We start from the raw sequence: 112,604 nt of genomic DNA, 5'->3' as shown, positions 1-112,604 counted from the left end.
CCTTGAATCATAGCTTGGGACTCGGGCAGATTAAAGACGGCCGAAGCCTCGGGGTTTAAGCTACTGACGGTAATGGAGAGCACATCGCCGACCTGCACACGGGGTGTGTACTGCTGAGCAATGTTGAGGGAATCAATGGTTGTATTGGGGCCTTCCTGGAAGAGCGCTAGGTTCTTCGAGGATACGCAACCCGTAAAAATACTGCTAGCTATAACTACGGCGGCTAACTTTCCAACCGCGACTAAACGTTTAGCATTCACAGCGTTAGTAGGACAATACGCTTTAAAAAAGGAGAAAAGGCTGGTTTGCATATACTGCTGGTTCAAATAAAATACAATTTTTTGTTAACTACCTAGATGAGGCACAATTGTTTCGAAAACACGAAACTTTAGTGGTAAAAAACAAGATAATTACCATAAATAACCATGACTTTTGACCTCATTTATTTACAAACCAAAGAAAATGGTGTTTTCCTAATCCTATCTCAACATAGATAGTGCAAGGAAAATATTAAAATAATACTATAATTAACTTACAGAAGCGAGCTGTTACGTAAGGGCTGCGTCTTGAGTTGCTTATAGTCCGATATGTTAAATAAGCGTTCAAAGCGGGGCAAGTCGGCCGGACGGTGCAGATCGCTACCAATAAAATCTACCCAGCCGTTTTGCAACAGGATTTTTCCCTGTTTACGGGCTTGATCGCCGTATTTACCCGTCAATGACATCGCATTGAGTTGCAAAAGGCAACCCGCCTGCCGGTGGCGCTCGAGCTCAGCCTCAAAGTTATGATAGTATTTATAGCGCTCGGGATGAGCCAAGATGGGTGTATACCCCGCGGCTTGAATGCGAAAGATGAGATCGGTCAGATGTAAAGGAGCCGAGGACCAAGCCGTTTCCACGAGCAAGTATTTTTCCGCGCCGAAACTCAGGACTTCTTTTTTATTGAGAAGATCCAGGAAGAAGTCGTCGAGCAGGTATTCCGCTGCTACCTCAACCGTCAACGGGAGGTTATGTTCCTTCACCAGCGCCTGTAGTTGTTCTTTCGCCTGAAGCAACTGCTCGGGTTTATTAGGGAAGTAATCCCTACTCACGTGCGGCGTGGTCACTACTTTTTCAATGCCCCATTCTACATACTGCTGCAAACAGGCTAGGGAATCTTCCCAGGTAGAAACGCCATCATCTACACCAGGTATTAAATGGGAATGAATGTCAACTTTCCAAAAGCAGTCTTTGACCGGTTCTTCCTCGATTGGATGGGCGGGAAAAAATCGATTTTTCAAACGCTGCCATATACTTTCAGAGCTCATGGATTTAACTATAGTACGAACATCCGAGGGGCGGGCTGCTTCCTTCTCCCGTAGAGACGAAATCCCATCACCCGTCGGAATGGGAACTGTTCCTTGTTCAACATGCGAAACTAGTTCATCAATTTCCGTATTCATAATATAGTAAGGGGTTAGATGTGTGCTTACTCCCTAGCGGCGTAAAGCTCCGTGCTTTTGAAAGCAAGCAAATCGTCCATGAGATGCGTATAAAGGCCCTTTTATCATCCGTGCTACATCCGTACGGACCTACGTAAAAATTTAAAATAATTCAATGGGTTCGAAACTCGTAAAAACCGCAATTCGTAAAAATCATCCGTTTCCCAAAGTGAGTCTAATACCTTTCATCGGTTTGCCACGAGCAAATGAACGGTTTAAACGCGCCACTAATAAGCAATGGCTTATCACCTAAAACTACGTAGATCCAGAAGTTTTGGATGTGTAGAAAAGATTTTTTTCGAAAAACCGATCGCCTATATTTTAATTAAACTTTACAGGCTTTCCATAGATTCAAGCTGGGGCAGAAGAATATTAAAAAAATTATACCAATTCAACGAAGACGTTTACAGGGGCTGTTGCAACAATCGTTAATTCCTTTTGTATCAGCCCCCTAGAACGTTTTCAGCCACATAACATTTGATATGTCACTTTTGTTATAAAAAAAATACAATTATTAGTTTCGTAGCTCCCTTCCTTTTAAGGGAGACTTTACGGGATTTATCTTGCCAAGTTAAGGACCTATCATGCGCATTCGTGCCGCTGTTTATCGCTTCTTTAAGCGGGCCATAAAAAAAGCGCTTCGTTGACAGGAAGCGCTTTTTTTACCAGATGATAAGCTTAACTTTTACATCTTTTTTGCCGGATTGCCAAAGACCGTAGCACCCGCTGCGATATTTTCAATCACGACTGAACCGGCCCCAATGCGCGCATTTTTTCCAATTTCTACGCCCGCTACAATCGTTACCCCGGCCCCAATAAAGGTATTCTCACCAATCTTTGCGCCCGTGCCAATCACACTTCCCGCACCGACTTGCACAAAATCTTCAAGTTCCGCTTCCGTATCCACGATGGCTCCCGCGTGCAGCAGACAATGGTTATTTACCTTGGAAAAGGGCTGAAGAATTACGCCAGCAGCTACGAGATTCCCATGACCCACGTGGGCATCTTCGGAAATAATGGCGGAAGGATGGACGGCATTGACGGGTTGCACCTGCCGGGTTTCGTGCAGGAATTCAACCAGACTTTTACGCTCCGTGCGGTCCTCTACCGCTACGAACGCTTCACACTTCTGGCCAATGAGCTTGGTAAAGCCTTCATTATCGGTGGCCCCAAAGACGGAAATATCCCCGATTTCGGTCCCGTGCGTGGTTTCATCATCGTCTAAAAAGCCATACACGAGCACTTGATTACGATTAAAAATATCCAGGGCGGTTTTACCCAGGGTTTTAGCTCCAAAAATGAGAACGGGATTTTCCATACGCTAGCAATTAGTCATCGATAAGGGATAAGCCCCTACCAGGCAAAAATAGTTCATACCGAAAGGATTCCCATACCTACTCTTAAACTCCATCCAGCGCAGGCCGACAAAAAATCTTGCCTTCTTTTTAACATTGTTTATTCCTTGCGTAAGTTTGCAGCTGAAAAGTCAGCCGTTTGCGCGCGTTGGCTTATCGAGAAGCGGGGAGAGACGGGCTCTGTGAACCGCTGGCAACCTATTCCATGGGGAACAAGGTGCTAATTCCTGCCCTGAAGAAGGTCTTCAGGGAGAGATAAGTGAAGCACCCTTTATGCAACGGACTACCCCATCGCCCGGGGCGGCATCTTCGCCCCACCTTCTTGTTCCTTCGTTGGTTTACATTCTGCCTTTTCGGGCTTGCTACTCTTTTTGTTGGTTGCATACGGAATATCGCTTCAGGGGTATTCAACGCTTACTCTAAATCCTATTTATTTTCTTTTCACGCATTAATTCTGCAACAACATGTCTGAATTACGTTTTGAAACGCTCCAGCTACACGCGGGGCAACAGATTGATCCCGCTACCAACGCCCGAGCCGTCCCCATTTATCAAACCACGGCTTATCAGTTCAATGATTCCGAGCACGGCGCCCGGCTCTTTGGTCTACAAGAGTTCGGTAATATCTATACGCGAATTATGAACCCGACGCACGATGTGTTTGAAAAACGCATCGCTGCGCTGGAAGGAGGCGTTGCCGCGCTATCGGTAGCCTCGGGACACGCCGCTCAGTTTATCGCCATCAATAATATTACGACCGTAGGGGACAACTTTGTGACGACTTCCTACCTCTACGGGGGTAGCTACAATCAGTTTAAGAACTCCTTTAAAAATATTGGCGTGGAAGCCCGCTTTGCCGACGGTGATAAAGTAGAATCCTTCGAGCGCCTGATTGATGAGAAGACGAAATTCTTGTACCTGGAAACCATTGGCAATCCCGGCTTTAACATTCCAGATTTTGACGCCTTTGCTGCCCTGGCGCAAAAGTACGATTTGCCCCTGATCGTGGATAATACCTTCGGTGCGGGCGGTGCCATTGCCCAGCCGCTTAAACACGGGGCCCATATTGTCGTGAGCTCCGCCACCAAATGGATTGGGGGCCACGGGACGACCATGGGCGGTGTGATTGTAGATGGGGGTACGTATAACTGGGGTAATGGCAAGTATCCACAGTTTACCCAGCCTTCGCCCAGCTACCACGGCTTAGTGTTAAATGATGTCTTCGGCGTAGGGGGTCCCTTTGGTAATATTCAGTTTATCATCCGGGCCCGGGTCGAAGGCCTGCGCGACTGGGGACCATCTCAGGCCCCGTTTAATAGCTTTTTACTCTTGCAGGGACTCGAAACGCTTTCCCTGCGCGTGGAGCGCACCAACGACAATGCGCTGGCGCTGGCCGAGTGGCTGCAGGGCCATTCCGCCGTGGAATACGTCAATTACCCCGGCCTAGCCAGCAGTCCTTACCACGAACTAGCGCAGAAGTACCTGACGCGGGGCTTTGGGGGCGTGTTGACCTTTAAGCTACGGGCGGGAAAAGACGTAGCGGACCGCCTGGTCAACCACTTACAACTCATTAGTCACGTGGCAAACGTAGGCGACGCCAAAACGCTCATTATTCATCCCGCCAGCACGACGCACTCCCAGCTTTCCGAATCCGAACAAGCCAGTGCCGGCGTGGCACCGGGATTGCTACGGGTATCGCTGGGACTTGAGCACATTGAGGATATCAAGGCCGATATCGAGCAGGCGCTGGCCGCCGCGTTGGCAGTCTAAGTCTTATACGAAAGAGCGGGTTTTGACCCGTTCTTTCGTAACGCATACACGTTTTACCATTAATGCTTTTCAAGTTGTCTGCTTTACAAATTTTTCATTACCCGCAGGAGTTTTCACTGGAATGTGGTCAGGTACTGCCCGAAATTCAACTGGCTTATCATACGTTCGGAACGCTGAATGCGGCGGCCGATAATGTGGTATGGATTTGCCATGCGTTGACGGGAAACTCGGACGTAACCGACTGGTGGAACGGCCTGGTGGGGGAAGGCAAACTGCTCGATACGCGTCAATATTTTATCGTCTGTGCAAATGTACTCGGATCCGCTTACGGCTCAACCTCAGCGCTTTCCATGAATCCCCTGACCGGAGAACCCTATTATCAGGATTTTCCGTTGATTACCATTCGGGATGTGGTTGGTAGCCTGGATTTACTGCGGCAACACTTGGGTCTTACCCGCATTCGCATGCTGGTGGGCGGCTCGCTGGGGGGCCAGCAAGCCCTGGAATGGGCCATTCAGCAACCCGACCTTTTTAAACAACTCATTCTCATTGCCACCAACGCCCGCATGTCGCCCTGGGGCATTGCCTTTAATGAATCCCAACGCATGGCCATTGAAGCCGATCAAACCTGGCAGGAGCGGCGCGCCGACGCGGGTCTGCAGGGCATGAAGGCAGCTCGGGCTACGGCCCTGCTGAGTTACCGCAGTGCGGTGATGTATGAATTTACCCAGGCGCGCGAAGAATCAGCTCTGGAACACTTCCGGGCGAGCTCGTACCAGCGCTATCAGGGGGAAAAAATTGCCAAGCGCTTTAATGCGTTTTCTTACTATACCCTCTCCCAGATGATGGATTCCCACGATGTGGGTAGAAACCGCGGGGGAGCCATGAGCGCCTTAAACCAAATCAAAGCCCAGACGCTCATCATTGGCATTCAATCCGATGTTTTATTTCCCGTAGAAGAGCAGCGGTTTCTGGCCCGCTACATTCCCAATGCTGAGCTTACCGAAATTGACTCGCTCTACGGTCACGATGGTTTTTTGGTAGAAAACGAGTTAATGACCAAAACTATCCGCACCTGGGAGTTGTCCAATCAACTGGGGGCTTTGGAGGAAGAGGAAGAGCTCATCATCCGCGACCGCGTACAAGTCGACGTTCGCAAAGGGGTGCGCGAATACATTGCCGTGGATAATATTTCGTTTCTGGCCCTGCCCTACACGATTCATTTAATCAATGGGCACCGCATTGAATCGGATGCCCTCCTTGAAAAAGTGAGCCAGGCCCTGCAGGAAAATTACGATTTTGCCCAGCTCACCCAAGAGCTCCCGCACATCTTAGCCAATTTGCGCCACATTCGCAGTTTTGATGCTACTACCCAGCGGATTTATTTGAGTGACGGTAGAAGTCAAACCCTACCCCCCAAGTTTCCATTAAAATCCCTGGATTCATAAGCATGGCCAGCAGCCTGTGTTAGCAGCACTCCTGCAAGCCTAACTCGCTAGGGCTAACCACCCGGCAGCCTTACTTCTGGCTTCGTACGTAGCAAAGTAGGCTTACGTTCCAATCAGTAGCATCGAAAGCGGGACGCGAAACCGTTTGTACCGGTTCATATGGATTCGTAGGCGTCAGGCTACGGGAAAGACCGAAGGTATCCAAGGCAACGGAGCTGGAAAGACAAGAATTACCCCCTTACAAACACAAAACCCGGATACCCTTAGAAAGGATAACCGGGAGTGCGCAAACCCATCCAATGGCGGCAGGAGAGGCTTATCAAACACTCATGGGCCGCGTCAAGCATTTCCTATCTGGAAATCTAAAACACATATGGCGGTATGAGTTATGGGGTAAACGAGAACGTTTTTCTTGGACAACGTCCTAAAGTAAATACATCCAGGAAGTAAAAGCAAGTGATCCTTTTCTCGTTTGTCAGCCAGTGCTCGTTTAATAAGGGCTAAAAAAATCGTGCTCGCGCCATAAAATGCGTACCTAGGCATGTCTATTGGCTTAGTAATCTGCGAATTACCCGGGACGTGAAAAAATCGACTTATTTTTGCAAATTTTATTGCCTACGAAGCTTCAAAAGAGGCCTACCTGGTAGTTTCCCCTACAATTTTGCCCAACCGGGGTAGTGGCTGGAGCTATTTTCTTTCCTCCTGCTCCCGCAGGCTTCTTTACTGTCTCATACCATTTCTGCAGGCATAAAACCTAAGTATTTCTTTTACTATAAATACTTTTTTAATCTGTTTTTAACCTTTAGCACTCGTATAATCCTTTGAAAAAGATAAGATTTTTTAGGCAAATCAGGTATCTTAAGCGTTTATACTTAGCATACTAGCCATTCAAAGAAAAGATAACTATTACGCAGGATTCTAGCCTTACGACTTTGCTGCCACCGGAGCTTTTCACAGAAAAAAGTGTCCAGATCACGCGCCAACCAAGGCTGGCATGGACTTTTGTTAAGAATAATATAAGACTATACGTAGCATCAGAAATGGGCTTATCAAGCGGGACTCTTACCGCTAAACCCTACACCCACTGCTTCGTATAGGGCTTATCGGTACACGATTTTACCCACGAACCTTTGCTTTAAACTGAATTATCAACGTCCATTTACCCGTATTTAACTCGTACCATCCATCCTTTACATGAGTAGACGCCGGTCGCAGGAAGCCTATCGCCTTAGGCTTTTCCCGGTCTAATGATGGTTTTATTTCCCATTGGTAATCAGGTTTACTGCCTGACCTAGTAGCTCTATGTCCGCCAACAACCACTACTAGCAAGTAACCGCCATGAAAGCTATTGTACTTACCAGCCTAGCCCTGCTAGGCTCAGATGCCCTATGGGCGCAGGATTCCACGTATTACCGCCAGAATACGCACCACTATGTCGGTGTAACCGTAGAACACAGCCTGAAGAGTGGGTATAAAATGAATCAGGACTACGATTATTACGCCACCCTCATTGAGTTGGAATACCAAAAACCCCTGATTCAAACGATTAAAAAGAACGTAGCCGTCAATTTGTTGTTACAACCCCAGTTCAACCTGGCCACCTACCGCGACTGGAAGGTAGAAACCCTGCAGGATACCTGGGAAGCGGGAGTTAACGTCGGCGTTATTTTCCACGCCTATTTAGATGATCGGTCCACCCGCCGGTACTTTACGATTTCAAGTAGCACGGGCCCCCATTACATCCATTCAACGCCCGTACGCCAGGCCCCGGGCTTTATTTTCTCGAATAATATCCGGATCGGTTTTCACTATCCCATCTACCAGCGCATCAACGCGGAAGTCAAAATTGGGGTACGCCATGTATCCAATGCGGGTTTGATTCGGCCTAACCACGGCCTTGATAATGTATTTGCGGGGCTTAAGTTGACGGTTTCGTTAGGAAAACTCGACGATGAGGACTAAGCAACGAAAAAGCCTATCCACAACATGGATAGGCTTTTACTAAGTTATTTTTTAACCCGCCAAGATTAAAAAATGAGCGAATAATTTTAATTACCCTAAATTATATACGTAGCTATAAAAGAAAAATCATTTTGTTAACAAAACTCAAATTGTGTCGACGAGTACCCATAAAACGTATATCAATCATTAATAAAATTTGTTTTATTAATTAGCCTAAAAATACAAGTATCGACATAGATTGGTTAACTAATACTTTATTCTCAAGGGTTTATACCTGGCCTCTAGCTATCTTTTGATAAGCAATTTCTCCTGCTGCACTTACTGAATAACTAGTAGCCCGCTACTTCTTCCTGCGAGCCGACTTCGGCTTATCCCTGCCAAGGGCAAAAAAAAGTCCTTACTTGCTGGGTAAGGACGATTCACTACTTACGAAAGGAAGTGTTTTAACTGCTCGAGTTGCGCCTGTCCCTGCTTTAGGGCTTCCTGCTTGGAAGACCAGCCCTGATACGTTTCGGGCCAAATCATGGTGCGATGGCGGTAGTAAAAGATTTCCCAGTGATCCCGGGCGTTTTTAGCCCGAAAGAGTTGATCGAGTACTTCTTCGACTAAAGCAAAGGACATTTTATTCAAATCTTTAGCCCAGGCTTCGTACTCCTCCTGAATCCGATCCAGACAGTCTTCGACTGAATTGGTGATGTATAGCAGGATGTCCTGCGCGGAAGCATCCCGGGAAAGGTGAATGAAAATGAAATCCGGCTTGAGGATGTCCAGGTGTTCCCGAATTTTAAAGTGCAAGGATCCCAGATACGACACGTGGAATTCCTTAAACCAGCGTAAAGGCATTTCCAGGTCCGGCAGTATGGCCATCTCCCGGAGTAACGATTCTTCAAAAGGCAAATCCTTTTCGGACACCCCTTTCAAACGACCTTCCTGCTGCATCCGATCAAAGATTCCCTGCTTGGCCTGCGCAAGTCCCTGATTGAGGGTGTCGCCCAAGGTTAAAAATTCGCGGGTAATGAACGTCCGGTATTCATTGAGGTAGACCTCATAGGTTTTATTATACGAGCCTAATGAATGGTGGGTAAGTTCAATCGTCTGCGTCGACAGGGAAGCTAACTGACGCCGGCAGGCTTCCTGGATGGAATCGAACTTTTCCTGCATGGACAGATTAGGCAAATTACGCGCCTGATCGAGTCCCTTTAAATGCTGCTGGCAGGCATTGGTTAGCTCCTGCCACACATCGTTAAACAGGCTTTTAAAAAGAGGAAAATCCGTCATATAATTCGTTCTAACTATAAAAATTAACTGGACAAGCCTATGCTACCCTTGCTCCAAGCAGTCATTTCCTGACCGTGCCAAAGCTTTTAGACAGGCGCTTTCAAATTAATCCGAAACAGAATGATCGCTGGTGATGAGTCCTTTTCTCAACGCTTTTGGATCTGCATAAAGCCTTCGTTAATGACTTTAAACTCGGGCAGGGTTGCAAACGGCTGGCCTAACTGCCGGGAGTAATTTTTCAGGTAGTGTACGCCTCGAAATAAGTTTCGAAAAAAACCCATCACTCCATAGCTTCGCCGCAGGTAATAGAGTTCAAAGATAAAGCTTAGTAAATAAACCAAGGGATACTCGGTGTTGCGGGGATTGAACCGATGACGCTCCGTAACGCTGAAGACGGGTTGGAGGAGTTGATTGCTTCCACCGCGGGTGAAATACATCAATTGACTACTACCCAGGGTCTCGATGGGAATAATCGCTACGCGTACCAGGCTTTGCTGCGTCAAAAAATGCATCAGGGGCGCGTACACCTCCGCTATTTTGTCCATCACCTGCTGGGTCCCTTCCCGGGTCCCTACGTACGTTTCTGCTTTGGTCGGAATGAAAATCACCAAACGCGGCTCGGTGAGCGCATCAAAGGCTTGGATTAAAATGTCCAGTATGGCCTGCTGATCGTGGTTACCCCGGATGTCGTTCATCAAGCTAGCCGTATCGACGGGAATGAATATAGCCGTGGAACGATCCACATAGGCGGATACACGGTCCGGATCCTCCTGCAACCATTCGCCGGGTAGATCCACAAAGCGAAGGGTTAAAAAGGGATCATCCGAAGGATGCGCAATGTCTAGGGTGTACTCGCCTACGTCGGCCGTTGACTGAATGCCATCCCGATAGCCAATGGTACCTTTACTAAGCGTAGTGACTAATTTTTGCTTTTCCTGGGTTAAGGCCTGTTCAGCCTCAGCATCTAAGTTAAATTCCAGCGGTATATGGGTAAGAAAATCTTTTTGAACGGCGTCTACTAACGAGGATAGATAGGTGGTCTTTCCTTCCCCGGAAGGGGCCAGCATGGTAATCGTAAACGTAGAATGCATACGGCGGTCATAAAGTTAATGATGCGTGAGTCTTCATGAGAGATTAACCGGCGGTACCCTCGCACCTACTATAGAGTCTAATGCAGCACTGCTGCCCATCCAGGAAAGCGTAATCTAGTTCTTAGCTGAGTAGGACATCCAGAGAGCAGTAACGAATTCTAGTTACATTTGTCCTAATTACATTTGCTTATAACAAATATAAAGGGTTTGTTTGGGATAGAATCGACCCTTCGATATTTTTCTAATGATGCCCTTTTGCTGAAGCCTATTCGGAGCTTTTGCTGCGGTTTGATATTGCTCTTTGGAAAGGCCAAGCTGGTCGTAGCCAAAGCTCACATCTTCAGCCAATTGGTCAATCCGTTGAGCTATCGTTTGGGCAAGACTTATCATCACACCAAGATACTTTATATGGGTGTGATGAAAATTAAGTACCCTTGAGCACTGGAGTTGCGTAACCTATAACTTAGTCTACTCAAGCCGCTTTAATAAGATGTACTAAATAAGCTATAGATACTCACTCAAGACTGGGATCGCCATGTGTAGATACGCATTATGTATTTACTTGATAACTTAATTGGGGATAGAATTAAAACGATGAGTGGCTTGATGGAAAAGTGGTTCTTAGGGAAAACCACTAATCAACGATTTTAATCCGAATGCTTGGAATGCGCCTCATGTCCGCTTATGGATCATGAGATTTTTGAATCGATAAAAGAATAGAAGCAGAAATGTTAACAGCTAAATGGTTTTGAAAGATCCGGGAAATGTATGACATTTTACAGACGACTAATACTAAAAGATAATTGAATTACATCACCTATTCTACGTTATAAATCATAGGAATTCGTTACCTGTCAATCAATAACAAGATTATAAATTGACATATTCGACTTGTTATTAAACTAATCTAATATCAATGACTTTTTAAATATTTAAAAGATTCTTTCATTAAAACTAGTACTATAATGAAATGTACTAATAAATCAGAAGCTTACTGTCATATATTGGCGCAATGGATTATGCAACTAAAATTAAAGAAGAACTTCACGTCTTACAAACTATTGAGAAGCAATAAACTAACGCGTAATTTAGAGATCATGTTCGGTTTTACCCTTGTTGAAAGACGGGTAATGCACTGCCTAAGCTGCGGATGTTCAATAGGTTAATTTAAGTCTATGACAAGCGCAACGGGTCTGAAAAACCTATTACCAACAAAGGTTCGGAGCCTTACTTCAACCGCGCAAAGCCACTTATTTTAGTAAACTGTCCACCAACCAGATCAGCCATTTATGTCGATTTCTGTTTGATGATCAGGCCGCGCGGCGAACCGCCCAGACACTAGCGGATATTCAAGCCTATCTGGCCGGAAGTTTAGGGGTTGAGTGCGGGGCGTATTCGATCTATGAAACGGCTACAAATCAAGTCCAAAACAGCTCGACCTGTTCATGCTCAACAAACGGCCAGTGCCATCATAGATTTTAAAAAAGTTTAATCAGATAGGGGCTGACTTCGGCCCTCAGGCAATTCTCTGCCCTGCGGACGCCGCGCGGATGAGTTGCGGGCGGGCACCCCGACGGAGCTAGGCCGGTAGTGGTCGCCCAGGGGGCCTCCTCCCGTGTCACCGGTGCGTATCGGGTGGAAGATCGTTTAGTTGTATCGTCCCTTTTACGGGTCAAGGATACGCAGCTTTCCTTGCGCAAGTCAAGCATTGGGTGTTTAGGAGTCTGGCCGAAGCCCAGGCTCGGATTCAGGCTATTATTGAGGAACTGTTTGCTAACCCAGGAAGGGTCTTCGAGCTAATCTGCTTTTCTTAGATTAGAAACACGTCATCAAAATTTGAATTACTATAATAGCGATGCATACATCTCAATTCCAGCTATTAGCTTAAATCATCGATTCATGATGTTTAAACTATCTTTTATCAAATTGAAACCTTTTGTAGCTGAGTTTATGATCCAATTTTTAAATATCTGGAGAGGATACACATTTAAATTATGTACATTAGAGGTGTAACTATAGATTTAAATGAAAAGCGAATACGAGATCCTTTTAACGTTTATTCAGGGAAGTGAAGAGGAACGGAACGCAACCTTTGAATTGATATATAAAGAGAAGAGTCCTTATCCTTATCGTTCCGCTTTAGTTAAACACCTGAATAAGAAAATAGGATTTACTAAACATAAGACCGAGTGTCAGGAGTTGCTTAATGATACTTTTTTGGGGGTCTTTGAAAAGCCTGACAACGCATTGAAAGCATTGAGTCAAGGGGTGGAACTAGGGAAGTACTTCATGGGGATCTTGAGAAATAAAATATATAGTCGATATAGAAATCTTTACAGGGAAGAAGAAATAAACGAAGGAATGGAGGATATCATCGCTCCTCAGGAGGAAGTTGATGAATGTCTGGTGTGGGCTATGGAATCGTTAAAGGAAACTGATCCTCTGTGCGAAAAATTGTTACGACTAAGATTTTACTTTGGCTACAGAAGTGAGGAAATGGCCGAAATAGTTAACCGTACGCGTGGGTATGTGGATAATATTATGAAAGACAGATGCTATTCGAGCTTCATGAAATTTTACCTTTCCTGCACTCAGACCTAGAAATGTAATGAATAAAGAATCCATGAATGAAGAAGAAATACGAGAGCAGTTAAGGCTGTTTATTCATCATCGCTTGACTGAAGTTGAAAGAGCAGAAGCAGAAATACAAATTCAAAGTAATGCCGACTGGAAAAGGTGGTACGCAGAAGAATTGACCTGGATTAATAAATACAAAACGTTTGAAAGGAAAAGAAATAGAGCACTTATTCGTAGTCTTCAAACAAAATACCCCATTCAATTAAGAGAGCTGTCCTTTTATTATCGTTGGAAGAATTGGCTACTTGGGGTAGGTCTTTTGTCGCTTGGCCTGGGGGGAGGTTATTTCTTTTGGAGTACATCTCAGCGATATGAAGTCGCTAAAGAAAATATTAGATTTATTTATGTACCGATCTATGATGTAACTGCGAGCTCTGGCTTTGTTGAAACGAAACGAATGGTAGCTACCGATTCTGTAAAGACGGAATGGATCGCTAATTCGGACTCATCATATTGGTTTTCGGGAGCTAAACTTCAAGTAAAGCTAGGAAGCCAACCTGACTGGCACGATTGGAATATCTACAAGGATGAAGAGGGATATTATTTGCAAACACCAAAAGATATCTATTTACTCCAATCAGACCCGAATCGTTTTTTTAGTTTTCAGGCCGTTAATCGTAAATAAACCAACCCGTGATCCGATGATTCTGAATTTTGAAAATGGTATGTGCCTGATCATATACCCAGAACTCAGTATCTAAAAAAGAATGTTGGCGGCTGGGTAAGCCATAGGCTTTAGTCAATTGTGAACGTAGCTGACCTAGGTAGGCAGGTTTTTTCTGTCGGGTTTTGTAAACTTTGCCTTCGATAGTTTGGGCTAATTTATACCACTGCGTACCTACTTGAACCTGATAGAGTTGAGCATCTGGCTGCCGGCTTGCCTGGACCCTTGCTTTGTCCGGCGAGGGAAGCCTAATATAGGAATAAGGAAGATGTAAACCTGCCTTGCCAATGGTAGTTTCAGGAAATAGTGGTGATTGCTGAGATACAGTAGAAACAGGGTTAGTCCAAATTCCTACCAATCGATCCCAGAAGCGAGAAAGCGTTCCCTTCGCTAATCGCTCGTACATGGCGTAATTGTTCTGAGATTCGTAGGTGGGCTCTTCTTTAATCTGCTCGAAATCAAGACCAGCTTCTTTAATGTGACCCAGCTTCATTTGACTAATGGCTCTAATTAGTGCGGCTTGTGAAGGAATCGTTCCCTGCATGTTTTGTAAATCATTGATTTGACGAATGGCCAATTCGGGATAACCGCGTAAGAACTGTACGCAAGCTAGGTTAATGTGAGCCGGAATGTATTGAGGGTTCAACCGAAGAGCCGATTCAAACTGTAACTGAGCTTGGGTCAGTAATAGACTTGCTTCCTCCGTTTCACTTTCTTCTCTTACCGAAGCATTTAACAAACGGTTTCGGGCATCCCATTCGAAGGGTAAAGCAAATTCTGTGATTTTAGGATTAAATGGCACTTGCTTAAGTAAGCATAGACCCAGGTTATTCCGTACTTCAGCAGAGGCGAAGTTTTGTTGTAAGGCTATTAAATAGGTCTGAGCCACTTCATAATGTTGTAGCAGGTAAAAGATAGTTGCCAATTCAAACCATTCCGCCTCCTTTCTGATGAGTTGTGCCTGAGCCGTAATTGAAGCTAATCGCTCTTGGTAAGAAGGATAAAGGCTAGAAGTAATAGAGAGTTTATAAGTTTGGTAAATCTTTTTAAATAACGCCGGAGCTACTTGAAAAGATGGATAACCTGTCTGATAGGCAATGCGGAAACCTAATTGGTCTGCTTTGATTTCTTCTTCTTTGATAGCCTTAAGCCGACCTGCAAATCCAGAAGGGGTATCCGATTTATAATGGGCTAACTCGTGGGCCAACACGCCTGCCAAAGCAGCTGAAGACTCCTTGCCAAAGGACTGACAGAGGTCGTAAAGACTCTCCGCAATAACGATCTTGCGGGGAACACTTTTTCGCATTTCAGCTGGGGGCAACAGATACTCTTGTCGGGTATGTCGAGGACGTACCTCAAGGATGACCGTGCCTGGAAGTAGGTCAAATGCGGCCTCCAAACGATGAAAAATAGTTTGAAGCTCTCGTTCTTTCTCAGGGAGCGTTTTACGTTGAGCGAATAACGAAATAGCATTTAGGCTCAAAATCAGAACAAGCAAAGGCCAGTATTTCATATGTCTATTGACCAATTAATACAAACGCTCCCCAAAAATTAGGTTCTGGATATTTCGATCGTAAGTGGGCTTGTGCCTGGCGAAGAGCTTCAGGTTTAGACGATCCATTCAACCAATGGGTGTAAAAGCTCTTCATAAACTCAACGGTAATGGCATCATTAATTTTCCATAGACTCATAAGCACCGAATGAGCTCCCGCCAGAAGGAATGCCTTTTGAAGACTTTGTAATCCTTCGTGCTCGGAATACCGCCCTGAGCCTGTATGACAAGCACTTAAGACGACTAATTCCGTTTGACTTAAGGAAGTTAAACTAGCTTCGTAGCCCGTCAAAATACCATCGATCGGAGAATTTACTAAAGTGGTATCCGCAGCTCCAGCTAACACTAAACCGCAGTTAATCAACTCCAAAGGTTCCGGATGAGGAGAATCTTTTACGAAGCCGTGCGTTGCGATGTGTAAAACTTTGGGTGAATCAAGCGTATAAAATAAGGCCTCCGTGGCGGCCGTGTCCAAATAAAGTTGAGTAGAATGATGATGTTTTTGAGCAATCTGAGCCAGCTCTTCAATTTCTATTTTAGTATAGGGTAAATCTTCAAAGGATACCCCCCCTCGATGGTGCACGTGCTTCGAGGGCAGTTCACGCGTGCTAGATACCTTAAAGTTAGGGTGTCCTATTAAAACCATAGTATTATTAGCAACGGTTGGCTTTGGGTTGAGCACATCCTGGGTAGAATTCAGAACCAAAAGCTCTAGTTCATTGGATAGGTACCTCTTCGTATCCGCATTGTAGAGGGTTTGAAGGTTAAGAGAATGGTATAGTCCATCGGGAGCGATATAGACTTTATGAACGTTCCCCAACGCCTTTTGAATGGGTTTCCAATATATTTCATACCAGCTCCCCTCTGTATAGTTACTTTTTCGATATGTTTCATAACGCTGGTTAAAGCCCGTTTCATCCAAATTTCGTAGGCTAACCATTTGAGGAGATTTCCAGTCTGGGCGAATCAGTAAAGCAGCATAATGAATATCAAGGGGATTTTGGTCAAAGTAATATCTTACTATTTCGACGGCGGCCTCCCCCGTTTTTAATGAATTCTTAACGTCTTGCCAAGTGTAAATCCTAGAGGATTGAATTAGTGGGATAGCTGCTTCTCCCATTTGTTTTTGAAGAGAATCGGCTTTTCGAAGTAGCTGAGCTTGAAAGGTCTTAGAGGAACGGTGAGCCAACTGACTTCGAACCCATATTAACTGGTTGATCAGTGAAGAATCGAGAGTGGTTCGGGCTTGCTGAAAAACTTGATTGATGGCCCGATTGGTTTTAAGTAGGGTTCCTTGTCTGATTAGTTTATAATTATAAGCGAGACCTAGGGTTTGCGGAGATGGATACTGGAAGAAAGAGGAATAGATGCTTTTAATGTCAATATTTTTCAAATAATTGAGACGTTCCCAGTCTGACATGGTCCATAAATTTCGACTAAGGTTATCGCCAAGTTGCTGAATTAGGCTCTGATAGGAACTCAAGGCCAGAGCGCGCTGATGGGCCTGAAACTGGCTTTGAGCTAGCTTTAATAGAGAAGTATGGTTAAGATAACTGATGTGTTGCCCTGACGTATCTAATGCCATTACTTTCTTAAAATGAACTATCGCTTTCTTGGGCTCATTCTGATATTGATAGTAAGTCCCCAGCCAGTCATGCAAGGGTATTTGTTCGTTAAAACCGAGTTTCCCTTCATCAAGCAAACGATCCGCCTGCTCTTTCAATAGAGTAATAGCTCCTTTTTCATGATTTTGCAGATAAGTCAGTCCGGCTTCTTTAATATACTGGCCAATCCCGGGCATTTGTACGAGTTGAGGCCATAGGTAGTGAACAGATAATGAATCCAGTAAACGTTTACTCTCGGCATCTTTTCCCGTTTTCCGAAATAAATCTAACTGAGCATTAATGAGTAATAGGGTAAATTCATTTTTGTCAGGATTGGGCTGGGTATTTATGAATTGCTGCGTATTTTGAATAATAGACAGAGCCTTAGCAGGATCAATGAATTGAGTAATCGTATAATAATGAAGGGCAAGAGTACCTAAAAAAGAATCAGTCGAATCATAGCGAACCAATGCATGATACGCTTCTTCAATGCCTTGCGTGGCCTGAGATAAATTACCCTGCAAAAAGGCTAAACGGGCTCTATTATATAACGATAAGGGATAAAACCTTTTAGTGGTGTAATATTTCTGATCCTGAGGATTCTGATCGATAACTTGCTGGGCTTCCAACGCATACTGGGTAGCCTCCTTCAATTTTCGATGATTGTAATAGAAGTCGGACAAAGAGTATAACGTAATAAAATGCCATTCCGGGTGCGATGGACACGCAGAATCCTTCAGTGTTAGTTGGGCCCACTTCAAGGCGGCCTCTTCGTTTTTTCGTTTTATTTCCAGCTCAAATAATAGTCCGTAAGCCTTCAAATACCAATCAGGTTGATTGAGATTTTTTCCTTTCTTCGCTGCCTGCGTCAAATAGTTATAAGCCTGGGGGTAAGAATCCTGAAATAAATGATAACTACCCGCAAAAAGTAAACATTCAGCCTCATCCTTGGGGCGGGACTTGGCTGCCATTAAAATCTGATCCCAGACAGAATCGGCATGAGCCTTTTGCTTAGGTTCAAAACTGTTTTGGTTGGCTAGCATAGAGCCATAATACCTGAGATAGTCGTAATATTGTTTACTGTCCTTTCCCGATATGCGGGCACTGATTGGTAAAATCTTGCGTACAATGGTGATATTTTCTTCTATCCCTGATTGAGTTTGTGCATTTCTATTAACAATAAGTCTATGTCCCTGAGCCTGTAAATAGGCACTGTTATTGATAATGTTAATTTCTTCAAGAATGTCTGCTGCTTTTTTAGCATGAACCAGGCATTGATCGGGGTGATTCAGGCTAAGCTCAATCATTGCCTTTACCGAATGGACTCTCCCCATCAAATACGTGGTTTTTGGAAAAAAGTTAAATAGAGGGATGGCTTGACTCATGTAGTAATCGGCCTGTTGCATATCCCCCTGAGGAGCATAATACTTTATAATGCCGGCAAAGAAATAACTGGCCGCAAGCATGCTATCCTGAGGGTTCTTTTTATGAAGGATTTTTCCTTCCTCAATCATTTTCAAGGCGTACTCATGTGCTTTTTCAAAATTCCTTTTGGTGGCGAAATAAAAATTGGTACTATCTGCTAGGGCTTTCCACTGCTGCTGGGCCTGAACTGAAAAAACGATGGATAGCTGAATTATAAATAGTATGAAATAACGCATGATCGTATGGGCCAGGGTGGGGAAAAGACATTTATTAAAAATAATTTAATTCTTTTACTTATAGAATAACATCAGCACTATTAAAAATGAATTTATGACAAGGTTTTGGCTTTGTTGCATGCTTCCTGTAAGGTAAGCCCTGAGTGAAGACAGCACTGGAATAGCGAACTTCGAGATCTCCAAAGCTCTAAAGTTGCCGTCTGACGGTTTCCAGTACTATGCCAAAACTACACTTTTTACCTAAGCCAACAACCAGACTCCCAAAACTAAAACTACCCAAACACAAATATCAATTCACTAACTGGCCTGATTATAACAGAGCGTTGATTAACAGAGGGCTTGTCAAACTTTAGCTTGATGAAGACACCTGGGAAAACTGGTATTTCCAAGCCCCCATAGGCCCGATGGATTGATGCACTAGCGCTCCGATTTCTATGGATTAAGCAAGTGCTAGCGTATAATTTTTGTCCGCATCGGCAGTCCGAATATTTTTTACCCCGTTTCACAACCGCATAAATTCGGTGAATCAGCGGGTTGCCGCCCGGCTTATTGCGGATAGCGTTTAGAACCAGCATTTGTTCTGCCTTAGTTGACTTTGCGCTAATCCCGTAATTCGCCCCCGTTCAAATCGCTGACATCGCCCCAGGTGGAACAAAGCTTTCAACGGGACAGCCCGCGCTGCGTTTTGAGCTTGATTGCTTACACGAGTCCCCCCTAATGTTAGTTCCCGAGCTATACACAAAGGGGCAACATCTACGTGACAGCGACCGTCGCCTAAGCCATCTTTTAGCATCGTGAATACGCTGCATTTCGTTGGTGGCAAACAAAAGTTCAGTGGCCGTGGTGGGGCTAACACCAGGAACAAAGACGATCAACTCAAAGAGTTCTTTGAGTTGATCGTCTTTAATGAGAGCCATAATTTGACCCTCTATCGTTTCCTGCTCCTCTTTAAGGGCCAAGAGTGATTTTTTAGAAGTGGCTTGGAGCTTCTTTTGAAGTGAGGCACTCACAAACGCTTCCTATTCAGCAAGTGGGACCGCTAAAAGACTATAAGCTTGAATAAGCCATTGGCCGACAGCACCGGGCGGCAGACCGCTTAAGTAAGAAAGTTGTTGGATGATTTGGCGGGGCGGTTCCCACAGGCGCATCTGGTCACGGAAACAATACGCCTATTCGACAATGCGCCGGGCATCTACTGTATCGCTCCTCCCCCATTACATCCCGCCCGTCTGCTTGATTTGGGTACTATTTCCTCACCAAATTGCAAGACTTGCCTTGTGAAGAAATTCGAGTAGGTGGGCAAGAGGCCTGCGGCAGCCGCTGCGGTGTGCTACCTACAAAACACAGCATGCTTAGGGTTTCTGCCAACGAGTATTTTCAACTTTCGAAGGGTCGTTTTGATACCCGCAATGGTGTTGATTGTGGCCGTTTGGAAAACAACTTTCTTGCCATCAGAGACGGCGGCATCGGCCGTCCGACCAATCGAGTGTTGCTTAGCTGAAATCAATGCCGACGTAGTGGTGAATGTCTATAACAGCATTTATGTTTTGGTTATCACTTAAGCGACTTGCCTTTACTCAAACCCTTGTAATGAGCCGCGAGCCCAATTTTCTACGGCTCCGGTCACCGTGGAACGGCCCACCCCGCTGAGCCATTGCAAGTCTAATAGAGTGGAGTTCTGACCACGACGGCGTACTGTTCGGAGCCTAGGTCCTTCTCCTTGGCGACCCGTAAGATTACCCCACTCTAATTGACTGCAGGTAAGCTACCAAAACTTATTTTCTTACTAGCCCCCAAATCTAAAGGCCGATCCGGTCAGGCCCATGCATTCAGGCAGCACTGGCGCTTAGAGCTGTCTTTCGGCTCGCGTTTCGGCAAATACAAGGCTTGATTCCGTGTGAGTTAGCTTATGAAAATGAATGTACCCAACTATAGCCAACTCTGTCGCCGAAAGGCCAATTTGGTAGCATTTGCTGCCCCATTCCTGCTGAGGATAGCCCTGCTGTTCATATCGTCATCTATAGTACAGGGCTAAAAGTGTACGGTCAAGACGAGTGGAAGGTCAAAAAGCATGGGGCTGATAAACGCCCTATCTGGCGCAAGCTGCATTTGGCAACTGACGAGGCCACCAACGACATCCACACCGTTGAATTAACTACTAAAGTGGTCAGTGATAGGGAAATGGTCAAGACTTTACTGGCTGCTATTGAACAGTCAATTGCCAAATTGGGTGGCGACGGGGCTTACGATCAGGTCAAGGTGTATGACCAATGGCCGCGTGATCATATGCAGCTCTTAATTCCACCTCGTGTGAACGCTGTGATTTGGACGCATGAAACAATTATAATGATTCAAGCAGTCGGTTTAGCCGAGTGGAAACGACAGAGTGGTTATCATCGTCGTAGTAAAGCAGAAATGGTGATGTTTCGCTGGAAGATGAGCTTTGGCGAACGATTATCGACACGCTTGTTGAAGAACCAGCAAACCGAGATCCAAGTCAAAGCTAATTGGCTAAATCGATTCACTAAATTAGGAATGCCCAAGGCGGTTAAACAGCAACTAACGTAGCCATACAACAAAGCCTAAGGTTTTTGATAGGTTTAAATGGGGTTAACGTGAGTTGAAAAGCTTGACTCGAAAAAAATAATGATGGTTTTTAAAAAAAACTCATTTTGTACATGAGTTTTGATGAGGGATTTGTAATAATACAAATAGAAGCGATGACCAATCACAACTATGGAATTAAACCTATCCGAAGAAGTAATATCTGGATTCCTAAAAGACTTTGTTTTTATTTTTAATCAAAAAGAATATCGTCGTTTACGAAAGGATTCGATCGTTCAATTGCAGGCCCAGCAGGCTTATGTTCTACTGACGATGTTATCAGGAGAACAAGTATTAGTAACTACCTATTTATCGTCATTTTTAAATCAACTTTCGGATCCTCTGATTCTTCGGATTTCGAGACATTTGGCAATTAATCTTAGGCATCTATAAAGCGTAGGCGTAAAAAAGATCCAGTTGGCTGGCCGGGAAATCCCTATTAATTCCTCCATTCGGCAAAACTTACTACTTATCATACCTTTGATTCGGACGAAAGAAAAAAACAATAGTACAGAAGAGCTTTAGTAAATCGACTGCCTTCGCTCATTTATAGGTTGGCAAATAGTATATCTCAGGAATCACTTGTAAAGATTCCTGCTAGTTAGGTATTGCTTACTTTATTAAATAATCAGTATTCAATCTATTTTAATAAATATTTAGATAGAACAACAGTGGTAATTAGTAAACACTCAGTGAATGTTTTATAATGAAATTTAGATCATAGCTATACAAACGTCAGAAGACTGAGATGGAGTAATGCGTAAAATTTTAAATTAAAAATGCTATATGATGAAACAACTATCTGTTATGCTCTTACTTGGAGTATTGTTTGGTCTTATGTTCTTTAGTTGTAAGCCGAAGGAAGATTCTAGCTTTTCAGATCAGATCAATACCGTTGTTCCCAAATGGGCAATCGATTCCGTTCGCAGAAATGGGATGATCCTTTATGAAGGGAAAACCCCACCTTCCTTTGAAGGCTTCTTTTTTCAAGCTCCTCATCATTTAACGGGTAGTAATCTTAGCGGGGATAAAATAGGAGAAGAATTTCAAGAGTATACTTACGGTTTTTTAAATCAAAATAATCAGGCTCTGACTGTGGACATGAAAGGCAAGAGTGAAAACGGCCTGGACAATTTCATAGGTAGTGGAGCTTTTGTGAGTGGCAATGGTAATCATTTCACTGTATTTCTGGAATCCAACGGAAAAACAGAAAGCTTTGGTTCAGTAGCTTCCTACCAGGCTTTTCAAATTTTTTCCGGAGAAATTACTTCGACGGGTGTCCGAAACCTTCAAAATGCATTTATTCTAACGAACAAGGATGATCCAGACCGTATCCTAATCGTTTCCGGGGGCTGTCGGGTCTTCAAAGATTCAGATGGCTTTTCTGAACGCACGGCAGGGTTTCGTCAGTCTCGAGTGTCGAAGAGTACTCTTTTAAGCCAGACCATGGTAATGTCTCACTAGTCTGTGATTTCTTCTATCTTCTTTTTTTATGACAACGTATAGACTAATAGGTTTGCTGCTTTTGCTGAGTCTCCGAGTCTCGGCTCAGGAGGTATTATCCAACCAGAATATTATTGCCATGAATCAGGCAAAAGCTTCCAAAAACCTAATCATTGAGAAAATAAACACGGCATCTGTCCACTTTGATATGACGGTTTCTGGGATGTTAGCTCTTAAAAGTGTTGGCATCTCTGAAGGTATAATGGAGGCCATGCTGGCGGTGACCCACCCCAGCGATGTGTTACAAAATGAACAGATTATTCAATTGTATCAAGCGGGTTTTTCAAGAAGATTAATAACTCAGCGTATCCAGGCCGGTGGAACCCAGTTCAATACTTCAACTGACGGAGTAATCCAGTTAAAAACTGCCAAAGTTCCTGAGCCTATCATTAAAGTCATGATGACCACCACTCCTGTTTCATTACCCGGAAATCCCGTCAGTAAACCTTCGAAGGCCACACCGGCGCCATCAAAAACGAAAACCAATGTAACGCAGGTGAATAGTCCTGACTGCAAAGCATGGCGGGATAAGTTTACTCAAAAAGAGGTAAAAGCTTCCATGGTTACCTTAAGGGGAATGAAGCTAGGAGCCTCTTTACTTAATGCCACTGTAGGAAGAGGTAGTGCGAATATGATGGGAATTGAGGACACTGAAATTTCCTTGATATTCAGACGAGATGGCCCTGAACTCACCCTAGTGCTATATGCTAACAAACCAGGTATTCATACCCTGTTTGTCAGTAGTGACAAACCACTAATGTTTCTAATGGAAGATAAATCGGTGTTGGAGTTTTTGCCGGCTGAACATTCAGAATCTGACTTTGCGGGTAGTGGGTATTCAATGGAGACCGAGATGTTGATGTATTATAATCTCAGTGCAGCTCAGGCTCAAGTCTTGACTTCCAAACTCATCAAAGAGTACCGACTTAATCTTTACAATCGCAATTATGTAGAAGATACGGTTAATGCCAACAGGGCTCAACAAGTTCGTTTGGCCGCCGCCTGTATCGTCAATCGTCAGTAGAAACTATTAGCATCATTTCTTAACCGCATTGTCCATCACAACATCTATGAAAAAGTATCTATATCTGGTCCTCTTCTTGCTTATAGGAGGTATGCTTCACGCCCAAAGCTGGCGATTTGCGCCTACGTTTGGTGTACAGGTAGCAACTGTTAATTATTCTAGCGCGTATAAAAAAGAGATTACTTCTTTCAATTCGGCCTATAGCAATGCATCAGTCCAAACCGCTCCAACGCTGAAAGTACAAATAGGAGCGTTGTTTGATTATCCTTTTTCCGATCGCTTGAGTTTTCGTACCGGCTTAGTTTACAATGGAAAAGGGGGGGCAATGACTTACAAGGTTTCAGATTATGGGGTGACGGCTAAATTTAAGGGCACTAACTCTATCAATTATTTAGAGCTGCCTCTCATTGTAAGTACCGCCGTTGGAACCAACGACTTTCGGTTGGAGATAGGAGTAGTGGGCGGTCTTGCGGTCAGTGCGAAAACCAAATATACGGGTAGTGAATCAGGAAACTACTACGCCGAATCTACCTTGAAGTTGCCGATTGGAAATGATAAAGTGGATGAAGTCAAACCAACCGAATTGGGCTTTAGCGTGAGTGTAGTCAAACAATTGGAGGTAAATCGAAGCCCGTTGGAAATAGGAGTACACATTCAACCTTCCCTTTCCAAATGGAATAGCTCCTCAAAATATCAGCCGGACTACTTTGCTCGCAATTTACTGATCGGTGTGAAAGCAGTGTACTTACTGGATTTATAGGTTTCGACTTTAGACCCCCGATGTACCCCTTCAGCTAATTGCTAGCACAAGATGAAAGGGATGGAGTTCAAGTAAAAATAGGTATTGCGGAAGAAAATATCGGAAAGAAAGCAGAGATTGGAAGTAGTAAGAATTTCACGGATCAAAGGATGAGCTATCGCATGCAAACTATGGATATCCCCAGAATCAGTGGATGGCTGCCGGATACTTCGGTATTGCCGCAGTTGAACATCCGATAGAATTCTCAATTACGGTACAACTACCTTTCGCAAGCTATGGCTTGAGGGAAAAGTATTCCTAATTATAAAAATCGTTACCTTATAGCGTTGTCCCTGGTTGATTAATCCGCATGCTCGGTAGTGGGTAAAAATAAACTTGAATTTAGCCTTTTTCCAATCGCTCCTACCTACAGTTACCCAACTAAAGAGGAAGCAAGGCGCCTTCTGCCAAGCCGTTCAAAACTCCTTAGGCTGTCGTGAAAGTATAACGCTGGCAATCACTTTTGCTAAATCTCGTTCTGAATTACTTTCAGAGTCTTTTTCGGAACTGGATTCTCTAGCCACCTGGTAAAGCTAATCCTAGTCGAAGGATCCGATTGGAAGGGCATACGGATCAAATCGGTGACGAGGCTAGTAACTTGAAATTATCGCGAGATCGGGTGATCATAGTTAAAAACTATTTGTCATTGAAAGGGGTGGCTTCAGACCGTATCGAGATCGCTTACTTGGGTAGCCAGCGACCCGTTTGACACAACTGTTCACCACCTTGTGAAGATAACCAAAAAGTGGAGATGATAATTATTAAGCAAAGCGAGTTATTTAAGAATCAAGGCCCGCTCTCCTCACCTAAATACCATTCTCACAAATTAATGTATTCCACTTCATTCAAGCGCTAAGGCTGAATGAAAAAAAAACCTTTATTATGCGAATTATAGGAACATTTTTTATTTTGAATTTTATTCTGAGTGGTTGTAAAACCAATGGAGTAGACCCAGCAGAGTCGAAGCCCGAATACTATATGGAGGCAACCATTGAAGGAAAAGTTCATCTATGGAAAGTAGACTTGGGAAGTGCAAGTAATCAAGTAGATCGACCAAACTTTAAAGGATACTTGTCGATGGGAGCTTATGATAAGGATCAAATCACAAATATTGGATTTGTCACGTCAGGAGGCTTGGATGGAACACCCAAAACCTTACCTATTACTTATGGATATTATCGCAAAAGTAGATTTGAAGATTATAAAGCTTCTATCAATTCTACGCAATCCGTAAGTGTCGGTTCTTGTACGGTTACGAAAGTAGACAGCTATGGCCTGGAAGGGACGTTCTATTTCGATGCTTACAATGAGTCAAATCAAAAGATAAGCCTCACCAATGGGAAGTTTAAACTAAGGTTTTTTTAACTTTATCTTTGTAAATACTTGTCAAAATTGATGCTCTATTTTTACTTATGAAATCGATATTCAGACTGCAATTATTGGCATTTTTTACAACACTGAATTTTCATTCAGTAGCACAAAAAACTAAAGAATCTGCCGAAAGTTACATCAATAAAATAGGTCCTTATTCAGAAACTAAGTTTTTTGAATACTCTTGCGATTCTACCATTAAAGATAAATGCCAGTTTTTAGGCACTCCCTTCTATGTCTCTTATCATTTTAAACCTAAAAAAGGTAAAGTCCAGGCATACAAGCATAATGGAGAAAAGGTTAGCGTTCCCAGCAAGGCAGACCTATCTTTAATGGGCCTTTATAGAGGGAAATACGATGGTAAAAATGGCCTCTGGGGGAATTTCTATGGCTATTCAGGATATATATTTATTGAAGACCTTATCGACATAGAAAAGGAGTTTTTAATTAGAAAAAAAGCACGGTGGGATCAAATAGAAAAAGATAAACAGCTGGCGCTTGAACAACAAAAAGAGGACGCGTATACAATACTACCTTTTGTGATATTAATTTTATTCTCTCTCTATGCCATTCATCGACTAGTGATGATGTGTAGGAAATGTGGTAATTTTTGGAGTACGAAATACGTAAATAAAGAAATTACAGGTCATTCAAGTCATCAAACGACACGACGAGAAAGCCGGCCAATAACGAGTTGGAGTGGACAGCATGTAGGCAATGTAGATATTGATGTACCTCATACGATCTATTACACTTCTTATCGCAAAGATTACACGTGCCCTTCATGTAAAAATAAGTGGAGCAAGTTTTATACCAGAAGAGACGGAAGTATTTCCCTGAGAGGGTTTCTAACGTTTATATTTATTGGTTTAAGTATATTTTTAATTTATCTATTGTCTTTTTTATTTAAGTAAGTTCTTAGTCTGAAAATTTTCAGACTAAGAATTGTCAATCGATAATTGACCATAAATTTTATGCGTGCATGTCATGACCTTGAAAAATGCCTCTCCTTTTTGTAATTGCTAACTGAGCATTGGAACTGCGTTTGCCACACCAAATAATTTGTTTTTCAAGAGTAACGCTCAGTCCGGAATTTGGAGCCTATTATTCCCCGCGAACCAATGCCGTTGTGTAAAGAGATGAGCAAAAACAGCTACTAGCACATTCGCGTACGCCCAGCAGCTCCAGCGTAGCCATGACATTCCCTTTATCTTTTTAACGAACCCAACCGGGGCTCTTTCGGCAAGCACAACTGACGGGACCCGTAGCCTACCTGATTAAACCGTTCCGTTCCGCCGAGCTACACATGTACCTCCAAATCCTGGCGGCCCCCGGACAGGCTGCTTCCCCGTTCCTATTTGTGCGAGGCACTGCCGGAAAGACGACTTATACGCGCGTCGAGAAAAAAGATATTCTCTTTGCCCAGGCGGATGGCAATTACACCCGGCTTTTCGTCAGAGGGCAAACCGACGCGTACTACCTATCGATGAATCTGGGATTCTTCCAACGCCAACTCAATCCGAATGCATTCTATCGACTTTCCCGCAGCTTCCTCATTAATGTAACCTATGTCGAAGCCGTCACCGACGCAGAAGTCATCGTTGCCGGTACGGCGCTCGTTATTCCAAGCAAAAAAAGCAAGCCTTCCTCGCGCACGTCAATCGATTAAAGTCCCGCTAAGAGCGGCTAAAGGGAAGCAGCCCTAGTCCATGGAGCAAAAAAAACTCCTCGTACCCGGCGGAACGAGGAGTAGGTAAGTTGGCGGACTTCCCTTCGAGGCAGGTTAATTCAGTAAACACTTTCTCATACGGGCACTCCCATAGGAATCTTTCGACTATCGTTGGCCTACTGGGCGGTGTAGCTTTTTAAAAGGTTCCTGTGTTTAAAAAACACAGGAACACTTGCCAAACTATATCTTTTGTGCTCGCCCGCACGCCAGATTATTACTCACTGGTTAACTACCTTCAGCTCTTTTCACACCGCTGCGTACAGGTTTATGACTAGGTAGAGATGAATTTCGTTATTGATTCTATTGATCCATTCTAGGCCTACTAGAAAGACTTATCATTGACAGCCCTCCTACCTATCGGTAGCATTCACTTCGCATACGCATAGTAACGCTGAAAGGTAGTGGGCCACCTGAAATGAACTCATTCCTAGATATCCAGGCCTTTATCCTTGACGCTTCGACCTAATTTAATCCCGCGGGCATGCCGGCTAACCGGTACGTCCGGCGGCAGGCTTACTAGGGTCCGTTTGGTTAGCTACCTAAAGCTTTCGATTGCTCGCAACAAAATAACAGAAATTTTAAAGCGTGCACAATCGTAATAATTGGAGTTTATCCTCCAATTAGTTTCGATCGTTTGTCAACAAAGATGTATGCTTTCGTAGCTTTTAAAGGTTAGCATGACTTCTTATTAATTTCTAACCACGTTTGATGCCGAATTACTTCGTATTCGATTTTACCAATGAAAATATGGTGATACGTCTTTCGGCCCATTTCTTTCATAATATCCTTTTTCTTATGGGCTAAAGCATAGGATAGAAAAGGAATCATGGCTCGCTTGGCAAAGGGCAAAGAATGAATCAATTCCTGAATCATTAAATGTTGCCCAACGAGAATTTCGAGGGATTTTGAAGATTTCATAACTATAGTATTAAAGGTGGAAAAATGATAAAAAACCCAATTATTACTCAATTATTCAACTAATAAACCATACATACTTATGACTGATAAATAGACATACATTAGATACAAAAACAAACTAATTAACTTTAATCAATACAATCATATAAAATTAGAAGAATGTATTTTTAATAGCTGTATTAGTAGCTCGTAAAACCATACTTTGTATTTAAAACCAGTGCGATTCAACCCTCTTTACCAACAATCAATAAGTATTTCAAACGCAGGAAAAGTTGGGCTATGCAAATTAGATAACTCGCCAGTCCCGTACAGACCAGTCTGAGTGCGCTAGAAAACACGCTGGGTCGTTAAAAAGCCTTCCGCTTCGTGTAGTTGACGCCTAGTAAATTTCAAGGTTCGGTTAGATGAGTAGCTTAAGCCAGTCCAACTTCCCCTTAGAGCAGGCACTAGCCGAGGCAGCGATTGGTAAACAAGGGAATCTGGCCAAGACCGATGCCGAAGCAGGACTCTGTTTAGCGAGGTCAGGCTATCCCGAATAGCGGCTAACCGGCTGAACCTTTGCCCATCTGGGCTATGGATCAGCACAGAATCCGCGTAGGCCTGCGCTTGTTTTAGCTGATGAGCTTGCACCAAATGGTGCACCTGATCCAGGTGAATGGATTCGGCCTGTTTAGCCGCTTTTATTTGAAAATCTTCGTAAGAAATTACATAGCATGAGCCGAAAACCCCTACACCAAACAAAAGAAAAACCAGAAAAGACAAGTAATTCTCTTTTGCTTCGGCGGGGTCTGGATGGTCAAAGCAAGGTTGCAAGGGACGGGAAGGATCGCTTGACCCAGCGGGCGGTAGCGGAGGGCTTTTGGGGCTTTCGGCACGCTGTTTTGTGAAACGACGTACGGAGCCAGCAGATGGATCGGCGGACATCTGGATGGATTAGTTAAGGTGGGTATTAATACGGGGTTAATTCGCGATCTCTTTCCTCTAAAAGAGTACGAAAGAGGGCCTAAAGATAAAGCCTGTACCAAATAAAATGAATCAATTTTTTCATTTTGTTTATACGTAAACAAACGAAGCACATGGCTTACGGTACCAGCATTAAAACCTATACTTGAAAAATCAAGGCAATCGGATTATTACGCTTTATCAAGTGCTTCTTTTTTCTCTGCAAGGATTACCTTATCTTTATACCCACTTTACCAGTATACAAGCGGAAGATCTTTTATAAAGATTATTACTCCCTAGAGACTAGATGCCGTTTTGCCCCAGCATCCTTCTTTTCTAGTCAGAGACTGTCAACCCTTCAGTACCGTCGATCACCCTACCTAAAACGGCTTTACCTGAGCAGGTGAATGAGCCCACGAAAAGATCCCATTCGATTTTTTTTCGGACGTGTATGGTCTGCGTTTATTGCATGTATTATTCTTAACCCAATACCTTATCCCTTTGTTAAACCATTATTAATGATGTTTTCCATTCTCATTGCTGATGATCATTCCATTGTGAGGCATGGCGTTCAACACTTGTTAAAATCGTTCCTTCCATCTGTGGTTATCTCGGAAGCCGAAACCTTTAAAAAAGCCTTATCCTTACTCGAACAGCAGCGTTTTGACCTGGCGATCCTGGATATTCATATTCCCGGCGGAGACAACGTAGCGATGATTTCGAAACTACAGGCCAAACAAGCGGACCTGAAAGTACTCATCTTTTCCAGCTACGAGGAACGCTTGTATGCCATGACCTTTATGCAGGCCGGTGCGGATGGTTATTTATCGAAAGATGCCTCTAATCAAGAGTTTGAGCGGGCCGTAAAGACCATACTAGCCAATCATAAATATGTGAGCCAACACGTGAAGGAAGAAAGCCTGCATCAGGTGATGTCCTCCGGAGGTACCTATACGCCGGCGATTCAATCCCTATCCAAGCGGGAAAGAGAAATCGCCCAATTATTGCTGACGGGAAAGAGTACCTCTGAGATCGCCATCCTTCTCAATGTGCACATTTCTACGGTGAGTACCCATAAGAGTAATCTCTTTGAGAAACTCCACATTCAAAATATGCTTCAACTCAGTAGCCTCTTTAAAGTGAACCAACGGGATGAGTCCGAGTAAGGATGCTCGGAGGCAGATTTACTACCTAAAGGAAATAAGTTTAAAAGCACCTTCCTAGGCCCAAGGCTTACGAAGGTGCTTTTAAGTCAAATACCCAAATGGTTCCGCTGGAATGGCTACGCACGCGCGTGGGAATCTTCAACGAATGCGTAAATTCTTTAATCAGCACCAGGCCCAAACCCACGGGTGTCTGCCGGGAAAGCTCCTGGCGATTACGCTCGGAGTTAATCCACTCCACTAAGGCTTGCGGCATACCACCGCCCGTATCTTCAATGAATAGCCGGATTCCTTCTTGCCAGGGTTCCGTAGAAATTTGAATGAGACCTTCCCAACACGCTTTCACGGCGTTGTCGAGCACATTATGGAGAATGATTTCTAATTGTACCTGATTGCTTTTTACCCATAAGCCGGCGGGCACCGTGTTGAGAAGCCGGGTTTGGTTGGCCTCGGCAATGGGTAGAAATAAGGCAACCTTGGCAGCAATGAGTGCCGATACATCCACAGGCTGCTCCATACCGGGCTCCATTTGTGCCTTGATGGAGGCTAACAAAGAATCCATTAAGCGATAGGATTGAGCCGAAGACTGCTCAATGGTACGGCTGGTTTCCAAAAGATCAGGCTTGGTAGGTTCTTTTTCTAGCCCTTCTCGCAACAGGCGACTTACCCGATGTAAGTACTTTAGGGGCGTACGAACGTCATGACTAATGACCTTAAGGAATCGGTCCTGAATAATCATCTGCCAGTTTAGCTCCTCTTTAAAGCTTTCCAGTTCTCGTAAGGTATGACGCAATTGGCGGGTTTGCCTGGCCACGTGCAAGCGTAGCACTTTGTTGTTACGCTCCAATAACCGGGTTCTCAGGTGAACCAAGCCCTGAATGGCCACCGCTAGCAAAACCACCAGACCCAGTCTTACCCAGCCTAACTCATACCAGAGCGGCTCAATGATTAACAGCAGGCGTTTTCGAAGGTGGGGTCGCCCCATGCCATCGACTTGTCGAATGACCAGCCAACAGGATCCGGCCGAGAAGTGATGCAATAGCTTGAGTTGATCCGTATAAGACGTTTCCCAGGGTGGTACTTCCGCGTTGGGTTCTTCCAAGCGGTACTCGTAGGCTAGTGCATGCAAATTTCCAGCGTAAGGACTAATCAGATCCAATTCCAAAAATTGTCGTCCTGACTTTACGTACAAGGTATCTCGCACCGACAGGGGTACCCGGTTTACGGCCAGACGATCAATAAATAAGGGCTGCTTGGCCGAAGACGAAGGAATCTTGTCGGGATTAAACCAAACCATTCCTTGCAAAGACGGCAGTGAAATGTACCCATTGGGTAGCAAGAGCCCACAGGGTTGGCAACCCCCGTTAAATTCATTGGTTAACAAACCATCCTGCGTATCGTAATGGCGATAGTACACTTTTTCCGTTTTTCCCGCCGCATAATGTAGTAATTGCTGGATAGAGGTCTGAAAAAGACCTTTATTCGTAGGAATCCAGAAGCACCCATGCTGATCCTGCACCAAGCAGTGGGCGTTGCGTAAATAGAAGTGCGCATCGAGCGGAAAAGACGTGTATTTCCCTTGCTTCAGCAGAAAGAATCCCTGACCATCCGTCGTACCCCAGAGTTCTCCCGGTCGGCGCAGGTAGAGGCTCCGTATCGGGGTGTCCTGCAGCAGCGTATCCAAACGCCGTTGCGACAGTTGCACGCGGTAGAGGCCCTTTCCCGTACCCAGCCACAGATAGTCCTTGGACTCCTGGACCAGCACACTCATGCGTTGAAGAGCCATACGTTGAAATAAGGCGAGTCGGGGTTGGGTCTGGCGCGGATTCAGCGTAAATAAGCCGACATTACGCACCCCCACCCAGATTCGCCCATCCGCCCCCGCGTACAAACCCGTAATAACATCAGGAGCCTGCCAACGACCTTTCATCTGCGTACCCTCCGGATTTAAGCAATAGAGCTCGGTCCGGTCTTTCACCCATAGGTTCTTTCGCTGGTCGCGAATCAACAGACTTTTATTATCCGTTCGGGTGAGTCGCTTTAAAAGGGGACGTATGGAACCTGCGGGTGGCGTAAGACCGAGTATATTGCCCTGGGCCGAAAGGACGGTTTGGCCTTGAAAAGGAACCTGCGCGTAGTAGACATTATCGGACGCACTACTGGGAAAAACCAGGGAAGAAAAGTACTGGCGGGAAAAGACATACAAGCCCCGGGTCTTGCTTCCCAGAAAAATGGAGCCCGTGGCATTGTGATAATAAAAACTACCAATGTCCTCGGCCACACAATCAAACTGACTCAGCAGCAATTGCGTGTGTAAGGCACCCGAGGCGCTACGCGTTAAGCGATACAGGTGTTCCCGTAAATAAACGGCCCCCTGACCCGTTAAGGGATTCCAGTACACGCGGCATTCGTGCTTGTGGTGCCGGTAGGCGGGATGATGACGGATGTCGCCGCGTAATTCTTCGGGAACCGATCCCTCCGGCCGCACCCAGGTAAACGTTCCCGAAGGATTCCAGTAGTAGAGTTGTTGATCTAGGCAGAACAGGCGGCCCAGGTGAGCGACGGCCCGGGTGGCAAAAGACCTGGTTTTTTGTCCAGCCTGGCAACATTCGACCCGCCCCCGGCGATACAAGTAATACGTTTGCTGACCGGCGGCTAAACCATAGGATTCATCCGCCTGGATGGGTACAAACTGATCCGTTACGCCCGTAGCCATCCGAGCGGTTACGTAGGCTCTTAGAAAGGGTTGCCTATCCAGCGTCTTTTCAAAGTTGGTATCGATCCGGGCCGTTCGATTTTCAATGCGAACGTACGCTTTATCCTGCGTTAGTGCATATAAACGGGGACCCTGGTTAAATAGCGTAAGAATGCGATCACTCGGCAAGGGGAGTTTCGTACGATCGTAGATTTTAAATACCCTTCCATCGTAACGAACCAGCCCTCCTTCCGTTGCCAGCCAAATAAACCCTTCGGCATCCTGGGTAATCGTCTTCACGCTGTTTTGAGGCAGCCCACTGGCATCGGTAAAATGCTCCTGATGATACGCCAGGGCACTAGGCTTCTCTTGGGCCATGCTCCCTAAGCTAAGGCATTGAAGCCACACGTACCAATAGCCAATTAACCGCCTTTTTCCTCGCATTCTTCGCTACTAATTTTCTTCTGTTAAGTGCTACTGCCCGCTTACCCAGGTTAATCCCATACAGGTTCCCACGGCTATAAGCCGGATTTCTACGGGATAAACCCTCGTAATCAATCCCGTTTCTTGAAGCCAAGCCGCTTATTTGGTTTGAAAAAACAACCTTGCGTGCATGGTCTGCGGATCCTTAGAAGACAGGACAAAGACTAACACGGGTTAACCTGAAAGCGGACCTCCTTTTTTTACGTGGGTAAGAAGAAAAGCATAAGCGGCACTAGGCCTGTGCTACTAGCGCTAGGAACTTCGGCTTGGGTAAACGTCGGCAACCAGAAGCATTTCATCGGGAGTCAAGATTCATTTTCAAGACCAGCTGAATTAACACGGCCAAGGAAGGCAAGCAGAGAACGAGTACAAAATTGGGAAGCCTCCTACGGTCCGATTCGAGCGACTCAGGCCTGACCCAAGCGTTCCCGCTTAGATTCCTGATTTTTCTTCCGGCAGTAGCCTCGAGCATCCTAATCAAAAGCAGCGTTTGCCTACATCAACACGTCGAGTAAGGGTTCGTCATGGTCAGCAGCGACGAAAGAATCTTGGTCTCCTTCTCATTTCCAGCCCGTATTCAGGGCCACTTGCCGTACGCTTACCCAGCCGCCGCACCCTCCCCCCTTCCTTGGTTTAGTAGGTATGGGATTTCTTTAGAAGCCCTGGGCACCTGTATCAAAGGTAAACAAAGACCTGCATACAAAATACTTCATCTATCGTTGCTAACGCTTGCTTGATTTTCAAACGCATAGCTAAAAAACCCGCTAAGCAGGGCGGGTTTTGGGGTTCGTTCGATTGAGTCCAGAAAACAACTGGGAGTTTAGGGCTCAGCCATCCAAGGCCTGACCGGCCCCATACGCTGGCCCGAAGCGGAGACTCGGATGAGAAATCCCAAGGGTTACGTCCCAGAGATTAAATCATTAACCCTGGGGCTTTCCACGAATGCAGGTACAAAACACGAACTTCCCCTTACCGCATTCAATAGTATTTCTTGGATTTTATTCTCCAATTAATTGGAGTATCTTCAGGCCAACAAAAGCGTAGGAAGAATCGTATGGGGTTCAAGGCCGCCAGCGTCCTATAGTATACTGCTGTTTCTTTACTAGTAGTTGTGTATTTAGTGGTTAGGGATTACAGCGAAGTATCCTGACTCTAGCAAACGTGAGTCTTACTAAGGAACATCCCACCGGGGAACATCCCACCGGGGAGACCTTAACAAAAATAGGTCTTTGATGGTTAAAGAAAATAGAACCCACCCGGGCGTTTTTCGGGAAGACCACTCCCCCCAGCTTTTCATATCAGCTTTGATGACCTCACATCCACCCTTAGAATCTTCTCAATCCTTTTTATCCGGTGGCGGTGCCATGGGGGAACTCATACGGACCATGGACTGGTCGAAAACGCCGCTGGGGCCGCCGGCTACCTGGCCACAAAGTCTTCGAACTTCGGTCAGTTTATGTTTATCCTCCACCTTTCCCATCCTAATTGCCTGGGGTCCGGAAACGATTCAGATTTACAACGACAGCTACCGACCTATTTGCGGAGCCAAGCACCCCGAATCGATGGGGCAAAATTTCCGGATTTGTTGGGAAACGGCCTTGCCTGTTGTAGGAGATGCCTTTACCCGAGGTCAGCAGGGGGAGGGTACCTACATTAAAGACCAACAGATGTTTTTGGACCGGTATGGGTATCTGGAAGAAGCCTTCATGACCTTTTCCTTCGCTCCCATCCGCGACGAATCCGGTGAGGTGGGCGGTATTTTTCACCCCATTACCGAAACCACTGACAAGATGCTCAGTGCCCGCCGAACACAAGTGCTGCGGGATGTGGCCACCAGAACGAGTCAGGCCAAGAGCAACCCGGATATTTACGCGGCCCTAAGCGGTCTCGATGAAAGCTTTGCCCTGGACCTACCCTTTTTACTCTGTTATGAAAGGCAAGCCGACGGGGTCCAGCTGATGGCCACCAGCCAGTCGGCACCCTTCGCTCAAGTCTTACCTGCGTTCACCGAACCGTCATGGCTAAGCGAAATTTCTACCCTAACGGTTCTGGAAGATGTACCGAATCGGTTGGGAAATTTTCAAGGAGCTGCATTTCCCGAGCCCGTCCATACGGCGGTAGTCCTTCCCATTGTACTTTCTACGAAAGCACAGCCGGTGGGCTGGGTCGTAGCGGGGGTAAGCCCCCGGCGGGCGCTGGATCAGGAATACCAGAATTTTTACGCCTTGCTTGCCAATACCATCAATACGGCCTTTTCTAACGTCTACGCCTACCAGGAAGAACAGAAAAAGGCCGAAGCCCTGGCAGCCATTGATCGAGCCAAGACGGCTTTTTTTAGCAACGTCAGTCACGAGTTTCGCACGCCCTTGACCCTCATGCTGGGGCCTTTGGAAGAACTACGGGCGGAGTCTTTATCTTGGACCCAACGCCAGAATCTGGAAACCACTCACCGCAATGCGCAACGGCTACTCAAGCTGGTTAATAACCTGCTGGACTTTAGCCGCATTGAAGCACGCCGAACCCATGCCCACTTTCAGGCCACCGACCTCTTTTCGCTTACCCAGGACCTAGCCAGTAGCTTTCGCTCGATTATTGAAAAAGCGGGCATGCAACTCAACGTGGTGCTGGACCCCTTGCCGGACGTCTACGTGGACCCGGAAATGTGGGAAAAGATTGTCCTCAACCTGCTTTCAAACGCCTTTAAGTACACCCTACAGGGATCGATTACCGTCACCTTACGCCAGCAGCAGAACCAGGCAGTACTTCGCGTAACTGACACTGGGGTAGGAATCCCTATTCGTGAGCTACCCCACATGTTTGACCGCTTTCACCGGGTTGAAAACGCGGGCGGGCGTACCCACGAAGGCACGGGCATCGGTCTTTCGCTGGTACAGGAACTCGTGCACCTGCACCAGGGCTCGATCCGCGTGGAAAGTATTGAACACCAGGGAAGCAGCTTCATCGTTACCCTACCCCTGGGAAAGGCACACTTAGCGGCCAGCGACATCCTGGATACCCCCGCTCAGCCCGGCATAAGTGGACTAGCCGGTACTTTCCTTGAGGAAGCCCGTAGTATTCTCGGCCAGGAGGAAATCCCCGAGCATACCGCTGAGCACCCCGAACGAGATGCGCATACGACGGTACTCATCGTCGACGATAACGCCGACGTGCGACAGTATCTGGTGCGGTTACTCAAGCCCTATTTTGGGATTCGAACCGCTACCAATGGAGCCGATGCCCTGCAACAGCTGCACGCCCACCCCATTGATTTAGTGCTGAGTGATTTGATGATGCCCGTCATGGATGGTAAGCAGCTACTGACCCTGCTCAAGGCGAACCCCGCTACGCAGGCTATTCCGCTGATTTTTCTTTCTGCCCGAGCGGGCGAAGAAGCCCGCATTGATGGGTTGGAGGCGGGTGCCGATGACTATTTAGTGAAACCCTTCTCCAGCAAAGAATTGCTCACGAAAATCCGGGCCCAAATTAAAATTTCGAAAACCCGTTTGTTTGCCGCCAAGCAACTCCGGCGGCTGGTGGAACAGGCCCCCGTGGCCATTGCCATTTATGCCGGCCCCGAGTATATCGTGGATGTGGCCAATGCCGCTATGCTCCAACTATGGGGGCGCCAGGCCCATCAGGTACTCGGCTTTCCTTTACTGGAGGCTTTACCCGAGCTCAACAACCAAGGCTTTGGACCGATCATGGGCCAGGTATACGCCAGCGGGGAAGGGTACGTGGCCCGGGAAATTCCCCTTACCCTGGCGGGCCGCGATACGCCCGTGTATATACAATTAACCCTGGAAGCCCTACGCGAAGAATCGGGCCAGCCTACGGGCATTATCGCCATTGCCCACGAAATTACGCCCCTGGTTATCGCCCGACAGCGGGCACAACACCTGGCCACGGATTTAGAAGACCGGGTCGTCGAGCGTACCGAGAAGCTCGAAATTGCTAATCAGGAGCTGTGGCGGGTCAATCGAGAACTGGAACAGTTTGCCTACATCTCGAGTCACGACTTACAAGAACCCCTCCGCAAAATCCAGGTCTTTGCCAACCTTATGCAAACCCGGCACTTAGTAGCTGGGTTACAAGGTCAGGCCTACCTGGAAAAGATCATGCAATCGGCCGATCGCATGTCCCAGCTCATTAAAGATCTCCTGCAGTTTTCGCGTTTGACGCAGCCCGACGAGCTTTTCACCGAAACGGATCTCAACCTGGTACTCGCCGAGGTACTACGGGATTTTGAAGCATTGATCGCCGAAAAAGGTGCCCAGATTGAGTGCCCCGCTCCGCTTCCCCGGCTCCTGGCGATTCCCGTACAAATCAACCAGCTGCTTAGTAACTTACTAAGCAACGCCTTAAAATTCACCGAAGACCGTCCCCGCATTCAAATTAGCTACGACCCTTCACCCGTACTCCCCACGACTGTAAAAGTACTCTCGACCGATTACGTATGTTTACGCCTCAAGGACAACGGTCCGGGCTTTGATCCAGCTTACGCCGCTCAGTTATTTACCCTTTTTAAGCGACTCGATCCGGGGCAAACGGGTACGGGCATTGGCCTAGCGATCTGTAAAAAAGTAGCCGAAAACCACGGGGGATTCATTACCGCTCAAAGTCGGGCCGGTGCACAATTTGACGTCTTTCTGCCCCGCCACCGCGTGCTGGAAACCTAGGACATCGTTTGACATAAGTAAAGATCGGTGAGAAATGTTTGAGGGTAGACCAGTAGTAAATGCCTCAAATTAGCTCACTACTAATGAGTATAAGCCATTTTTTTAGTACCTTTCCCTGCTCATTGCTTTGCCCTAATCATAGTCCCCCATGAGATCTTTTTTACTCGGCCTGCTGCTCAGTGGGTTGCTGTGTGCCTGCCAATCCAAACCCGCCAGCCCCCCCGATTCGCCCCCCGTCACCCCGATCGAAGTATCCGGCTCACCCATCTCCGCTAAGCAGGCCTGGGAAGAAATCAGCCTACTGAGTGCCGTTCTCAATCAGGAACTCGGTGGCGTGAAAGCCTATGAGCACCTCAACGAAACCAGTGCCGATACCAGCGTTTTTCACAAGCGATTTAAAATTAACCTGGCTGAGCTGCGTCAGTTTTATAAGGGACAAAAAAATCTAATTGTCTACCCCGTCCTGACGGATCTGGACCAACCCCTAAGCCTACTCCTAGGAACGACGGGGCCAGCCGATACCTTGAACGCAGGGTATTTTAAGGGTATTGCTCCTGCCCGGGCTCAACTCTATAAAGAAAACTTTCGCTACCAACTTCTGAGTACCGGGCTGGATAGCTTGCTGGCTCCGCCTGCCTTTTTTAAGAATTACTTTTATTATAGTCTGCCTACCCCCATTGACCGGCTGGAAAAATGGCTGAGCGAACTCTTTCCAACGGGATCCTATCCCGAGTACATCTACCTTTCGCCGGGCTTACTACCCCGTTCTACCGGGGGTGCTTACCTAACCATTATTTACTCCGTGCCCGTAGTCCCCGAAAAAGATGCTGCTTCGGAGGATGCTTACTTTAACGTGATTAAAAATTGCCCCCCACCCAGTAACTGTCAATAAAGGTTTCCCTTCGTATGAGTGATTTTGATCCCTATAACATTGCGATCCTTCTGTTAATGGCCGTCGCCCTGGGTTTGGCTAGCTACCGCCTGCGCACGCTGCCGAAGAGCCTGCGCTATTTTTGGGCTTTATTGCTCTTTACGCTACTAGCCGAATCCCTTGCTTTTTACGCCCGGGTGGTGTATCACAACAACCTGTTGGTTTACAATACCTTTTGGCCCCTTGCTTACGCATTAACCACCCTGGGCTACGCCGAGGAGTTACGCAGCCCCTGGTTGAAACGAAGTCTGATTTTCTATGGAATTTTTTACGTGGTTAACGTACTGTGGTGGCAGCCCTTTCGCTCCGTCGGCGGGACGAACAGCCTGGTCCTTTCCCTGCTGCTAACCAGCGCTTGGGCCCTGTGGTATTTTCAGCGACTGCTGCAACAGCCACATTCCGTTTTTCAGTACCGTTTGTTTTGGATTAGCAGTGGTATCTTACTTTTTAATGCAACTTGTCTGCCCCTGCAGGCTCTGCATAACAGCCTAGGCGAAGACCTGCGGATGCACTACTGGTTTAACCGGGTGGGATTCCTGGCTAACATGGCTATGTACACGTGTTTAGCCCTCGCGTACGTGGGTAAACAGGAACGCTTACCCCTTCAACGTCGGGTATGACCTTTTCGGATCATTTTTTGATTACCTGTCTGGTCGTCTGCTTACTACTGACGACGCTGGCGGGCTTTGTCATTGTCAATACCATTCGCTACCAGCAACGCTACCGACGGCACCAACGCGAGCAGCAAGCCCTGAAAGCTGCTTTTGCCCAGGAGTTGCTGGAATCCCAGCTCGAAATTCAGACGGCTATTCTGGAGCACATCAGCCAGGATTTGCACGATCACGTGGGTCAGCTTCTATCGGTCGTGCGATTGGGCCTGTTTAGTTTACGTAATAAAACAACCGATACAGCGCTTAAACAGGAAGTAAACGAAGTCAATGCCCTGCTGCAGGAAGCCGTCCAAGCCGTTCGGGACGTGACCAAGACACTGAATCCGGGCGTCATTGAAAGCTTCGGCTTGTACGAGAGTGCCGTTTTTGAAGCCAATCGCATCCGTAAAGTAAGTCAGTTGGAATTAAAGGTAAGCCTGGAGGGATCGCCCTACGCCCTTCCCGAGCGGCAGGATTTACTGCTTTTCCGCATGATTCAGGAGATTTTAAATAATGCCCTCAAGCACGCGCAGGCCAGCCAGATTTCCCTGCATTTTTCGTACGAATCTCACGCGTTACGCATCCACATTACCGATAATGGATGCGGTTTTTCCGCACAACCCGCACCGTCCGTAGCGGGCAGCGGACTGGGCCTTAAAAACCTGCATCGTCGCGTCGAATTACTCAAAGGCGCTCTGCACATCGATAGTCAGCCGCAACGCGGTACGTCCGTAACCATTGCCGTACCGACCCTAGGGTAAGCGGGGGCACCGCTACTGCTAGCTATCTTACTAGAAGCGATAGAGTAAACACCTACCTCCGAAATTTTTCCATCCATAACCAAGGATTTTCTACCCAGTTAGTCCTTGATTCCAAGCATATTCTGTATTTTTAACCTTTACAAGGAATTACCCTTTCATAACCGCACCTACACTATACTCCGTCGTAAGTCAGAGTCCGCCATTTCATGAATTACTTAAAAGAAGAGCTATTTACGCTGATCAAAAGTGATCAGCGTATCTTTGACTTTGTCCTGGAATCCGGCTTATGGTCCTGGGACTTGTCTCGGCCCGAACACCAGTGGATGAGCCCACACTTTTGGGGCCTACTCGGCTACGATTCCGTACCTGATCGATTGCCCGAAGCCTTTATTCACCCGCAGGACGAGTACCTGGCCCGCCACTTTGCCGATGCCCATCTAGCCGATAGCCAGGCCCCCTGCCAAGCCGTTATCCGGTATTTTCACCGCACGGGCTCCCTGGTCTGGATCCGTGTGAAGGGTCTGGCCATTCGCAGTGCCGAAGGGCATCCCTTCCGGCTACTGATTACCTTTTCGGATATCACCAAAGAAAAGCAGGCGGAACTGGCCGCCCAACACGAAGCGGCCCTCTACAACTACATCGCCGCTAGTGGTTTATTGTACTTGGTTAAGACCGACGAGCAGGGGCATTATCGCTTTTTGAACCAAAGTTTCTGTCAGGATTTCGGGCTGGATTCACAAGCTGATTTAGGACGCTCTTTGCTGGAAGATGTCATCAAGAAAGATCAAGACAAAGCACAAGCCCTGCTCACCTATAACCAATGGCCTACGGCCGCCCCCCAGGCCATGCGTCTTCGGCAGACGGGCAGCAACGGTGACATCCGTAGCATCGAATGGCTCCTGATGGGCCCGACCAGCAGCGCCCATGAGTTTTTGCTCATTGGCCGCGACTTAACCCAAAACCATAAAGTAGAACGGGACTTCTCCCTGCTCATTGCCAACATGAGCGATGTGCTCACCACGATTACGCCCGAGGGAATTTTAACCTACGCTTCGGCCAGTTGGACCAATGTCTACGGGTATTCACTTCAGGAAACGCTGGGTCAGTCCGTAGCCAGCTTTGTGCATCCCGATGACTTGGCCATCTGCATGAACGCCCTGACGCTGACGCTGACCACCAATACCGTACAGCCCGGGGTGGAACATCGGATCCGTCATAAAAATGGTTCCTGGTGCTGGGCCATCACTACGGCCGGCGTGAATGAACTCGGCGGTGAAATTATTTTGACCAGCCACGATATTACGGATCGGAAAGCGGCCGAAGCCGAACTGCATCACACCCGGCAACTGCTCGAACAAACCAGCCAAATGGCTCAGGTAGGGGGCTGGGAATACAACCCGGATCGCCAGGAGCTTTTTATGTCCCAGGTCACCCGGCAGATCTACGAACTGTCGGGTAATGCTCCCGTAAGTCTACCCCAAGCCCTGGCTTTGCTAGGACCTCATCAAAGCCGGCTCAAGCGACGTGCCCTTCGGGCCCTGCAAAAGGGGCAGCCCTGGGACGAAGAAATTCAAATTAAAACGGCTCAGGGCCAGCCCAAATGGATTCGGACGCTGGGACACGTGGAAATCGTAGAGGGTCGCTGCCAACGTTTCTACGGAAGCATACAGGATGTGGACGAAAAGAAAAAGGCAGAAACCAAGATTGTCCAAGCCCAACAGCAAGCCCTAGCCGCCAGCCGGGCCAAATCCGAATTTCTGGCTAACATGAGTCACGAAATCCGAACGCCCTTAAATGGGGTGGTCGGTTTTAGTGAACTCCTGCTCAAAACGCCACTGGACGAAACCCAGCAGCAGTACGTAAAGCTGGTTGTACAATCGGCCCAAACCCTGCTGGATATCATCAACGACATCCTGGATTTTTCTAAAATTGAAGCTGGCCATCTGGAATTATCCCCGGAGAGCATTGACTTGCCTGAACTAGCTAGTCAGGTTACGGATCTGATCCTGTTTCAGGCCCACCAGAAAAATATTGAAGTTTTACTGGATATTAGCCCCGACGTAACCCGATTCATTCAAGCCGATGGCGTTCGTCTGCGTCAGGTCCTGGTCAACCTGCTCAGTAATGCCATGAAATTCACACACGAAGGTGAGATCGAACTCAAAATTCAAAGCTTAGGCCAACAAGACTCGGGCCTGACACGTTTCCGCTTTTCGGTCCGTGATACCGGCATTGGCATTAAGCCCGATCAACACGAGCGGATTTTTGAAGCCTTTGCCCAGGAAGACGCCTCGACAACCCGACGTTTCGGCGGTACGGGGCTAGGGCTGAGTATCTCTACCAAGTTGCTGGCCTTGATGAAGAGTGAGTTAAAACTCGAGAGTACGCCGGGTCAGGGTAGCTTGTTTTACTTTGAAATCGACTTGCCGGTGCTTCAAGATGCACCAGTGCTTACGACTGATTTGCACCATCTTAAACAGGTCTTAATCGTGGATGACAACGCGACCAACCGCCGTATTGTCACCGATATGTTAGCCTTACATGATATTACCTGTCAGCACGCCAGCTCGGGCGAAGAAGCCCTGGCGCTCCTGCAAAGTACTACCCGCTTTGATGTCGTGCTTATGGACTACCACATGCCCGATCTGGATGGTTTGCAGACGATTCGCCGCATTCGGCAGCAATTACACCTTTCGGGCAAGGAGCAGCCTATCATTATGCTGTGTAGCTCTTCGGATGATCCGCTGCTCAACGAAGCCATGCGACCCCTCGATATTGATGCCCGGCTGTTGAAGCCCATTAAAATGCAGCAGCTCTATCAGGCACTCTCTCGTTTGCAGCAACCCGCGTGCCCACCCGACCAGCCTTTGTCCGCAACAACCGTCTTGAGTGAGCAGGCGCTGAAACTGTTAATCGCCGAAGACAATGCCGTTAACATGCTTTTGGCCAAAACCCTCCTTAAACGCAGCTTTCCTCAAGCAACCTTGCTGGAAGCTACCACGGGCCGACAGGCCATCGAGCAGTTTGTAGACCACCAGCCCGATCTGATTTTTATGGATGTACAAATGCCCGAACTCAATGGGTATGAAGCGACGCTGGAAATCCGTAAACTCGAAACGCACCATCGCACGCCCATCCTGGCCCTTACGGCCAGTGCCGTACTCGGCGAGCGTGAACGTTGCCTAGCCGCGGGTATGGATGATTACCTCATTAAGCCCGTAGTCAAAGCGGCCCTGCTTTCGGCACTTCAGCACTGGCTAGACCGTAAGCCCGTTTAGACATCGGTACCTTTTTATATAAATATTACTCTTTATCTACCTATTGAGTATTATACCCTAAAATCAAAAATTACTCTCCTCTATTTTTATTGGAGGGACTGTACGCATTGTATCATAAAAACATCTATCTTGCGGGCAGATTTAGCGTAAGCGTCAAAAAATTAGAAGATTTTCCCTTCATGGGCAGAATGAAGGGGCCTATACCCTACCGAACCATCCCGCCAGACTCGGTAGTCATCTGCCTTTTGCTCCCGGCCTTGAAAATAGGTTCGGGGGCTTTTTTTTTGTGCCATTTAAAGGCCTGCTTCTTCCCTTTTATCAAGTATTTTTTAAAATATTTTCAATTCTTTTTAATCATTTAACCCTCAAAATTGGGCATAAAAATCCCCCTACATTTAGGGTCCCTATTACGAGATTCCAATGCTAACTTTATATAATCATCCATTATGAAATGGTACTTTTACTTTAAAAAACTTCTTTTTTGACTTAAATTTTTACGTTAAGAACGCTTTTTTATCCATTTAAGTCGATTTTCTCTTTAGATATGATTTAGAGTGAATTAGCATGCACCTCTGCACAGCTGAATCTACCGACTCCTTACCAGCCCTAGCGGAATGGCTTGTTCATTCAATCTTTTCGTTTATTTTCACAGTGTAAACATGTATACAAAGAGTACCCAAGGATCCTTAAGCACTCGCTGTTGGCGGACAGCGGGTGCTTTTTTTGTGCCCTCCTGCCAACTACACCCGTGACATTCGGCCAAGTACTACGGATAAATTCCTGAATCTTACGCCTACGTATTTTCCCCTGAGCATTTTTCAAGCCTTGTTTTCGCTCACTTCGCCTCTTCTAAGGGAAGATTATCACGCTCAACTCCCCTTTTTCTATACTCCTGCGCATGACCTTCCCGCTAGCGGGACCAGCCAAGAAACCCTAGATTTTAGGAAATTTTAAGTCCGATTTTCCACCCCTAAATTTTGTCTATCCATGGTATTTTTGTAATTTTCCCTGCTTATTCAGCCGCTTGCTAGTGGGCTCTGAATGATCTAACGTTTTACGTACTTAACACGCTTACTTTCCGCATGAAACGCAGAGAAGCATTACAAATGGTAGGGGTTATGATGGGAGGTTTGCTGGTAACCCCAGCATTGGCCGACATCGTAGAGGGTCGCCGGGCTCTCCCTACGACATCCGCTAAACTGGTCTTTGACCAGCCTACCGAAGATCTCATCGCTGAAATTGCTGACGTGATTATCCCAACGACGGCAGACTCACCCGGAGCCAAAGCTGCCGGGGTAGGCCCTTTCCTAAACGTATTGGTTTCGGATTGTTACCCCAAGGAATACCAGGAACGCCTGCAAAATGGCTTGGCTCGGGTAGACCGCGAAACCAAGGCTGTTTACGGAAAATCGTTTAAGGATGCTTCGCTGGAGCAGAAAACGAATATTCTCAAGCTGGAAGAAGCGAATGCCTATGCGGACCGTAAAGCAGGCGTAAAAGAGGCACCCTTTTGGTTTACGATTAAGGAGCTCTCCATGTTTGGCTATTTTACTTCAGAAATCGGAGCAACGCAGGCCCTGAGCTACGAATATGTACCGGGCCGTTACGAAGGTTGTACGCCGTTGAAGCCGGGCCAAAAAGCCTGGGCTACCTAGTGGATTCCACCAGGCGTCTATTCCCCTTTTGTTACCGGGCTATGGCCCCATCAAACATTGAATTCTTAAGGAAATGAATATTCTTCGAGCAAACGAACAAAATACGTATGATGCCATCGTGGTAGGTTCGGGAATCTCCGGCGGCTGGGCTGCTAAAGAGTTGACCGAAAAAGGCCTGAAAACGCTGGTACTGGAACGTGGCCGTAAATTCGAACACGTAACCGATTACGAAAATGCATTAAAGAAACCCTGGGAACTTACGCACCGCGGCCGTATTACCAATGAAGAGCGGGCCAGCCACCCCTTTTTGAGCCGTGATTATCCCTACGGTGAAGCCAATAAAACCTACTGGTTCAACGACTCGGATGCTCCCTACAGCGAGCTCAAGCGTTTTGACTGGTACCGCCCCAACATTGTGGGTGGTAAATCCATCATGTGGGGCCGTCAAAGCTACCGCCTCTCGGATCTGGACTTTGAAGCGAACTTGAAAGAAGGAATTGGTACGGACTGGCCGGTTCGTTACGCGGAGATTGCCCCCTGGTATAGCTACGTGGAGAAGTTCGTGGGCGTATCGGGTAGTAAAGATGGACTGGCTCAATTGCCCGACGGCGAGTTTCTGCCGCCCATGCAAATGAACTGTGCCGAGCAGGCCGTTAAGAAAGGCATTGAAGGCAAATTCCCGAACCGGGTGATGACGATTGGCCGGGTAGCGAACCTGACCCAGGCGGGTCCCGCTCAACAGAAAGTAGGTCGGGGTCCCTGTCAGTACCGGAATCTTTGTTCGCTGGGTTGCCCCTACGGTGGCTATTTCAGTAGCCCTTCGGCTACCATCCCCGCGGCCATGGCTACCAAGCGACTGACGATTCGCCCCAACAGTATCGCGTCTGAAATCATCTATGATCCGGCAGCCAAAAAAGCCAAAGGCGTTCGTATTGTGGATTCAGAAACCAATGAAGTCATGGAGTTTTTCGCCAAAGTGATCTTCGTTTGCGGCGGAGCCATTGGTACCACGGCGCTGTTACTGAATTCTACGTCGGACCGTTTCCCCAATGGTTTTGGTAACGACTCGGGTCAATTAGGTCATAACCTGATGGACCACCACTTCCGCACCGGAGCCAGTGGTATCGTGGAAGGTCTGGACGATAAATATTACTTCGGTCGCCGGGCGAATGGTATCTACATTCCCCGTTATCGTAACATCGGTAATGACAAACGTGATTACGTGCGTGGCTTCGGCTATCAGGGTGGCGGTAGCCGCCAGGGCTGGAATGGCCTCGTCGCTGAGATGGGTTTTGGAGCTGAACTGAAAGAAAAAGCGACCAAACCCGGTCCCTGGAGCATGAACCTGGGCGGCTTTGGTGAAACGCTACCCGCCTACGAAAACCGGATGTTCCTGGATAAAACCAAAAAGGACAAATGGGGTCTTCCGACGGTGGTTTTCGATGCCGATTTACGCGAAAACGAGAAGAAAATGCGGAAAGATATGATGAACGACGCGGCCGAAATGCTCGAAGCCGCGGGCGTGAAGAATATTCGCACGTTCGATAACGGTTCGTATTTGGGTATGGCCATTCACGAAATGGGTACCGCCCGCATGGGACGCGATCCTAAAACGAGCGTTCTCAATGGCAATAACCAAGTTTGGGACGCTAAAAACGTATTCGTGACCGATGGAGCATTCATGGCCTCCGCCGGTTGCCAAAACCCCTCACTCACGTACATGGCCTTTACGGCCCGTGCCGTTGACTTTGCCGTAAAAGAACTCAAAAAGAAAAATTTGTAGGTTTTCCCTACGGCCATAATTAACAAAAAGCGTAGAAGACACCCTCTTCTACGCTTTTTGCTTTCCATCGCTACTTAACAATCTATTTTTATTTAGATTCATTAAAAAATATTTGGAATTCATCGAAGTCTGCTCTTGTTTTGCGGGCTATTTAGAAAAATTCCAAATTATGAGAGCACTTCGACTCTTCTTTCTTTTTTCCCTTCTGGCGATTTCTTCCCTGTATGCGCAGCACACGGGTACCCTTCGTGGACGCATCACGACCAAAGATGGTAAACCGGCCGAAGGCGTTTCGGTAGGCATCCGGGGGACTACGCACGGCTCCCTAACGGATGAATTCGGCGAGTACCGAATGACCAAAGTAAGTCCAGGTACGCACGTCCTGGTCGTATCGGCCGTTGGTTTGAAAACGCAGGATAAAACCATCGATCTGCAACCCAAAGCGAGCCTCATCGTTGATTTCTCCCTTATGGAAGACCTGGCTCAACTACAGGAAGTTGTCGTAGCGGCCAGTCGCAATCGTTTTAAAGCGGATAAGGTTTCGCCATCGCTCCGTTTACAGACTCCCTTACTGGAAGTACCTCAGAACATCAAAGTCATCACGAAAGAACTCCTGGCCGATCAGCAGGTGTTTGACATGGTGGATGGCGTTACGCGTAACGTCAGCGGCGCGATTCGTTCGGGCCACTGGGACAATCAGTACGCCAATATTTCGATGCGGGGTACGTCCATTCCGGCGTTTCGTAACGGTATGAACGTAAAAATGCCCTGGGGACCCCTAGCTGACGACATGTCGACGGTCGAACGCATTGAGTTTGTGAAAGGTCCCGCCGGTTTCATGATGGCCAATGGCGAACCGGGCGGCATGTACAACGTAGTAACCAAAAAACCAACGGGGACCAATCAAAGCTCCGTTTCCTTCACCACGGGAAGTTACAATACAATACGGGCCGCCATTGACCTCGACGGCAAACTTTCTAAAGACGGAAAGCTACTGTATCGCTTGAACACGGCTTACCAAACGCGGGATACGTATAACAAATTCAACTATAATGACCGTTACATCATTGCTCCGGTCATCAGCTATCAGATCGATTCTAACACCGTCATTACGGCCGAGTATACCCACCAGCACGTTGAAGCATTAGCGCTGGGTAATTACACGTTTTCGAAAAAAGGCTTTGGTGAGGTGGGTCCGGAATTCTTTCTGGGGGATCCGGCGCTTAATCCCCGCATCATTCAAGATCACAATGCCTTTTTGTACTTCTCGCACCGAATCAACGACCGCTGGAAGCTGAACGCCCAGATTGCCTACTTCAACTATTCCCTCGGTGGGGGTGGTACGGTATGGGTAACGTCCATCGATAGTGTGGGTAACATGCGTCGGAATTATAACATCGGCGACGAGCTGGCTATTAACAAAACGGGTCAGCTTACCCTGCAGGGTGAAGAGCGAACGGGCTCCGTCTTGCACCGCATTCTGGGTGGAATTGACATGGGGAATTTGAAAACGTGGGGAGATTTCAGTACCACGATGCTAGGTGATCTCCAACTGGCGGGCAATGCCAATTTTAACATTTACAATCCTACGTACGGTATTCCGCTAGCGAATATTCCGCAGTTTGATCGTTCCCACAGTATCCGGGAACGTTCGGGTTCTAACATATACGCGACCAACTTGACCTATTCAGGGATTTACCTACAGGATGAAGTGCATTTGTTTCAGGATAAGTTACGCCTGACCGTTGCCGCTCGGTATACGCAGTCCCGGACGGTGGGTAAAACGAAAGCCACGGATATCAAAAATAACGTGGTAACCCCGCGTTTTGGCTTTAGTTACTCCGTCAACCGTGAGATGAGCATCTACGGTCTATACGATCAAAGCTACCTGCCCCAGGCCGGAGCCGATTTCGATGGAAACGTCTTCAAGCCGGTCTATGGCAACAACACCGAATTTGGGATTAAAAAAGACTGGCTGGGTGGAAAGTGGAATTCTACCTTCACGATCTATCAAATTACGAAAAGCAATGTGTTGACGCCTGACCCTCGTTTCGGGATCAATAACCCGCAAAACTGGCAGGTACAACTCGGGCAGATTGTCTCCAAAGGTGTTGAGTTTGACTTAACCGGCGAAATTGTTCCCGGGCTGAATGCCACCCTGAACTATGCCTATACGGATCCGAAGGTAACCAAGGATGAGACCGCAAACCCCGCTAACAACCGCAAAGGAACCTATCTGACCGGAACGGCCAAACACATTACCAACGGCTGGCTGACGTACCGCATCAAGAGCGAGCGTTCGGCCCTTCGGGGACTGGGCTTCTCGGGCGGTTACCAGTACCAGGGGGAACGTTTTGCCGGAGCCGGTCTGAAGGAATCAAACTTCCCGGACTTCTTCCGTCTCGATGCCGGGGTCTCCTACCAGGCCCGAAAAATTAATGTTTCTTTGCTGGTTAACAACTTGGCTGATAAACGGATGTTTACCTCCGGCAGTGCACCGGCTAACCCCCGAACGGGTTACTATACGTACATCTACGAATTTCCCCGGAATTTCCGTCTGAACTTTGGTTACAAGTTCTAAATAGGCATACCTTGTAAAAGCCTCCGCGATGCCCAGCGGGGGCTTTTACGTTTTAAGCTTTTCCAGGTGAGGCTTCAATCGAGTATCTCCTCTTCCGATGGCGTATTCGAAAGCGGATTTTTTACCGTCAGCGGCAGAAAGAACGTTTGCTGGCAAAAGCGGCAACGTATATACTTTAGCGGTAGAAATCCAGCTAGTTTTTTCATCCACTCCGGTCGACTTAGACGTTCCAGATGCGCGGTTCGATGACATTTGGGACAGGCCCAATCGTGGGCCGTTCGCCGCTGAATGGTGAAGAGGATACCAGCGTAACTAGCCAAGATAAGAAAGACAAGAGCGGCAGCAATCATACGGGAAAAGAGGTAAAGCAATCAAAGATAATTCCTTTTCACTAAGTCGCCAAGCCTTACCTAGGTAAAGTAATACTAAAAAAACTACTACCTTTCATCAAAAATCATCCTCTTTCAAAATTAAATTGCGACTGGCGTGTGCAAAGTTTCTGAGAAGCCCCTATCTTTCGAAAAGACCTCCCTTTGTTGTCATCCACCTAATTTATTAAACGCCACGGGCCGCCCCCCGTTCCTAGAAGTATTTTGTGCATGTCTAAAGAAACCGCCCGGCAACTGGTCCTTTTCGACGTATTAAGGGGTATTGCTATTCTTTTTGTCTTCGGCTATCATTGGCACCAAGCGTATTTTCCGCAGGTACTAACGGCTACGGAGGGCCCTCTGCTTTCACTCCATCACGCCACACTTTCCAATCTATACGCTACCTTTTCACCGCTGGCCTACGGAAATCTAGGGGTACAACTCTTTCTACTCATCAGTGGATTTCTGATTCACTATTCCTTTCTGAGTAAACAAGAATCCCTCAACTATAAGCAATTTATGCTCCGGCGATTTTGGCGAATTTACCCGACCTATCTGCTGGTGCTCCTTTTCTTTGCCTTCCAAAATCAGCAACTTACCCAGTATGTCTTACACAACGAACGCGGTCAGTTTTCCTTTCTAACCCACCTCCTACTGATTCATAATCTCTTCGATGACGCCGATATTTTGTTCGGATTCAACGGTTCGTTTTGGAGTTTGGCCCTGGAAATGCAGCTTTACGCCTTATACCCTCTGTTGCTGGCCCTTCGCAAGCGGTACTCGCTGCCTAAAGTCTGTGTAGGTTTACTAGTGATTCATCTCGTGGTCATTACCTACTGCTTGTATGAGTTACGATTCAAGTTTAGTGAAATAACCTTCGTGGGTCATTTCTGGATCATGTGGGCCTTGGGAGCACTCGTCGCCGAAAACTACTATTATGGGAAACGTACGTTTCGCGTATCCGCTCCAGCCTTGGTTGCTTTCTCTCTGCTTTTCCTGGGTACCAAGTTTTTTCCGACATTTTACATCTTCTTCCAATACATTGGTTCGGCTCTGTTGTTTGCCATGCTACTGGATTACCTGCTGGAGAAGCCTTTGAATTTTACGAAACCGATCTATCAAGTCCTCAGCCTGATTGGGGTTTGCAGCTACAGCATTTACCTCATTCATCAGCCGCTACTGGGCAACCTCTATAGTTCCATTGATCTACTCGGTCTGGCTCGCCACTGGCCCTGGTTTAAATTCGTCAACGTTAGCGTTGCCTTCGCTTTTATTACGTTTCTTTCCTATAGCCTTTATCTGGTGGTGGAAAAAAATTCCGTTACGCTGGGAAAGCGCTTGAGTACGCTCGGCAAACCCGTGCGCGTACCCAAGCAGTCCAAAGCGTTTGAAGTAGTCGAAAAATAGAGGCTTATTTAGAGGGGGTCGGCTGGTAGAGAAAATAGTCGTACACACTCCGACTGATCTGAGCAATGGTTTGCTCCCGCAGCTCGGACGGAGCCTGCGAAGCTCCCACCATAACGGCAATGACGATATGACCCGCATTGCCGGGCAAGGTAATGATTCCCACATCATCGGTAGCCGAGGCACCCATCGTACCCGTTTTATGAGCCACTACCGTTTCAGGGGGTAAATACCCCTTCAAACGACCTTGTCCGCCCCGGCAACGTTCCATGATCGCCAGTAGCGTATCCCGACTGGCGGCGGATACGGCTTTGGCCTGATAAATCTGGGTGAGTAACTCAACCATCGCTTGCGGTGTAGCCGTGTCCCGGGGATCTTTATCAAACGTTGCCTGGGCCGTTTTCCGTACCTCCGGGGTCAATTGTTCTTCCAGCTTCGTGTAGAAACCAGGATTTTTCCACTGACTCGTATCGGGCAAGGTTACCCCTTCCCAATCGGCAATGAGTTGGATGATGGTACGGTCTACGGACATGCCTTTAATGCCTAACGTTTTCAAGCGATTTTGTACGGCCCCGGTTCCACCCGCCAGGCGAATGAGTACGTCCGTAGCCGAGTTATCACTGATGACCATCATTAACTCCATCAGGTTCTGGAGCGAAAGCTGAACGCCCGGTTTGGCAAACAGTGTCTCTAGCGTACCACTTCCGGGATGCAGATCCGAGGGTTTTAGCTCCGTCATGGTCAAATACGAAAGTTCTCCTTTTTCGATCTTGCGGAGTAATTCTACGGCCACGGCCACCTTCATCGTACTCGCCATCGGAAACCGATCGTTTGCGTTCATGCGGATCTCTCGCCCACTTTCCAAGTGCAAGGCACAGACGCCTACCTTGCCTTTGGCCAGCCTAGCCATACGTTCGAGTTCCTGTTGTAATCGCTGCGTGGCGAGGTCGCTCGTTTTTAATGAAGATTGTGCCGAAACCAGTAGTGGCAACAGAATAAAACCACAGATAAGCCTTAAGAATGGAAAGCCGGAAAAGATCATTTTCATAGGAACGAACGCCTGAACGAGTATCAGTTTATGATTAAACGTCGAACCTAGCATTTTTCCTACATAAAATAAAATCACTTCAATAGTTTACGTACATCTTTCCTAAATGTCAAAATAATATTTTTACTTTGATGCTTTTCCCAGAATAATGTTCATTTCAAACATTTCACTGCTTTATATTCATTCCATGAAGCCGACTAAAGAGGGAAGCGGATCGTACTGGCCTAACGCTCATCGGTGAACGCTAGTACCTTTTAACCCGCCACCGCTGGATCTTTCGCTCTGCTTTTTAACCAATTAAACCTTTTATGCACAAACGCTTACTATTTTCCATTCTTACGCTTTTCCTGTTTTCGGGTTCGCTGGCCTTGGCTCAGCAAATTCGTGGAAAAGTCACCGTAGAGGGCGATAACACGCCGCTACCGGGTGTCAATGTTTCCCTGAAAGGTACTTCCAGTGGTACCGTCACCAATGCTAATGGGGAGTATAGTATCAATCTTAGTGCCGGGCGTACAGTACTGGTTTTTAGTTACATCGGTTACGTAAACCAGGAAATTGACGCGAGCGGCCGTAGCACCGTAGATGTGACCTTGAAAGCCGACAACAAACAGTTTAATGAAGTCGTCGTCACCGCTTTGGGTATTAGCCGGGATAAGAAGGCCTTGGGCTACGCTGCTCAGGGCGTCGGTTCCGAGGAACTCGTACAGAACCACCAGCCTAACCTCGTCAATGCGCTGCAGGGAAAAGTGGCCGGGGTTACCATTTCAAGTACGGGTGGTGCACCCGGTCAGGGAGCCCGTATTTTGATCCGCGGGATTAACTCCATTGACGTCAGTCGGGATAATCAACCCTTGTTCGTGATTGATGGAGTTCTGCTGGACAACTCTACCTCTACACTGGGAAATGATGCCGCGGGTCGTGGCATGAGCAACCGGGCTGCCGATGTGAACCCCGAAGACATTGAAACCATTAATATCCTGAAAGGAGGAGCGGCCACGGCTCTCTACGGCTTACGTGGGGCCAATGGTGTGGTCGTCATTACGACGAAATCAGGCAAAGCCGGATCCCTACGGGCCAACTACAGCGGCACCTACGGTTTTGAGAATGTAAATAAATACCCCGACGTACAGGACAAGTACACCATTGGCTGGCAGGGTCAGTACGATCCGAACAGCTTCTGGCCTTCCTGGGGACCGACGGTTGAGGAAGCCCGGAAAATTGATCCGACGCATCCGGCCAAGCTATACAATCACTTTAAGGACGCGTATCGCACGGGTCAACAGTTTCAGAATAACCTTTCGTTTTCGGGGGGTACGGATAAAATCAACTTCCTTTCCTCGATCTCGCACCTGAATCAGCAGGGCGTTATTCCCTTCACCAACTACGAAAAGCTTTCGCTGCGCCTCAATAGCAATATCAAATTCAGCGATACGTTTACGACGGGTGTGAACCTGAATTTCATCAATTCCGGGGGCGATCGCTACAATGCCGGTCGGTACAACGAAACCTTGAGTTACTGGTCACCCCGCTACGACGTACGCGACTATCTGACGCCCGACGGAACCATGAAGGCCTACTCAGGGGATAACGCCAACCCGATGTATAACGCGATGACGAATAAATTCCGCGACAACGTCAACCGTCTCATTGGGGGGGTGAATTTCATGTATGCCCCCGTTTCCTGGCTGACGTTTACCTACCGGGCTGGTTTGGATACCTATTCAGAAGACCGGCTCCAAACGGCTCCGGGACCCAAGGGCATTGCGGGTGAATACATTTCCGGAGATAATGACCTGGGCTTTGTTTATCAGTACCATACCAATTTCCGGGCCATTACCTCTACGTTTGCCGCCAGTGCTACCCACAAATTTGGCGATTTGAACACAACGCTTCGCTTAGGACACGATTTGTACGACCGTCGCATTCGCAGCTTTGGAGCGGAAGGTACGGAGCTGACCGTTTACGATTACTTTGATTTGCGGAATGCCAAAACCATTGTTCCGGTCCAATCGGCCGAAGACTACCGCCTGATGGGCCTTTTCGGTGAGTTAACGCTCGACTACAAGGATTACCTGTTTTTGACCCTCACGGGCCGGAATGACATGACGTCGTCCCTGCAATCGCCCAACAACTCCTTCTTCTACCCTTCGGCCAGTCTGGGGTACGTGTTCTCGCAACACATTAAACTACCCGAAGTACTGAGCATGGGTAAACTCCGGGCCTCGTACGCTCAGATTGGCAAGGACGCCGCTCCGTATTCGACCGCTACGGGCTATTCGTCGTACCAAAACCTGCCTTCGGGCCTGACGGGCTTCACGCGCGGGGCCTTGCTGGGCAATCCGAACCTGCGTCCGGAATTTACGGATACCTATGAAGCGGGTCTGGAACTGGGCTTCCTTAATAACCGCCTGGGACTGGATTTCACGTATTATAACTCGCTGAGTAAAGATCAGATTATTCAGGTGAATGTCTCTTCCGGTACGGGTTATGTACGGGCGGCTATTAACTCCGGAGAAATGCGGAACCGGGGCGTTGAATTGATTTTACGGGCTACGCCCATCAAGACCAGCAAATTCAGTTGGGACATCAACCTGAATTTCTCGGCCAACCGCAACAAGATTGAAAGCATTCGGCAGGATCTGACGGAAATCAGTTACGCTTCTGAATTCGGATATGCGAACTCAACCGTAACGATGAAACTTGTTCCCGGCCTAGCCTACGGTAACCTCTACGGAAGAGCCTACCAACGGTACTATCCTAACACCGGCGAAGAACAACCCGCGGTACTGGATCGGGATCGACCCATTGTGATCGGAGCCAATGGTTTCCCCGTGATTGGTACGGCTCAGAAGCTGCTGGGCAATACACAGCCCAAATGGCTGGGTGGTTTGAACAACACGCTGCGTTACGGCAATTTCACGTTTACGGCCCTCTTCGATGCGCGCGTCGGTCAGGATCGGTACAATCAAATGGGTAACTTCTTCTCGGCGTTTGGCATCGCTAAATACACCGAAGACCGCAACGATACCAAGGTATTCGAGGGGGTTTTAGCTAATGGTACCCCCAATACCAAAGCCGTTTGGCTCGGTCAGGGTGTTGGTCCGGATGGATTTAACTACGGCAACGGCTTCTACCGGAACGTCCACCGGGGCGTTTCAGAGCTGTTCATCGAGGATGCTTCCTGGGTACGTCTGCGTTCGGCGAGTCTGTCGTATTCCATTCCTTCCTCCTGGATCAAATCGTCCATCGTCAAGAACGCCCGCCTCAGTGTAACGGGCAACAACCTGTGGCTGTGGACCAAGTACACGGGCTTTGATCCCGAGGCTTCTACCACCAACAGCGGTAGCAACGTAGATGGCTTTTCGGGCTTTAGTTACCCAGCCGTGCGTAGTTTCCTGTTTTCTCTGAATGTAGGTTTTTAATGATTTGATGGACATGAAAAGCACTTTGAAACGATATACCCTTTTAGCACTGACCACCCTGGGCTTAACGACGCTTTCGGGTTGTAAGGATTACTTTGACTTGAACGATAACCCCAACCTGATTTCCAATCCACCGCTGGCCTCCCTGCTTTCGACGACAACGCAGAAAACGGGTCTGAATTCCCAGCGGGTGGGCGGAATCACGTCGTATTTTGTGCAGTACCTGGCCAGTCCTAGTACGGCCAGTCCTACGGACACGTATCAGGTAACCGATTACACCGGAACCTGGGATGCGGTCTACTTCGGCATGGCCGATTTAAGTGATCTCAAGCGACTGGCACAGCAGCAAGGGGCTTCGGAATACGTAGGAGCCGCCGATGTAATGCTTTCCTATCACTTAACGCTGATCCACGATCTGTTCGGCAATGCTCCTTTTTCGGACGCGTTTGCCGGTACTACGCTTACGCCCAAGTACGACACAGCGGAAGATCTATACGCCGCTGCGCTGAATCTGGTCAATGAAGGGATTACGGAACTGAGTAAAACCGATTCCCGCGTAAAACTGGCGGCGGCCAACGATCTTATTCACAAAGGCAATACGGCCGCCTGGATTAAAACGGCCTACGCCCTAAAAGCTCGCCTGCTGACTAAAGTCTCTAAAACGAGTGCTTATAAGCCCGCCGATGTATTGGCTGCGGTGGAAAAGTCGTATACTTCGAACGCCGATGATGCGCAGATGGCCAGCTTTCAGCTCCGCAATCCCTGGGCTCAGATAGCCCGCGATAATGCGAACTTGCTACTCGACGGCTGGTTGTCGGAGCAACTCGTGGATCAGTTAAATGGTACGACCTACGGGTTGTTTGATCCCCGCGTAGAGAAGATTACGGATAAAACGGTAAACGGCGTCTACAAGGGTACCATCAACGGACAGGGTAACATTGGAGCGGCGAATACGATCAAGGATGAAAGCTACATTACGCTGAATTCGCCCCTGACGGGTGATGCTTCGCCCCTGCTGATTGCGACCTTCGCCGAACTCAAATTCATTGAAGCCGAAGCAGCTTTCCGAAGTGGGGATAAAACGCGGGCCTACGCAGCCTACCTAGCGGGTATTCAGGCCAACATGGACAAACTAGGCGTAGCTTCAGCCGCCAGCCAGACGTATCTGTCGAACGCTACCGTAGCCGTGGGAGCTCAAAACCTGACGCTCGATCTGATTTTTAAAGAAAAGTACGTGGTTACCTACCTCAATCCCGAGGCCTGGAATGACGCCCGCCGTTACGATTATAAATACAAAAACTTTACCCTGCCCCTGAATGCGGCTCTGCCTACGTTCATTCGCCGGGTAGCGTACCCCAACGGTGAACAGGCCAAAAATACCTCCAACGTTCCAACGGAAGTACCTTTGTCTACGCCGCTTTGGTGGGATAAATAAGGCGACAAATTACGTTTTACCAGAAAAGGCGACCTTGCGGGGTCGCCTTTTTCATGGCTGGATTGTATGCTCTTTACAGTCAAGGGCTTTGGCGAGTCCTTTTCCGCTGCTTGTAAGAAACAAGACTTTTTTTGAGGTGACAAAGGGCTTTACGACCAAGCCTTATTCCAAAAGAGAAGCCGTTGCCTTAGGCGATCGAATGGTATACGAAAACGGTGCACTTTGGGCTTCGCCGGGTTTCAGATTCCATCGCCAGTGAAAAATACCCGTTTCCGCGTTGACTTCGGCTCCGCTCGCTTGATGATCGAGGATTTCAATCTCTTTCATTTTCGAAATGGGAAACTGATCGTATACCACCAGCGAGATGGGTTGGCGACGGGTGTTGCGTACGCTGATTTCGTACCGGCGTTCCTCGGACTGCGTACTACCCAGGAAGGATTTCTTCGTGAATTCCTTCTTCTTGGTTCGTTGTACCTGCACCGCTTTGTCGCGTCCGAGCGACAAGCGAAGGGTGTCGCCCGTGTTGTCCAGATTCAGCGTCGATTTTCCTACGTAATTGCCTTCCAGAAACAACTGAATATCACCGTTTAGTAAACCATATCGCTCCCAGTTGGGAATCTGAGCGGTCAGGAATACGTCCGAATTGAGTTTAGGTACGGCACTGTATTCGTATAAAGCCGGTAATTCTACCTGCTTCACCTCTACGGCGTATACTTTTCCATCCGATGGAATAGTATAGGGCGTTTTAATGTCGTAGGTGAAACTGGTAGGAGCTTCTTTTTCATTCAATTCCAAGGGTACACCCGCTACCTTTCCCTGCAAAGACTGAACCGCTCCCGTTAGAGCACGTTTGTACTCAATTCCCTGGCCTCGTACGACCACTTCATTTAATGCCTGTTGGTCCGCTTCCAGCTGCACATCCAGTATTTCCGAGAAGAAGGGTTTTCGTTGAGATCGAAAGCCAATCCCAGCAAAGACAAGTTGGGTAGCACTCTGCGGCAGTTTCGGTGGAATGCTCAGGCGATAGAAACCATTTTCATCCGTTAGCGTGCCTAGACTCGTTCCCGATACCATTACAGAAGCGTTAGCAATCGCCACTCCCGCAACGTCGGTCACTTTACCAGAAACCTGCGTAACCGTGGGATTGTACGTTTGGCTGATGGGAGGATTCAGTTCAGGATAGTAATTCGTCTGGCCCGTTACCCAAGGCTTAAGCATTGATTGCGTCGCCCGTTGCCGGGGGTCTGCGTTGGAAAGGCTTAACTGGATTTGTTTCCAATCTTCGCCCGTGTACTGAAACACCTGAGCTTTGTAGCCCAGTTGCAGGGGTTTCGTTAGATCATTGACCCGAGCGTCATAACTAGGAATCCAACCCGCGTCGGCTACAAAATACGTGAGGGTGAATTGAGCCTGGGCAATGGGTTGTGGACTGGAAATAGTAATCCATACCTCCCCTACCTGCTGATCCGTATCCGTATTCACGCGGGTTTGTTCACCATTGAGAACCTTGAGTTCGTCCGTATACTGATTGATTTTTCGTTCCAGTTCGAGTTGCTTTGTGAGTACTTCCGTTAGGCGAGTTCGCTGGAAATCCGCCGCTTCTTTGATCTCACTGGCTTTGAGCGTTTGCACTTTTCCACCCAATTCCTGATTCTTTAGTAAAAGAGTTTCTTCCTGTTTATACACTTGGAGCAGCTTTTGTTCCAACTGAATGTTAGCTTCGATCTCGGCCCGGCGTTTATCAAATTGTTTGGTTTTCTCCAGTCGCGATACGCCTTCGTCGGCGTAGCTCTGCTGAGCCTGTACGGACAGCACCGTAAAATTTCCCTCCCCTCGGAGCTGGATGCTCTGCTTGTCGAGTTTAGGGGAGAGGTTTTTGAAATACAGTTCCGTTCGCCCGGCGGGTAATGCCGTTTGAGCGGTTCGCTGAATCTGAGCACCGTTTAAGAAAACGGTTACTTTTTCGAGCTTGGAAGTCAGCGGGATGGGCGTAGGTTCCGCCAGGGCTACAAAGGAGCTAAGGAGTAGGAAAAGCAGCGTTCGCTTCATCGGGAAAGGGTTAAGATTCACCCTATGGATGCAAAAGCGGCTTTAATTCCATAGCAGAAAATTATTTTTTTCTGCTGCTCTTGCGTGAAAGCCCTGAATTAGCCTTTCACTGCCGTTTTTAATGGTACTTTCCCACGGCTCCTTGAGGTCTTTACACGCGAATGCATTCGCCTTATCTTATAGGGAAAACCAGAAGCCTTATTTGTTTATAGGGTTTGTTGGTTCTGGCTAGCCAATAAAATGTATTTTTCTTATGGGATAATCGGTATTATTCCGATTATCCCATAAGAAAAATACACATGAACTTAATTCAGCGTATACGAAATCTTTCAAGCCAGCCACTGACGCACCAATTGCTGAGTTCGCTGTTGAAGAGCTACAAACGTCCCAACGATAAGATCCATGAATTAATCTCCGCAGGCATTATCGAACCTGTTAAAAAGGGGCTGTATTTGCCGTCGGCGAAACGTTCAGAAACGCGTACGGAACCATTCCTTCTGGCAAACCACATGCTTGGACCCAGTTACGTATCGTTTGACAGCGCACTCTCCTACTATGGACTAATTCCAGAATGGGTGTTCGAAGTATCTTCCGCCACCACCAAGGCTTCGCGCAGCTTTAACACACCGACAGGCGCGTTCAGCTTTACACGGATGCCACTTCCTTATTACAGTTTCGGGATTCGTCAAGTTGAGCTGGGAAAAAACCAGCATGCGCTGATCGCATCCCCTGAGAAAGCTTTGTTTGACAAAATAGTCCATACAGCAGGTTTGAAGCTACGCAGTAAAATTGCTGCCGGCGACTACCTGATTGAAAACTTGCGGATAGAGGAGGATCAGTTACAGCAGCTGGCTAGAAAAACAATGGAGACTTGGCTAACAGACTCCCCTAAACGCGAGAGCTTGGCACAAGTCATTAAATTCATTAGGCACTATGATTAAAGATTGGCTCGCGAGCTATAACCCCGCTACTAAGAACGATGCAACCCAAGCGCTGCGCGAAATTATGCAGGAGGTTGCCCTGGCTGGACTTTATCGTAAAGGCTTCTTTGAAAAGGCTGCATTTTATGGCGGTACCGCACTCGGCATCTTTTACGGCATTGACCACTTTTCTGAGTATCTCGACTTCTCCCTACTCGGCGTTGACCCTGATTTTTCGATCAATACCTATCTACCTGCTATTACCCATGGATTTGAGGCGCTGGGAATGCATGTATCGATTAAGGAAAAACAGAAAGCGGTTAAGACGAATATTGATTCTGCATTTTTGAAGTCGGAAACAATCTGGCGGGAATTGGTTTTAGAAAGCGTCGTGCCTCAGCAAGGGCTTGGGCAAACGGCTAGCATCAAAATCAAACTGGAAGTTGATACGATGCTGCCTCCGGGCTTTGATACGGAAGAGAAACTACTACTTAAACCATTCTCATTTTATGTAAAGTGTTTTAGCATTTCCGACCTTTTCGCCGGGAAAATGCACGCCCTGCTTTTCAGAAAATGGAACGACAATATGAAGGGGCGCGACTGGTATGATATGGAATGGTATATCAGAAAAGGTGTGGCATTAAATCTTAACCACTTTGCGCTACGTGTTAAAGACAGTGGAGATTGGGAGCAGGGAAATATCAGTGAAGCCGAGTTTCGGGTATGGCTGAATGCAAAAATAGATTCCGTTAACTTCCAGCGGATCAAGGATGATATTCGGAGGTTTATATCAAATGACAATGTTTTAAATAGTTGGAGTCCGCAGTATTTTCATGATTTGGTATCAAAACTAAAAGTCAATTATCAAAACCAGCATTAACAATGCGATTAATAAAATACAGGATTGTATTCTTGTGATTGCAATAAGTGCATGCCATCAGAACACCAAAAAACCTAAATCTGACTCGTCAAGCTCAGTAACCCGCTTTGTCGAAAGTTTGTGGTCGTCTCCTGACGCTGCCGGCTTGTGTGATAGTGCTCAAATAAAGGGTGGCGTCCCCACAGATTACCGCTCGTTGACACCGGAAGTCTCTGATGTGAATAGCTCGGCGTTTTTTCAACAGCTTCGTTCAAGTTGATACCGATGCATCTTAACCGAGCTCTGCCAGAGAAATGACTAGTTTTTCATAAGCTGCCTCAGCCGGCCGTGATAAGCCTGCAGGTAATTTCGTTTTGTTGTCTGGTCCAGGAAAGAAGCAGAGATTAACTGCTCGACTTGCGGGGACCCGCTGAGCATACGTGAGACTATTCCGTCAAATACTTTCGAACTGATTCCTGCTATCTGAGCCAGTAAAGTAAATTGCTGCATCACCTTTCCCTGGGCTAGTTTTTTTGGTAAAATCCCGTCGTCGAGTGCAAAATCTTTATCGCCGATATGTATACGGCTGTTGAGTAAATCATAGGCCGGACTCAGTCGGTAGTCCCCCTGATCAGTTTCAAGCAGCGAGAAGTTTTTGAAATGCGCATCACCGTTAGAGGATAAATAGTTGAACATTAATGTGCGTAGCAACTTTGGTGCTTCTACTGTGTAAGCGGGAACATACTTTTGCATCAGCTCAAAAATCTCTAAATAATTTCCCAAGTATTTATAGTGTTCTCCATGGGTTTGGGGCGTACGTCCTGCCAATGATGCAAAATCATCCTGCGCACGTTTCCTGCCATCGGCATGCCTGTCAAATCGTTTCGTAATATAGGCCTGCGCGCCATCGGCAAAAAAGATCAAGGCGTTCTCCGCTGTTTCAATACCGTAAACCTGCCTGGCGATCTGCATAGTCAGATGCTCGTTGGCCGGCATTTGGTCCGGCCTGCGGCCTGCGGCCGGTATCGGCTTCAAGATATAAGTACCTTGCTCGTCTTCTTGGATTAATCGCAATTTATTCTTGTCAAGGGTTACCGAGAACTTTTCCTGGACACCCGATATTGAGATCCGTTTGCGGTTCTCTTCAAAAAGTTCATCAGTATCTTGATTAGTCGCCGGCGAACCATAACTAAGAAAATGACTTACGCGCTTGCCATCGAAGACCCGTCTCAGGCAATTCTTGCTGTAAGTGTCATAGCCAGGCGCCAATGTGCCTGGGCAAAATTCAATAACTGGTAAGCTCATTGTTTTGGGATTTTAATAATTGTCACGGCTCCAATCGTGTCGCTTTTTGCAGTCGTGAGCAGCAAGCCGAAGTAGTCGTTTCGATCTATTCGGTTTAGGCGACAGACCAATTGTTTATTGGAGCCTTCTGGCAGCATATTATAGAAAAAAGGAAATAGATATTTAGACTGATAAGTCTGAATCGTTTTTGGTAAAGTCAGACTGATAGCAGGTTTCGAACTGTCTTCTATCCATTCTTTGTGGTACTGAAATTCAAACCTACCTTCGTCATCCTGCGATAGGATACCAGCCTCTTCTCCTCTAAAAAGAACTTTTGCGGCTCTCATGGGTTAATTGTTTTTTTTATGCTCAGGGTGATTTCAAGGCCCAGGGCATCACACAGCTTTTTTAATGTTGATAAAGTGGGGTTGCCCTTGCCAGACTCAAATTTTTTTAAAGCACCCAGCGCTACACCAGATAAGTCGGATAGTTCTTTTTGCGTAACCCGCAGTGATTCCCGCCTTGCTTTGATCGCCTCAATGATGGACAAAAAGTACATTATAGTATTCTTTTTAATGTAAAAATAATATTTTTATTCTTATTACCCCATAAAAGTATTCTATAATGTACTTTTCTAGGAAGGTTAGTAGAAATTTGAAGCATGGTATAGGAAAGCACACTTAAATGTACTTGCTGCAAGGATCAATCTGTAAGCTGATAAAAAGGGCGTGTTCTGTGACCTTAGCCCTGAAAAATGGACATTGAGAAATGGAGGATTTGGATAATTGTTGTACCTTAAACGTAGAGGCAATTGTCACGAAAAAGACCGCAGCGACGGCCGCAAAATTCATCGAGGCCCAGACGGTTGGCCGCTCCGCGGTGGCCGCTCCACGGTGGCCGCTGCCATTGTGTTCGCCCTCAAGCAAGCGGATACCGTATCGCTCTTGCACCTGCTGGTAGGTCAGCTCGCCTTTTTCTATCTGACTACCCACGGCCCGTTTAAAGCCTAGGTTGTAATCACGTTAACTACGCTTCTTTAGTGATAATGAACTCCTGCCCATCCATAATAAGTCTTTTTTGTGTCAACTTATTTTAGGACTACACAGCAGCCTTCGTCCTAAACGCCGAAAAAGGCTCGGCTCCCTGGCTCTGATCCTGATGATTAGATACAAAGCGTTATCCGATGCTGGTCGACTTTGCCTGGAGGCTTACATTACCTTGACCGATTATACCACCACGCTTTTTGATAAGTACGAGGAAGACATCGGTGGGCAATCCGTGTGTGAACAGGCAGAATACCCGTTAAAACAGACCAAATCAAGGTGTGCCTATGGAAAAGATGAATTGCGAGCACGTATATATGCCAATGTATCCAGAAGCGAAGGGATAGGAGCCATTAATATCATGCAAATGTTGACCAGGTAGGAACCGCGCACGTTTGATCACTTCCTTCCTAACCGGTATGGGGCTGTCAATCTTTTTCTGTCAGTTTTTTAGATACGCTTTTCCTAGAACATGTTTTTGATGGCAATGATTTTGATCAGGCCCTTCCTCATCCTACCGCCACAGTACCCCAAACCTTTAGCCAAAGGGCTAGGTCTGAGTCAGACTTAGCCCTTTGGCTACCTATACGTATACGCTTAAATTTTTACTATTTGTGACGATGCTAAAGCAATTGAACCTAAACTTAACGGGTATAAGCCATTTTATGCTGGCACTAAGACCCTATAGGCCCTGTGTAGCTCAGGACATCTTTCCCATTCCCCTACGAAATTTGATTTCCACGTACGTATCCGCAGTAACGGGCTTTTTTATAAAAATCAAAAACGTTTTCCTTACTGCTTGGCATAACCACGAAGCTGTTTTTTCACCCAATCCATATCCGATTGCAGCGAAGCGGTCTCTTTCTGAAGATCTTCATTCGTCGCCCGAAGTTTCGCATTTTCGGCTTTCAGCTGATTCACCTCTTCGATCAGCGCTTTAATGGCAATCAGGTTCACACCATCAAAATCAGCCTGATTGATGGATTTATCTTCGCCAATTGTACCCACTTCATCCTTGCCAAAGGCCGCGTAGAAATCCTGAGCCATGGGGCCGTAGTGACGGTATTGCTTAGCTTCCTGACCTTTGTAGTTCCAGGAACCGAGCCGCATCTGGCTGATTTTCTTAAGGAATGAAGCGCCATCGGCCGCACGGAAGTTTTCCTTACGAGTGGAATCAGAGATGGTTTGCCAGGCATTACCGTTGGGCAGTACCTGTACGCCCATCGATGCATTGGCATTCGTAAACAACTGGTAACCACCTGCAAAACGGGTCATAAATTGATTCGGGGCAGTCGTATTCAGATACGGACTTGGGGTATTTAAAGAAGACGCATCGCCAACGATGAAGCTTCCTTCATTACCATCACCGGTGCCTACAGCATTGCCTAAGGCCATGCTTCTGTTACTGGAAGACTCTACCTGATTGCCTATGGCATACCCATAATTGCCTCGTGTAGTAGCAGAAGCACCTATAGCTACGGAAGACAACCCCAAAGCCGTTACGTTCCCGCCTAAAGCGATCGAATACGGAGCAAGCGTTCCAGCCCGATACCCGGCAGCAAATGAACCATCACCAATGGCTACTGCATTGAAACCCAAAGCGATGGAAGCTAAACTAGTGGCTCGGCTAGAAGCACCGGCGGCAAAAGAAGCTCGCCCACTCGCTGTTGTCAGTTGTCCTAACGCCGTAGCATGAATACCACTGGCTTCCGTTCCAAAGCCCATGGCTACTGCAGAGCTATCGGTAGCCTTTACTGAAGTACCTATGGCAATCGCACCGTTAGCAGTAGCTAGTGCTTGCTCGCCGGCAGCCAAAGAAATGCGGCCATTGGCTTGGGTCTCCTTACCTAAAGCCGTTGAATAGTCTCCTCGAGCGTAGGTTCCTGAGCCAAAGGCAGCGGAATAATCACCGATGGCATTACTACCCGATCCGATGGCTACCGAAGAAATGCCGGATGCCTTAGTCACCGTTCCCAAAGCCGTAGAACCCGTTGCCGTTGCCTGGGTAAATTCTCCCGCAGCAAAAGAATGCAGTCCAACCACTTCATTACGCCAACCGTCAGCACCAGCCAAGCCGGCACGAAAAGCACCTTTCGTAGCATACCAAACGAGTTTTTTCGTTACCGAAGAAACCGTATCGGCTCCAAACAAAACCGTCTTACCCGGTGCAACGTGAAAAAAAGCTTGGGGAGAGGAAGTACCGATACCCACTTGGGCGTACGAAGAAAGAGCGGTAGCCAAAAGGCCCGCCGTAAGTAAAATGTGTTTCATAGGTGCGTTAGTTAGGTCAAACCGTGGACAATGCGTCCAAATATAGAATACACGTATATACCTTTTTATAGTACACAAAGAAATATTTTACGAAGCGTTCGTCTAGGAAATTAAGCGTTCGTCAAAGAATTAACCTTTGTTACCCACTATCTTGCCAGCGGCTACCAACGCCTTTTTGCTGTGTTTCTAAAACTCTTCCGTAAATCCGACGCCGTCCCAAGTGAAACCGAACTGCTTGCGCAGTATCGGCAAACGGGTGATTTGCGGATTTTGGGGCAGTTGTACGAGCCGAATATGGAAATGCTGTACGCCGTTTGTTACAAGTACCTAACGAGTGAAGACGCTGCCAAAGATGCCGTCATGCAGGTCTTTGAAGAACTGGTAAACAAAGCCCGTACGCACGAGATCAGTAACTGGAAAAGCTGGCTGCATAGCGTGGCCAAGAACTACTGTTTGATGCAATTGCGAAGCCGCAAAGAATTTGTGGACGCCCAGCGTATGGAATCGGAGGACCGTTTGCATCTAGTCGAAGAAGCACCCGAAGAGCCGTTGCCCCTCAAGGAACTGGACGATTGTCTGAAAAAGCTCAATCGCGAGCAGCAACAAACGGTATCGCTGTTCTTTTTACAGGAAAAAAGTTACCGACAAATTGTCGAGGAAACGGGTTACGAACTCAATCAGGTGAAGAGTTATTTACAGAACGGGCGGCGGAATCTCAAGCTTTGCATGGAAGCCCAGGTAGAGCGATTTCCCTAGCACCTAATCAAGCATGGCAGCAACCCCAATCACCGCAGAATTGCTCCGCCGTTACGTGGCGGGTCAGGCATCGGATGCCGAGCAGCACGCCGTCGAGCGGGCCGCTCTGGAAGATCCGTTTGTGGCGGATGCGTTGGAGGGGTTTCAGGCCATGCCTTCGCCCGTACCGACGGATTTAACTCAGAAGCTTTCAGCCCGCATTGCTTCGCCCCGGCCCTTCACCGTTATCTATGGCCGTCGGGTGGCCGTAGCCGCTGGTTTAGTGGGCGTACTGGCTACGGCCTACGTACTGCTCACGAGTATACCGCAAACATCGCCGGAGACACCCGTCGTAGCTACCAAGCTAGCCCCGCTGCCCTCGCCTGCCCTGGCGGATACCTTGGTAACGGAGCAACCGGCGATTGCCCTTCAAGCAAAAGTTAAAACAGAACCTAGGACAAAGACTCAATCCAAAATTCAAGTTCAGCAAACAACGGAGTCTGCTCCCGATACGCTGACGATGCCTCCCGCTACACTCGATCAGCAACCCATCATCGCGAGCCGTATGATGATTGAACCTACGCGAGCCCGGGTAGCCCCCCCTACCGATACGCTGCTTTCGGGTAATAGTCAACTCAAAGCAACCGCCAACCAGCCGACCGTAATGGCCCGCAAACAGGCGGCCCCTTCGCGTGAAACGGGCTCAGTAGCCCGGCTAAAACGATCAGAAATTACGGGAGAACTGGAACTAGAAACCGAAGCGGATTACGCCGCCCGGACGCGGGATTCCCTCGTGGTCACCCAAGCGCCCACGGTGCCACCGCAACCCCAGGGCGGTATGGAAGCCCTGCAAACGTATCTGCTCGAAAAAAGCCAGCAACGCCTGCAGGGGGCTCTGTTGGAAATCAACTTCCGGAAAAACGGATCGATTAGCCGGGTCCGATTCCTGAAGAATCCAGCTCGGCTTTCCCGCCGCCAGGTGCTACTCTGGTTGCAGCAAGGTCCTCGCTGGCAGGCGGCTTTTACGGCCAAGGGTTCAATTCCCTACACGGTGCAACTTTCCCTTTGAGCATAAAAAATCCCTGTTCCGCTAGAGCAGAACAGGGAGGTATGTTTCGTATATTTCGCTTACTTCGACAGTTCCGTGGAGCGTTTCTGAGCGGCGTGTAAGCCCGCAATCAACGATTCGGCCAGATGATTTTCTTCGAAGGTTTTCAGGGCTGCCTCGGTCGTACCGCCCTTGGAGGCTACGGCTTTGATGAGCTCATCAAGACTTTTATCGGCCGTCTGAATCAAATGGTACGAGCCTAACATGGTTTGTTTGACGAGTTGCGCCGACAGACTCTCGGGGAAACCCATTTGCTTTCCGGCTTCAATCATCGCCTTGACCAGATAGAAAAAATACGCGGGTCCGGAGCCACTGACGGCGGTAACGGCATCCAGCAGACTTTCGTCTTCCAGAAATACTGAACGTCCCGTGGCGTTGATGAGGTTTTCGACCCGGCGTAAATTTTGAATATCGACTTCTTTCGCCGCCGCAAAAGCCGTCATCCCCATGCCCAGCATGGCCGGGGTATTAGGCATGGCCCGTACCACCAGCGGGTGATCAAGCACGGTCTGAATTTTCTGAATGGATACGCCCGCCATAATACTCAGAACCACCTGATTATACCGAATAACGGGTTTCAATTCCGCGTGTACGCCCGCAAAATCCTGGGGTTTTACGGCCAGAATAATCAAATCGGCTTCACTGATGCGTGGTCCAATGGTATCCACCACGACACCCGTCCGCTCAGCCCGCAGTGCCTGGCCGCGTTCGGCCGATTTCTCGATGAGAAACAGGTTTTCTTTTTGAACCAGATCATACTGAATAAAGGACTTGGCAAAAGCCATTCCCATATTCCCACACCCAATAATGGCAAGCTTCATAACAGAGGAAAGGTAAATAAGATCGATAAGTCAGGGATACGGATGAAGTGCCAGGATCTAAAAACGACCGAAAATACTAACCCAGCCCTTTTCAGAAGATCAACTTATTGTAACGAATCAAGGCATCAATTCCTTCAACTTGGCCTCCAAGGCCTCGCCGCGCAATTCCTTGGCGATGACCTTCCCCTGCGGATCGATGAGTACTGTGAAGGGGATGTGCTGAATCCCGTAATCAATGGCCGCAGCGGAATCGAAGTATTTCAAATCGGATACCTGCGTCCAGGTCAGCCCATCTTTCTGAATGGCGTCCGTCCACATTTTCCGGTCCGAATCCAGCGATACGCCGTATATGGTAAAGCCTTTGTCTTTGTACTGGTTGTAGAGACGAACCACGTTGGGATTCTCCCGACGACAGGGACCGCACCAGCCCGCCCAGAAGTCGATGAGTACGTATTTACCGCGCAGGGAAGAAAGCGAGACAATCTTCTGCTGCGGATCGGGCAAATTGATTTCCGGCGCTGGACTACCAATGCTCAGGCCTTTCCGACTCGTTTGTACCCGACGCACCGTCGCGATAAATGCTTTGTAAATCTTAACGTTGGGTTTTTCTTTCTCAAACCGATCGGCCAGTTGTTCGAATACTTCGAAATCCTGTTCCTGATTGAGGAAATTGGTGGCGTACAGCGCCGCCAGCGAAGTGCCCATTTCCGGCAGTAAGGCCTTGACCTTGGTTACCATGTCGGTCTGGCCCTGCTCGAACTGCTGCTGAATTTTCTGCTGAGCCGCTTTATCTTTTTTCTGGGTAGCCCGTTCGTAGGACAAATTGAGTCGATCCACCTGATTCTTGAAAGCGGCGGCCATGGCGTTGAGCTGATCGTAATACGCCATGTTTTTCGAGCCCGTCACCTTGGTTGCCTGCGGAGCCTTTACGTCGGCCTCTACCTGTAGATTTTCACCGCCTTCCAGCAGCAGAATAAGGGGTTTGCTTCCACCCAGTAACAAGCGGTAAAAACCACCTCCATCGAGTACTTTCCCTTTCATTTCGAATCCCTGACTCGTAATCACGGACGAATCAATGGATACGGGCAAGCCGCGATCATTGACGATCTGCAGGTATGCTTTTTCGTTGACATTCGGGTTTTGTACCTGGCCCTGAATATGGTAGGTATCCTGCTGAGCGAAACCCGTCAGCGTCCATAGGAAAAGAATCGTGAAAAAAATCAGTTTCATAACGTACTAGCGTCTAACGATTGGGCGACGAGCTGATTGGTTACTTTCGGGTCGGCCTGGCCTTTCGACTTTTTCATGACTTCGCCCACGAATAATCCAATCAGTCCTTTTTTGCCTTTTTTGTATTCCTTGACCTTATCGGGCCAGGCTTGTAATACTTCATCAATCAACGCCTGAAGTACGTCACTATTGCCCTGTTGCAGCAGTTGCAAACGTTCGGCCAGTGCCAGCGGCGACATATCGGGGGTCTGCATCAGCGCCGGGAACAGCTTTTGAGCCGCCGCCGAGTGACTGACTTTATTTTCTTCCACCAGTTGAATCAGAGCCGCCAGCGTCTGCGGGGCTAACGGAAAGTCCGTCAGATCCTGCTTGCTTTCGTTCATCCAGGTACGAACGGAACCCATCAGCCAGTTCGCGGCCGTTTTTGGCGTCGTTCCTGCGGCGATCAGCGCCTCCAGATACGCCACCGTGGCTTTTGATTCGGTTAGCGACAAAGCATCGGCTTCGCTCAGTCCGTACTGCGTCGTGTAGGTTTGAACCAGCTGGCGGGGCAGCGTCGGCATCTGGCTACGGATGCTTTCGAGTTGTTCATCCGTAATGAGAATGGGTACCAGATCCGGCTCAGGGAAATACCGATAATCGTTCATCGTTTCCTTCACCCGCATGCCGTAGGTCCGACCCGTTTCGGGATCAAACATCCGCGTTTCCTGAATGATGGTTTCGCCGGCTTCCACCATGGCTACCTGCCGCTCGTATTCGTACTCGATGGCTTTTTGCAGAAAGCGAACCGAGTTCATGTTCTTTACTTCCACCTTCGTACCCAGCACCGGATCGCCGAACTTGCGAACGGAGATGTTGGCGTCGCAACGCAAGCTGCCTTCCTCCATGTTGCCATCGCAGATGTCCAGGTAGCGAACCAGCTTCCGTACCTCCGTCAAATACGCTCCGGCTTCTTCGGCCGAACGCATCGAAGGGTCCGATACGATTTCAATGAGTGGGGTTCCGGCCCGGTTGTAATCGAGCAGGGTATCGCTGGAATGTTCGTCGTGAATGGATTTACCCGCGTCTTCCTCCAAATGCGTGTGGTGCATCGGAATGGCCTTCTCCTGCCCATCTTTTCCCTTAATCCAGATTTCACCACCGATACAGATCGGATGTTTGTCCTGAGAAATCTGATAGCCTTTCGGCAGATCGGGATAGAAATAGTTTTTCCGGTCGAATACCGTACGGCGGGCAATCTGACTATTGGTCGCCAGTCCGAAACGCACGGCCAGTTCTACGGCTTTGGCATTCAGCTTGGGCAAGGTGCCGGGATGCCCCAGCGTGATAACGGAGATATTCCGGTTAGGCAGTGCGCCGAACTGGTTGGCATCAGCCGCGAAAATTTTACTTTCGGTCAGTAACTGGGCATGGACTTCCAGACCAATGACCAGCTCGTACTGGGATTTAATCGACGACACGGTAGGCTATAATGGATCAGAACGCAAAGGTACGCTTTTATGGGGAAAGGCTTTAGCCCGGCTCCGAATTCAACGGTACCGGGCTATGGGTTCAAGGAGTTACTCGCCACGAGCCATGTCGCGTTTGACATCTTTTTCTTTGATGTCCTGACGTTTATCGTGCAGTTTTTTCCCTTTGGCCAGCGCAATATTGAGCTTGGCAAAGCCGCGATCCGAGATGAACAGACGCGTCGGGACAATCGTTAGGCCCTGGTCTTTCAGCTTGCCCACCAGGCGACGGATTTCCCTTTTCTGGAGCAGTAACTTGCGATCCCGAATGGGTTCGTGGTTGTAGTGCGTGCCTTCTTCGTACTTGGAAATGTTCATGTTTCGCACGTACAGCTCGTCGTTGAGCAGCAGACAGTACGCGTCGGTCAGGTTGGCTTTCCCCTGACGAATGGATTTAATTTCGGTTCCGGATAAGATGATACCCGCCGTGAAGGTTTCTAAAAACTGGTATTCAAAGGAAGCCCGGCGATTTTTGATCTCGACGTGCTTCTGTATTTTCTCTTTTTCTGCCATATCGGTTCCTGTAATACCGGGCCTATACTTCTTCGGCCGGTTCTTTTTCACGAAAAAAAGTGGACCTATGGCCCATCTGCGTGAATTGGTTCCAAAGATAGCTTTCGAATGGACATCTTGACGCGTTTCTGCTGAGCCCGACCCGTTTCTACGCTGGACCGTAGCCGGATATAAACAATCGTTTATTCGCCCCAGAAGCGCTGAATATGCTGGTGACAGAGTTCATGCACCGGATAGCGGGCACATTCTTTCGCCAGTCGTTTGACGTTCCGGCGGTAGCTTCCCTGCTGCACTACCTGATCCACAGCTTTTCTGATCGCACGAGCCGTCGCCGTTTCCGTTTTCAGGCGAATACCCAGCCGGAAATAAGCCACCCGGGCGGCAATCTCATTTTTCCCTTCGTGCAGTCCCGTCGCTACGATAGGTACGCCGTGCTGAACGGCGGCCAGAATACTCGCGTAACCCGCGTTTGTCACGAATACGTGTACCTGCGGCATGAGCGCCTGGAAATCCACGTAGTCTTCCAGTACAAAATGGGCTTGCGGAAACTGTTGCCGTAGTTGCTGGGTCTGGTGTCCGCCGGTGGTGGCAATCACCAGCGTTGAGGGGTCGGAGCTAAAGGCTTTCAGCGTCGGAATCAGGAGTTTTTGCGGATCGAACGGATGCATACCCTGGGAAACCAGTACGACGCGCTGGTATCGCTTCGGACAAACCCGCAGGGGCCATGAAACCGGCATCGCTGCCCGGTACGGAAAAAGCGGCCCGACAAACTGAACGTTCGGACTCAGATCCCGGCGTTGGTATTCGAAGCCCGGTACGCCGCTTTGTAAATACACATCCGCTTCCCGCAGCACTGCATCCGGACAAAAATCCCGACTGGCGGGTAATCCATACTGCTTTCGAAAGGTATTGTAGAGCTGCGTCGAAGGCTTGAAAAAGTAGTTTCGCACCCAGTACTTGAGCAAACGCTGGCGACTTTTACTGAGGAGCGACTGAGCGGGTTGCCAGCCTAATCCGTAGGGAGGAGCGTCGCTTGAAGAAACACCCAGCGGCCCCAGCCCGAATACGCCCACGGGAACCTTGAAAATGGATTTTAGAAAAGGAGCCGCCATAAAAGCCATGTCGCACAACACCGCATCGAAGGGAAACTGTGCATAAACGGCTTTCAGATCGGTCAGAAAATCAGGAATGGGCGCCAGGAAGCGGTGGGTCAGATCAAAACGGAAGCGGGTGAGCGTACGGGTGAGCTTTTTACGTTGCGGCCAGACTTGGTTGACTTCGGTAGCAGGGACCTCCTGAGCCCGCTCAAACGGGTAAAAACCTAAGCCGAGTTTGGTAATCAGGGACTCATAACTCGGCCCCGTATACCAACCCACCTCATACCCCTGGGATTGGAGGTATACTGCCAGCGCCGTCAGCGGCCGTACGGAGTCGGGGGTTGTCGCTACTAATAGTTTCTTCGCATTCATTCCTCAAAGTCAACAGTTCTGCAAACCTACATCCCCTTCTGGCAGGATACTCAGGCAGTCTGACTGAACTGTTTAAAAGCGAACATGAACTGTAGCGTCCGATCCATCGGCCAACAAAAAGCCCTGGCATCAGCGATGTCAGGGCTTTTAAAGGGTTAAAGAGCTTATTTCTTTTCCTCTTTCTTCTCTTCGGTTTTGGGCTGCGTCGCCTTGTATTCTTTATTGAGACCTTCGATCATTTTTTGCGTAATGTCGAGTTTCGAGTCTGCAAACAGAATGCCGCCGCCTTTCTGATAACCCAGTACGTATTGGTACTTGTTATCGTTGTTATATTTTTTGATGTACTCGAAAATGTTATCGTACAGCTTTTCGGTTTGATCGGCCCGCTCTACCGACAGATCATTGGCGGCTTTCTGACGGTAGTTTTCGAAATCAGACGCTTTTTTCTGTAACTCCAGTTGTTTAGCCTGCGCTTCAGCCGCTAACATGCCACCGGCCCGTTGTTGAAAAATCTGAATTTCACGCTGGATAGCCCCGCCTTTTTGGTTGAGTTCCACGTCGAGTTGCGTACCCTTCTGTTCGAAGGCTTTCTGAGTATCTTTAAAGAAATCGTAGTTATTCAATAAGGAATCGGCATTTACATACACGATGGCCCGACCGTCAGCGGTCACGGCGGCACTACTGCCACTCGAAGCGCTACTATCGCCTTTAAAATGCAGGTAATACAAAACGGCCACCGCCACGACCAACACGGCATTAAGGGCTAACGAAAGGTTTTTCACTGAGTCTAGCTGGTTTGATTAAACAATTAGGTCGGCAAAAATAGCCAATTGCCCCGAAGTGGCAAGCTCGGTTGCACGCAGTATTTCAGGAATTTACGGAAGACTACCAATAGGCTTGTGCTTTTTCGGCGGGGGAAGGGTTCTTGGGGAAAACCGCCTGCCGTACCAAATACCCACTCAGCGAGGCCATTCCACCCAGCAGGGCTCCGCTCCAGGTCGTAGCCGTCAGCAAACCAATGGTACCAATCCCCCGAAAAAGCTCACTGATCCGGTCCGTAAGAATCCCCCCCGACCGAAGGTGTTCGTAGTAAGCCATGCCAAACCAAAGCAGAGCCGTCGCGAGAAATCCGTTGAAAAAAGCTTTACTTCCGCTCTTGCCTTTCCAGGCCGAAATCAGGAACGGTATGATGACAACGGACCACCAGGGAAGAAAGTACTGGACCATCGCGGAGAGTAAAATCATCAAAACGAATTGCATAACGAAAGTTTTAATACAGGTAAAGGATATCCGGCCTTAGCGTTTACTGATCTTCAGCGTACTTAACACCTTGGGATGGTTTTCATCAATGGTTTTCAGGTACACGAGTTCATTGAGTTTGCCTTCCGCCCAGGTAGTAACCATATTGTCGTAATACGGGCTACCCGGATTTCCCGACTGTCCACCCGGATACACGCCGTAGGCCTTGGGTCCGTCTTTTCCCAGAGCCACCACCATTCGCCAGGAAGGCCCCCATTTACCCCGGAAGGCATTCGGCACATCCGCACCGCCGCCCGCCACTACGTTACTGCGACCAAAGGATTTCAAGGGAGGTACTAAGTGAGCAATCGTCGATCCCTTTACCGCTCCCCAGGCCCAGTTTTTCGAGGAATAGGTCCCGTACTGGCGGGTGAGCGAATCAACGGTCGCTTTGAAACTAAGTCGAATAATGTCCGCCTGATTTTCTTTTACGTCCGCTGTTTCGACGCGATCAAACCATTTGGAATCCGGTTCTTTTAAAATCAGTTGCCAGAGCCGATCCTTCTGAGGAAGCTGCAAGGGCTTTTTGGCATCCGTAGTAAATTCATCCCAAACGAAGAAGGGAAGATTTTCCACCCATTTCTCAAAAATGGTAGGAGCTACGGCCTGCGTCGTATACTCATAATCCCACTGTTTCAGAGCCGTGTAGGTCGAATACTGGGAGGCGTTGAGATCCCCCATTTTAATCTGTTCCAGTAAGGTAGGTAGCAAATCCCGGGCTAGTACATTGTACGTATCATTCTGCAATAACCGCAGACTGTCAATGGTAGCCTGCTGCATACCTTCGAGTCGTTCGTTAATCCGAATGGCCCGGTTGGCCGCTGCAAACCGCCAGTGTAGATAGTACGGATACGATTCATCGGCGGGGGCCTGATTAGCCGAACTTACGTAGCCCTGTTTCGGATTTTTTACGTGGGGATTATGGGCGTGGGGAATCCAGCCCTGCCAATCGTGGGCCGCCTTCGAACCGTCCAGTAGGAATTTACCTTGCTCTTTCCATTTCAGCGGAAACTTTCCATTGACCCAGATGGCAATGTCGTTTTCATTACTGGCGAAGACGAAATTTTGAGCCGGAGCGACGTAATGACTCAGAGCCCGTACGTAATCGTCGTAATTTTTCGAACGATTAAGCATGTAAAACGTTTTGACGGGATTACCCGGCTCATGAGCAATCCAGCGAAGCGCCAGACTAGGCTTTTGCTCATCACCCCAACGGGGCATTGCGACCGGACCATGATGCGTATACACTACGGTATCGATCACGGAAGGTTTACCCTTTACTTTGATTTCTTCGAGACGGAAGTCCGTTTTCACCCACTGCCCATCGTATGAATATTCCCGTCGGGAGGCGTCTTTAAACTTGATAGCGTATAAATCAGCCACGTCGGAGCCGACATTGGTTTCGCTCCAGGCAATGTCGTGGTTGAACCCAATAATAATACAGGGAGCCCCCGGCAGTGATACGCCGTAGGCATTGCTTTCGGGAGTCGACAATTGAATCTGGTACCAAATGGAGGGGAGCGTTAAGCCCAGGTGCGGATCGCCCGCCAGAATGGGCAAACCCGTGGCGGATTTCTCGCCCGCAATCGCCCAGTTATTGGAACCGATGCCCTCTACCCGCTCGGGCCAAGAAAGGGGTTCCCGCACGGAAGCCGTCCCTTCCGTATAGTCTTTAGGTACTTTGGGAAGGGGCTTGCGTTTGAAATTCCACTTCGTTCCTTTAGGGATGATCGGACTTTCGCGGTCGGCGTAATCGGGGTATAAATCCCGGAGCACCTCCAGACCAAACTTTTGCAGCACATTGGTCAAGGCCGCATCGCCGTCGCGGGGCGTGGCCAGCGTATGCGTCATTTCCACCATCAGCAGCATGGACTTTTCGGGCGTCCAGGCTTCGGGCGTAAAGCCCAGCATTTTGTACTCAATGGGGTAATCAGCGGGTCGTAAATTGGACAGATAGGCATTGATCCCGTCACTGTAGGCTTCGATGACGCGGCGAACCTTCACGTCCTGCTGGACAAACTTCCAGGCTTCTTCGGCGGCTTTGACCGAACCCGTGCGGCGTTTGTACAAATCCAGGGGCAAGGCCTGCTCACCCACTACTTCACTCAGGCGTCCGGCGGCGGAACGGATCGTCAGATCCATTTGAAACAGGCGATCCCGAGCCGTTACGTACCCTTGTGCGTAGTATAAATCGTGATCATTCTCGGCGAAAATGTGCGGAACCCGGTTATCGTCGTAACGAATAATGACCTCTGACTCAACGCCCGGTAGGTGTATTTCGGCGTCGAGCATCTGAATGCGTCGCTCATTACTCCAAAATCCCGAAAATGGACTTAAGAAGGCCCCCAGGGCGGGCAAAGGACTAAATGAAGTGCCCAGAGCCCACAACAACCCACCCGTCAGGGCCAGACTAAGAACCGCTTTCTTCATGTCGATGTACTGTACGTGATGTAAGAATACAAACGTAAGGGTTCTGACGGCAAGAAAAAAGAGTTTTTCTAGGGGATTCGGTACGTCACTCGGCGGGCGGATCGCTGGGCGATTACGGCTAGAGTCGCATGTTTACGGCCTCACTTGCCCATCCATTTTTTAAAATCACTTACTTTTTCGCGGCTGACCAACGCTTCTTTTTCAAAGACCGGTTTGAGCCCCAGCGCCAACCGATTGCCAAAATACGGCTGAATCTGTTCTACACTCGCGTGCGTAACGATGACGCCCCGACTGATTCGAAAGAACAAATCCGGATCGAGCATGTCGGTCAGTTCGTCGAGGGTATAGTCCACCAAAAACTTCTGTCCGGAATGGGTTTTAAAAAAGCTGAATCGCTCGTCGGTAAAGAAAAAGGCAATTTCGGCTACTTCTACCGATAACAGCCGCTGCCCCTGCCGCACGAGAAACCGCTTACGATATTCTTTCGTCTGCAACTGATTTCGCCAGACCTGCAGTACCTGATCCAGATTAAACGGTAAGGAAGGCTGCGCGCGAGCCGACAGATCATGGTACTTGCGCAGACCCCGTTCGAGTTCTTCCCGCTGCACGGGCTTGAGCAGGTAGTCGATACTATTGACTTTAAAAGCCTGCAGGGCGTATTCGTCGTAAGAAGTGGTAAAAATGATGGTACTGAAAATATCGACCTGTTCGAAGATGGCAAAGCTTTGTCCATCGGCCAGTTCAATATCCATGAAAATCAGATCCGGCTCGGCATTCCCCTGCTGCCGGTTGCCTTCAATCCAGTCAACGGTTTCTTCGATACTCGCCGTTGAGGCCAGTACCGTTAGACTGGGTTCGATTTCCTGTAACAACCGAACCAGCTTGCGGACGGCTAATTCTTCATCTTCAACGATTAAAACGTTCATACTTCAGATACATTTTCAGTGAATAAAGGCAACAGAATTTTGAAGTGGTCGGGCCCGTTGGTAATCTGCGGTAACGGTTGATCGAGTAAGCGGTAACGGGCGGTGATGTTGGCTAGGCCTACCTGGGTCGATTCAACAATGCCGGGACGTTTGGCTTTGGTTTGTAAATTATTGCTCACCAGTAATTCGCCCGTGGCTGTTGTCCCAATGTGGATGTGCAGGGGCTTAGTGGCCAGAATGACGTTGTGTTTTACCGCATTTTCCACCAGCATCTGAAGCGTTAGGGGTGGCAATTGGTACTTGAGATACGCCGGATCGACGGCTACATCCAGGTGCAACCCGGCTCCGTACCGCGTTTTGAGCAAGTGGTAGTACGAATGAATGAAGGCTAGCTCTACCGAGAGCGGCGTTAGTTCACGTTCGCTGGTCTGTAGCAGATAGCGATAGACTTTCGCCATTTCATTGACAAAGTCCTCGGCTTTTTGCGGCTCGTCGGCAATCAGCGACGAAAGCGAGTTCAAACTATTGAAGAGAAAATGGGGACTAATCTGGCTCCGCAAACTCTGCAATTGTCCCTGCAAACGGGCTTTTTTGAGCGTTTCCTTGTTTTTCTGACTGGCCTGCCATTGTTCCAAAGAATAAAACACTTCATAAATAAAGACGAAGGTCAGTAAGCAAAAAACGTCCCAGGCATACAGAAAAACGAGCGTGGGCGGCGTAACTTCTATGCCAAACATCCGCTCAAACAGGCGATTCCAAGTGGGGATAACGCCGTGGTTGGCCCGCATGGCTTCCAGCGATAATTCCGTATTAAAAAAGCCACACGCGGCAAACATCATCACGTAGGAGTATAGAAAAAAAGCCGATAAACCCGTAAAACACAGCGTCGTCCAGACGATTCGCTTAATGGTTTGGCGTAAATGCGGATACTTCCGGGTAATGCGATCGGCGACCTCATTATGGGCCAGAAAAGCGAGTGTACTCAGGATGCCGACCACCAGCGTACCCCCCGCAAACGTCGACCCCGTTTGTAGGTAGGGTTGCCCAATGAGCAAGTACGCCATCAGGGGAATAATCCAAGGGGCGATGAAGGCGTACATCCAGCGACTTCGAGCCGTGGGAAAACAGCGATGAATCAGCTCTTTCATACCAACGGCAATAAAGGAAGTTCGACGGTATACCGTTGATCTTCCACCAACACCTGCACCGATTCGCCCTGTAATAAGCGATAACGAGCCATGAGCATCGACAGTCCGGCTCGGTTGAGTGGAATAGTTACGGAGCGTTTCTGCAAGGAATTACTCACGCGTAATAACGTAGGCGAAGTGGCCCGAATCTGAATCGACAAGGGTTGTTGGGCTAGTACCACATTGTGTTTAATGGCATTATCCACCAGCGTCTGCAGCGTCAGTACGGGTACGTATTGGGTCCGGGCGGCCTCGCAGACGTCCACTTCCAGCGAAATAGCCGATCCGTAACGGGTATGAAGCAAATACGAATAAGCCTGTAAAAACCGCAGTTCGGCTTCTAGCGTGATTAGTCCGCCGCCCGGCGTAGGCATCTGTCCGGCTTGCAACAGGTAACGGTATACGGTCGCCATCTCGTCCACAAAACGTTCCGCCTGACGCGGATTGTCGGCAATGAGTACGGACAGAGAATTTAAGCTATTGAAGAGAAAGTGGGGATTTACCTGCTGTTTTACTTCTTCGAGCTGCATTTGTAACTGCTGATGTTCGAGGGCTTCGAGTTCTTCCTGATGAATTCGCCACTGCGTAAAGGCATACACGCCCTCGCTTACCCCCGCCAGTAAAATGTTCATACACGTCATCGCCGCCAGTACCCACGGAGCCTGGGCCGGTTTGTAGGAGTAACCAAACCACTGCGTAGCACCCAACGCATACATCAACTGCTGCCCCAGAAAGAAGTTGATGCCCACAAACAGACTGATCATACTGCTGAGTCGTAGAGCGGACTGGTGGGGATGCGGGAAATACACGCCAATCTGCTGAGCCAGCCATTGCAAGAAAAACGCATCCAACGCATTAAAAACGAACATAATCAGGGAAATCCCCAGCAGGTTCGTCCAGCTAGCCCAGTACAAGCTTCCCCAGAACAAATAACAGAATACGGGCGTGTACACGACAATCAACAACCAGAGCAGGCCACCCCTGAATAACTTGCGTTGTTCCAGAAAAGGAAATAATCGGGGCATAAACGGGTCCTGATGCTCAAACTTCGGTCGAATGTTCAGGGCCCTTGCCACTTGGCGTAGCAGCAATGAAAGGGGCATTTCTTAGGGGCTTGGTCAGGGTAGGTAAAGCTACACTGGATTTAGTAAACCCCTGAGACCAGTCCACCCTGAGCTGAAAAGATTTCTGACTGAATTGTTAAAAATGGTACATGAACTGCGGATCGGGTTTCTGCTATACCGGATACGTACTGTCCAAACTGGAGCTAGAGCTAGGTTTTGATGGCTAACTTTTAGCAAAGCTTCAGACTTCGGCAAAGGCTAGGTTTCATGGTTGAATCTTGTTTAGGGGGCACTACAGATTGTTGCAAACGTACGCTTCTGGCGTCGAGGATAAAACCCATCCTGGTATCAATTGAGACAAGCCCTGCATGAATTGTTTTTTAGGTAGTACCGGCCGAAACGTTCAATATTTTATTTCTACACAACTGATAATCTGACAGTTAATAATCCCATTCATCGCACATAGCCCGATACAATTGATCGGGCTTTTTCGGCGATTCATCCCTGAGAAGCCTCACTTGAGTAGCTACGCTGCTTGGAAGCAGCCGGGCCAGGCAAATCTTTGTATCACCAAACCGATTTCTACTTGGTTAAGGGATTTAAGGAGTTAGTACCGTTCAACCTTCCAATCAACGTCTGGAGAGATTCCTGCGATTTGCGTCATACCCAAGCGTAGGATCTCTCTTGTTTTTCACCTTCACCTTTCTTAATCTACTCTTTTCAATGATGTTGGTAAAAATCCTAAAAGGAGCCGGCATGGTACTGGGCTCCCTCGTCCTGCTGCTGGGCATCGCCTACGCTGTGATTGCCCGAAACATTACGGAACGCGTCGAAAAAACCTACGACTTTGCCCGCGAAAGCTTTCCCATTCCTACCGACTCCCTGAGTATGGAACGCGGGAAACACGTCGCTCTCATCAAAGGCTGCATCGAATGTCACGGTGAAAACATGGCCGGCAAAGTAATGATCGATGAGCCGCCCATGGGCCGACTCGTTGCCACCAACCTGACGCGTGGAAAAGGCGGCTTGCCCGACGACTACGCCGCCGAAGACTGGATACGAGCCTTGCGACACGGGGTTGGGCGTAACGGGCGACCGCTCATTTTTATGCCCTCGCACGAAACAACCCTGTTATCCCAGGAAGATATGGCCGCCTTAATTGCGTACTGCCGGCAACTCCCCCCCGTAGACCAAGCGTGGGCTCCAATCAAGCTAGGACCCGTCGTTCAGGTGTTTTCGTATTTGGATAAAATGCCCCTGCTGTCGGTTGAAAAAATTGACCATCACCGAGCCCTTCTCACGCAGGCCGATACCAGCGGTGGTATTGCTCAGGGAAAATACCTGGCCGTATCCTGCTCGGGTTGCCATCAGCCTAACTTCAAAGGAGGCGATGGAGCCGCTCCCGGTTCGCCCCCCGTACCCGATCTGACCCGTAGTGGCCACGTGGGCAAGTGGACGCAGCCGCAGTTCATCCATACCCTTCGCACGGGTCATACACCCGAAGGCCGTATCCTCAAAAATGAAGATATGCCCTGGAAAATGACCGCTCAGTATCAGGAAAAAGAACTCGTGGCTCTCTACAAATACTTCCAGAGTCTACCCTAACGGGGCCGCATAAGGACCTTCCAAATGAATACCTAACTAGCTGTAAATGATTACGTTTTCCATTCCTACCTTCAATCGAAGTCGCTTTTTTGTGGATTCAGTACGTTCCTTTACCAATTGACTCGAATCAGCCCTCCCCTTTTCATTCGTCTGTTCAACCTTTGTATCATTATTTTATCAAATCAACCTTCCATCATGTCACGTTTCTCTGTATCTCTTTCGCTTAAAATGTTTTTGTTTGGTCTAATCCTCTTGGTTAGCTCCTGTAAAAAAGACCCCGAACCCGTTGATCCCGATAACCCAGGGCAAGAACAGCCCGGTGGTGGCGGCAACAATGGTACGTCATCGCTACCCTGTGCGGGGAAAGATTTAAAGATTCAATCCTTCCTTTTTACCCTAACCGAGGATGCAAGCGGTGAAGAAACGGGCGGCGATTTAGTCGATGAATTTCCTGAATGTGCCAAGGACGATCGCATCCGCTTTGAGAAAAGTGGTAAAATCTCCGGCAGCGAAGGGAGTAACGTATGCCCCCCTGACGAAGAGCCAGATACCGAAGTTCCCGTACCGGTAAACAGCCTCTGGAGCTACAATGCGCAGAATAAAACCTTTAAAATGTACGAGGAAGGTAAGGCTAATGAGGCCGTTGTTTGGAAAGTCGATGAAGTCTCAAGCAGCTCGCTCAAAATCAGCATCACCGAAAAGTCTGAGGGCTACACGACCAAAATCGTTTTGTCTTTAAAACAGTAGAATCAGAGCGGACGTGTATGCCAACCCACGCGTCCGTTCTTTATTCATTGAAAAAAAAAACGAGAGCGGTGTTTCTCTTCCGTAACCCGACCACGACTAAGCCTGTAGCATTGCTTTTCTCACTCCTTTCTGATGTAACGCACCATGAAACTATTTTCCATCCTCATCGGCCTCCTGTTTTCGACTGCAGCACTGGCCCAACTTCCAAATGCCAATACCCTGAAGGCAAAAATCAACGGGGAAGCGTTCCAGAGCCAGCCCCGCCGGATTCGCATTGGCGCGTACTGGTGGATTACCGCCAACACGAGTAAGCCCGATCAGTCCTTACGTATCTGGCTGGGCAGTTACGATCATACGGAAGGCATTGAGCCCGGTACGTATCTGGTGGTAGACGCCGATAAAGCCGATAGTAAGGCCAATAAAGCCAAGGTTCAGGCTGGTAGCGGCTACAAAGGTCTGGCGGTGATTAAGTACGTAAAAGAAACCCGGGAGCCTCGCATGGAATACCACGTGGGCAAATCCCAAAATAACGATGAAACGGTAGTCGTGAAGAAAAATGCCGACGGTTCGCTCGAAGCTACCTTCAGTGGCGTACTGGCAGGCTCGTACTGGAAAGAAAAATCGAGTGCTACGGTATTCGGCGGCATGGGCCGACTGATGAACAAAATGGAAGATAAAGTGATCACCAAAACGACGGGCTTTGATTCTTCCATCGATCCCGAAGGAAATGGGTACAAGCAGCAGAGTAAAAAAGATTCGCTGGTTCTCACGGAAGGCACCTTTCATTTACCCCTACCCAGCAAGCAATAATTGTCTATTCTGACCCCCGTAAATGGCTCGCCACTTCAGCAGTGGCGAGCTTATTTTTTTCTAGAGTAGCGATTGATACACATCCAGGTACTGACTGGCACTGCGTTCCATACTAAAGTTTTCGGCTCTTTTCTTCAACTGCTCCGCCAGGGGCGTGGTGCTGTAGGTATGCATGCCCTCCCGGAACACGCGTTGCATGTGTTCGGCTTCGAAGTCGGAAAAATAAAAGGCCACATCACCCCCAATTTCGGGTAGCGAGGTCAGATTCGAAATAAAGACGGGTTTACCAAACGACATGGCTTCTACGACGGTAAAGCCAAAACCTTCGGCCAAAGAAGGGTGCAAAAAGGCCATGCAGTTATCCAGGTACCAGGCCTTTTCACTTTCCGAAATCGGGCCAGCCAAATAAAGTCGATCACTCACGCCCATATCCTCGGCCATCGTCCACATGCGGGAAGCGTATTCGGGTTCATCGTGATGTCCCGCTACGACTAATTCCAGATCGGGATTGGCCAGTAATAAAGGCAGCAGTACGTGATAATTCTTTTTCGCATTTACGTAACCCAGCCCAAACAGAAAAGGGCGACGGGGACGGTAAGAAGTAGCCTCCAGATGGGGTGTACTCAGCTTATTAAGGCCATTGTGAATAACGTGAATGGGCTTCCCATGTACGTCACAATTGTTGAGTACGTCATTTTTAGTAAACTCCGAGATGCAAACAATGGCATCACTTCGGTCAATGAGGTTTTGCGTGTGGGCCAGACTGCGGAGTTGTTCCTCGCGGGCTTTGCCTTCGTGCAGGGCATTCAGATCATGCACCGTCAGGACCACCCGTGTGTCGCTATCCCGTTCAGGAATAATGCGACCCGATTGAAACGGAGCATGCCAGACTTTACAGCCCGCCAGAAAGGGTTTCCAGATTTTATGCCATTTCCGTTCGATGATATGATGCTTCTCCGGCTGAATTTGAAGCCGTTCGGCGGGCGGTACGTACATCATCATCGGCGGCTTTTGCTGTTTTCGCAACAGTTTGTTCACCTGTTCGCTCATATTCAAGCAGTAGTGATACAAACCTGAGTTGGGAAACTTCATTAAACCACAGTCAAGAATTATCGAGGACATAAATTCCTATACATTTAAAGACACGACTGCATCCGCTGCCTAGAAAGAGCAGATTCTGACAATAGGGAGCCGGTCCCAAAATGGGCTTGCTCCTGCGAATGCAGACCAACGAAATACGAATGAACCTGACTAGCTAAAGACCGCTGGGGTCCACGCGTAGAAGACCTAAAAAAGCTTTCCAGCCTAGCTACTCTGTTTGTCTAGACACCATTGCTAGAGCAAGCGTTGGATTAGCCCCCACAAATAAATGAGCAAACGGGCCTAGGGATGGCGAGTATAATTAACCGATTCATCGGGAATCTTATTGTTCATTTCTTGAGAACATCCCGTTTTACTACCTCTTTTTTTAGCGAATGGATCAGTATTTTTACGCGTATGAACGTCGTACTTCTCTGATTCATACCTAGGTAGTGGTAAAATCATTAAAAAGGTATTTTGTTTCTTTTCCCGCCAGAATACAGCTCATTTTTTATCATTTTTTTTTCACTATTTCCAACGTTTGACCAGTGAAAGTGGGTCTCTAAGGGGCCGTTGTGGAGCCTTATTTGCGCTGCGTGCTTGGGTAGATCGCCGGAAAAATAGTCCGCTTAAGGTGTCATTCCCTCCGTCCGACTTTATTTTTGCCCCGGCAAAGCCTCTATCCATACATAAATTTATCTTTCATTCGTTGATTCTGGGGGCGATACGCGCGTGGATCTTCTTCAAATACTGGATCAGCGTCCTTACTCCCTAAAAAAATTAGAAGTTAGCAAGTAAATGAAAATCTATAGTCGTCTTCTGAAGTACGTAACGCCACTCAGAAAATTCATCATTCCGTTTTTTCTGTTTACGTTAGCGTCGGTCTTTTTCAGCGTTTTTCAATTCGCTCTGATTATCCCCCTTCTGAATTTTTTATTTGACTCTTCACACATTGCCGAAGAGGCGGCCCAATACGCCCGGGAACCTGAGTTTACGCTTTCAGGCAGCTACTTTAAGGACTATTTCTATCACTTGATTTACCAGTTCAAAGTCAGCGATCCCATTTATGCCCTGTACTTTTTAGCGGCCATGATCGTGACTTCGGTATTACTGTCGAACACCTTCCGGTATTTCGCTCAGCGTTGTCTGCTCAATGCCCGTACCATGCTGGTCAAACGATTGAGAGAGGCACTTTTCGAAAAAATCAATCATCTGCACCTGGGTTATTTCACCAAAGAACACAAGGGCGATTTGCTCTCCCGGCTCAACGGAGACGTTTACGCGATTGAGAGCGTAGCTTCCAGTTCACTCGAAGTCATTTTCAAAGAGCCGTATACCTTCATTGGCTACTTCATTGCTCTGTTTGCCATTTCTACGAAACTGACGCTGTTTACGCTGATCATTATTCCGATATCGGCCATAGGGATTGCCGCCGTTACCAAAAGTCTACGCAAAGAAGCGCAGGATGTACAGGCTTCCATGGGCCGTTTGCTGACGTTGATGGACGAATCACTCATGGGCATGCGGATCATTCGCTCCTTCAATGCGACGCCTTTTATCCTGAAACGCTTTAGTCAGGAAAACGACTTTTACCGCAAAGCCAGCTCCCAGGGATTCAAACGCCGGGAACTGGCTCCGGCCTTTTCGGAGGCGTCGGGCGTTTTTGTAGTGGCCTGTATTCTGGTGTACGGGGGTAGTTTGGTACTGAGCCAGGAAGGCGGCCTACAAGCCAGTGCTTTCATTGCATTCATTGCCATTTTCTCGCAGGTGATTCGCCCGGCCAAGGCTATTGTCGTAGCCCTTACGAACATTCAGCAGGGACGGGCCGCTGGTGAGCGTATTCTGGAAATTCTCGACAAGCCCATCTTGGTAGAGGATAAACCCGATGCCGTAGAACTAACGAACTTCCGCGATAAAATTGAATTCCGGAATGTCTCCTTCCAGTACGGCGATGCGGCCGTATTACAAAATATGAGTTTCACGCTTGAAAAAGGCAAGAAAATGGCCTTAGTAGGACCTTCCGGCGTGGGTAAATCAACGATTGCGGATCTTATCCCACGTTTCTACGACGTTACCGACGGCGAGATTTTAATTGATGGTCGCGATGTACGGGACTATAAGATGGAGTCACTACGCAATCAGATGAGTTTCGTATCCCAGGAAATCATTCTCTTCAACGATACGATTTTCAACAACATCGCCCTGGGTCAGCCCAACGCGACGATGGAGGAAGTCATGCACGCGGCCAAAGTAGCCAACGCCCACGATTTCATTATCCAGACCGAAGACGGTTACCAAACCATCATCGGGGATCGGGGCATCCGCCTGTCGGGGGGTCAGCGTCAACGCTTGAGCATTGCCCGGGCCGTATTTAAAAAATCCTCCATTCTCATTTTAGATGAAGCGACCTCTGCCTTGGATACGGAATCGGAAAAATCCGTCCAGGAAGCCTTGGACCATCTGATGGTCGATAAAACCACGCTGGTGATTGCCCACCGCTTGAGTACCATCAAGGATGTCGACGAAATTCTTATCCTACACCAGGGGCAAATTGTCGAACGGGGTAGCCACGAAGAACTCGTGGAAGTGGAAGAAGGCGTATACCGCCGCCTGACGATGTTACAGAATATCTAAGCTCCTTTCGCTCACGAAAACCGCTTCCTCCCGAAGCGGTTTTTTTATGTTCATTGGGAACCATGAGAAGACGACTTTACTAGGGTTTCTACGCTAGTAGCTAGATGAATGCTTCTCCTCTACGCATGAATATTCGGATAAGATTATCTTTTTTGAAGTTTTCGTATTACTTTTTCAGCCTCGAATGTGTATCCATGCGATTGCTTTTCTATCTACTCCTGATGCATTCCTGCGTAGGTACGGCTCAGTCGTTTGAAGTGCAGGGTCACCGGGGCTGTCGGGGTTTGGAACCGGAGAATACGATACCGGCTTTTTTGAAAGCGCTGGAGCTGGGTGTATCTACGCTGGAGCTTGACGTGGTACTTTCGCAGGATCAGCACGTAGTGGTCTCTCACGACTGGTACTTCAACTCCCGCTTTACGACCAAGCCCGATGGAACGCCCGTAAGCCGGACCGAAGCGAAAACATTACGACTGGATCAGATGCCCTATGACCGCATCAAACGTTACGATGTCGGCCGGCGCGGCAATACTGCTTTTCCGGAACAGAAACCAAAAGCAGCCTACAAGCCGCTTTTGAGCGAAGTGATTAGGGCGGCAGATGCCTATGCCAGGCAGCATCAGTTACCCCTGCCGCAGTATACCATTGAAATTAAAACGAACGCTCATGCGTCTGCGGCGGTGATGTGTCAGCGGTTAGCTCAGGTCTTGACGATTTCGGCCGAACGCTTTTGCATTCAAAGTTTTGACGTTGCCGTGTTGAAGTACTGGAAAGCTCAGCAAGAGGCGGGCAGCTTTCCCAACCATACGCTTTCCGTGCTGGTTACCAGGAAAGGGTTAAGGCGTAGTTTGAAAGAACTAGGATTCCGGCCCGATATTTTTAGTCCTCAGTATCGATTCATTTCGAAGCGAACCGTACGAAAAGCCCATGCGTTGGGCATTCGAGTCATACCCTGGACCGTTAACGAGCGGCAAGCTATGCAGCATCTTCAACAGATCGGGGTGGATGGTTTAATTACGGATTATCCAAATCGATTTAAAAAGTGATAGATTTGAGTCTCTGGTTTTGTGGATATGGTGATTCGCATTGAAATGTTCTAAAACCCTTCGTCCGTTAAGCTTCAGCATGCCTATGCTACCCCTTTTTAATGATACGCTGGTCTGGATTCTACAACGTCGGCTAGCCCGTATTGAAGCCTTCCGCCGTGATCCTTGGCCCATTCAGGAACGACAACTCCAACGATTGATTCGTTCGGGACGGTCAACGGTATGGGGTAAACAGTACGGATACCGCCAGATACGTAGTCTCGCCGATTTCCAACGAGAGGTTCCTATTTCCACGTACGAAGATCTATTTCCGTACATTGAACGGGTGATGAAAGGGGAAGATCGCGTACTGTGGCCTTCACCGATTCGCTTTTTCTCGAAGTCTTCGGGTACCACCAACGCCCGTAGCAAGTATATACCCGTCACCCGCGAAGCACTTGATGAAGGGCATTTCCGGGCGGGTAAGGACATGATGGCCCTTTGGGTAGATCACAAGCCCGATACCCGCGTATTTGAAGGAAAAGGCCTGTCTATTGGGGGTAGTTTAGCCCAAAACCAGCTCAACGAACGTACCGTAACGGGCGATATTTCGGCGGTAGTGATGAAAAACCTGCCCTCTTGGGCTCAGTTCATTCGTACGCCTTCCCTGCAAACGGCCTTGATGGACGGCTGGGAATCCAAAATTCAACGGATGGCCGAAGAAGTTTCGCAGGTCAACGTGACGAGTGCGCTGGGCGTACCTACCTGGACGCTGGTGCTGATTCAGAAAGTACTGGAACTGACGGGCAAGAAGAATATTTTAGAGGTTTGGCCCAATTTTGAAGTATTCATTCACGGAGCCGTGGCCTTTCAACCCTACCGTGAGCTGTTCCGAAAAGAAGTTTTTCAGGGCGATACGGTCCGGTACCTGGAAACGTATAATGCCTCCGAAGGTTTCTTTGGTTTACAGGATGACCTGGGTCGGGTAGATGAATTGCTACTCATGCTGGACTATGGCATTTTTTACGAATTTGTCCCGCTGGAAGAGCTCGGTAAAACGCATCCGAAAGCGTACACCCTACCCGAGGTAGAACTCAACCGCAATTACGCTGTAGTCATTTCTACCAATGCCGGTCTGTGGCGGTATTTGATTGGAGATACGGTACGCTTTACCTCCAAGTATCCCTACCGCATCAAAATCTCTGGTCGTACCAAACATTTTATTAACGCGTTCGGCGAAGAAGTTATCATTGAAAACGCTGAAACGGCATTGACGCGGGCCTGTCAGGCTACGGGAGCCACCATTGCCGACTACACCGCCGCCCCAGTATACATGGGTAATGGCAGCAGTCGACATGGCAATCGCGGCGGCCACGAATGGGTAATTGAGTTTTCGACACCGCCCGATAATCCGGATGTGTTTGTGGATGTACTCGACGAAACCCTCCGGCAGGTCAACTCTGATTACGATGCCAAACGCAGCTTCGACCTGGCTCTCATTCGTCCCGTTGTACATATGGTACCGCACGGTACCTTCTACGAATGGATGAAAGTGAAAGGGAAACTGGGCGGCCAACATAAAGTGCCCCGCTTATCCAATTCCAGAGAATACGTGGAAGAGATCCTGCATATTAGTCCTGAACATTTGGAAATCTGATTCCTTTTCACCCATAAAAAAGAGCGACGCTTCTAAGCATCGCTCTTTTTTATGGGTGAAAAGGAAAGCTAATTAAAGTGTTACACCAACCGAGAGTTGAGCGGACGTGTTTTTCGCATTGCCCAACACTTGCTGAGCTACAAATGAATCCGCCACTTTCTGCAGGCCCAAGTTGTAGCGCGTACTGATTAGGAATTTACCAAAATACAAGGTCAAACCCGCACCTACGCCGTAATCAAACCGTTTGAAATTATCGGTATCGAGTACCGTTGATGACCCACCTAAATTGTTATTGTTCTCCGCGGCAGCTTTTAGCAAATACCCAAAATACGGACCGGCGTGAATGTCGACAAAATCTCCAATCTTAAACGTAGCGAGCACGGGTACTTCCAAATAATTTAGTTTGAACTTGCTCTCATTTTCAAAATTAGCGACATTAAAGGTAGCCCGCGTTCCCTTGTTAGTATAGCCTACTTCCGGCTGGATATACAGGAAATCGGTAATCACCGGAATTTGCGTAAAAGCACTGACGTGGAAGCCGTATAAGGGATTTCGCTCCGTATATTCTTTGATGCGAAGATTACTGGCCGAGAAGCCGCCCCGAATCCCAGTACGAGCCGTGGTAGACTGGGCAAAAACGCTGGTCGTAGCCAGACAGAAGGCAAAAATAATTGCGAGTTTTTTCATGGATGATTAGGGTTGAGCGATGAATGTGTTACTTAGGATTTACTTATTGTCCCTTCTGAGCGTCCTGTTTCATTTGTTCGTTGGCAGAAATCGCGATTTCTACCCGACGGTTCAGGCGACGACCGTCTTCGGTATCATTGCTGGCTACGGGTTGATTGAAACCGTACCCTTTGATGGTCATCCGACTAGCTCCTACGCCTTCCTGACGCAAGAAGCTTGACACCGCAGCGGCCCGGCGTTCGGACAGATCCTGATTGTATTCGGCCGTACCCCGGTTATCGGCGTGACCTTCAATCAGCAAATTCGTATCCGGATTTTTCTTCAGCGTTTCGGCTAGTTTGGCCAGATTTTCGCGGGTTTGCGGACTGATTTCCGTCGAGTTATAGGCAAAGAGTAACTGGCCATCCATCGTTACGCGAATCCCTTCGCCGACGCGTTCTACCTTAGCTGCTTCGCCCATATCCTTCTCAATCTGTTTGGCCTGTTTATCCATCTTACGACCAATGATAGCTCCGGCGGCACCCCCTACGGTAGCTCCCAGAATCGCACCAATCGCAGTATTCTTCGAAGCACTACCAATCACGCCTCCTACTACAGCTCCGGCACCTACGCCGATCGCAGCCCCTTTCTGGGTTTTATTAAACTTGGACTTTTTCGGTTCTTGAGCGTTTCGGTTACACGAGAAAAAACTGGAACTAAGCGTGGAAACCAAAACCATCATCCACATACCTTTTACAATGACGCGTTTCATGGCTTTAACAAAGATTGTTTACGGATGTACCTACGAAAAAAAGGTCGCCCGGAGTTTAAAAAGGATCTTGAGATTTGTTAAAGAGCGTTAAAACCATCGATACGTCTCTGATAATCAATCTACTCGTTAAAGATCTTACCCCATATCCACACCGATGAAAAATGGGGAATTATTTACTCGATCCTTAAATAACTACAAAAAAGACGACTCTTCCTGAATCCAGAAAGAGTCGTCTTTTAAGAAGCTAAAACTCAAATAAATCCTATACGTTGAGCTTCAGGCGTTCGACGACCTGATTCCCAACGAGATGGCTCTGAACAATTTCTTCCACGTCGGATAATTGGACATTTCCGTAAAACACGCCTTCCGGATACACGACCATGGCAGGTCCGAACGCACATACGTCCAGACAGCCCGTCTTCTGAGCCCGAATGTCGACTTGCAAACCCAGTTCCTTGATTCTTCCCTTGAAGGCTTCTACCAGCGCCAATCCGTGTTCTTCGCCACAGGAACGCTTCGGGGCGGGTTTTTGATTGGTACAGATGAAAAGATGCTTTTTATATTTCATAAGGCTCGTTACTTGAGCTTGCAAAAATAAGGCTCAACTGCCGGTATGCACTACATTCCTTCGTTTTAGATCACAGCCGGGGCTAAGAGCGGCATGGTTACCACAAAGTGACCGTCAGTATCACTAATGATAGGTTCAGGCTGAGCTAGTAGGCGATACTTCGAAGCAATGTTAGCCAGCCCTACCTGATGCGATACGACCCGCGTTGTTTTGCGTTGCAGGTTATTACCTACCCGTAACCAGCCTTCTGCGGTAACATCAATCGTAATCCGTAAGGGCTGGTGGGGCTGGATTCGATTGTGTTTCACCGCGTTTTCAACCAGCAATTGTAGTGTTAACGGGGGTAATAACCACTCCCGATACGAAGCGGCTACCTCAATCGATAATTCAACCCCTTGCTGATAGCGGGTCCGGAGCAAATGATAGTAGGCTTCGATGAAATCCAGTTCTTGGGAAAGATAGGTCAAATCCTGATCATTGGTTTGCAGCAAATACCGATAGACGCGAGCGAGCTGTTCGACGAACTGCTCCGCCTGACGGGGTTCCTCCGTAATCAGCATCGAAAGCACATTCAGACTGTTAAAGAGAAAGTGCGGATTGACCTGATTTTTGAGAATTTCCAATTGATTGACCAGCGCTTCGCGTTTGTAGGCTTCGGCCATGAGGGTCTTTTCTTTCCATTTTTGAAAAGTATAATAACTCTCGTACAAGCCTACGGTCAAAAAACTGGCCGTAATACTGATGCAACCAATCGTTACATACGTAGAAAAGGTGGGAGCAAAAGTCGCCATTCGTTCATACACACCTACCTGTTTGTACACCCCCCAGAAGATGAGCACCGTAACTACGGTATTCATTAGGACAAACACCCCTAACTCCAGAGCAATCCGTTTCGGCGTTTGTTCAATACCTGGATAGTGGCTGATAATTCGACGGATGAGTACCGCCTGAATCAATAATCCGCCAAAAACAATCAGGTACGAGGCACTGGTGGTCACCAGAAAAATCTTCCCGTTCTGAATGTAGGGTTTGCCCAGCCATACAAAGTTGCCTAGGGGTACGGTCCAGGAAACAATGCCCAGTAACATCCAGACATTCGCTCCGGATAGCTGAATAAACGGTAAGCTGAATAAACGGTGGATAAACGTTTTCATTCCAAAGCCGGCTCGGATACGTAAGGTGGGGATACAGCCCGATAGGCCCTGAAAAGCGATCAGGCCCCTACCTTTGAAAAGAATCACACACCGGGCGGAAAAGCGTCCTTACCTTTTCATAATGGCTACGTAAATATAAGTAAACCAGTCCCGTATTTAGTTGATCCGATCCGGTAAATTCTTGCGTTTGGCTACTCTTTTTCAGACGCTTGTGCTTCGTCCAACACTTCCAGCGAATCGCCGACCTGAATCGTTCCTTCCTGTAAGACTTTCGCCGTAATGCCGCCGTGCCCCCGCATGGCATTGTAGCCCCCCACCCCCAGCACTTCTTCCATCCGACTGCAGGGATGGCATTCGCCCGTGTATTCGAGGACGACCTCGCCGATTTTAAACTGTTTCCCTTTTAAGGCCTGTAGGTTAACGCCCCGAATGACCAGGTTTCTGCGTACGTCAGCCGGATCTACCTGCTCACGGCCCACGAAAGAAGCGACGGCATCCAAATGCTCGCGGGAAATCAGCGTGACTTGTCGCTTACTTTCGGGTTGACCTTTGTAGCGGTCACCATCGAGTCCCGTACCGATGCGTACGTAGGTTTCGGATACGGATTCTACGGGTTTACGCGGACCGGTTCGTAAGCCAATCCATTCCAGGGTGCCGGGCTGGCTAAAATGATTCATCAGTCCGTGCATGGGTCTTTCCTCTGCCATTGTCATTTCTAGTTTGTATAGCGAAAGATACCCATAAAAAATCGTACGTCCGGTGACTTACTGACGCAGTAAGCCACCGGACGTAGCGAAAATCGTTGCAAAAAGCGATTACTTTTTCAACGAATTAATCCAGGCTGCAATTTTCAGCGCATCCGCTTTTGGAACCTGCGGCATGGGCGGCATTTCCGTGGCGTAATCCGGCCAGTTTTCAGGCTTAGGATTGTGAATCAGCTCAACAATTTTTTCGTTGGTATATCCCCGCTTAGCTACTTCCGTATACGCCGGACCCACCTGACGCTTGCTGATCTGATGGCAGGCCAAGCAGGTATGCTTGGTCAGTAAGGGCTTCACTTCATCGTAGCTCGGTACATTTACCTTTACGGTTTTGGGTCCGGTTTTGGCAGGAGTGGTTTTTCCGGTACCCGTAGCAGGCGTTTCTTTTTCCGGAGCGGACGTTTCAGCGGCTACGGCCGTGCTCCGCGTACTAACTTCACTCATCGCCAGTTTTTTACCCGTTGGAATATTGTTCAGGGTATAGAAGGCCTGCGGGTGTACCAGTGAGTAAAAGCCTTCCGTACTCCGCACACCATCCAGACGCAGTTCGTGGATGTAGTAGCGACGCAGGTTATCGACAATCAGGCGAGCTTTCAGTCCATCTTCCGATACTTTAACCCCTTTAATCGGATTACTCTCCCGTAGAATTGGAGGGCTACCATACACCGGGTGGTACTTATAAACAAAGCTATCTACCGTATACGAAGCCAAGTCTTCGGCCGATTTGCGATCCACGGGTTGCGTAAATTCGATTTCAAACCCATCGGGCATGGCCCGTACGGCCTTCATTTCGAACGGCGTTTTTTCATTCCAGACCAAGCGTTGCAGCCCTTCGCTGGCTTCACCGGCGGAGCCCCAGCCCCGGTTGGTTTCACCGACGAACAGTGATCCGTCTTTACCCCAGGCCATCCGCAGGACGCCTGACTGGAAACCCGCCCGGAAATCGAAGGAAGCTCCCTGGTATTCATCGTTAATTTTTTCCATGAACACCCGCATGATCTTCGACTGCCCCTGATCACCGACCAGTACCTGTCCGGCGAACGGACCGAAATTACCCTGAGGAATTTCGAGAATTTCGGAGTTGGAAATACCCTGGATACCGTGGGGTAACCAAACGGCGGGCAATTGCAGAGCCGGGAATTTCTCTTTCAGCGTGTATAAAGGAATCGGCGTTTCGTCGACCACGTTCTCGGGTTTGATGGCCCGACCATTGGCATCGCGACGACGACGGGAATCCACAATCGCGTACACCTCCTCCTGCTTGATCTTCACGGGTGAGTTCGGCAGGTCCGACCAGCGTAAGCCTGCCGGGTGACCCACCCAAGCTCCTTTTTTCAGGTGCCATACGCCACCCGAACCAATCCAGTCGCCCTGGTTATCGCTGTAGAATAATTCACCGTCGATGATACCCAAACCGCAGGGCGAGCGTACGCCCGTAGCCCAGGGTTTCATTTGCCCGTCTTCGGTAATGTTCATCACCCAACCCCGCCAGGGGACGCGACTTTCGCCCGCCCACCATTCTTCGTTACCAAAAGCCACGTTGCCCGAAACAAAGAAGCTACCGTCCGGAGCAATTTTAGGACCGAAACTGTACTCGTGATAGTGTCCAGACAAAGGCCAGGCGTATACCGTTTCCAGTACATCGGCTTTGCCGTCCTTATCCGTATCGGTTAGTTTAGTGAGCTCCCCGCGTTGGGCACAGTACAAAGAGCCGTTTTTATAAACCAGACCCAGTATTTCGTGCAGACCGCTCGCAAACTTGCGGAAGAATGGCCGACGGCTGGTCGGGTTTTCGACAATATAAATATCACCCCGGCGGGTGGATACGCCCAAGTCTCCGTTGGGCAATACGGTCATTCCGCCTACTTCCAACAGTGTACCTTCAGGAGCGGGTACGCGAAAGATGCGGAAAAAATCTTCTTCTTTGGGTGATTCCTGAGCCACGGCGAGCGTAGTCGTCAGTGCCAGCGAAGCCAGCATCGACGCCCGACGGAACCAGGAAGTATGCAGTAAAGCCATAACGATTGCTTAGAATAAAAGGGAGTAACTGAGTTTTCCACTACGCATGGGCACGAGCAGTTCCTGCTGGCCATTCACCTGACGAATCAGGGGTTTCACACCACCTTCCAACTGGATGTAGTAGGCTTTATCACCAATCAGGTACAACTGATCACTGAGCGTTTGAATACGCTCGGCCTGAGCCAGACGGGCGTACAGATCAGCGGCTGGTTTTTCTACCGTAATCTCACGTTTCACGCCTTCCCGACCGGGCAATACCTGAATGGCATCCTCTACCATCGAACCGTAGCTCTGGTAGCGGAACGTCGGCTGATTTTCCTTCAGCGTATAGCCTTTCGGACGGAACTGACTGCCCACCGTATCCGCGACCCAGGCGGCCTGCGGCGAAGACAGACGACTCAGGCTCAAAGCCGGTACACCGAACCGTTGCACCATACCCGTAGGCCGTGAAGAGCCATCGCCCCGACTGTTCCACATGGGCGTAGCATCGAGAAATTCCCCTTTCCAGACTTGCACCAGGGCTCCCTTGTCAAGATCGTAGGTATAGTGAACCTCCTGCGGACTACCTACCGAAATGGCATGCGTGACGCGTACCCGCTCCCGACCATTGGGAACGTCCATGAAACTACGGTGCACAATGGGGTTAGCCGCTTCAATCAGGATGGGGCCATTTTCGTTACCCGTCATGCCTTCCGCATTCCCATCCCCCAGGTAAAAGGGACGCAGGCCCGTACCCGAAATCATCAGTCCGAGCGAAGGTGCACCGCGACCGTTGAGTTTGGAATAGACCAGTTCAATCGGCACATTCCCGGCGGGTAGTTCTACCGTTACGGGAGCACTCCGCATGGTCCAATCACCGACCGATTTACCGTTTACTTTCAAGGCGGTAAAACCATTGACGCCCACCACCTGCATCGTGTACGAACCCGCTTCTTTGACTTGCAGCGTGCCCTTGTACTGAATCAGGAAGTTACTTGGCGTGGAAACGACACCAGCCGACAGGGATTTGGCATTTCCTTTCGAAGCGGGCGTAGCCGTCTTCAGATCGGGTTCCTTGTCGTAAGCACCGGTGTATACTTGATAGGTCAGAGAGGTTAAAGCGGGACGAGGTGTATCGTACGCAGTGTATTGAATATTACGGAAAGCCACCGCTCCGTGATCGCCCTGAATCAGGATCGGGCCACGGGCTACTTCATTATTGGCCAGCGGACCCCGCGTGGGACCGGAAAGCTCTACGTTTTCGTGGATGGCCACACCATTGAGTTCGAGTCGGACGATACGGGCATTTTCAACCTTTACGCCTTTGGCATCAAAACGAGGAGCCTGAAAGGAGATCCGCAGGTGTTGCCACAGACCGGGAGCCTTGCTGGCGTTTTGCCGGGCGGCCTGGCCTTCGTAACCTTCTTTACCCGCTCCGCGTTTGTCATCCCAGCGTTGGTAGATGGAACCGTTGTCACCGATTTTAGCTCCTTTGACGCCCCAGCTGTCCATGAGCTGGATTTCGTAACGACCCTGCAGGTAAATGCCTGAGTTGGAACCTTTGGCCATCAGGTAGTCAAGCTCCAGATCGATGTCTCCGTGTTCGAGCGTAGAAAGCAGGTTGGCTTTATTTTTCTCGTTGGGAAGATTGACCAGTATACCCGAGCCTTTACTCGTACTGAGTGTGGCCGACAGGGGTGCTGAAGCGTCCCCTACAATCTGCCAGTTCGAACCATTCGGTTTCTTGAAGGCACTCAGATCGGTCAGCTTCAAGGCCTGCCCCGTGGGCGTCTGCTGCGCCCAAACACCGGAGTGAAGCACGCAGCCGACCATCAACCCCCAGAGCAGAGGTTTATACGGTTGTTTCAATTGCATGATGGTAAAATGTTGAATAAAAGGCGGCAAGTAGAAAAAAAGAGGATTAACGTTCGTAGCATACGTTGCTCCGTCCGTTAATCCTCCCATCAATCCCTTATTGAGCAGGATAACCTGGGTTTTGCTTCAGGTTCGGGTTCGCTGCCAACTGACGCTGCGGCAGCGGATACAGGTTTTTGTTTTGATCACCGCTCGGCGTGTGATCCCACCAGCTGGCGGTCACAAATTTGCCAAAGCGAATCAGATCCGTCCGGCGTTTGCCTTCGAAGATGAACTCGCGACCACGTTCGGCCAGCATTTCATCCAACGTCAGCGTAGCCGTCGTGTAGGCTTCTTTCTCGAAATCAGCGGCGGAGAAGGCCCGCTTGCGAACATCGTTGACCAGTTTAACGGCTTCAGCCGTAGCCGTACCACCGCTTTTCCGCATGAGGGCTTCGGCTTTGTTGTAATAGATTTCTGACAGACGGTACAAGGCCCAGTCGTTGCTCCAGTACTTCGTCTCGGACTGACGGCCCGGACGGTACTTATTGAAACGAGCACCGCTGTTTTCTTCACCCGTAATCATGGAAGAAGCCGTTCCGTTTTCACTCGCCCGACGGATTTCCTTCACGAATACGAGTTGCTTATCTTTGTATTCTTCCGTACCCAATACCGGACGGGTAGGATCAGCCGCGTAGAATTGGGGGCCAATTAAAAACCACTGTTTCTTGCGAAGATCCGTATCCTTGAAGGCATCGTAAGCGGATGGGATCACCACTACCCCATTGTTTCCGTTAGCATCACCGTCGTAGATAAACCGCTGGTTGAAGTGGTAGAAGTCACCACTCCAGCCACAACGCGTGGGTGTCAACTGAGCATCGTATACGAGTTGAAACAGGATTTCTTTGGAGTTATCGTTCGTATTGTTGTAGGTAGAAACCAGATCCTGATCCAATACCGGAGCTCCGTTTAGACCTCCCGTCTGACCGCTGATGATCTTGTCACAAGCCGCAATACACTCATCCCAACGAGCTTTCCCTGACCATACTTCGGCGTTCAGGTACAGCTCAGCCAGCATGGAGTACCCAGCGGCTTTCGTAATCCGACCAATGTATTTTTTCTCCAGGTTGGGCAGCAAATCAACGCTTTCGGTTAATTCCTTTTCCACGAAAGCGAAGACTTCGGCCCGGGGACGCGTCTCGGGACTCGTTGGCGTTCCTACCGTGGTTACGATGGGAATATTACCGTACATGTCCATGAGCTTCATGTAGTGATACGCCCGGAACACCCGCAGTTCAGCAATGAACGCATTCTTCTCCGCTTCACTTACCCCGGCTTTCGCGAAATCCACGCGGCTAAAATCGCCTAGGGCATTGTTACAGAAACCTACCCCCGTAAACATTAGGCTGTAAGGATTCCACACGGTGTTTTCGGTATATGACCAGCTATGACCGTGCAGACGAATCCACTGGGCATCATCGTAGCCGTGGCGACCTTTTTGTGGCCAGGCTAACTGATCGGCCGAAAGTTCGGTAATCCGCCAGTGACCGTTCTGTCCCGTCGGAGCCGTCCAGGCGTTGGCGTGCGTATACGGACGCAGTACGGCTGAAAGAATTTCCTGACGGTTATTATAATATGCAGAAGCATCAATTTCATTATACAGCGTTTCGTCCAGATTGGTACAGGCATTCGTACCCGAGAGAATCGCCAGCAAGCTAGCATACACCAGCCCTTTATAGTAACGTTTCATGAATGCGTTCGAAATTAGAATTGAACATTAAGACCAAGCGTGTACGACTGCGTACGGGGATAGAAACCACGACCGTCGATACCAGGATCCAGTCCGACATCATTGATTTCCGGATCCATACCACGGTATTTCGTGATCGTCAACAGGTTACGGCCCGTAGCGTAGATACGCAGATTCTTGATTACGGGTGAGTTGAATCGCCAGTTATAACCCAGCGTTACGTTGTCCAGCTTCACAAATCCACCCGGCTCGAGGTAGTAATCCGAATACTGAAGCGCATCGTTGATCTGGTTGTTACGGCCCAGGGCATCTTTCAAGACGTTCGTGGGCAAGTACACTTTATTGCCGAAGAATACCTGTTGCAGGTTCAGGATGTCATAACCCAGCTTACTGCGGAAGAAGACCGTCAAATCGAAGTTTTTGTACTGCAGACGGTTGTTCCAGGATAGATACACTTTCGGAATACCATTACCGATGTAGGTGTAGTCTTCGTTGGCAACGATCTTATCAGAGGTTACCGCTTCGCCAGAGGCTTTGTAGAACAACCATTTGCCTTCGGGCGTAAAGCCGGCAAATCGCTTCCCGTAGAAGCTACCTAGTGAACCACCTTCGATGGTACGGATCGCATCTCCTAAAGCACCGGTACCACCAATACCACCGAACGTTAGGAACGTAGCCTTGAAGACATCACTTGACAGCGAAACCAGGCGGTTTTTCTGCGTGCTACCCACGACGTCCATGCTCCAGGAGAAATCCTTCTTCTTGATGACAGAGCCACTCAGGCTTAACTCTACCCCTTTGTTATCAATCGTACCTACGTTGGTAAACAGCGTAGCCTGAATGTAGGGAGGCAATTGAGTGTTAAAGTTACCCAGCAAGTCTTTCGTGCGACGATTATAAACATCGAAGGCCCCCGTTAAACGACCTTTGAAAAGAGCAAAATCCAGACCAAAGTTTAACTCGGCTTTACGCTCCCAACGAAGGTTGGGGTTGGGGTTGTTGCTCGGTCCGTACGTCTGACGCCAGACGCCATCGTCGTTCAAATAGAAGTTACCCGTACTTAAACGCACCAGTGAACGATAGTTCGGAATTCCCTGGTTACCCGTGATCCCGTATCCTACCCGGAATTTTAAATCATCAAAGACATTGAGTGACTTGATAAAGTTCTCCTGAGCCAGGTTCCAGCCCACCGAAGCCGCGGGGAAATTACCGTACTTGTTATTGGCACCAAAGCGGGATGAACCTTCGCGACGCAGAATGAACTGAGCAATATATTTGCCTTTGTAATCATAGTTCAGACGTCCAAAGAAGGCAATCAGCGTATTGTCTTCTTTAAAGCTACCCAGGGAAGATTTACCCAAGGCGATGAAGTTACCCGCACCTAAGTTATTCTCCTGGAACTGATCGTTTAAGAAACCACTGTTCGCTCCTTCAAACCACGAACGCACGTTATACTGATAACTGTAACCCGCTAAAGCTTTAAAACCGTGATCTTCGTGGAATTTTGTTTCGTATTCGAGCGTCGATTCGAACGTAGACAAGTTTCTGATCTCATTGTACTTACGTGCGTAACCTGTTCCAGCGATTGGCGTACCATTTAATTGATCCAGCACCGAGCGACGAGAATCCCGGTTCCGGTACTCATTATCATTCCAAACATCCCGCTGTACGGCTCCGAAGGCACTCGCTTTAAATCCTTTAAAGGGTTCCAACGTAAAACGGATGTCGGCAGAAGTCGTTTGCTGATCCCGAGTCAACTTCTCTTGGTTCAAGCGGCCAATGGGGTTTACGGTAGATCCTTCTTCGAAGTAACGGCCCGTGTTAGGATCAAATAAAGGTTGCGTTGGGTTACGTCCCAGTGCATTTTCAAAATCACCCGTGTTTCCACCCAGTAAATTGGCCTTGTTGAAGTTGGTCGCCAGGTTCACTGACGTCGAAAGCAGGTTATTTAATGACTTTTGGAAGACGCTTAAACGACCACCAAATTGCTTCCGCCAGTTTTGAATCGTAATCGGGTTGGCTTCGTTGTAATACATCGAAACGCGGTAATTACTATTCGCACCGCTACCTCCTGAAAGCGCCATGTTATGGTAATGACTCAGATTGCCTTTATCGAGCATGAGATCGTAAAAATCCGTATTCGCCCCCAAATCCCGCATCTGACTAGCTTTGGGGTTCGTTGGATCCTGCATGGCTGCCCGCCAATCCGCAGCGGTTAAAAACTGAGGGCGTTTAGCTACGACTTCGTGCTGTGCATAGGTAGAATACGTCAAGGTTGGAGGGCCTCCTTTTCCTTTTTTCGTCGTCACCAGAATTACCCCAGCATTTCCCCGCGTACCATAGATAGCCGCCGCTGAACCGTCTTTCAGTACGTCAAAGGATTCGATATCATCCTGTTGCAGCAGATCCAAGTTACCGCCAGGAATACCGTCGATCACGACCAGGGGTGAAAGATCTCCATTAATCGAAACAATACCCCGCAGCTGGATAGCCGGGCTAGAGTTCGGGTTGTTACCCTGCGTACGCGTAATCTGCAAACCCGCTACTTTACCCTGAATCAAGTCCAATGCATTCCGCGTACCACCCTGGTTAAAGTCTTCGGTTTTGATTGTCGATACCGCCGAGGTTACTTCCTGCCGACGCTGCGTACCGTAACCGACGACGACGACTTCGTTGAGCGACTTGATGTCCGATTTCATCGTTACATCAATCGTCGTCTGGTTGTTTACAGGTACTTCCTGGCTTTCGTAACCAATGGAAGAGAATACCAATACGGCATTGCCATCGGGTACGTTCAGGGAGTAACGACCTTCGGCATTCGTAACTGTACCTACGTTCGGCGTACCTTTTAGCAGGATGGTTACGCTGGGTACTACTGATCCGGTTTCGTCTTTTACTTGTCCCGTAACTGTCAGCAGGGGTTTATTGCCCTGAATTTTGCTGGGCATCATCAGCGTGATGTACCGCTCAATGAACGTAGGCTCCAGGCGGTTGGCACGCGTCAGAATCAGGCGATTGCCCACCAGTTCAAACTTAATTTGAAGGGGTTGCAGCAAGCGTTGTAGCACCACGCTCAGGCTTTCATTCGCTGCGTTCAGCGTTACCGAACGTTGCGATTGAATCAGGTCAGGGCTATAGGAAAATTTAACACCCGCGGCTTTTTCCAGCTGGGATAGTACTTCACTCACACTCTTATTTTGAAGCTCGATGCTGATCTTTTTATTCATGAACTCCTGAGCTCGGCCATCAAGGGCGACGGAGACATTTGTAAAGAAGGCAACAATCAGAAGCTGGAGTACGGTTAATCGCATGATCTTCCACCCAATTTCTTTGGAGAATAACGGTTCTTTCATACATTTGAAATGGTTTTTTTAACAGAAAAACGCAAATAAATCCCTGCATCCGTTAGAGGCGGATGAGCACAAGCTAGGCAGAGGGAATTGTTTGAAAGTCAGTGATGGTAGGACATCACTGGCTTTTTTACTTTAGAAGGGGGTTACGACATAAAAGGCAGTTAGGGGTTATGGTATAGGGTTTAGTTCAAATGTTTAAGGTCGGCAGCCCCGGCCACTCACGGCAACATAGTTGTCCTGAGCCGCCCAGTTGGCTTCTATCGTCTTACAGATAATATCTAGTTTCTGCGAAAGGGTTCCTTCTTTCAAATCGGTCGTAATGCGGCAATTGCTCAGCAACGGGTTCTGAAAAATGACCTTAATCCCATAGGTACGTTCGATCTCAGCAATTACTTCACTGACGGGCACCGCATTATACACTAGGTTCACGGGACGGAGTACTAAGGTTTTAGCCTCCGCCAGTGTATTGATTGGACTCCGGAATAAGCGGGATTCTTTCCGGGCAAAAACAACCTGTTCGTTGGGTTGCAGCACCAGGTCCTCCCCTTCCTTCGAGGCAGCCTCGAATACCGGGTGGGAAGACACGGAAACCTTTCCCGTACGAACGGTTAGCGTGACATTATTATCTCGACTGTAAGCCTTAATGTTGAAACTAGTTCCTAATACCCGGGCGACTAACCCATTGGCGTATACTAAGAAGGGCCGAGTGGTGTCGCGTACCACTTCGAAATAGGCTTCTCCTGACAGAGAAACCATACGGTTTTGGGCCTGGAATGGATTTTCGTAGCGAAGGTTACTGCCCTTTTGGAGAATAACGGAACTGCCATCGGGCAGGGAAACCAGACGGGGTTTGGTATGCGTATTACTAATGGTAACCGAATCCGATTGCGGCGTAGCAATCACCTGAGCCAGCTGCGGGGCCTGTGAAGGTTGTACCATCCACCAGCCTAGACCTACGGCCAGTACTACGGCGGCGGCGGCAGCCCAGCCCCAAGCGAAGGAACGCCGTACGGGTGCCGGGAACAATTGCTGGCGAAGGGATTGCCAGATTTCTTCTTCTTTCTGGGGGTCCGCTTCCACCTGAGCGAGTTCTATACTCGCTTGTTTAAGCCTACGCACTACGGCAGCCGCCTGACGGATTGCCGCTTCGTGTTCAGGGTATTGCCGCTGATAGCTTTCCCAATAAGCCACGGTGGACTCATCGGGGGCATTTACCCACTTCCGAAACGAAGGATTACCAATAAATTCTTGTAGTAAGTCAGGCTTTTGGTCCATGCAGACAAACGTTTCTAGGAGAGATAGTGCCGAATCGCACCCCTCAACTCAGTTTTTAAATTATTTTTTTTATTAATTGTACTTCGCAGCTCTGGGGTGATAGCTTCAGCTCGCAGAAATGCAATGCTTCGTTAGCGTAAGTAGAAGAGCAATACGACTAGAAGGGTGTCCGTCAGCAGTTTACGTAGTAAGCCATACGCCCGGTTCAGGTGGTTGTTTACGGATTGCTGGTTGATTCCCATAATTCCCGCGATTTCCTCCGTACTGAACTCATCATAGAACGCGAGCATAATCGCTTCCCGCTGCCGGCTGGGCAGTTCCTCCAAAGCTTTTTTTAATCGGGCATTTTGCTGGAAAGTCACTTCTTCCTCAATCAGGCTGGCTTCAATGGCCGGACTATATAGCCCCTGAAATTTATCTTCGGGATTATCCTCGTCATCTTCAGCTACCAGGGGCAGATCCGCCTGCCGGAGGTTATACAGGCGGTTGCGTAAGACTCGGAATAAGTAAAATTTGATGGTATGCAGACTTTTCAAATTTTCCCGTCGCTTCCACAATTCCACGTATACATCCTGAATGGCATCTTCCACCAGCTCCGGATCATTGCAGATGCGTTTGCCGTAGGAAAGCAGCATCGAGAAGTGGTTGCGGTAAATTTGCTCAAACGCCTGCACATCACCTTTTTTAAAGGCGATCCAAAGTTCCGTATCGTCCGTATGGGTCAGGCTTTTCGTCAAGGGCTACTCGTTCTAACCTTCGAATATACAGCCTAAATAATGCGAACAAAAATCTATTGACTGGGAAGGAGTCTTTACCTATACGTCAGCCGGTAAAAATGGTATAACTTTTTCTGCCAGTCTACGTAACCAACCTGCTAGAGCGATGCCCTGGACGAAAACCAATTATCCGGACTCTCTGAAAAACTTCATGGCTCCGGTTCGAAAAAAAGCAATTGATATTGCAAACGCCCTGTTGGCGGATGGTCGGCCTGAAGACTCCGCCATCGCGATTGCCACGGAAAAAGCGAAAGAATGGGCCGAGAATCGCGGCCTGAAAGTTCGCAAAACCCGAACCACCTAAGTAATCAATTGCCACCCGGCCGCTTCTGGACCGGGTGGCAATTGATTTAATACGGAACAAACCGTTGAGTAGCGTTTACGACGGGTTTAAGCGTTTGCAGATACGCATACATGGCTCCCAGGTCTTTTTCCTCCATGCCCCCGTACATGGTCCAGGGCATGATGGTCTGGAAATCACCGGGATTGATCGAACGCGGTTCGTAGGTAGAATCGGCATAAGACTTAAAGCGGGCAATGAATTCCTGGCGGGTCCAGCGGCCCAAGCCCGTCTCCGGGTCAGGGGTCAGGTTAGCCGATACCAATACCCCCAGCTCTGCAGGGAACGCTCTTCCACCCGCAAAAGCCTCTTCTTCCCGTATCTCCCCATTTTCTACCCGGGTATGGCATTCTTTACAGCCAGCGGCATTGATCAAATACGCTCCGTACGCTACTTCATCCGATTCGTCAGGGCGTTGCTGAGGACTTGCCGGTTCGGGAAGGGTATTGATCATCCAATTAAAAGGAAAATCAGCCTTACTTTCGGGCACCGCATTTTCCTGAGCGGGAATGCTTCGCAGGTAAGCAATAATGTCATAGACGTCTTGGGGATCCATGCGACCATAATACTGATAAGGCATGACGGGAAACAAGGCATGACCGTCTTTGCTGACACCCGTCGTGATGGCCCGGAAGATTTCGCCGTCGGTCCAGTTTTTCAATGCTGCCGGGGTGATATTGTCCGAATAGAACGTTCCGGGGAACCCATCCACTTTACTAAATACATGACCTCCCTATACATGACCTCCCTTTCCCAGCGTACTGCTAAGCATGGGTCCCGAATATTTGTGGAAATTGCGAGTACTATGGCAATCCATACAAACGGATACGTGATGGGCCAGATATTTGCCCCGTTGGATTCGTTCGGGACTTACGTTTACCTTTAGCTTGGGCGGGGCTCCTACCTGCGGCAAGGCCAGATGTAGATAAATAAGAATACTAGTGATAATACTAACGATGCCTAGGGCCAGCGTGGCAAGGACTTTTCGAACGGGTTTCATTGACTTGGCGGTAAGGATCAATTCTGGATACCGTTGACGAAGAGGGCTGAAGTCAACAGAAGTGGCTCAAGAACAAACCTATAAAAAAAACCTGAAAGCGAAGCCTGGCGTTGTTTACACTAAAGCCTTTTTACTCACCGTTTATAGCTTTGACTCCTGAGTTACGAGCCTTCTTTATGATCCGTATGAAATCTTTTTTGATGGGTAGTTTAGTACTTATTTCTTCGGCCCTGTACGCTCAGGACGCCAAAAGTTTACTCGATGATGGCCTGAAGAAAGCCCAGGCTGGTCAGGTACGCGAAGCCCTTACGTCGTTCGATCAATCCATTGCCATGAAAGACGACTATCCCGTACGCCAGAGCCGGGGGATGGCCTACGCACTCTTACGGCGGTACGAGGATGCGGTTACGGATTTCACCAAAGCCATTTCCTTTAAACCGGATGCGAAGAAATCCATGGTGAGCCGAGGGATCGCCCGTAAGAAACTAGCCGATTATCGCGGAGCCCTGAGCGATTTCTCGGCCGCCCTGAAAATCGATAGCAAACTTGCCGAAGCTTACTACAACCGGGCCCTGGTCTATGAATTACTGGGTGAAACGGAGAAAGCTTGCAGCGATTACAAAGCGGCCTTTGCCCAGGGGATGAAACCCGCCGAACTGAAAGTGGAGACCTGTAATAATCCACTCCCCACGCCGGCCAATCGGAAACCTTTGTTACAACTGGCGGGTACGGCGACGGATGCCAAATATGGTACGACCAAAGCTACCCCCATTAAAGTTGGAACGAGTCCGGCCGGAGAGTACGAAAACCTGACGACCTATCTTGATTTACTCCGCGACGGTCAGAATAAACCCGTGGAGTATAAAAAGACGGGTTCGTTACCGTATGCCTCCAGTAACGCTCCCAACGGAAAAGGCACTATCGATGTCGTGGAGATTAACTACCGGGATACGAAAAATGTAGCCAAGAAAACGACCTTGTATTTGACTATCTTCGATTTTGAAGCTCCGAAAGCTCCCGTAGGTTTGAAAAGTGTAGTACCCGTGGCGGGTAAATAAGTTGCGTTTTTGATAGCTACACCAACGGCTCGCTTTTTGAAAGCGAGCCGTTGGTGTAGGCGGTGATACCTTGCCGCGGTGGGTAGTTAAGGGATTATTACCACTAATCAGAGTCCGCCGATACGTTCAATAATCTTCATATAGTGATTACATGGAATAGGTCATTCCTTCGAATAGATCGCTTAGCTTTGGCATCCGTGACAAGACCTTTGCCGTTTCTAACCAAACGCTTATGCGTGTATCATTCCTAATCACCCCCAACGCACGTTCCTTTTTTCTACGGTTTCGTTCTCTGGTTGATGTTTAACGTAGCCTTACTAGCTACGATCAGACGCTTCATAGGTCCCACCGTTTGAATCCAGTTGAGGAATCGACATTTCTTCTTGTCTACTTTTTTTATTGCAAGTTCAGGTACACGACACCTTTGCTTATGCTTGCTCACTACTTCAACCCCAGAACCGAACAGGGCGTCCTTCGCCTGTCCATCCTGGTTACCATTGTGTTGGGCGGTTTCGGTATTGCCTTTGGACTGCTGGCCAGTTCATCGGCCATTATCTTCGATGGCATTTATGATTTAACCGATGCCGGGATGACCTTCCTTGCTCTGCTAGTTTCCAAACTGATAGCGGCCTCTTCAACAGGTAATACCGTCAAGAGCAAGCTAACCGAGCATTTTACGATGGGATTCTGGCATTTGGAGCCCATTGTTTTAGGATTCAATGGCACTTTACTGTTAGGGTCTGCCCTGTATGCTTTAGTGAACGCGGTGGATAGCTTTCTGGATGGGGGTCGAAGGCTGGAGCTTAATTACGCCCTCATCTTTACGCTGATTTCGCTGGTCTGCACGCTGAGTATGGCCCTTTTCGCCAGCAAAGCCAATCAGTCCATCCGCTCTGAACTTTTAGCCCTGGATGCCAAATCCTGGTTTATTTCAACGGCCCTCAGCATTGCCTGGTTCGTAGCATTTACGTTCGGCATGATCATTGAGGGGACGTATCTGGACTGGATGGTTCCTTACATTGACCCGGCTGTTCTGGCCATTGTTTGCCTGGTCGTTATTCCTCTTCCCATTAGTAACATCCGGCAGGCGGTGGCTGATATTCTTCTGGTAACGCCCGCAGACCTGAAAAAACACGTGGATGAAGTGGCCCAGAAAGTAGTCGAACGCTATGGCTTCATCGCGTATCGAGCCTACGTAGCTCGGGTAGGTCGGGGTCGTCAGATTGAGCTCTATTTCATTGTTCCCATGAGCTGGCCCGCCAAACGCCTGGAAGAATGGGACGAACTTCGGGATCAGATCAGCGAAGCCATTGGTGAGGATACACCCGACCGCTGGCTCACGATCGTCTTTACAACTGATTTGGAGTGGGCGGAATAAAGCACGGCTGTTGGCGAAGCTTTACTATCCCTATAAACCCGTACTCGTTTGTCTCAACAGGAAATACCGGGCCATGCCTCTTTTTCCATTTGCCGATCGCCCCACTGCCTTAAATGATCGATGAAGGGAATCAGCTCCGCTCCTGTCTCGGTCAGTGAATACTCGACCTTGGGGGGCACTTCGTGGTACACCTTTCGCTGAATCAGTTTATCGTCTTCCAACTCCCGTAAGGTCTGCGTCAGCATCTTGGGCGTAATGTCCTTGATGGCTTTTCGCAGCTCTCCGTACCGCATTACGGCACGGGCGTTGAGATACCATAAAATTCGTCCCTTGTACTTTCCCCCAATGCGTCGAAAAGCGTAATCAACCGCACAGGCCGGCTCATCTACCCTCTTTTTCTTAGCCATCGTATTTTTTTATAAACTGACTGTCAGCAATGGTATCCTTTTGGTTTGTATCGCACTAAAAAGTGCATACTTGACCCAAAGATAGTGCTCAAATACCTTTGTGACCCATCCTAAAACGATTCTTTCGTATGCAAGCGATTCTTAGCAAAGGCACCTATGGTCTGGATTCTGTAGCGTTAGCCGAACAGCCCATGCCTACCATCCAGGCTCACGAAGTCCTGGTCCGCATCCAGGCAGTCTCTCTCAATCAGTTAGATCTGATGGTGGCCGAGGGAGCGTTCGCCACCCCACTTCCCCATGTATTAGGTTCGGATGCGTCCGGGATCGTGGAGGCCATCGGGGATCAGGTAACCACGCTGGCCGTTGGCGATGAGGTAGTTACTCATTTTATACAGTCCTGGCAATCCGGAGCCCTTACGCCAACGGACCTGAGCCGCCGCCTCGGTACGAGTGTTTCAGGTGTTTTCTCGGAATACGTGGCCCTTCCTGCCTCTTCCTTCGTGAAAGTGCCCCGGCACCTTACGACTACCGAAGCTTCTACGCTACCCATTGCGGGCCTTACGGCCTGGGAGGCCCTTACGACGGTAGGCCGCTTACAGCCTGGACAAACGGTTTTACTACAGGGCACGGGTGGCGTATCGCTGTTCGCCCTGTTATTTGCCAAAGCGATTGGGGCGACCGTTATCCTCCTTTCTGGCTCTGACGAAAAACTAGCCCAGGCCAAAGCTCTGGGGGCGGATGAAACCATCAATTATCGCACGAGTCCACACTGGCAACAACGGGTCGAGGAGCTGACCTCGGGGCAGGGCGTGGATTTGGCCCTTGAAATGTCGTGGACAGACCTTAGTAAAACGATTTCCTGCATGAAAATTGGCGGTAGGATTGCCGTGATCGGCCTGCTGGGCGGTGCAAACACAGACCTGTCCATTTTCGGCGTTCTCCAGAAAAACCTGACGCTTACCGGCTTACAAGTTGGACCAAAGTCGTCTTTCGAAGCCATGAATCAGGCTTTGGAAAGGTACGCAATTCATCCGGTAATCGACCGGGTATTCCCCTTCGCTGATTATGCGGAAGCACTCACGTATTTCCAGCAGGGCAAGCATTTCGGAAAAGTCGTGATCCAGTTTTAAGGTTGGCGTTTGCCTACGGAACGTATACCCTGCTTTAATCAGGTATTGAGGAATTGGTTACCGCAGTGTTTGTTGGTGAGGCCCTGCTAAACACCAACACCGGCAGAGAACGAGGTTAGGCCACTTCCGTACAGGTCGGAGCTTTGTACACTTATTCAGCCAGGATCTTCCGCATCAGCAGATCGGTTTGTTCGTCGTTTCCTACTTTAAACAGGTGCTTGTCAAACGTAATAAATCCGTTTTTCTCATAGAACCGTATGGCCTTCGGATTCTCTTCCCATACGCCTAGCCAAAGAGATGATTTGTGTTGTAACTGAGCTACTTCCAAGGCTTTTTCATACAGTAGTTGTCCTACTTTTTTACCGTGGTAAGCCTTCTTTACGTAGATTCGCTCAATCTCAAGTGAGGTTTCCTCCCGTAGTTCGGTTTGAGCCTGGCCCGTATTTACTTTTAAATAACCAATCGCACGTTCCCCTTCCCAGGCAATGAAAAAGAAGGATTCGGGATGGTTAAGTTCGTTTGTTACGCGTTCATCACTAAAGCTTTCTTCCAGGTATTTTTTCATATCTGCCTCGGTATTCCCTGCCGCAAAGGTCTCGGCAAAGGTCTCTCTACCGATTTGTTGTAGTACGCTAAGGTCTTTCAGCGAGGCGTTACTGATTACTAGCTGTTCCATTGGACGCTTATGTTCGATGTTTTGCAGGATTTTTCCCAAAATGTTTTAAACCTGGCTCCTTGCTTTCACTGGGTATCCGCAAATGTATCCAGGAAACAGGTTCATTTTCTAGTCCAATTCTAACACAGTCGATAGTCCAGCCAGGCGGCAGCGATATGGTTTTTTATCGGAGGTGTAACGCGTGACTAAATTCCGCTACAGCGAAACAAGCATTAAAAAAGCTAGGGCTGGCTATTGAATAGCCAGCCCTAGCTTTTTACGGTATTCCTACTCAAATCGCCTCAAATCTCTTCCGTTACACGTTTCACGCCCAGTTCCGTGAAAAACGTTTTCCAGTACTGCGTGATGTTCGGGTTGTTGATCTTGGATGAAGTCGTCGGTTCGAAGGGTAGCACCATGTGAACCGCTACACCCGTCAAATTCGGGTACTGACTTTTCAAACCCAGCGCATCGGCCTTGGCCCATTCGTCAGCCTGAGCGGTTGTCTTGGGAGGCGTATGGTGAAAGTCCCGACGACTTTTCTGAGGCATGCTTTCCACCATGTCCGAAAAGTAATACACTTCTACGGGCTCTCCCTTGGAGGCTACCGCCCCAATGGCCTGCAAACTCGCCTGAATATCCGTTTGTTTGTTACTGCGGCTTTCGTTGGGCGTAGCCAGTTGCGAAAGAATTTGCTGGGTAAAATTGAGCCGCTCTTTCTGCAATGAAAAATCGTAGTTGGTCTGGGCCGCCTCTACATCGGTCTGACTCATCCCTTCGGTAGCTTCCAGGGCCGTCCGGCTGGTGAGTTCCAGGGCTTTCCCCTTAGCGGTATTTTCGTGCATCAGCCATACTTCAATTTTATCACCCGCTCCGCTAATATCCTTCTGCACCAAATCCGTCAGCACTTTCGTGTATTTCTTTTCTACGTACGCGGCATCCTCATTCACACTTAGCGATTTGTCCAGAAAAACAAGCGTATGTTTTGGTCTTGACGCTGGAGCTGATTCGCTCGTCCCGGTTTCTTGTTGGGTATTTTGTTCGGAATTGTCGCCCCCGCAAGCCATCAATAGGCCCAGCAGAGCGAAGGTAAGCCAATAGATTTTCATGAATGAATCAATGTTTCGGCGAAGACAAACCTTCGCATGCTTCTACAAGGTATGTACGAAAAACCGGCGTCTTTGGCCCGTTACCTTAGCAGTACCGTACTTAAGGCGATTGCTGCGGGCAGAGCCTGTACCAGCAGGATCGACCGCGAGGCCGTCCAGCCACCGTAGACCCCGGCTACGACTACACAGCTTAAAAAAAATAGAGCCACATTCCGCGACCATTCACTATCGCCAATGAGTAGTGACCAAACCAGCCCCGCCGCCAGAAAACCGTTGTACAGACCCTGATTGGCGGCTAAACCTTTGGTAGGCTCAAATAATTCGGGGGGTAAGGACTTGAAGGTAGCTTTCCCACGCGTGGTCCACGCAAACATTTCCATCCATAAAATATAGACGTGTTCCAGCGCAACGACGGCGACGAGAATTTGGCTCAGAAGGTACATTCGGTTGAGGATTAAGTACGAGTGCCAAAGGTAAACTTTTTCGGCATTTCATCATTTTTTCGCCTTCAGGCAACCCTTTCCTTCGGCTTGGCATATACCCCTTTGAAAACCTGTTCATCGTGGAATTACTCGAAGCCTTACGCCAACAAAATCCTTTTG

General features: G+C 48.4%; 85 protein-coding genes, 3 pseudogenes and 1 riboswitch (1 of these 89 only partly in view). Of the genes and pseudogenes, 43 read left to right on the top strand and 45 right to left on the bottom strand.

The window, feature by feature from the left end; genetic code table 11:
• The 3 genes and pseudogenes from C5O19_RS18745 to C5O19_RS18735 form a co-directional block, all read right to left on the bottom strand.
• A pseudogene (locus tag C5O19_RS18745) lies at nt 1-260 on the bottom strand (polysaccharide biosynthesis/export family protein); the annotation flags it as partial.
• A gap of 272 nt (nt 261-532) precedes the next feature.
• Nucleotides 533-1,441, bottom strand: coding sequence for a tyrosine-protein phosphatase (locus C5O19_RS18740; protein WP_243406442.1), 909 nt, complete (start codon nt 1,439-1,441; stop codon nt 533-535).
• Between the two features lie 724 nt (nt 1,442-2,165).
• The gene (locus C5O19_RS18735) at nt 2,166-2,798 is read right to left on the bottom strand and encodes an acetyltransferase (RefSeq protein ID WP_104714905.1); all 633 of its coding nucleotides are present in this window, start codon (nt 2,796-2,798) and stop codon (nt 2,166-2,168) included.
• 187 nt (nt 2,799-2,985) lie between these two features.
• Nucleotides 2,986-3,097: riboswitch (SAM riboswitch) on the top strand.
• 202 nt (nt 3,098-3,299) lie between these two features.
• Here C5O19_RS18735 and C5O19_RS18730 point away from each other — a divergent pair.
• From C5O19_RS18730 to C5O19_RS18720, 3 genes are all read left to right on the top strand, one after another.
• Entirely contained in the window at nt 3,300-4,604 is a 1,305-nt protein-coding gene (locus C5O19_RS18730; RefSeq protein WP_104714904.1) for an O-acetylhomoserine aminocarboxypropyltransferase/cysteine synthase family protein, read from the top strand.
• A gap of 74 nt (nt 4,605-4,678) precedes the next feature.
• A complete protein-coding gene (locus C5O19_RS18725) occupies nt 4,679-6,052 on the top strand; it encodes a homoserine O-acetyltransferase family protein (protein ID WP_317046511.1) in 1,374 nt (457 codons plus the stop codon).
• Nucleotides 6,053-7,390: 1,338 nt separating this feature from the next.
• Complete coding sequence (locus tag C5O19_RS18720) at nt 7,391-8,014, top strand: acyloxyacyl hydrolase (RefSeq protein WP_104714902.1); 624 nt, start codon at nt 7,391-7,393, stop codon at nt 8,012-8,014.
• A 426-nt stretch (nt 8,015-8,440) separates the two neighbouring features.
• On the opposite strand, the gene C5O19_RS18715 is transcribed toward C5O19_RS18720, so the two are convergent.
• Nucleotides 8,441-9,292: a hypothetical protein gene (locus C5O19_RS18715; protein ID WP_104714901.1), complete on the bottom strand. Its 852-nt coding sequence runs from the start codon at nt 9,290-9,292 to the stop codon at nt 8,441-8,443.
• 146 nt (nt 9,293-9,438) lie between these two features.
• The gene (locus tag C5O19_RS18710) at nt 9,439-10,383 is read right to left on the bottom strand and encodes a TRAFAC clade GTPase domain-containing protein (RefSeq protein ID WP_104714900.1); all 945 of its coding nucleotides are present in this window, start codon (nt 10,381-10,383) and stop codon (nt 9,439-9,441) included.
• A 2,025-nt stretch (nt 10,384-12,408) separates the two neighbouring features.
• Here C5O19_RS18710 and C5O19_RS18700 point away from each other — a divergent pair.
• The gene (locus tag C5O19_RS18700) at nt 12,409-12,984 is read left to right on the top strand and encodes an RNA polymerase sigma factor (RefSeq protein WP_104714898.1); all 576 of its coding nucleotides are present in this window, start codon (nt 12,409-12,411) and stop codon (nt 12,982-12,984) included.
• A 22-nt stretch (nt 12,985-13,006) separates the two neighbouring features.
• Nucleotides 13,007-13,645: a hypothetical protein gene (locus tag C5O19_RS18695; RefSeq protein WP_165796068.1), complete on the top strand. Its 639-nt coding sequence runs from the start codon at nt 13,007-13,009 to the stop codon at nt 13,643-13,645.
• Here the strand turns inward: C5O19_RS18695 and C5O19_RS18690 are convergent.
• Together C5O19_RS18690 and C5O19_RS18685 are read right to left on the bottom strand one after the other, a co-directional pair.
• Nucleotides 13,632-15,197, bottom strand: coding sequence for a hypothetical protein (locus C5O19_RS18690; RefSeq protein WP_104714896.1), 1,566 nt, complete (start codon nt 15,195-15,197; stop codon nt 13,632-13,634). The genes C5O19_RS18695 and C5O19_RS18690 overlap by 14 nt on opposite strands.
• A 4-nt stretch (nt 15,198-15,201) precedes the next feature.
• On the bottom strand, nt 15,202-18,501 hold the full coding sequence (locus tag C5O19_RS18685) for a CHAT domain-containing protein (protein ID WP_104714895.1): 3,300 nt from the start codon (nt 18,499-18,501) through the stop codon (nt 15,202-15,204).
• A gap of 218 nt (nt 18,502-18,719) precedes the next feature.
• Here C5O19_RS18685 and C5O19_RS26310 point away from each other — a divergent pair.
• The 9 genes and pseudogenes from C5O19_RS26310 to C5O19_RS18635 all read left to right on the top strand — a co-directional run.
• Nucleotides 18,720-18,851, top strand: a pseudogene (locus C5O19_RS26310) (IS5 family transposase); the annotation flags it as partial.
• 1,591 nt (nt 18,852-20,442) lie between these two features.
• Entirely contained in the window at nt 20,443-21,069 is a 627-nt protein-coding gene (locus tag C5O19_RS18675) for an IS5 family transposase (RefSeq protein WP_207766459.1), read from the top strand.
• 822 nt (nt 21,070-21,891) lie between these two features.
• Entirely contained in the window at nt 21,892-22,569 is a 678-nt protein-coding gene (locus C5O19_RS18670) for a hypothetical protein (RefSeq protein WP_133163395.1), read from the top strand.
• 118 nt (nt 22,570-22,687) lie between these two features.
• Entirely contained in the window at nt 22,688-23,632 is a 945-nt protein-coding gene (locus tag C5O19_RS18665) for a hypothetical protein (RefSeq protein ID WP_104714892.1), read from the top strand.
• A 46-nt stretch (nt 23,633-23,678) separates the two neighbouring features.
• The gene (locus tag C5O19_RS18660; protein WP_104714891.1) at nt 23,679-24,392 is read left to right on the top strand and encodes an outer membrane beta-barrel protein; all 714 of its coding nucleotides are present in this window, start codon (nt 23,679-23,681) and stop codon (nt 24,390-24,392) included.
• A 586-nt stretch (nt 24,393-24,978) separates the two neighbouring features.
• A pseudogene (locus tag C5O19_RS26550) lies at nt 24,979-25,140 on the top strand (OmpA family protein); the annotation flags it as partial.
• 173 nt (nt 25,141-25,313) lie between these two features.
• The gene (locus C5O19_RS18645) at nt 25,314-25,796 is read left to right on the top strand and encodes a hypothetical protein (RefSeq protein WP_104714888.1); all 483 of its coding nucleotides are present in this window, start codon (nt 25,314-25,316) and stop codon (nt 25,794-25,796) included.
• 47 nt (nt 25,797-25,843) lie between these two features.
• Nucleotides 25,844-26,716, top strand: a complete 873-nt coding sequence (locus C5O19_RS18640; RefSeq protein WP_104714887.1) for a hypothetical protein — start codon at nt 25,844-25,846, stop codon at nt 26,714-26,716.
• Between the two features lie 392 nt (nt 26,717-27,108).
• Nucleotides 27,109-27,471 (top strand): LytTR family DNA-binding domain-containing protein, encoded by a 363-nt coding sequence (locus tag C5O19_RS18635; protein WP_104714886.1) that lies wholly within the window; start codon nt 27,109-27,111, stop codon nt 27,469-27,471.
• A 732-nt stretch (nt 27,472-28,203) separates the two neighbouring features.
• Here the strand turns inward: C5O19_RS18635 and C5O19_RS18630 are convergent.
• On the bottom strand, nt 28,204-28,449 hold the full coding sequence (locus C5O19_RS18630; protein WP_133163394.1) for a hypothetical protein: 246 nt from the start codon (nt 28,447-28,449) through the stop codon (nt 28,204-28,206).
• Between the two features lie 404 nt (nt 28,450-28,853).
• On the opposite strand from C5O19_RS18630, the gene C5O19_RS26395 reads away from it, so the two are divergent.
• Both C5O19_RS26395 and C5O19_RS18620 read left to right on the top strand, forming a co-directional pair.
• The gene (locus C5O19_RS26395; protein ID WP_262509733.1) at nt 28,854-28,988 is read left to right on the top strand and encodes a hypothetical protein; all 135 of its coding nucleotides are present in this window, start codon (nt 28,854-28,856) and stop codon (nt 28,986-28,988) included.
• Between the two features lie 921 nt (nt 28,989-29,909).
• Nucleotides 29,910-30,557 carry a response regulator transcription factor gene (locus tag C5O19_RS18620; RefSeq protein ID WP_165796066.1) on the top strand — a complete coding sequence of 216 codons (648 nt, stop codon included), beginning with the start codon at nt 29,910-29,912 and terminating at the stop codon, nt 30,555-30,557.
• 67 nt (nt 30,558-30,624) lie between these two features.
• Here C5O19_RS18620 and C5O19_RS18615 read toward each other — a convergent pair whose 3' ends face one another.
• Nucleotides 30,625-33,627 carry a sensor histidine kinase gene (locus tag C5O19_RS18615; protein WP_165796065.1) on the bottom strand — a complete coding sequence of 1,001 codons (3,003 nt, stop codon included), beginning with the start codon at nt 33,625-33,627 and terminating at the stop codon, nt 30,625-30,627.
• 1,412 nt (nt 33,628-35,039) lie between these two features.
• On the opposite strand from C5O19_RS18615, the gene C5O19_RS18610 reads away from it, so the two are divergent.
• The 8 genes from C5O19_RS18610 to C5O19_RS18575 all read left to right on the top strand — a co-directional run bounded on the left by C5O19_RS18610 (nt 35,040) and on the right by C5O19_RS18575 (nt 50,047).
• Entirely contained in the window at nt 35,040-38,408 is a 3,369-nt protein-coding gene (locus C5O19_RS18610; protein WP_243406440.1) for an ATP-binding response regulator, read from the top strand.
• Between the two features lie 148 nt (nt 38,409-38,556).
• A complete protein-coding gene (locus tag C5O19_RS18605) occupies nt 38,557-39,300 on the top strand; it encodes a hypothetical protein (RefSeq protein WP_104714881.1) in 744 nt (247 codons plus the stop codon).
• 14 nt (nt 39,301-39,314) lie between these two features.
• Nucleotides 39,315-39,959, top strand: a complete 645-nt coding sequence (locus C5O19_RS18600; RefSeq protein WP_104714880.1) for a hypothetical protein — start codon at nt 39,315-39,317, stop codon at nt 39,957-39,959.
• Nucleotides 39,956-40,750 (top strand): sensor histidine kinase, encoded by a 795-nt coding sequence (locus C5O19_RS18595; RefSeq protein WP_104714879.1) that lies wholly within the window; start codon nt 39,956-39,958, stop codon nt 40,748-40,750. Before C5O19_RS18600 ends, C5O19_RS18595 begins: the two co-directional genes overlap by 4 nt.
• Nucleotides 40,751-40,956: 206 nt before the next feature.
• The gene (locus tag C5O19_RS18590) at nt 40,957-44,028 is read left to right on the top strand and encodes a PAS domain-containing hybrid sensor histidine kinase/response regulator (RefSeq protein ID WP_104714878.1); all 3,072 of its coding nucleotides are present in this window, start codon (nt 40,957-40,959) and stop codon (nt 44,026-44,028) included.
• 1,082 nt (nt 44,029-45,110) lie between these two features.
• On the top strand, nt 45,111-45,683 hold the full coding sequence (locus C5O19_RS18585) for a gluconate 2-dehydrogenase subunit 3 family protein (protein ID WP_104714877.1): 573 nt from the start codon (nt 45,111-45,113) through the stop codon (nt 45,681-45,683).
• A 73-nt stretch (nt 45,684-45,756) separates the two neighbouring features.
• On the top strand, nt 45,757-47,466 hold the full coding sequence (locus C5O19_RS18580; protein ID WP_104714876.1) for a GMC oxidoreductase: 1,710 nt from the start codon (nt 45,757-45,759) through the stop codon (nt 47,464-47,466).
• 169 nt (nt 47,467-47,635) lie between these two features.
• Nucleotides 47,636-50,047 (top strand): TonB-dependent receptor, encoded by a 2,412-nt coding sequence (locus C5O19_RS18575; protein WP_104714875.1) that lies wholly within the window; start codon nt 47,636-47,638, stop codon nt 50,045-50,047.
• Between the two features lie 74 nt (nt 50,048-50,121).
• Here the strand turns inward: C5O19_RS18575 and C5O19_RS18570 are convergent, their stop codons facing one another.
• On the bottom strand, nt 50,122-50,397 hold the full coding sequence (locus C5O19_RS18570; RefSeq protein WP_104714874.1) for a hypothetical protein: 276 nt from the start codon (nt 50,395-50,397) through the stop codon (nt 50,122-50,124).
• A gap of 249 nt (nt 50,398-50,646) precedes the next feature.
• Between C5O19_RS18570 and C5O19_RS18565 the strand changes: the two genes are divergently transcribed.
• Nucleotides 50,647-51,822, top strand: coding sequence for an acyltransferase family protein (locus C5O19_RS18565; RefSeq protein WP_104714873.1), 1,176 nt, complete (start codon nt 50,647-50,649; stop codon nt 51,820-51,822).
• A gap of 4 nt (nt 51,823-51,826) precedes the next feature.
• On the opposite strand, the gene bla is transcribed toward C5O19_RS18565, so the two are convergent.
• On the bottom strand, nt 51,827-52,867 hold the full coding sequence (gene bla / locus C5O19_RS18560) for a class A beta-lactamase (protein WP_243406439.1): 1,041 nt from the start codon (nt 52,865-52,867) through the stop codon (nt 51,827-51,829).
• A gap of 308 nt (nt 52,868-53,175) precedes the next feature.
• Between bla and C5O19_RS18555 the strand changes: the two genes are divergently transcribed.
• Entirely contained in the window at nt 53,176-56,289 is a 3,114-nt protein-coding gene (locus tag C5O19_RS18555) for a SusC/RagA family TonB-linked outer membrane protein (RefSeq protein ID WP_104714872.1), read from the top strand.
• Nucleotides 56,290-56,302: 13 nt separating this feature from the next.
• Nucleotides 56,303-57,724 carry a SusD/RagB family nutrient-binding outer membrane lipoprotein gene (locus C5O19_RS18550; protein WP_104714925.1) on the top strand — a complete coding sequence of 474 codons (1,422 nt, stop codon included), beginning with the start codon at nt 56,303-56,305 and terminating at the stop codon, nt 57,722-57,724.
• Nucleotides 57,725-57,886: 162 nt separating this feature from the next.
• Here the strand turns inward: C5O19_RS18550 and C5O19_RS18545 are convergent, their stop codons facing one another.
• Nucleotides 57,887-59,773 (bottom strand): mucoidy inhibitor MuiA family protein, encoded by a 1,887-nt coding sequence (locus C5O19_RS18545; RefSeq protein ID WP_104714871.1) that lies wholly within the window; start codon nt 59,771-59,773, stop codon nt 57,887-57,889.
• Between the two features lie 299 nt (nt 59,774-60,072).
• Between C5O19_RS18545 and C5O19_RS18540 the strand changes: the two genes are divergently transcribed.
• A complete protein-coding gene (locus C5O19_RS18540; RefSeq protein WP_104714870.1) occupies nt 60,073-60,714 on the top strand; it encodes a type IV toxin-antitoxin system AbiEi family antitoxin domain-containing protein in 642 nt (213 codons plus the stop codon).
• Entirely contained in the window at nt 60,707-61,573 is an 867-nt protein-coding gene (locus C5O19_RS18535; RefSeq protein ID WP_104714869.1) for a nucleotidyl transferase AbiEii/AbiGii toxin family protein, read from the top strand. The genes C5O19_RS18540 and C5O19_RS18535 overlap by 8 nt, the downstream gene beginning before the upstream one ends.
• A 297-nt stretch (nt 61,574-61,870) precedes the next feature.
• On the opposite strand, the gene C5O19_RS18530 is transcribed toward C5O19_RS18535, so the two are convergent.
• From C5O19_RS18530 to C5O19_RS18520, 3 genes are read right to left on the bottom strand one after another with little or no spacing between them, the layout of a single operon-like run.
• A complete protein-coding gene (locus C5O19_RS18530; protein ID WP_104714868.1) occupies nt 61,871-62,857 on the bottom strand; it encodes a HipA domain-containing protein in 987 nt (328 codons plus the stop codon).
• Nucleotides 62,854-63,183 carry a HipA N-terminal domain-containing protein gene (locus C5O19_RS18525; protein ID WP_104714867.1) on the bottom strand — a complete coding sequence of 110 codons (330 nt, stop codon included), beginning with the start codon at nt 63,181-63,183 and terminating at the stop codon, nt 62,854-62,856. Before C5O19_RS18525 ends, C5O19_RS18530 begins: the two co-directional genes overlap by 4 nt.
• Complete coding sequence (locus C5O19_RS18520; RefSeq protein WP_104714866.1) at nt 63,180-63,395, bottom strand: helix-turn-helix domain-containing protein; 216 nt, start codon at nt 63,393-63,395, stop codon at nt 63,180-63,182. Before C5O19_RS18520 ends, C5O19_RS18525 begins: the two co-directional genes overlap by 4 nt.
• A 226-nt stretch (nt 63,396-63,621) precedes the next feature.
• Between C5O19_RS18520 and C5O19_RS26545 the strand changes: the two genes are divergently transcribed.
• Nucleotides 63,622-63,846: a hypothetical protein gene (locus C5O19_RS26545; protein ID WP_165796064.1), complete on the top strand. Its 225-nt coding sequence runs from the start codon at nt 63,622-63,624 to the stop codon at nt 63,844-63,846.
• An 825-nt stretch (nt 63,847-64,671) separates the two neighbouring features.
• Here the strand turns inward: C5O19_RS26545 and C5O19_RS18505 are convergent.
• Nucleotides 64,672-66,150, bottom strand: coding sequence for a tail fiber domain-containing protein (locus C5O19_RS18505; protein WP_104714864.1), 1,479 nt, complete (start codon nt 66,148-66,150; stop codon nt 64,672-64,674).
• A gap of 180 nt (nt 66,151-66,330) precedes the next feature.
• Between C5O19_RS18505 and C5O19_RS18500 the strand changes: the two genes are divergently transcribed.
• On the top strand, nt 66,331-66,906 hold the full coding sequence (locus tag C5O19_RS18500) for an RNA polymerase sigma factor (RefSeq protein ID WP_104714863.1): 576 nt from the start codon (nt 66,331-66,333) through the stop codon (nt 66,904-66,906).
• A gap of 13 nt (nt 66,907-66,919) precedes the next feature.
• Nucleotides 66,920-67,954 (top strand): anti-sigma factor, encoded by a 1,035-nt coding sequence (locus C5O19_RS18495; RefSeq protein WP_133163393.1) that lies wholly within the window; start codon nt 66,920-66,922, stop codon nt 67,952-67,954.
• Nucleotides 67,955-68,013: 59 nt separating this feature from the next.
• On the opposite strand, the gene proC is transcribed toward C5O19_RS18495, so the two are convergent.
• The 11 genes from proC to C5O19_RS18440 all read right to left on the bottom strand — a co-directional run bounded on the left by proC (nt 68,014) and on the right by C5O19_RS18440 (nt 80,479).
• The gene (proC, locus tag C5O19_RS18490; RefSeq protein ID WP_104714861.1) at nt 68,014-68,814 is read right to left on the bottom strand and encodes a pyrroline-5-carboxylate reductase; all 801 of its coding nucleotides are present in this window, start codon (nt 68,812-68,814) and stop codon (nt 68,014-68,016) included.
• 117 nt (nt 68,815-68,931) lie between these two features.
• Nucleotides 68,932-70,044: a TlpA disulfide reductase family protein gene (locus C5O19_RS18485; protein ID WP_104714860.1), complete on the bottom strand. Its 1,113-nt coding sequence runs from the start codon at nt 70,042-70,044 to the stop codon at nt 68,932-68,934.
• Complete coding sequence (gene gatB, locus C5O19_RS18480; RefSeq protein WP_104714859.1) at nt 70,041-71,504, bottom strand: Asp-tRNA(Asn)/Glu-tRNA(Gln) amidotransferase subunit GatB; 1,464 nt, start codon at nt 71,502-71,504, stop codon at nt 70,041-70,043. The genes C5O19_RS18485 and gatB overlap by 4 nt, the downstream gene beginning before the upstream one ends.
• Nucleotides 71,505-71,603: 99 nt before the next feature.
• Nucleotides 71,604-72,065, bottom strand: a complete 462-nt coding sequence (gene smpB, locus C5O19_RS18475; protein WP_104714858.1) for an SsrA-binding protein SmpB — start codon at nt 72,063-72,065, stop codon at nt 71,604-71,606.
• Between the two features lie 182 nt (nt 72,066-72,247).
• Nucleotides 72,248-73,534: a glycosyltransferase gene (locus tag C5O19_RS18470; RefSeq protein WP_104714857.1), complete on the bottom strand. Its 1,287-nt coding sequence runs from the start codon at nt 73,532-73,534 to the stop codon at nt 72,248-72,250.
• A gap of 164 nt (nt 73,535-73,698) precedes the next feature.
• Entirely contained in the window at nt 73,699-74,316 is a 618-nt protein-coding gene (locus C5O19_RS18465; protein WP_104714856.1) for an OmpH family outer membrane protein, read from the bottom strand.
• A 103-nt stretch (nt 74,317-74,419) separates the two neighbouring features.
• A complete protein-coding gene (locus C5O19_RS18460) occupies nt 74,420-74,794 on the bottom strand; it encodes a hypothetical protein (RefSeq protein WP_104714855.1) in 375 nt (124 codons plus the stop codon).
• A gap of 36 nt (nt 74,795-74,830) precedes the next feature.
• Nucleotides 74,831-77,263, bottom strand: coding sequence for a penicillin acylase family protein (locus C5O19_RS18455; protein WP_104714854.1), 2,433 nt, complete (start codon nt 77,261-77,263; stop codon nt 74,831-74,833).
• 140 nt (nt 77,264-77,403) lie between these two features.
• Complete coding sequence (locus tag C5O19_RS18450; RefSeq protein ID WP_104714853.1) at nt 77,404-78,189, bottom strand: LytR/AlgR family response regulator transcription factor; 786 nt, start codon at nt 78,187-78,189, stop codon at nt 77,404-77,406.
• On the bottom strand, nt 78,186-79,337 hold the full coding sequence (locus tag C5O19_RS18445) for a sensor histidine kinase (protein WP_104714852.1): 1,152 nt from the start codon (nt 79,335-79,337) through the stop codon (nt 78,186-78,188). Before C5O19_RS18445 ends, C5O19_RS18450 begins: the two co-directional genes overlap by 4 nt.
• On the bottom strand, nt 79,334-80,479 hold the full coding sequence (locus C5O19_RS18440) for a sensor histidine kinase (protein WP_104714851.1): 1,146 nt from the start codon (nt 80,477-80,479) through the stop codon (nt 79,334-79,336). The genes C5O19_RS18445 and C5O19_RS18440 overlap by 4 nt, the downstream gene beginning before the upstream one ends.
• Nucleotides 80,480-81,163: 684 nt before the next feature.
• On the opposite strand from C5O19_RS18440, the gene C5O19_RS18435 reads away from it, so the two are divergent.
• The 3 genes from C5O19_RS18435 to C5O19_RS18425 all read left to right on the top strand — a co-directional run bounded on the left by C5O19_RS18435 (nt 81,164) and on the right by C5O19_RS18425 (nt 83,602).
• Nucleotides 81,164-82,045: a c-type cytochrome gene (locus C5O19_RS18435; RefSeq protein ID WP_243406438.1), complete on the top strand. Its 882-nt coding sequence runs from the start codon at nt 81,164-81,166 to the stop codon at nt 82,043-82,045.
• A gap of 195 nt (nt 82,046-82,240) precedes the next feature.
• Nucleotides 82,241-82,792 (top strand): hypothetical protein, encoded by a 552-nt coding sequence (locus C5O19_RS18430; protein ID WP_133163392.1) that lies wholly within the window; start codon nt 82,241-82,243, stop codon nt 82,790-82,792.
• A 144-nt stretch (nt 82,793-82,936) separates the two neighbouring features.
• Nucleotides 82,937-83,602: a hypothetical protein gene (locus C5O19_RS18425; RefSeq protein ID WP_104714849.1), complete on the top strand. Its 666-nt coding sequence runs from the start codon at nt 82,937-82,939 to the stop codon at nt 83,600-83,602.
• Nucleotides 83,603-83,662: 60 nt separating this feature from the next.
• Here the strand turns inward: C5O19_RS18425 and C5O19_RS18420 are convergent, their stop codons facing one another.
• Nucleotides 83,663-84,724: a glycosyltransferase family 4 protein gene (locus C5O19_RS18420; protein ID WP_104714848.1), complete on the bottom strand. Its 1,062-nt coding sequence runs from the start codon at nt 84,722-84,724 to the stop codon at nt 83,663-83,665.
• A 756-nt stretch (nt 84,725-85,480) separates the two neighbouring features.
• On the opposite strand from C5O19_RS18420, the gene C5O19_RS18415 reads away from it, so the two are divergent.
• From C5O19_RS18415 to C5O19_RS18405, 3 genes are all read left to right on the top strand, one after another.
• On the top strand, nt 85,481-87,316 hold the full coding sequence (locus C5O19_RS18415; RefSeq protein WP_104714847.1) for an ABC transporter ATP-binding protein: 1,836 nt from the start codon (nt 85,481-85,483) through the stop codon (nt 87,314-87,316).
• Between the two features lie 194 nt (nt 87,317-87,510).
• Entirely contained in the window at nt 87,511-88,362 is an 852-nt protein-coding gene (locus tag C5O19_RS18410) for a glycerophosphodiester phosphodiesterase family protein (RefSeq protein WP_104714846.1), read from the top strand.
• Between the two features lie 85 nt (nt 88,363-88,447).
• Nucleotides 88,448-89,998, top strand: a complete 1,551-nt coding sequence (locus tag C5O19_RS18405; protein ID WP_104714845.1) for a GH3 auxin-responsive promoter family protein — start codon at nt 88,448-88,450, stop codon at nt 89,996-89,998.
• Between the two features lie 72 nt (nt 89,999-90,070).
• Here the strand turns inward: C5O19_RS18405 and C5O19_RS18400 are convergent, their stop codons facing one another.
• From C5O19_RS18400 to C5O19_RS18350, 11 genes are all read right to left on the bottom strand, one after another.
• Nucleotides 90,071-90,685 carry a porin family protein gene (locus C5O19_RS18400; RefSeq protein ID WP_104714844.1) on the bottom strand — a complete coding sequence of 205 codons (615 nt, stop codon included), beginning with the start codon at nt 90,683-90,685 and terminating at the stop codon, nt 90,071-90,073.
• Nucleotides 90,686-90,728: 43 nt separating this feature from the next.
• Nucleotides 90,729-91,436: an OmpA family protein gene (locus C5O19_RS18395; RefSeq protein WP_104714843.1), complete on the bottom strand. Its 708-nt coding sequence runs from the start codon at nt 91,434-91,436 to the stop codon at nt 90,729-90,731.
• 262 nt (nt 91,437-91,698) lie between these two features.
• The gene (locus C5O19_RS18390) at nt 91,699-92,004 is read right to left on the bottom strand and encodes a (2Fe-2S) ferredoxin domain-containing protein (protein ID WP_094815052.1); all 306 of its coding nucleotides are present in this window, start codon (nt 92,002-92,004) and stop codon (nt 91,699-91,701) included.
• Nucleotides 92,005-92,069: 65 nt separating this feature from the next.
• A complete protein-coding gene (locus C5O19_RS18385; protein ID WP_133163391.1) occupies nt 92,070-93,158 on the bottom strand; it encodes a sensor histidine kinase in 1,089 nt (362 codons plus the stop codon).
• Between the two features lie 191 nt (nt 93,159-93,349).
• Nucleotides 93,350-93,865, bottom strand: a complete 516-nt coding sequence (locus C5O19_RS18380; protein WP_104714841.1) for an MOSC domain-containing protein — start codon at nt 93,863-93,865, stop codon at nt 93,350-93,352.
• 108 nt (nt 93,866-93,973) lie between these two features.
• A complete protein-coding gene (locus C5O19_RS18375) occupies nt 93,974-95,938 on the bottom strand; it encodes a c-type cytochrome (RefSeq protein WP_394341795.1) in 1,965 nt (654 codons plus the stop codon).
• A gap of 9 nt (nt 95,939-95,947) precedes the next feature.
• On the bottom strand, nt 95,948-97,792 hold the full coding sequence (locus C5O19_RS18370) for a family 16 glycoside hydrolase (RefSeq protein WP_104714922.1): 1,845 nt from the start codon (nt 97,790-97,792) through the stop codon (nt 95,948-95,950).
• A 97-nt stretch (nt 97,793-97,889) separates the two neighbouring features.
• Complete coding sequence (locus tag C5O19_RS18365; RefSeq protein ID WP_104714840.1) at nt 97,890-99,521, bottom strand: RagB/SusD family nutrient uptake outer membrane protein; 1,632 nt, start codon at nt 99,519-99,521, stop codon at nt 97,890-97,892.
• Nucleotides 99,522-99,535: 14 nt separating this feature from the next.
• On the bottom strand, nt 99,536-102,874 hold the full coding sequence (locus C5O19_RS18360; protein ID WP_104714839.1) for a SusC/RagA family TonB-linked outer membrane protein: 3,339 nt from the start codon (nt 102,872-102,874) through the stop codon (nt 99,536-99,538).
• 195 nt (nt 102,875-103,069) lie between these two features.
• Nucleotides 103,070-104,149 carry a FecR family protein gene (locus C5O19_RS18355; RefSeq protein WP_104714838.1) on the bottom strand — a complete coding sequence of 360 codons (1,080 nt, stop codon included), beginning with the start codon at nt 104,147-104,149 and terminating at the stop codon, nt 103,070-103,072.
• A gap of 131 nt (nt 104,150-104,280) precedes the next feature.
• Nucleotides 104,281-104,886 (bottom strand): RNA polymerase sigma factor, encoded by a 606-nt coding sequence (locus C5O19_RS18350; protein WP_104714837.1) that lies wholly within the window; start codon nt 104,884-104,886, stop codon nt 104,281-104,283.
• A gap of 145 nt (nt 104,887-105,031) precedes the next feature.
• Between C5O19_RS18350 and C5O19_RS18345 the strand changes: the two genes are divergently transcribed.
• Nucleotides 105,032-105,229: a DUF2188 domain-containing protein gene (locus C5O19_RS18345; RefSeq protein WP_104714836.1), complete on the top strand. Its 198-nt coding sequence runs from the start codon at nt 105,032-105,034 to the stop codon at nt 105,227-105,229.
• Nucleotides 105,230-105,275: 46 nt separating this feature from the next.
• Here C5O19_RS18345 and C5O19_RS18340 read toward each other — a convergent pair whose 3' ends face one another.
• Together C5O19_RS18340 and C5O19_RS26475 are read right to left on the bottom strand one after the other, a co-directional pair.
• Nucleotides 105,276-105,926 carry a c-type cytochrome gene (locus C5O19_RS18340; protein ID WP_317046509.1) on the bottom strand — a complete coding sequence of 217 codons (651 nt, stop codon included), beginning with the start codon at nt 105,924-105,926 and terminating at the stop codon, nt 105,276-105,278.
• Between the two features lie 72 nt (nt 105,927-105,998).
• Nucleotides 105,999-106,265, bottom strand: a complete 267-nt coding sequence (locus C5O19_RS26475; RefSeq protein WP_317046508.1) for a hypothetical protein — start codon at nt 106,263-106,265, stop codon at nt 105,999-106,001.
• A gap of 185 nt (nt 106,266-106,450) precedes the next feature.
• Between C5O19_RS26475 and C5O19_RS18335 the strand changes: the two genes are divergently transcribed.
• Both C5O19_RS18335 and C5O19_RS18330 read left to right on the top strand, forming a co-directional pair.
• Nucleotides 106,451-107,323 (top strand): tetratricopeptide repeat protein, encoded by an 873-nt coding sequence (locus C5O19_RS18335; protein ID WP_104714835.1) that lies wholly within the window; start codon nt 106,451-106,453, stop codon nt 107,321-107,323.
• Between the two features lie 430 nt (nt 107,324-107,753).
• Entirely contained in the window at nt 107,754-108,701 is a 948-nt protein-coding gene (locus C5O19_RS18330) for a cation diffusion facilitator family transporter (protein WP_104714834.1), read from the top strand.
• A 53-nt stretch (nt 108,702-108,754) separates the two neighbouring features.
• On the opposite strand, the gene C5O19_RS18325 is transcribed toward C5O19_RS18330, so the two are convergent.
• Nucleotides 108,755-109,108 carry a winged helix-turn-helix transcriptional regulator gene (locus C5O19_RS18325; RefSeq protein ID WP_104714833.1) on the bottom strand — a complete coding sequence of 118 codons (354 nt, stop codon included), beginning with the start codon at nt 109,106-109,108 and terminating at the stop codon, nt 108,755-108,757.
• A gap of 128 nt (nt 109,109-109,236) precedes the next feature.
• On the opposite strand from C5O19_RS18325, the gene C5O19_RS18320 reads away from it, so the two are divergent.
• Entirely contained in the window at nt 109,237-110,238 is a 1,002-nt protein-coding gene (locus C5O19_RS18320) for a zinc-dependent alcohol dehydrogenase family protein (protein WP_104714832.1), read from the top strand.
• A gap of 151 nt (nt 110,239-110,389) precedes the next feature.
• Here C5O19_RS18320 and C5O19_RS18315 read toward each other — a convergent pair whose 3' ends face one another.
• From C5O19_RS18315 to C5O19_RS18305, 3 genes are all read right to left on the bottom strand, one after another.
• Nucleotides 110,390-110,914 carry a GNAT family N-acetyltransferase gene (locus C5O19_RS18315; protein ID WP_104714831.1) on the bottom strand — a complete coding sequence of 175 codons (525 nt, stop codon included), beginning with the start codon at nt 110,912-110,914 and terminating at the stop codon, nt 110,390-110,392.
• A 281-nt stretch (nt 110,915-111,195) separates the two neighbouring features.
• Nucleotides 111,196-112,002: a hypothetical protein gene (locus tag C5O19_RS18310; protein ID WP_104714830.1), complete on the bottom strand. Its 807-nt coding sequence runs from the start codon at nt 112,000-112,002 to the stop codon at nt 111,196-111,198.
• An 80-nt stretch (nt 112,003-112,082) separates the two neighbouring features.
• Complete coding sequence (locus C5O19_RS18305; RefSeq protein WP_104714829.1) at nt 112,083-112,445, bottom strand: DUF1304 domain-containing protein; 363 nt, start codon at nt 112,443-112,445, stop codon at nt 112,083-112,085.
• A gap of 119 nt (nt 112,446-112,564) precedes the next feature.
• Here C5O19_RS18305 and C5O19_RS18300 point away from each other — a divergent pair, with 119 nt between their 5' ends.
• Nucleotides 112,565-112,604, top strand: the start of a protein-coding gene (locus C5O19_RS18300) for an RNA polymerase sigma factor (protein WP_165796063.1). The gene runs 503 nt beyond the window's last position; the window shows 40 of its 543 coding nt (coding positions 1-40); it begins with the start codon at nt 112,565-112,567; its stop codon lies off the right edge, out of view.

It is taken from the genome of Siphonobacter curvatus, assembly GCF_002943425.1.
Taxonomy (GTDB): domain Bacteria; phylum Bacteroidota; class Bacteroidia; order Cytophagales; family Spirosomataceae; genus Siphonobacter; species Siphonobacter curvatus.
Note: the sequence above shows the minus strand (reverse complement) of the source record. Positions and strands in the feature narration are given on the sequence as shown.

What these genes read in the sequence shown, in the direction of transcription:
- C5O19_RS18380 (WP_104714841.1), bottom strand. Translation starts at nt 93,865, where the DNA reads ATGGCAGAGGAAAGACCCATGCACGGACTGATGAATCATTTTAGCCAG.
- C5O19_RS18445 (WP_104714852.1), bottom strand. Translation starts at nt 79,337, where the DNA reads ATGAAAGAGCTGATTCATCGCTGTTTTCCCACGGCTCGAAGTCGCTGG.
- C5O19_RS18305 (WP_104714829.1), bottom strand. Translation starts at nt 112,445, where the DNA reads ATGTACCTTCTGAGCCAAATTCTCGTCGCCGTCGTTGCGCTGGAACAC.
- C5O19_RS18545 (WP_104714871.1), bottom strand. Translation starts at nt 59,773, where the DNA reads ATGAAGCGAACGCTGCTTTTCCTACTCCTTAGCTCCTTTGTAGCCCTG.
- C5O19_RS18630 (WP_133163394.1), bottom strand. Translation starts at nt 28,449, where the DNA reads ATGAAATCTTCAAAATCCCTCGAAATTCTCGTTGGGCAACATTTAATG.
- C5O19_RS18370 (WP_104714922.1), bottom strand. Translation starts at nt 97,792, where the DNA reads ATGCAATTGAAACAACCGTATAAACCTCTGCTCTGGGGGTTGATGGTC.
- C5O19_RS18525 (WP_104714867.1), bottom strand. Translation starts at nt 63,183, where the DNA reads ATGAGAGCCGCAAAAGTTCTTTTTAGAGGAGAAGAGGCTGGTATCCTA.
- C5O19_RS18470 (WP_104714857.1), bottom strand. Translation starts at nt 73,534, where the DNA reads ATGAATGCGAAGAAACTATTAGTAGCGACAACCCCCGACTCCGTACGG.
- bla (WP_243406439.1), bottom strand. Translation starts at nt 52,867, where the DNA reads ATGAAAATGATCTTTTCCGGCTTTCCATTCTTAAGGCTTATCTGTGGT.
- C5O19_RS18345 (WP_104714836.1), top strand. Translation starts at nt 105,032, where the DNA reads ATGCCCTGGACGAAAACCAATTATCCGGACTCTCTGAAAAACTTCATG.
- C5O19_RS18685 (WP_104714895.1), bottom strand. Translation starts at nt 18,501, where the DNA reads ATGCGTTATTTCATACTATTTATAATTCAGCTATCCATCGTTTTTTCA.
- C5O19_RS18660 (WP_104714891.1), top strand. Translation starts at nt 23,679, where the DNA reads ATGAAAAAGTATCTATATCTGGTCCTCTTCTTGCTTATAGGAGGTATG.
- C5O19_RS18400 (WP_104714844.1), bottom strand. Translation starts at nt 90,685, where the DNA reads ATGAAAAAACTCGCAATTATTTTTGCCTTCTGTCTGGCTACGACCAGC.
- C5O19_RS18700 (WP_104714898.1), top strand. Translation starts at nt 12,409, where the DNA reads ATGAAAAGCGAATACGAGATCCTTTTAACGTTTATTCAGGGAAGTGAA.
- C5O19_RS18360 (WP_104714839.1), bottom strand. Translation starts at nt 102,874, where the DNA reads ATGAAAGAACCGTTATTCTCCAAAGAAATTGGGTGGAAGATCATGCGA.
- C5O19_RS18440 (WP_104714851.1), bottom strand. Translation starts at nt 80,479, where the DNA reads ATGCCCCTTTCATTGCTGCTACGCCAAGTGGCAAGGGCCCTGAACATT.
- C5O19_RS18665 (WP_104714892.1), top strand. Translation starts at nt 22,688, where the DNA reads ATGAATCAGGCAAAAGCTTCCAAAAACCTAATCATTGAGAAAATAAAC.
- C5O19_RS18390 (WP_094815052.1), bottom strand. Translation starts at nt 92,004, where the DNA reads ATGAAATATAAAAAGCATCTTTTCATCTGTACCAATCAAAAACCCGCC.
- C5O19_RS18330 (WP_104714834.1), top strand. Translation starts at nt 107,754, where the DNA reads ATGCTTGCTCACTACTTCAACCCCAGAACCGAACAGGGCGTCCTTCGC.
- C5O19_RS18690 (WP_104714896.1), bottom strand. Translation starts at nt 15,197, where the DNA reads ATGAAATACTGGCCTTTGCTTGTTCTGATTTTGAGCCTAAATGCTATT.
- C5O19_RS18485 (WP_104714860.1), bottom strand. Translation starts at nt 70,044, where the DNA reads ATGAAACTGATTTTTTTCACGATTCTTTTCCTATGGACGCTGACGGGT.
- C5O19_RS18530 (WP_104714868.1), bottom strand. Translation starts at nt 62,857, where the DNA reads ATGAGCTTACCAGTTATTGAATTTTGCCCAGGCACATTGGCGCCTGGC.
- C5O19_RS18430 (WP_133163392.1), top strand. Translation starts at nt 82,241, where the DNA reads ATGTCACGTTTCTCTGTATCTCTTTCGCTTAAAATGTTTTTGTTTGGT.
- C5O19_RS18620 (WP_165796066.1), top strand. Translation starts at nt 29,910, where the DNA reads ATGATGTTTTCCATTCTCATTGCTGATGATCATTCCATTGTGAGGCAT.
- C5O19_RS18320 (WP_104714832.1), top strand. Translation starts at nt 109,237, where the DNA reads ATGCAAGCGATTCTTAGCAAAGGCACCTATGGTCTGGATTCTGTAGCG.
- C5O19_RS18355 (WP_104714838.1), bottom strand. Translation starts at nt 104,149, where the DNA reads ATGGACCAAAAGCCTGACTTACTACAAGAATTTATTGGTAATCCTTCG.
- C5O19_RS18435 (WP_243406438.1), top strand. Translation starts at nt 81,164, where the DNA reads ATGATGTTGGTAAAAATCCTAAAAGGAGCCGGCATGGTACTGGGCTCC.
- C5O19_RS18405 (WP_104714845.1), top strand. Translation starts at nt 88,448, where the DNA reads ATGCTACCCCTTTTTAATGATACGCTGGTCTGGATTCTACAACGTCGG.
- C5O19_RS18580 (WP_104714876.1), top strand. Translation starts at nt 45,757, where the DNA reads ATGAATATTCTTCGAGCAAACGAACAAAATACGTATGATGCCATCGTG.
- C5O19_RS18365 (WP_104714840.1), bottom strand. Translation starts at nt 99,521, where the DNA reads ATGAAACGTTACTATAAAGGGCTGGTGTATGCTAGCTTGCTGGCGATT.
- C5O19_RS18585 (WP_104714877.1), top strand. Translation starts at nt 45,111, where the DNA reads ATGAAACGCAGAGAAGCATTACAAATGGTAGGGGTTATGATGGGAGGT.
- C5O19_RS18610 (WP_243406440.1), top strand. Translation starts at nt 35,040, where the DNA reads ATGACCTCACATCCACCCTTAGAATCTTCTCAATCCTTTTTATCCGGT.
- C5O19_RS18495 (WP_133163393.1), top strand. Translation starts at nt 66,920, where the DNA reads ATGGCAGCAACCCCAATCACCGCAGAATTGCTCCGCCGTTACGTGGCG.
- C5O19_RS18455 (WP_104714854.1), bottom strand. Translation starts at nt 77,263, where the DNA reads ATGAAGAAAGCGGTTCTTAGTCTGGCCCTGACGGGTGGGTTGTTGTGG.
- C5O19_RS18555 (WP_104714872.1), top strand. Translation starts at nt 53,176, where the DNA reads ATGCACAAACGCTTACTATTTTCCATTCTTACGCTTTTCCTGTTTTCG.
- C5O19_RS18615 (WP_165796065.1), bottom strand. Translation starts at nt 33,627, where the DNA reads ATGGCCCAAGAGAAGCCTAGTGCCCTGGCGTATCATCAGGAGCATTTT.
- C5O19_RS18670 (WP_133163395.1), top strand. Translation starts at nt 21,892, where the DNA reads ATGATGAAACAACTATCTGTTATGCTCTTACTTGGAGTATTGTTTGGT.
- C5O19_RS18740 (WP_243406442.1), bottom strand. Translation starts at nt 1,441, where the DNA reads ATGAATACGGAAATTGATGAACTAGTTTCGCATGTTGAACAAGGAACA.
- C5O19_RS18505 (WP_104714864.1), bottom strand. Translation starts at nt 66,150, where the DNA reads ATGAAACACATTTTACTTACGGCGGGCCTTTTGGCTACCGCTCTTTCT.
- C5O19_RS18635 (WP_104714886.1), top strand. Translation starts at nt 27,109, where the DNA reads ATGTACCTCCAAATCCTGGCGGCCCCCGGACAGGCTGCTTCCCCGTTC.
- C5O19_RS26395 (WP_262509733.1), top strand. Translation starts at nt 28,854, where the DNA reads ATGAGTAGCTTAAGCCAGTCCAACTTCCCCTTAGAGCAGGCACTAGCC.
- C5O19_RS18420 (WP_104714848.1), bottom strand. Translation starts at nt 84,724, where the DNA reads ATGTCCTCGATAATTCTTGACTGTGGTTTAATGAAGTTTCCCAACTCA.
- C5O19_RS26475 (WP_317046508.1), bottom strand. Translation starts at nt 106,265, where the DNA reads ATGAAACCCGTTCGAAAAGTCCTTGCCACGCTGGCCCTAGGCATCGTT.
- C5O19_RS18410 (WP_104714846.1), top strand. Translation starts at nt 87,511, where the DNA reads ATGCGATTGCTTTTCTATCTACTCCTGATGCATTCCTGCGTAGGTACG.
- C5O19_RS18730 (WP_104714904.1), top strand. Translation starts at nt 3,300, where the DNA reads ATGTCTGAATTACGTTTTGAAACGCTCCAGCTACACGCGGGGCAACAG.
- C5O19_RS18550 (WP_104714925.1), top strand. Translation starts at nt 56,303, where the DNA reads ATGAAAAGCACTTTGAAACGATATACCCTTTTAGCACTGACCACCCTG.
- C5O19_RS18715 (WP_104714901.1), bottom strand. Translation starts at nt 9,292, where the DNA reads ATGACGGATTTTCCTCTTTTTAAAAGCCTGTTTAACGATGTGTGGCAG.
- C5O19_RS18315 (WP_104714831.1), bottom strand. Translation starts at nt 110,914, where the DNA reads ATGGAACAGCTAGTAATCAGTAACGCCTCGCTGAAAGACCTTAGCGTA.
- C5O19_RS18395 (WP_104714843.1), bottom strand. Translation starts at nt 91,436, where the DNA reads ATGAAACGCGTCATTGTAAAAGGTATGTGGATGATGGTTTTGGTTTCC.
- C5O19_RS18325 (WP_104714833.1), bottom strand. Translation starts at nt 109,108, where the DNA reads ATGGCTAAGAAAAAGAGGGTAGATGAGCCGGCCTGTGCGGTTGATTAC.
- C5O19_RS18570 (WP_104714874.1), bottom strand. Translation starts at nt 50,397, where the DNA reads ATGATTGCTGCCGCTCTTGTCTTTCTTATCTTGGCTAGTTACGCTGGT.
- C5O19_RS18695 (WP_165796068.1), top strand. Translation starts at nt 13,007, where the DNA reads ATGAATGAAGAAGAAATACGAGAGCAGTTAAGGCTGTTTATTCATCAT.
- C5O19_RS18310 (WP_104714830.1), bottom strand. Translation starts at nt 112,002, where the DNA reads ATGAAAATCTATTGGCTTACCTTCGCTCTGCTGGGCCTATTGATGGCT.
- C5O19_RS18605 (WP_104714881.1), top strand. Translation starts at nt 38,557, where the DNA reads ATGAGATCTTTTTTACTCGGCCTGCTGCTCAGTGGGTTGCTGTGTGCC.
- C5O19_RS18450 (WP_104714853.1), bottom strand. Translation starts at nt 78,189, where the DNA reads ATGAACGTTTTAATCGTTGAAGATGAAGAATTAGCCGTCCGCAAGCTG.
- C5O19_RS18575 (WP_104714875.1), top strand. Translation starts at nt 47,636, where the DNA reads ATGAGAGCACTTCGACTCTTCTTTCTTTTTTCCCTTCTGGCGATTTCT.
- C5O19_RS18425 (WP_104714849.1), top strand. Translation starts at nt 82,937, where the DNA reads ATGAAACTATTTTCCATCCTCATCGGCCTCCTGTTTTCGACTGCAGCA.
- C5O19_RS18385 (WP_133163391.1), bottom strand. Translation starts at nt 93,158, where the DNA reads ATGAAAACGTTTATCCACCGTTTATTCAGCTTACCGTTTATTCAGCTA.
- C5O19_RS18590 (WP_104714878.1), top strand. Translation starts at nt 40,957, where the DNA reads ATGAATTACTTAAAAGAAGAGCTATTTACGCTGATCAAAAGTGATCAG.
- C5O19_RS18640 (WP_104714887.1), top strand. Translation starts at nt 25,844, where the DNA reads ATGAAATCGATATTCAGACTGCAATTATTGGCATTTTTTACAACACTG.
- C5O19_RS18565 (WP_104714873.1), top strand. Translation starts at nt 50,647, where the DNA reads ATGTCTAAAGAAACCGCCCGGCAACTGGTCCTTTTCGACGTATTAAGG.
- C5O19_RS18520 (WP_104714866.1), bottom strand. Translation starts at nt 63,395, where the DNA reads ATGTACTTTTTGTCCATCATTGAGGCGATCAAAGCAAGGCGGGAATCA.
- C5O19_RS18645 (WP_104714888.1), top strand. Translation starts at nt 25,314, where the DNA reads ATGCGAATTATAGGAACATTTTTTATTTTGAATTTTATTCTGAGTGGT.
- C5O19_RS18595 (WP_104714879.1), top strand. Translation starts at nt 39,956, where the DNA reads ATGACCTTTTCGGATCATTTTTTGATTACCTGTCTGGTCGTCTGCTTA.
- C5O19_RS18720 (WP_104714902.1), top strand. Translation starts at nt 7,391, where the DNA reads ATGAAAGCTATTGTACTTACCAGCCTAGCCCTGCTAGGCTCAGATGCC.
- C5O19_RS18415 (WP_104714847.1), top strand. Translation starts at nt 85,481, where the DNA reads ATGAAAATCTATAGTCGTCTTCTGAAGTACGTAACGCCACTCAGAAAA.
- C5O19_RS18710 (WP_104714900.1), bottom strand. Translation starts at nt 10,383, where the DNA reads ATGCATTCTACGTTTACGATTACCATGCTGGCCCCTTCCGGGGAAGGA.
- smpB (WP_104714858.1), bottom strand. Translation starts at nt 72,065, where the DNA reads ATGGCAGAAAAAGAGAAAATACAGAAGCACGTCGAGATCAAAAATCGC.
- C5O19_RS18600 (WP_104714880.1), top strand. Translation starts at nt 39,315, where the DNA reads ATGAGTGATTTTGATCCCTATAACATTGCGATCCTTCTGTTAATGGCC.
- proC (WP_104714861.1), bottom strand. Translation starts at nt 68,814, where the DNA reads ATGAAGCTTGCCATTATTGGGTGTGGGAATATGGGAATGGCTTTTGCC.
- C5O19_RS18540 (WP_104714870.1), top strand. Translation starts at nt 60,073, where the DNA reads ATGAACTTAATTCAGCGTATACGAAATCTTTCAAGCCAGCCACTGACG.
- C5O19_RS18535 (WP_104714869.1), top strand. Translation starts at nt 60,707, where the DNA reads ATGATTAAAGATTGGCTCGCGAGCTATAACCCCGCTACTAAGAACGAT.
- C5O19_RS18335 (WP_104714835.1), top strand. Translation starts at nt 106,451, where the DNA reads ATGAAATCTTTTTTGATGGGTAGTTTAGTACTTATTTCTTCGGCCCTG.
- C5O19_RS18735 (WP_104714905.1), bottom strand. Translation starts at nt 2,798, where the DNA reads ATGGAAAATCCCGTTCTCATTTTTGGAGCTAAAACCCTGGGTAAAACC.
- C5O19_RS18460 (WP_104714855.1), bottom strand. Translation starts at nt 74,794, where the DNA reads ATGCAATTCGTTTTGATGATTTTACTCTCCGCGATGGTCCAGTACTTT.
- C5O19_RS18375 (WP_394341795.1), bottom strand. Translation starts at nt 95,938, where the DNA reads ATGGCTTTACTGCATACTTCCTGGTTCCGTCGGGCGTCGATGCTGGCT.